The 115,343-nt window shown below is 42.1% G+C and carries 114 protein-coding genes, 2 tRNA genes, 3 rRNA genes, 1 other RNA gene and 5 pseudogenes (2 of these 125 cut by a window edge); 29 read left to right on the top strand and 96 right to left on the bottom strand.

Annotation, left to right across the window (positions count from 1 at the left end; genetic code table 11):
* The 9 genes from ACQY3F_RS02270 to ACQY3F_RS02230 all read right to left on the bottom strand — a co-directional run.
* Positions 1–1,156, bottom strand: partial view of a dihydroorotase gene (locus ACQY3F_RS02270; RefSeq protein ID WP_428357583.1) — the 5' portion only. 122 nt of this gene lie to the left of the window's left edge; the window shows 1,156 of its 1,278 coding nt (coding positions 1–1,156); the start codon lies at positions 1,154–1,156; its stop codon lies beyond the left edge, outside the window.
* A complete protein-coding gene (locus tag ACQY3F_RS02265) occupies positions 1,153–2,124 on the bottom strand; it encodes an aspartate carbamoyltransferase catalytic subunit (RefSeq protein ID WP_428353289.1) in 972 nt (323 codons plus the stop codon). The genes ACQY3F_RS02270 and ACQY3F_RS02265 overlap by 4 nt, the downstream gene beginning before the upstream one ends.
* 8 nt (positions 2,125–2,132) lie before the next feature.
* Complete coding sequence (gene pyrR, locus ACQY3F_RS02260) at positions 2,133–2,642, bottom strand: bifunctional pyr operon transcriptional regulator/uracil phosphoribosyltransferase PyrR (RefSeq protein ID WP_428353288.1); 510 nt, start codon at positions 2,640–2,642, stop codon at positions 2,133–2,135.
* Complete coding sequence (gene ruvX, locus ACQY3F_RS02255; protein WP_428353287.1) at positions 2,642–3,091, bottom strand: Holliday junction resolvase RuvX; 450 nt, start codon at positions 3,089–3,091, stop codon at positions 2,642–2,644. The genes pyrR and ruvX overlap by 1 nt, the downstream gene beginning before the upstream one ends.
* The gene (locus ACQY3F_RS02250) at positions 3,084–3,650 is read right to left on the bottom strand and encodes a YqgE/AlgH family protein (protein ID WP_428353286.1); all 567 of its coding nucleotides are present in this window, start codon (positions 3,648–3,650) and stop codon (positions 3,084–3,086) included. The genes ruvX and ACQY3F_RS02250 overlap by 8 nt, the downstream gene beginning before the upstream one ends.
* Before the next feature lie 416 nt (positions 3,651–4,066).
* Positions 4,067–5,275 (bottom strand): UbiH/UbiF/VisC/COQ6 family ubiquinone biosynthesis hydroxylase, encoded by a 1,209-nt coding sequence (locus ACQY3F_RS02245; RefSeq protein ID WP_428353285.1) that lies wholly within the window; start codon positions 5,273–5,275, stop codon positions 4,067–4,069.
* Complete coding sequence (gene ubiH / locus ACQY3F_RS02240; RefSeq protein ID WP_428353284.1) at positions 5,272–6,486, bottom strand: 2-octaprenyl-6-methoxyphenyl hydroxylase; 1,215 nt, start codon at positions 6,484–6,486, stop codon at positions 5,272–5,274. The genes ACQY3F_RS02245 and ubiH overlap by 4 nt, the downstream gene beginning before the upstream one ends.
* A 217-nt stretch (positions 6,487–6,703) precedes the next feature.
* A complete protein-coding gene (locus tag ACQY3F_RS02235; protein WP_428353283.1) occupies positions 6,704–8,008 on the bottom strand; it encodes an aminopeptidase P N-terminal domain-containing protein in 1,305 nt (434 codons plus the stop codon).
* Between the two features lie 10 nt (positions 8,009–8,018).
* Entirely contained in the window at positions 8,019–8,552 is a 534-nt protein-coding gene (locus ACQY3F_RS02230; protein WP_428353282.1) for a UPF0149 family protein, read from the bottom strand.
* Positions 8,553–8,929: 377 nt separating this feature from the next.
* Here ACQY3F_RS02230 and ACQY3F_RS02225 point away from each other — a divergent pair, with 377 nt between their 5' ends.
* From ACQY3F_RS02225 to ssrS, 3 genes are all read left to right on the top strand, one after another.
* Positions 8,930–9,151, top strand: a complete 222-nt coding sequence (locus ACQY3F_RS02225) for a TIGR02449 family protein (protein WP_428353281.1) — start codon at positions 8,930–8,932, stop codon at positions 9,149–9,151.
* Positions 9,148–9,447 carry a cell division protein ZapA gene (locus ACQY3F_RS02220; RefSeq protein WP_428353280.1) on the top strand — a complete coding sequence of 100 codons (300 nt, stop codon included), beginning with the start codon at positions 9,148–9,150 and terminating at the stop codon, positions 9,445–9,447. Before ACQY3F_RS02225 ends, ACQY3F_RS02220 begins: the two co-directional genes overlap by 4 nt.
* A gap of 13 nt (positions 9,448–9,460) precedes the next feature.
* Positions 9,461–9,638, top strand: a non-coding RNA gene (gene ssrS / locus ACQY3F_RS02215) — 6S RNA.
* Positions 9,639–9,836: 198 nt separating this feature from the next.
* On the opposite strand, the gene ACQY3F_RS02210 is transcribed toward ssrS, so the two are convergent.
* Both ACQY3F_RS02210 and ACQY3F_RS02205 read right to left on the bottom strand, forming a co-directional pair.
* Complete coding sequence (locus tag ACQY3F_RS02210) at positions 9,837–10,028, bottom strand: hypothetical protein (RefSeq protein ID WP_428353279.1); 192 nt, start codon at positions 10,026–10,028, stop codon at positions 9,837–9,839.
* Positions 10,029–10,038: 10 nt separating this feature from the next.
* Positions 10,039–11,148 carry a GNAT family N-acetyltransferase gene (locus tag ACQY3F_RS02205; RefSeq protein WP_428353278.1) on the bottom strand — a complete coding sequence of 370 codons (1,110 nt, stop codon included), beginning with the start codon at positions 11,146–11,148 and terminating at the stop codon, positions 10,039–10,041.
* Between the two features lie 22 nt (positions 11,149–11,170).
* Between ACQY3F_RS02205 and ACQY3F_RS02200 the strand changes: the two genes are divergently transcribed.
* The 3 genes from ACQY3F_RS02200 (at position 11,171) to ACQY3F_RS02190 (ending at position 14,822) form a co-directional block, all read left to right on the top strand.
* Positions 11,171–11,764: a DUF938 domain-containing protein gene (locus tag ACQY3F_RS02200; RefSeq protein ID WP_428353277.1), complete on the top strand. Its 594-nt coding sequence runs from the start codon at positions 11,171–11,173 to the stop codon at positions 11,762–11,764.
* A gap of 518 nt (positions 11,765–12,282) precedes the next feature.
* Complete coding sequence (locus ACQY3F_RS02195; protein WP_428353276.1) at positions 12,283–13,626, top strand: pentapeptide repeat-containing protein; 1,344 nt, start codon at positions 12,283–12,285, stop codon at positions 13,624–13,626.
* Positions 13,617–14,822: an MFS transporter gene (locus ACQY3F_RS02190; RefSeq protein ID WP_428353275.1), complete on the top strand. Its 1,206-nt coding sequence runs from the start codon at positions 13,617–13,619 to the stop codon at positions 14,820–14,822. The genes ACQY3F_RS02195 and ACQY3F_RS02190 overlap by 10 nt, the downstream gene beginning before the upstream one ends.
* A gap of 169 nt (positions 14,823–14,991) precedes the next feature.
* Here the strand turns inward: ACQY3F_RS02190 and ACQY3F_RS02185 are convergent, their stop codons facing one another.
* Genes ACQY3F_RS02185 through hemL form a run of 4 tightly spaced genes read right to left on the bottom strand, consistent with a single transcriptional unit; the run spans position 14,992 to position 19,343 of the window.
* Complete coding sequence (locus tag ACQY3F_RS02185) at positions 14,992–15,609, bottom strand: arylesterase (protein ID WP_428353274.1); 618 nt, start codon at positions 15,607–15,609, stop codon at positions 14,992–14,994.
* 16 nt (positions 15,610–15,625) lie between these two features.
* Positions 15,626–16,123, bottom strand: coding sequence for a hypothetical protein (locus tag ACQY3F_RS02180; RefSeq protein ID WP_428353273.1), 498 nt, complete (start codon positions 16,121–16,123; stop codon positions 15,626–15,628).
* Positions 16,124–16,160: 37 nt separating this feature from the next.
* Positions 16,161–18,023 (bottom strand): RelA/SpoT family protein, encoded by a 1,863-nt coding sequence (locus ACQY3F_RS02175; RefSeq protein WP_428353272.1) that lies wholly within the window; start codon positions 18,021–18,023, stop codon positions 16,161–16,163.
* A 39-nt stretch (positions 18,024–18,062) separates the two neighbouring features.
* Positions 18,063–19,343 (bottom strand): glutamate-1-semialdehyde 2,1-aminomutase, encoded by a 1,281-nt coding sequence (hemL, locus tag ACQY3F_RS02170; protein ID WP_428353271.1) that lies wholly within the window; start codon positions 19,341–19,343, stop codon positions 18,063–18,065.
* A gap of 450 nt (positions 19,344–19,793) precedes the next feature.
* Between hemL and ACQY3F_RS02165 the strand changes: the two genes are divergently transcribed.
* From ACQY3F_RS02165 to ubiK, 4 genes are all read left to right on the top strand, one after another.
* Positions 19,794–20,228 (top strand): putative lipoprotein, encoded by a 435-nt coding sequence (locus ACQY3F_RS02165; RefSeq protein WP_428353270.1) that lies wholly within the window; start codon positions 19,794–19,796, stop codon positions 20,226–20,228.
* Between the two features lie 206 nt (positions 20,229–20,434).
* Entirely contained in the window at positions 20,435–22,309 is a 1,875-nt protein-coding gene (locus ACQY3F_RS02160; RefSeq protein WP_428353269.1) for a hypothetical protein, read from the top strand.
* Positions 22,310–22,438: 129 nt separating this feature from the next.
* A complete protein-coding gene (locus ACQY3F_RS02155) occupies positions 22,439–23,017 on the top strand; it encodes a MarR family winged helix-turn-helix transcriptional regulator (protein ID WP_428353268.1) in 579 nt (192 codons plus the stop codon).
* A 50-nt stretch (positions 23,018–23,067) separates the two neighbouring features.
* Positions 23,068–23,322, top strand: coding sequence for a ubiquinone biosynthesis accessory factor UbiK (ubiK, locus tag ACQY3F_RS02150; protein WP_428353267.1), 255 nt, complete (start codon positions 23,068–23,070; stop codon positions 23,320–23,322).
* Positions 23,323–23,559: 237 nt separating this feature from the next.
* On the opposite strand, the gene ACQY3F_RS02145 is transcribed toward ubiK, so the two are convergent.
* The 17 genes from ACQY3F_RS02145 to rplU all read right to left on the bottom strand — a co-directional run bounded on the left by ACQY3F_RS02145 (position 23,560) and on the right by rplU (position 40,134).
* Positions 23,560–24,036, bottom strand: coding sequence for a DUF3368 domain-containing protein (locus tag ACQY3F_RS02145; RefSeq protein WP_428353266.1), 477 nt, complete (start codon positions 24,034–24,036; stop codon positions 23,560–23,562).
* Positions 24,033–24,308, bottom strand: coding sequence for a UPF0175 family protein (locus ACQY3F_RS02140; RefSeq protein ID WP_428353265.1), 276 nt, complete (start codon positions 24,306–24,308; stop codon positions 24,033–24,035). Before ACQY3F_RS02140 ends, ACQY3F_RS02145 begins: the two co-directional genes overlap by 4 nt.
* A 190-nt stretch (positions 24,309–24,498) precedes the next feature.
* Positions 24,499–26,124 (bottom strand): exodeoxyribonuclease V subunit alpha, encoded by a 1,626-nt coding sequence (recD, locus tag ACQY3F_RS02135; protein ID WP_428353264.1) that lies wholly within the window; start codon positions 26,122–26,124, stop codon positions 24,499–24,501.
* A gap of 301 nt (positions 26,125–26,425) precedes the next feature.
* Positions 26,426–26,540 (bottom strand): 5S ribosomal RNA (rrf, locus tag ACQY3F_RS02130).
* A 211-nt stretch (positions 26,541–26,751) separates the two neighbouring features.
* Positions 26,752–29,647 (bottom strand): 23S ribosomal RNA (locus ACQY3F_RS02125).
* Positions 29,648–30,017: 370 nt separating this feature from the next.
* Positions 30,018–30,093, bottom strand: a tRNA-Ala gene (locus ACQY3F_RS02120).
* 238 nt (positions 30,094–30,331) lie between these two features.
* A tRNA-Ile gene (locus ACQY3F_RS02115) sits at positions 30,332–30,408 on the bottom strand.
* A gap of 82 nt (positions 30,409–30,490) precedes the next feature.
* Positions 30,491–32,029: ribosomal RNA gene (locus ACQY3F_RS02110) — 16S ribosomal RNA — on the bottom strand.
* Together the 16S, 23S and 5S rRNA genes with 2 tRNA genes alongside form the textbook arrangement of a ribosomal RNA operon.
* A gap of 552 nt (positions 32,030–32,581) precedes the next feature.
* Positions 32,582–33,517: a Nudix family hydrolase gene (locus ACQY3F_RS02105; protein ID WP_428353263.1), complete on the bottom strand. Its 936-nt coding sequence runs from the start codon at positions 33,515–33,517 to the stop codon at positions 32,582–32,584.
* Between the two features lie 3 nt (positions 33,518–33,520).
* Positions 33,521–34,735 carry a bifunctional glutamate N-acetyltransferase/amino-acid acetyltransferase ArgJ gene (gene argJ, locus ACQY3F_RS02100; RefSeq protein ID WP_428353262.1) on the bottom strand — a complete coding sequence of 405 codons (1,215 nt, stop codon included), beginning with the start codon at positions 34,733–34,735 and terminating at the stop codon, positions 33,521–33,523.
* A 95-nt stretch (positions 34,736–34,830) separates the two neighbouring features.
* Positions 34,831–35,976 (bottom strand): cation diffusion facilitator family transporter, encoded by a 1,146-nt coding sequence (locus ACQY3F_RS02095; protein WP_428353261.1) that lies wholly within the window; start codon positions 35,974–35,976, stop codon positions 34,831–34,833.
* 4 nt (positions 35,977–35,980) lie between these two features.
* Positions 35,981–36,208: a sulfurtransferase TusA family protein gene (locus ACQY3F_RS02090; protein ID WP_428353260.1), complete on the bottom strand. Its 228-nt coding sequence runs from the start codon at positions 36,206–36,208 to the stop codon at positions 35,981–35,983.
* On the bottom strand, positions 36,205–37,245 hold the full coding sequence (locus ACQY3F_RS02085; protein WP_428353259.1) for a tRNA (5-methylaminomethyl-2-thiouridylate)-methyltransferase: 1,041 nt from the start codon (positions 37,243–37,245) through the stop codon (positions 36,205–36,207). Before ACQY3F_RS02085 ends, ACQY3F_RS02090 begins: the two co-directional genes overlap by 4 nt.
* 15 nt (positions 37,246–37,260) lie before the next feature.
* Entirely contained in the window at positions 37,261–38,382 is a 1,122-nt protein-coding gene (gene proB, locus ACQY3F_RS02080) for a glutamate 5-kinase (protein ID WP_428353258.1), read from the bottom strand.
* Entirely contained in the window at positions 38,369–39,424 is a 1,056-nt protein-coding gene (cgtA, locus tag ACQY3F_RS02075) for an Obg family GTPase CgtA (protein WP_428353257.1), read from the bottom strand. Before cgtA ends, proB begins: the two co-directional genes overlap by 14 nt.
* Before the next feature lie 126 nt (positions 39,425–39,550).
* Positions 39,551–39,808: a 50S ribosomal protein L27 gene (gene rpmA / locus ACQY3F_RS02070; protein WP_428353256.1), complete on the bottom strand. Its 258-nt coding sequence runs from the start codon at positions 39,806–39,808 to the stop codon at positions 39,551–39,553.
* A 14-nt stretch (positions 39,809–39,822) separates the two neighbouring features.
* Positions 39,823–40,134, bottom strand: coding sequence for a 50S ribosomal protein L21 (gene rplU, locus ACQY3F_RS02065; RefSeq protein ID WP_428353255.1), 312 nt, complete (start codon positions 40,132–40,134; stop codon positions 39,823–39,825).
* 306 nt (positions 40,135–40,440) lie between these two features.
* On the opposite strand from rplU, the gene ACQY3F_RS02060 reads away from it, so the two are divergent.
* Entirely contained in the window at positions 40,441–41,454 is a 1,014-nt protein-coding gene (locus tag ACQY3F_RS02060; protein WP_428353254.1) for a polyprenyl synthetase family protein, read from the top strand.
* A gap of 39 nt (positions 41,455–41,493) precedes the next feature.
* Here ACQY3F_RS02060 and ACQY3F_RS02055 read toward each other — a convergent pair whose 3' ends face one another.
* The gene (locus tag ACQY3F_RS02055) at positions 41,494–42,906 is read right to left on the bottom strand and encodes a multicopper oxidase family protein (RefSeq protein WP_428353253.1); all 1,413 of its coding nucleotides are present in this window, start codon (positions 42,904–42,906) and stop codon (positions 41,494–41,496) included.
* 459 nt (positions 42,907–43,365) lie between these two features.
* Here ACQY3F_RS02055 and ACQY3F_RS02050 point away from each other — a divergent pair, with 459 nt between their 5' ends.
* From ACQY3F_RS02050 to ACQY3F_RS02035, 4 genes are all read left to right on the top strand, one after another.
* Positions 43,366–43,611 (top strand): type II toxin-antitoxin system Phd/YefM family antitoxin, encoded by a 246-nt coding sequence (locus tag ACQY3F_RS02050; protein ID WP_428353252.1) that lies wholly within the window; start codon positions 43,366–43,368, stop codon positions 43,609–43,611.
* Between the two features lie 5 nt (positions 43,612–43,616).
* Positions 43,617–43,988 carry a type II toxin-antitoxin system VapC family toxin gene (locus tag ACQY3F_RS02045; RefSeq protein ID WP_428353251.1) on the top strand — a complete coding sequence of 124 codons (372 nt, stop codon included), beginning with the start codon at positions 43,617–43,619 and terminating at the stop codon, positions 43,986–43,988.
* A gap of 496 nt (positions 43,989–44,484) precedes the next feature.
* The gene (locus ACQY3F_RS02040) at positions 44,485–46,881 is read left to right on the top strand and encodes a Lon protease family protein (RefSeq protein ID WP_428353250.1); all 2,397 of its coding nucleotides are present in this window, start codon (positions 44,485–44,487) and stop codon (positions 46,879–46,881) included.
* Positions 46,850–48,595 carry a L,D-transpeptidase family protein gene (locus ACQY3F_RS02035; protein WP_428353249.1) on the top strand — a complete coding sequence of 582 codons (1,746 nt, stop codon included), beginning with the start codon at positions 46,850–46,852 and terminating at the stop codon, positions 48,593–48,595. The genes ACQY3F_RS02040 and ACQY3F_RS02035 overlap by 32 nt, the downstream gene beginning before the upstream one ends.
* A 468-nt stretch (positions 48,596–49,063) precedes the next feature.
* On the opposite strand, the gene ACQY3F_RS02030 is transcribed toward ACQY3F_RS02035, so the two are convergent.
* The 5 genes and pseudogenes from ACQY3F_RS02030 to ACQY3F_RS02010 all read right to left on the bottom strand — a co-directional run bounded on the left by ACQY3F_RS02030 (position 49,064) and on the right by ACQY3F_RS02010 (position 54,771).
* The gene (locus tag ACQY3F_RS02030) at positions 49,064–49,618 is read right to left on the bottom strand and encodes a DUF882 domain-containing protein (protein ID WP_428353248.1); all 555 of its coding nucleotides are present in this window, start codon (positions 49,616–49,618) and stop codon (positions 49,064–49,066) included.
* A gap of 174 nt (positions 49,619–49,792) precedes the next feature.
* Positions 49,793–50,218: a hypothetical protein gene (locus ACQY3F_RS02025; RefSeq protein WP_428353247.1), complete on the bottom strand. Its 426-nt coding sequence runs from the start codon at positions 50,216–50,218 to the stop codon at positions 49,793–49,795.
* A gap of 131 nt (positions 50,219–50,349) precedes the next feature.
* The gene (locus ACQY3F_RS02020) at positions 50,350–50,655 is read right to left on the bottom strand and encodes a DUF3240 family protein (RefSeq protein ID WP_428353246.1); all 306 of its coding nucleotides are present in this window, start codon (positions 50,653–50,655) and stop codon (positions 50,350–50,352) included.
* 2 nt (positions 50,656–50,657) lie between these two features.
* Positions 50,658–53,713 (bottom strand): annotated as a pseudogene (locus tag ACQY3F_RS02015) (efflux RND transporter permease subunit).
* Complete coding sequence (locus ACQY3F_RS02010) at positions 53,713–54,771, bottom strand: efflux RND transporter periplasmic adaptor subunit (protein ID WP_428353245.1); 1,059 nt, start codon at positions 54,769–54,771, stop codon at positions 53,713–53,715. Before ACQY3F_RS02010 ends, ACQY3F_RS02015 begins: the two are co-directional and overlap by 1 nt.
* Before the next feature lie 108 nt (positions 54,772–54,879).
* On the opposite strand from ACQY3F_RS02010, the gene ACQY3F_RS02005 reads away from it, so the two are divergent.
* Positions 54,880–56,241 carry an IS1380 family transposase gene (locus ACQY3F_RS02005; protein ID WP_428352976.1) on the top strand — a complete coding sequence of 454 codons (1,362 nt, stop codon included), beginning with the start codon at positions 54,880–54,882 and terminating at the stop codon, positions 56,239–56,241.
* Between the two features lie 252 nt (positions 56,242–56,493).
* On the opposite strand, the gene ACQY3F_RS02000 is transcribed toward ACQY3F_RS02005, so the two are convergent.
* The 5 genes from ACQY3F_RS02000 to ACQY3F_RS01980 all read right to left on the bottom strand — a co-directional run bounded on the left by ACQY3F_RS02000 (position 56,494) and on the right by ACQY3F_RS01980 (position 63,409).
* Positions 56,494–57,945 carry a TolC family protein gene (locus ACQY3F_RS02000; RefSeq protein WP_428353244.1) on the bottom strand — a complete coding sequence of 484 codons (1,452 nt, stop codon included), beginning with the start codon at positions 57,943–57,945 and terminating at the stop codon, positions 56,494–56,496.
* A 1,020-nt stretch (positions 57,946–58,965) separates the two neighbouring features.
* Positions 58,966–60,141 carry a cupin domain-containing protein gene (locus ACQY3F_RS01995; protein ID WP_428353243.1) on the bottom strand — a complete coding sequence of 392 codons (1,176 nt, stop codon included), beginning with the start codon at positions 60,139–60,141 and terminating at the stop codon, positions 58,966–58,968.
* A gap of 97 nt (positions 60,142–60,238) precedes the next feature.
* Positions 60,239–61,072 carry a shikimate dehydrogenase gene (gene aroE, locus ACQY3F_RS01990; RefSeq protein ID WP_428353242.1) on the bottom strand — a complete coding sequence of 278 codons (834 nt, stop codon included), beginning with the start codon at positions 61,070–61,072 and terminating at the stop codon, positions 60,239–60,241.
* On the bottom strand, positions 61,069–62,079 hold the full coding sequence (hemB, locus tag ACQY3F_RS01985) for a porphobilinogen synthase (RefSeq protein ID WP_428353241.1): 1,011 nt from the start codon (positions 62,077–62,079) through the stop codon (positions 61,069–61,071). Before hemB ends, aroE begins: the two co-directional genes overlap by 4 nt.
* A 133-nt stretch (positions 62,080–62,212) precedes the next feature.
* A complete protein-coding gene (locus ACQY3F_RS01980) occupies positions 62,213–63,409 on the bottom strand; it encodes an ISAzo13 family transposase (RefSeq protein WP_428352931.1) in 1,197 nt (398 codons plus the stop codon).
* A gap of 240 nt (positions 63,410–63,649) precedes the next feature.
* Between ACQY3F_RS01980 and ACQY3F_RS01975 the strand changes: the two genes are divergently transcribed.
* Positions 63,650–64,267, top strand: coding sequence for an MlaC/ttg2D family ABC transporter substrate-binding protein (locus ACQY3F_RS01975; RefSeq protein WP_428353240.1), 618 nt, complete (start codon positions 63,650–63,652; stop codon positions 64,265–64,267).
* Positions 64,268–64,441: 174 nt separating this feature from the next.
* Here the strand turns inward: ACQY3F_RS01975 and ACQY3F_RS01970 are convergent, their stop codons facing one another.
* Positions 64,442–64,783: a YidH family protein gene (locus tag ACQY3F_RS01970; RefSeq protein WP_428353239.1), complete on the bottom strand. Its 342-nt coding sequence runs from the start codon at positions 64,781–64,783 to the stop codon at positions 64,442–64,444.
* A 170-nt stretch (positions 64,784–64,953) separates the two neighbouring features.
* Here ACQY3F_RS01970 and ACQY3F_RS01965 point away from each other — a divergent pair, with 170 nt between their 5' ends.
* Positions 64,954–65,538 carry a DedA family protein gene (locus tag ACQY3F_RS01965; protein ID WP_428353238.1) on the top strand — a complete coding sequence of 195 codons (585 nt, stop codon included), beginning with the start codon at positions 64,954–64,956 and terminating at the stop codon, positions 65,536–65,538.
* Positions 65,539–66,554: 1,016 nt separating this feature from the next.
* Here the strand turns inward: ACQY3F_RS01965 and tnpC (ACQY3F_RS01960) are convergent.
* The 6 genes and pseudogenes from tnpC (ACQY3F_RS01960) to ltrA all read right to left on the bottom strand — a co-directional run.
* Positions 66,555–67,562 (bottom strand): annotated as a pseudogene (gene tnpC, locus ACQY3F_RS01960) (IS66 family transposase); the annotation flags it as partial.
* A gap of 241 nt (positions 67,563–67,803) precedes the next feature.
* Positions 67,804–69,165: an IS1380 family transposase gene (locus ACQY3F_RS01955; protein WP_428352972.1), complete on the bottom strand. Its 1,362-nt coding sequence runs from the start codon at positions 69,163–69,165 to the stop codon at positions 67,804–67,806.
* 21 nt (positions 69,166–69,186) lie between these two features.
* Positions 69,187–69,888 (bottom strand): hypothetical protein, encoded by a 702-nt coding sequence (locus ACQY3F_RS01950; protein ID WP_428353237.1) that lies wholly within the window; start codon positions 69,886–69,888, stop codon positions 69,187–69,189.
* Between the two features lie 46 nt (positions 69,889–69,934).
* Positions 69,935–70,300 (bottom strand): IS66 family insertion sequence element accessory protein TnpB, encoded by a 366-nt coding sequence (tnpB, locus tag ACQY3F_RS01945; RefSeq protein WP_428353150.1) that lies wholly within the window; start codon positions 70,298–70,300, stop codon positions 69,935–69,937.
* Positions 70,297–70,614, bottom strand: coding sequence for an IS66 family insertion sequence element accessory protein TnpA (gene tnpA, locus ACQY3F_RS01940; protein WP_428352923.1), 318 nt, complete (start codon positions 70,612–70,614; stop codon positions 70,297–70,299). The genes tnpB (ACQY3F_RS01945) and tnpA (ACQY3F_RS01940) overlap by 4 nt, the downstream gene beginning before the upstream one ends.
* 71 nt (positions 70,615–70,685) lie before the next feature.
* Positions 70,686–71,948 (bottom strand): group II intron reverse transcriptase/maturase, encoded by a 1,263-nt coding sequence (gene ltrA, locus ACQY3F_RS01935; protein WP_428353236.1) that lies wholly within the window; start codon positions 71,946–71,948, stop codon positions 70,686–70,688.
* A gap of 584 nt (positions 71,949–72,532) precedes the next feature.
* Between ltrA and ACQY3F_RS01930 the strand changes: the two genes are divergently transcribed.
* Genes ACQY3F_RS01930 through ACQY3F_RS01915 form a run of 4 tightly spaced genes read left to right on the top strand, consistent with a single transcriptional unit; the run spans position 72,533 to position 73,760 of the window.
* Complete coding sequence (locus tag ACQY3F_RS01930; protein WP_428353235.1) at positions 72,533–72,943, top strand: hypothetical protein; 411 nt, start codon at positions 72,533–72,535, stop codon at positions 72,941–72,943.
* On the top strand, positions 72,940–73,107 hold the full coding sequence (locus ACQY3F_RS01925) for a hypothetical protein (RefSeq protein WP_428353234.1): 168 nt from the start codon (positions 72,940–72,942) through the stop codon (positions 73,105–73,107). Before ACQY3F_RS01930 ends, ACQY3F_RS01925 begins: the two co-directional genes overlap by 4 nt.
* Positions 73,104–73,367 (top strand): hypothetical protein, encoded by a 264-nt coding sequence (locus ACQY3F_RS01920; RefSeq protein ID WP_428353233.1) that lies wholly within the window; start codon positions 73,104–73,106, stop codon positions 73,365–73,367. The genes ACQY3F_RS01925 and ACQY3F_RS01920 overlap by 4 nt, the downstream gene beginning before the upstream one ends.
* Positions 73,368–73,382: 15 nt before the next feature.
* On the top strand, positions 73,383–73,760 hold the full coding sequence (locus tag ACQY3F_RS01915) for a protein-export chaperone SecB (protein WP_428353232.1): 378 nt from the start codon (positions 73,383–73,385) through the stop codon (positions 73,758–73,760).
* A 489-nt stretch (positions 73,761–74,249) separates the two neighbouring features.
* On the opposite strand, the pseudogene ACQY3F_RS01910 reads toward ACQY3F_RS01915, so the two are convergent.
* Positions 74,250–74,423 (bottom strand): annotated as a pseudogene (locus ACQY3F_RS01910) (IS91 family transposase); the annotation flags it as partial.
* Between the two features lie 77 nt (positions 74,424–74,500).
* Here ACQY3F_RS01910 and tnpA (ACQY3F_RS01905) point away from each other — a divergent pair.
* The 3 genes from tnpA (ACQY3F_RS01905) to tnpC (ACQY3F_RS01895) are packed head-to-tail and all read left to right on the top strand — an operon-like array spanning position 74,501 to position 76,861.
* Positions 74,501–74,818: an IS66 family insertion sequence element accessory protein TnpA gene (gene tnpA, locus ACQY3F_RS01905; protein WP_428352923.1), complete on the top strand. Its 318-nt coding sequence runs from the start codon at positions 74,501–74,503 to the stop codon at positions 74,816–74,818.
* Positions 74,815–75,180: an IS66 family insertion sequence element accessory protein TnpB gene (gene tnpB, locus ACQY3F_RS01900; RefSeq protein ID WP_428353231.1), complete on the top strand. Its 366-nt coding sequence runs from the start codon at positions 74,815–74,817 to the stop codon at positions 75,178–75,180. Before tnpA (ACQY3F_RS01905) ends, tnpB (ACQY3F_RS01900) begins: the two co-directional genes overlap by 4 nt.
* A 46-nt stretch (positions 75,181–75,226) precedes the next feature.
* Positions 75,227–76,861, top strand: coding sequence for an IS66 family transposase (tnpC, locus tag ACQY3F_RS01895; protein WP_428352934.1), 1,635 nt, complete (start codon positions 75,227–75,229; stop codon positions 76,859–76,861).
* Between the two features lie 28 nt (positions 76,862–76,889).
* On the opposite strand, the pseudogene ACQY3F_RS01890 reads toward tnpC (ACQY3F_RS01895), so the two are convergent.
* From ACQY3F_RS01890 to hemF, 5 genes and pseudogenes are all read right to left on the bottom strand, one after another.
* Positions 76,890–77,883: pseudogene (locus tag ACQY3F_RS01890) on the bottom strand (IS91 family transposase); the annotation flags it as partial.
* A pseudogene (locus ACQY3F_RS01885) lies at positions 77,880–78,370 on the bottom strand (tyrosine-type recombinase/integrase). The pseudogenes ACQY3F_RS01890 and ACQY3F_RS01885, both read right to left, overlap by 4 nt.
* Positions 78,371–78,496: 126 nt before the next feature.
* Positions 78,497–78,919 carry a DUF3368 domain-containing protein gene (locus ACQY3F_RS01880; protein WP_428353230.1) on the bottom strand — a complete coding sequence of 141 codons (423 nt, stop codon included), beginning with the start codon at positions 78,917–78,919 and terminating at the stop codon, positions 78,497–78,499.
* Between the two features lie 52 nt (positions 78,920–78,971).
* Positions 78,972–79,226: a UPF0175 family protein gene (locus ACQY3F_RS01875; RefSeq protein WP_428353229.1), complete on the bottom strand. Its 255-nt coding sequence runs from the start codon at positions 79,224–79,226 to the stop codon at positions 78,972–78,974.
* A gap of 1,394 nt (positions 79,227–80,620) precedes the next feature.
* Positions 80,621–81,559 (bottom strand): oxygen-dependent coproporphyrinogen oxidase, encoded by a 939-nt coding sequence (hemF, locus tag ACQY3F_RS01870; RefSeq protein ID WP_428353228.1) that lies wholly within the window; start codon positions 81,557–81,559, stop codon positions 80,621–80,623.
* An 87-nt stretch (positions 81,560–81,646) separates the two neighbouring features.
* On the opposite strand from hemF, the gene cmoA reads away from it, so the two are divergent.
* Both cmoA and cmoB read left to right on the top strand, forming a co-directional pair.
* Positions 81,647–82,378 carry a carboxy-S-adenosyl-L-methionine synthase CmoA gene (gene cmoA / locus ACQY3F_RS01865; protein ID WP_428353227.1) on the top strand — a complete coding sequence of 244 codons (732 nt, stop codon included), beginning with the start codon at positions 81,647–81,649 and terminating at the stop codon, positions 82,376–82,378.
* Between the two features lie 16 nt (positions 82,379–82,394).
* Positions 82,395–83,369: a tRNA 5-methoxyuridine(34)/uridine 5-oxyacetic acid(34) synthase CmoB gene (gene cmoB / locus ACQY3F_RS01860; protein WP_428353226.1), complete on the top strand. Its 975-nt coding sequence runs from the start codon at positions 82,395–82,397 to the stop codon at positions 83,367–83,369.
* Between the two features lie 941 nt (positions 83,370–84,310).
* Here the strand turns inward: cmoB and ACQY3F_RS01855 are convergent.
* From ACQY3F_RS01855 to hemC, 6 genes are all read right to left on the bottom strand, one after another.
* Positions 84,311–84,679 carry a helix-turn-helix domain-containing protein gene (locus ACQY3F_RS01855; protein ID WP_428353225.1) on the bottom strand — a complete coding sequence of 123 codons (369 nt, stop codon included), beginning with the start codon at positions 84,677–84,679 and terminating at the stop codon, positions 84,311–84,313.
* Complete coding sequence (locus ACQY3F_RS01850; protein ID WP_428353224.1) at positions 84,679–84,981, bottom strand: type II toxin-antitoxin system HigB family toxin; 303 nt, start codon at positions 84,979–84,981, stop codon at positions 84,679–84,681. The genes ACQY3F_RS01855 and ACQY3F_RS01850 overlap by 1 nt, the downstream gene beginning before the upstream one ends.
* A 730-nt stretch (positions 84,982–85,711) precedes the next feature.
* Positions 85,712–86,938 carry a heme biosynthesis HemY N-terminal domain-containing protein gene (locus ACQY3F_RS01845; RefSeq protein ID WP_428353223.1) on the bottom strand — a complete coding sequence of 409 codons (1,227 nt, stop codon included), beginning with the start codon at positions 86,936–86,938 and terminating at the stop codon, positions 85,712–85,714.
* Between the two features lie 14 nt (positions 86,939–86,952).
* Positions 86,953–88,167 carry a uroporphyrinogen-III C-methyltransferase gene (locus ACQY3F_RS01840; RefSeq protein WP_428353222.1) on the bottom strand — a complete coding sequence of 405 codons (1,215 nt, stop codon included), beginning with the start codon at positions 88,165–88,167 and terminating at the stop codon, positions 86,953–86,955.
* Positions 88,160–88,927 carry a uroporphyrinogen-III synthase gene (locus tag ACQY3F_RS01835; RefSeq protein ID WP_428353221.1) on the bottom strand — a complete coding sequence of 256 codons (768 nt, stop codon included), beginning with the start codon at positions 88,925–88,927 and terminating at the stop codon, positions 88,160–88,162. Before ACQY3F_RS01835 ends, ACQY3F_RS01840 begins: the two co-directional genes overlap by 8 nt.
* 27 nt (positions 88,928–88,954) lie before the next feature.
* Positions 88,955–89,881: a hydroxymethylbilane synthase gene (hemC, locus tag ACQY3F_RS01830; protein ID WP_428353220.1), complete on the bottom strand. Its 927-nt coding sequence runs from the start codon at positions 89,879–89,881 to the stop codon at positions 88,955–88,957.
* Between the two features lie 396 nt (positions 89,882–90,277).
* Here hemC and gcvT point away from each other — a divergent pair, with 396 nt between their 5' ends.
* Entirely contained in the window at positions 90,278–91,381 is a 1,104-nt protein-coding gene (gene gcvT / locus ACQY3F_RS01825; RefSeq protein WP_428353219.1) for a glycine cleavage system aminomethyltransferase GcvT, read from the top strand.
* A 22-nt stretch (positions 91,382–91,403) separates the two neighbouring features.
* Positions 91,404–94,283 carry an aminomethyl-transferring glycine dehydrogenase gene (gcvP, locus tag ACQY3F_RS01820; protein ID WP_428353218.1) on the top strand — a complete coding sequence of 960 codons (2,880 nt, stop codon included), beginning with the start codon at positions 91,404–91,406 and terminating at the stop codon, positions 94,281–94,283.
* 690 nt (positions 94,284–94,973) lie between these two features.
* On the opposite strand, the gene ACQY3F_RS01815 is transcribed toward gcvP, so the two are convergent.
* The 34 genes from ACQY3F_RS01815 to rpoC all read right to left on the bottom strand — a co-directional run.
* Positions 94,974–95,825, bottom strand: a complete 852-nt coding sequence (locus tag ACQY3F_RS01815) for a metallophosphoesterase family protein (protein WP_428353217.1) — start codon at positions 95,823–95,825, stop codon at positions 94,974–94,976.
* A 613-nt stretch (positions 95,826–96,438) separates the two neighbouring features.
* On the bottom strand, positions 96,439–96,819 hold the full coding sequence (gene rplQ / locus ACQY3F_RS01810; protein WP_428353216.1) for a 50S ribosomal protein L17: 381 nt from the start codon (positions 96,817–96,819) through the stop codon (positions 96,439–96,441).
* A gap of 19 nt (positions 96,820–96,838) precedes the next feature.
* A complete protein-coding gene (locus tag ACQY3F_RS01805) occupies positions 96,839–97,846 on the bottom strand; it encodes a DNA-directed RNA polymerase subunit alpha (protein ID WP_428353215.1) in 1,008 nt (335 codons plus the stop codon).
* Positions 97,847–97,863: 17 nt separating this feature from the next.
* On the bottom strand, positions 97,864–98,484 hold the full coding sequence (gene rpsD, locus ACQY3F_RS01800; protein WP_428353214.1) for a 30S ribosomal protein S4: 621 nt from the start codon (positions 98,482–98,484) through the stop codon (positions 97,864–97,866).
* A 13-nt stretch (positions 98,485–98,497) separates the two neighbouring features.
* Complete coding sequence (gene rpsK, locus ACQY3F_RS01795; RefSeq protein ID WP_428353213.1) at positions 98,498–98,884, bottom strand: 30S ribosomal protein S11; 387 nt, start codon at positions 98,882–98,884, stop codon at positions 98,498–98,500.
* Between the two features lie 14 nt (positions 98,885–98,898).
* On the bottom strand, positions 98,899–99,255 hold the full coding sequence (gene rpsM, locus ACQY3F_RS01790; RefSeq protein ID WP_428353212.1) for a 30S ribosomal protein S13: 357 nt from the start codon (positions 99,253–99,255) through the stop codon (positions 98,899–98,901).
* Positions 99,256–99,331: 76 nt separating this feature from the next.
* Complete coding sequence (rpmJ, locus tag ACQY3F_RS01785) at positions 99,332–99,445, bottom strand: 50S ribosomal protein L36 (RefSeq protein WP_221895098.1); 114 nt, start codon at positions 99,443–99,445, stop codon at positions 99,332–99,334.
* Between the two features lie 24 nt (positions 99,446–99,469).
* On the bottom strand, positions 99,470–100,771 hold the full coding sequence (secY, locus tag ACQY3F_RS01780) for a preprotein translocase subunit SecY (RefSeq protein ID WP_428353211.1): 1,302 nt from the start codon (positions 100,769–100,771) through the stop codon (positions 99,470–99,472).
* A gap of 23 nt (positions 100,772–100,794) precedes the next feature.
* Positions 100,795–101,229: a 50S ribosomal protein L15 gene (rplO, locus tag ACQY3F_RS01775; protein WP_428353210.1), complete on the bottom strand. Its 435-nt coding sequence runs from the start codon at positions 101,227–101,229 to the stop codon at positions 100,795–100,797.
* Positions 101,229–101,414, bottom strand: coding sequence for a 50S ribosomal protein L30 (gene rpmD / locus ACQY3F_RS01770; RefSeq protein ID WP_428353209.1), 186 nt, complete (start codon positions 101,412–101,414; stop codon positions 101,229–101,231). The genes rplO and rpmD overlap by 1 nt, the downstream gene beginning before the upstream one ends.
* A 5-nt stretch (positions 101,415–101,419) precedes the next feature.
* Positions 101,420–101,926, bottom strand: a complete 507-nt coding sequence (gene rpsE, locus ACQY3F_RS01765; RefSeq protein WP_428353208.1) for a 30S ribosomal protein S5 — start codon at positions 101,924–101,926, stop codon at positions 101,420–101,422.
* Between the two features lie 9 nt (positions 101,927–101,935).
* On the bottom strand, positions 101,936–102,289 hold the full coding sequence (rplR, locus tag ACQY3F_RS01760) for a 50S ribosomal protein L18 (protein ID WP_428353207.1): 354 nt from the start codon (positions 102,287–102,289) through the stop codon (positions 101,936–101,938).
* A gap of 9 nt (positions 102,290–102,298) precedes the next feature.
* Entirely contained in the window at positions 102,299–102,832 is a 534-nt protein-coding gene (rplF, locus tag ACQY3F_RS01755; RefSeq protein ID WP_428353206.1) for a 50S ribosomal protein L6, read from the bottom strand.
* 12 nt (positions 102,833–102,844) lie between these two features.
* Positions 102,845–103,240 (bottom strand): 30S ribosomal protein S8, encoded by a 396-nt coding sequence (gene rpsH, locus ACQY3F_RS01750; RefSeq protein WP_428353205.1) that lies wholly within the window; start codon positions 103,238–103,240, stop codon positions 102,845–102,847.
* Between the two features lie 28 nt (positions 103,241–103,268).
* Positions 103,269–103,574, bottom strand: a complete 306-nt coding sequence (gene rpsN / locus ACQY3F_RS01745; protein WP_428353204.1) for a 30S ribosomal protein S14 — start codon at positions 103,572–103,574, stop codon at positions 103,269–103,271.
* A 5-nt stretch (positions 103,575–103,579) separates the two neighbouring features.
* A complete protein-coding gene (gene rplE / locus ACQY3F_RS01740) occupies positions 103,580–104,119 on the bottom strand; it encodes a 50S ribosomal protein L5 (RefSeq protein WP_428353203.1) in 540 nt (179 codons plus the stop codon).
* 8 nt (positions 104,120–104,127) lie between these two features.
* Complete coding sequence (rplX, locus tag ACQY3F_RS01735; protein ID WP_428353202.1) at positions 104,128–104,442, bottom strand: 50S ribosomal protein L24; 315 nt, start codon at positions 104,440–104,442, stop codon at positions 104,128–104,130.
* A gap of 13 nt (positions 104,443–104,455) precedes the next feature.
* Positions 104,456–104,824 (bottom strand): 50S ribosomal protein L14, encoded by a 369-nt coding sequence (gene rplN / locus ACQY3F_RS01730; RefSeq protein WP_428353201.1) that lies wholly within the window; start codon positions 104,822–104,824, stop codon positions 104,456–104,458.
* 44 nt (positions 104,825–104,868) lie between these two features.
* Positions 104,869–105,129, bottom strand: a complete 261-nt coding sequence (rpsQ, locus tag ACQY3F_RS01725; protein WP_428353200.1) for a 30S ribosomal protein S17 — start codon at positions 105,127–105,129, stop codon at positions 104,869–104,871.
* Complete coding sequence (rpmC, locus tag ACQY3F_RS01720) at positions 105,129–105,323, bottom strand: 50S ribosomal protein L29 (protein WP_428357582.1); 195 nt, start codon at positions 105,321–105,323, stop codon at positions 105,129–105,131. The genes rpsQ and rpmC overlap by 1 nt, the downstream gene beginning before the upstream one ends.
* On the bottom strand, positions 105,323–105,736 hold the full coding sequence (gene rplP / locus ACQY3F_RS01715; RefSeq protein WP_428353199.1) for a 50S ribosomal protein L16: 414 nt from the start codon (positions 105,734–105,736) through the stop codon (positions 105,323–105,325). The genes rpmC and rplP overlap by 1 nt, the downstream gene beginning before the upstream one ends.
* 16 nt (positions 105,737–105,752) lie before the next feature.
* A complete protein-coding gene (rpsC, locus tag ACQY3F_RS01710; RefSeq protein WP_428353198.1) occupies positions 105,753–106,427 on the bottom strand; it encodes a 30S ribosomal protein S3 in 675 nt (224 codons plus the stop codon).
* A gap of 10 nt (positions 106,428–106,437) precedes the next feature.
* Positions 106,438–106,773: a 50S ribosomal protein L22 gene (gene rplV / locus ACQY3F_RS01705; protein WP_428353197.1), complete on the bottom strand. Its 336-nt coding sequence runs from the start codon at positions 106,771–106,773 to the stop codon at positions 106,438–106,440.
* 9 nt (positions 106,774–106,782) lie between these two features.
* A complete protein-coding gene (rpsS, locus tag ACQY3F_RS01700; protein WP_428353196.1) occupies positions 106,783–107,055 on the bottom strand; it encodes a 30S ribosomal protein S19 in 273 nt (90 codons plus the stop codon).
* A 15-nt stretch (positions 107,056–107,070) separates the two neighbouring features.
* Positions 107,071–107,898 (bottom strand): 50S ribosomal protein L2, encoded by an 828-nt coding sequence (gene rplB, locus ACQY3F_RS01695; RefSeq protein WP_428353195.1) that lies wholly within the window; start codon positions 107,896–107,898, stop codon positions 107,071–107,073.
* Positions 107,899–107,929: 31 nt separating this feature from the next.
* Positions 107,930–108,226: a 50S ribosomal protein L23 gene (gene rplW / locus ACQY3F_RS01690; RefSeq protein ID WP_428353194.1), complete on the bottom strand. Its 297-nt coding sequence runs from the start codon at positions 108,224–108,226 to the stop codon at positions 107,930–107,932.
* On the bottom strand, positions 108,223–108,843 hold the full coding sequence (gene rplD, locus ACQY3F_RS01685) for a 50S ribosomal protein L4 (RefSeq protein WP_428353193.1): 621 nt from the start codon (positions 108,841–108,843) through the stop codon (positions 108,223–108,225). The genes rplW and rplD overlap by 4 nt, the downstream gene beginning before the upstream one ends.
* Before the next feature lie 3 nt (positions 108,844–108,846).
* Positions 108,847–109,497: a 50S ribosomal protein L3 gene (gene rplC / locus ACQY3F_RS01680; protein WP_428353192.1), complete on the bottom strand. Its 651-nt coding sequence runs from the start codon at positions 109,495–109,497 to the stop codon at positions 108,847–108,849.
* 24 nt (positions 109,498–109,521) lie between these two features.
* Complete coding sequence (gene rpsJ, locus ACQY3F_RS01675; protein WP_080524450.1) at positions 109,522–109,833, bottom strand: 30S ribosomal protein S10; 312 nt, start codon at positions 109,831–109,833, stop codon at positions 109,522–109,524.
* A 5-nt stretch (positions 109,834–109,838) separates the two neighbouring features.
* Entirely contained in the window at positions 109,839–111,059 is a 1,221-nt protein-coding gene (gene tuf / locus ACQY3F_RS01670; RefSeq protein ID WP_428353191.1) for an elongation factor Tu, read from the bottom strand.
* Positions 111,060–111,088: 29 nt separating this feature from the next.
* The gene (gene fusA, locus ACQY3F_RS01665) at positions 111,089–113,182 is read right to left on the bottom strand and encodes an elongation factor G (RefSeq protein ID WP_428353190.1); all 2,094 of its coding nucleotides are present in this window, start codon (positions 113,180–113,182) and stop codon (positions 111,089–111,091) included.
* Between the two features lie 18 nt (positions 113,183–113,200).
* A complete protein-coding gene (gene rpsG, locus ACQY3F_RS01660) occupies positions 113,201–113,671 on the bottom strand; it encodes a 30S ribosomal protein S7 (protein WP_428353189.1) in 471 nt (156 codons plus the stop codon).
* Positions 113,672–113,714: 43 nt separating this feature from the next.
* Entirely contained in the window at positions 113,715–114,089 is a 375-nt protein-coding gene (gene rpsL, locus ACQY3F_RS01655) for a 30S ribosomal protein S12 (RefSeq protein WP_428353188.1), read from the bottom strand.
* A 120-nt stretch (positions 114,090–114,209) separates the two neighbouring features.
* Positions 114,210–115,343: the 3' portion of a DNA-directed RNA polymerase subunit beta' gene (gene rpoC, locus ACQY3F_RS01650; protein ID WP_428353187.1), read on the bottom strand. The gene runs 3,081 nt beyond the window's last position; 1,134 of the gene's 4,215 nt are visible here — the last part of the coding sequence; the start codon falls outside the window, past its right edge; it ends in the stop codon at positions 114,210–114,212.

Below are 115,343 nucleotides of genomic sequence, written 5' to 3'. Positions count from 1 at the left end.
CTGCATTGGCATCAAACACGCAGACATCAGCAGCGCTGCCAATAGCTAAATGTCCTGCATCAACAGCTAAGACCTTTGCCGGGGTAATTGTTAAACTTGCAATACCTTGACTTAGATCCAGGTGTCCTTGCGTTACCAGCCTTAACATTAATGGTAATACTGTTTCTATGGTGGACATTCCCGGTTCTGTTTCCGGGAATGCACCCAGTTTCGCATCAATATCATGCGGCTGGTGATCACTACAGATAGCATCAATCACACCATTTTTTAATCCATCTAGCAATGCGGCTTTATCCTGCTCACTGCGTAACGGTGGCAAGACATGATAGTGGCTGTTATACGGCAGCATATCAGCATCTGTTAAGTGCAAATGATGCATGGCAACATCTGCTGTAACCGGAAGCCCTAGCTGCTTTGCCTTGGCAATTAAAGTAACCGCTCGCGCACTGCTTAAGCCACGAAAATGTACACGACAGCCGGTATGTTCAATTAATTCTATACACTGCATTAATGCAATGGTTTCTGCTGCGACTGGAATTCCCGGCAAACCATAGCGGCTCGCCATTGCTCCTTCATGTGCACAGCCGTGATTGCTTAAGGCATCCTCTTGTGGACAATACATTAATAGTAAATCATGCGTTGCTGCGTATTCCATCGCTCGCCGTAGCACCAGTAAGTCCTGAATAGCAGCCTGTGCATTGCCAACAGCAATACAGCCTGCTTGCTTTAAGGCATACATAGAGCTTAATTCTTTACCGGCTAATTTTTTCGTTAATGCGGCAACCGGGTAGATATTTGCATAGGCGCATTGCTCGGCCTTATCTTTAATCAGCTCAAGTACCGCAGGAGTATCAATAACCGGATTAGTATCCGGGGGGATACATAAACTAGTAAAGCCTGCGCTGGCAGCGGCCCGTGTTTCTGACTGTATGCTTGCTTTATGAGTCTGACCCGGCTCACGTAATCGCGCGCTCAAATCGATAAAGCCAGGACAAACTATCTGCCCTTGAGCATCAATCCGGGTATCTGCTACAAAGCCTGCTGGAGCATTTCCCACTGCAACAATCTGACCGTCATCGATATACAGCCCAGCCTGTTTATCTAGCTTATTTGCAGGATCAATAATACGTCCATTTACGATTTCAATACGCATTATCCTACCCTCGCACTGCTTTGCATTGCCATAGACATTACCGCCATACGCACCGCTATACCATTTGTAACCTGCTGTAAAATTACCGACTGAGGTCCATCTGCGACGCTGGATGAAATTTCCACACCGCGGTTAATTGGCCCAGGGTGCATCACGATGGCATCCTTGTTAGCGATTTTTAACTTATCATCTGATAGCCCGAAACATTTAAAATATTCGCTTTCACTAGGTAATAAAGCGCTATTCATGCGCTCCTTCTGTAAACGCAGCATAATGATGACATCAACATTCTTTAATCCGGCCGATAAATCGTGGTAAACGCTAACACCGAGACTCTCCACCTGGGTGGGTAATAAGGTCTTGGGTGCGATCACTCTGACTTCCTCTGCACCGAGGATATTTAAGGCATGAATCTGCGATCTCGCCACTCGTGAGTGCAATATATCTCCGACTATGGCGACGCGTAATCCGGCAAATTGTTGTTTAGCTCGGCGTATGGTAAACATATCCAGCATCGCCTGGGTTGGGTGTTCGTGCTGGCCGTCACCAGCATTAATCACGCTGACATGAGGTGCTGCATGTTCCGCGATAAAATGAGCCGCACCACTCAAGGAGTGGCGAACGACAAACATATCCACCTGCATGGCTTCCAGATTACGAATCGTATCCAGTAAACTTTCGCCTTTCGAGGTCGCAGACGTTGCGATATTCATGCTCAATATATCAGCAGAAAGTCGCGTCGCTGCAAGCTCAAAAGTCGCCCGAGTACGGGTGCTGTTCTCAAAGAATAAATTAACGATCGTCTTACCGCGTAACAGGGGGAACTTTTTCACCTGTTGCTCGGAGATATCTGCAAAGGATTCAGCAATATCCAGAATTTCAATTAATAAATTTTTTTCCAGCCCTTCGATGGACAGGAAGTGTTGTAATTTTCCTTTAGAATTTAACTGCAAATTCATATCGGCTGACATTATTCCTCCTAAGCAACAGACTGGATTTCAACATCCAGCGGTTCAGGTCCAGTGAGTTTTATGCGCTGTCCAACTGCAAGATTTATCTCCGCGCCGACGCAATCGGGGCGAATAGGGATTTGCCGCCCATTACGTTCGATTAATACGCCCAAAATTACTTGTCTAGGCCGGCCATAATCAAATATTTCATTCAGCGCTGCGCGAATGGTGCGCCCGGTATAAAAAACATCATCAATTAAAATAATATCGCGTCCTTCAACCGTTAACGGCAGTTTACTTTGCTTTACTTTAGGGTTGACACCAATTTGTGAAAAGTCATCACGATAGAAGGAAATGTCCAGCAAGCCCAGCGGCTCTTTAATCTTTAGCCACTGATGTAATTGCTCAGCCACCCAGACGCCTCCGGTGTGTATACCAATGATGATAGGGTCGCTGACCCGGCGTTGCTCCATTACTTCAATGATGGAAGATTCCAGTTGATTGAGTAATACGGGAATCTCTATATGTTCGATTGTCATTATTGTTGATTTAACCAGGATTGAAGAATTAACTGGGCTGCGAGTTGGTCCTGTACTTCCCACAGTTTACTTGCATTAACCTGAACATCTTCATACAACATTTGTTTCGCCTCGAATGTAGATAAGGCTTCGTCTATTTGAAACACCGGTAGATTAAAACGTCCGTTTAACTGGCGGCAGAACTTTAACATTCTAGGGGTAATAGGGTTATCCCTGCCATCTGCCTGGCGAGATACCCCGACCACCAAACCCTGAGGTTGCCACTGCTCAATTAACTGAGCAATTTTTTCCCAGTTAGGCACTTGATTCAAGGAGCGAATCGTTTCCAAGGGGCTAGCTGTTTTGGTGATTAGCTGACCTACGGCCACGCCTATTTTTTTACTGCCAAAATCAAACCCTAAGTAACTCTCCGAACTTAATTTCGCCAGAATAGGATCCTGTTTAGGCATGACCCGCCTGGCTGCTTAACAAGTTAATATCTAGCCCCATATTATGAGCTGCGGCACTCCAGCGTTTGCTGATCGGCGTATCAAAAACCACCCCTTCATCATATTGCGTACTTAGCCAGGCATTACTTTTCATTTCCGTTTCCAGCTGATCTTCACCCCAACCAGCATAACCCAGCGTAATTAGGAATTTTTTGGGCCCTTTGCCAGCTGCGATGGCTTTCAATATATCCCGTGAAGTCGTTAAGGAAAGTGTATCTGAAACAGTAATACTCGATTCCCAGGTTTCTTCAGAGGTATGATGCGACACAAAACCGCGCTCTTGCTGTACCGGCCCTCCTGAGAAAATAGGTATCCCTGCTATTTTGTCATCGACAGCGACCAGATCCATTTGCTCTAAAATATCTCCCAGAGTCATTTCCATAGGATGGTTAATCACCAAGCCGAGCGCGCCATCACTATTATGCTGGCACACAAAAGTCACTCCATGAAAGAAATTAGGATCGACCAGATTGGGCATTGCAATCAGCAATTGATTTTTAAAGGAGTTGATTTCTTGCATAAAACGCCTGGTTATTTTTTGAGTTGATAGCTACTTTTATCGGTATTCAAATGAGTTGGATTAGGCACCTGGAAATAAATAATCGTCCAATATTTGGGCAGGATTTTTGTCTGTCATCAGTGCTGTAGCAATAGGCACATAGCTGGCTACGTAACTATTGGTACAGTGCTGATGATGGACAAAAAGACCAGCAAGGATGGATGATTATTTGTTTCCATGTGCCTTATTATTTTACAATGCATGTTTGAGCAGTGCTACTGCGACACCAACAAGGCCCACTGTTCTAATATATTAAAGTATACCTGAAGTCAGATACTAACAGTATGTATACGGCTTAATCTTTAAACTCAGTCCTGATTGCTTTATATTGCGCCTGATGGGGTAAATAGCTTATTTTAACGACACAATAGTTACTCTTAGGAGCGCGCAAACGCAGGTAAATCATCTCTTAAACCCATCGCATAACGATTAAAATAATTTTTTACCCAAGCGCTATGGTTAATCCAGCTCATTCCACTTCCACGTAATTGGCGAAAACCCTCGTTTTGAGTGGTATAAATTTTATTAATCATATCCATACTGCCCATCATCGCCAGATTATCGCCTTTCCGCCAGCGCTCATATTGACGCAGTAATTTATGACTGCCTATCGGTCTACCGGCTTGCTCTGCATTAATAATTAATTCAGCTATCGCTGCAGCATCCAGCAAACCCGCATTCGCACCTTGGCCAGCTAAAGGGTGCATGGCATGCGCCGCATCACCGATTAAAGCAAAGTGCTCAGCTATATATTGATTGGCATATTGAAAACGCAAGGGAAACGCCCCCCGTGGGCCGACTGACAGCATTTCCCCCAAAACGCCACCTGAGGCCTGCTCTAGATGTTGCAAAAAATCTTTCTCGGTTAAGACCACATACTCTTGTGCTGTTTGATGACTTAATGTCCAGACGATTGAGCACTGACCATTTTTTAAGGGCAAAAATGCCAACGGGCCTTCCGGTAAGAAGCGTTGCCAAGCCGTATATTGGTGACTATTTTCTGTGCTGATTGTTGCAACCAGCCCATCCTGTTTATATTCCCATCCGGTCGTTTGAATTCCTGCCATCTGACGCAAGGAGGAATCTCGCCCATCCGCTGCAATAAGGATCTCTGTGGTTAATATTTGTCCATCATCCAGCACGACTTTTGCCGCACTGCTATCAAGCTCTATATCAGCAACCTTTGCCGGACAATGGATACTGGCATCGCTTAAAATTTCCAGCCGATCCCAAAGCGCTGCGACAGTAACACGATTTTCTACCAAATGGCCTAACTCAGTAAACTCGGTATCAGCAGCATCAAAATCCAGCTCACCTGCACTGTCTGCATCCCAGACATGCATATGATCATAAGGGCCAACGCCCCGCTCTACCATTGCAGGCCACGCCCCTACTGCCTGTAAAATATTATGTGAAGCGCGTGTTAAGGCTGAGACCCGTATGTCTACAGTCTCAGCAGGCCAATCTCTGACTGGATTATGCGCATCAACCAGAGCGACTTTAATACCTGCCTGGGCCAAAGCACAGGCAGCCGTTGCCCCCACCATGCCCCCACCAACGATAACTGCAGCATATGCTTTACTCATATTCGTCTCCGTGTGCCTATATGCGGCATACGCGCATTAAAACCCATGGCATAACGCGCCAATTGTTTTTTTGCACCCGGCATCATATCTAACAAGGCCAAACTTGCATTTCTAACGACGGCAAGTGATAAGCTTTGATTGGAAAACAGCTTAACCAGGCTGTCTGTAAAATTAACCACCGTATTATGATCTTTCTGGCGTTGCACAGCGTAATCTTGCAATAATCCCTCTGCGCCTATATCTTCACCCTGTTGTTGTGCATTCAATAGTATTTCTGCTAGTTGCACTACATCACGCAATCCGAGATTAAACCCTTGCCCAGCCACTGGATGCAATTGATGCACAGCATTGCCGACAATGACCACGCGGCCTGAGTGCATACTTTTTGCCCGAACCAGAGTCAGCGGAAAAGAGCGCCGTGGAGCAGTTAAGCTAAAGCGCCCCAGTTTATAACCGAAACACGCGTGTAAAGCTGCCAAAAACTCATTTTCACTATCCATAAGAAGTTGTTCGGCATCCTCTTTAGTACGCGTCCAGACCACCGCGTAATCCTGTTTAAAAGGTAATAATGCCAGTGGCCCCGAGCTGGTAAACCGCTCATATGCAACATTATTATGAGCTAATTCTGTTTTAATAGTTGTCACAATCGCAGCCTGCTGATACTCAGTAACCGCTTGTTCGATTTCCAGCAATTTCCTGACTGTTGAATGCCCACCATCTGCCCCGACTAGCAGTCTGGCTGATATATTAATTGAAGTATCTTGCTGCTTTAAACTAATATGCGCATGTGTTTGATCTGAAGCAATGCCTATTACGCGTGCCGGACTAATTTGCACTATATCCGTCTGGGCAATTAATTGCGCAACAACATCTTCTAAATCCCGTGCAGTTATTACATAACCTAATGCGGCTACGCCTTCTTTTTCTGCAGCAAGCCGGGTTTTACCAAAATGCCCCTGATCAGAGACATGAATGGTCTTGATTGCTGTTGCCAATGTTTTAGCTTGAGCCCAGACTCCCAAAGCATCAAGCATTGTCACCGTACCGCTGGCTAGCGCCAAGGCACGATCACCCGCAGGTGAATTATGTAATTGTTCGCGAGTACTGGCTTCAACAATAGCAATGGTTAAACCACTACCCTGTAATGCCAGAGCCAGACAGTTTCCTGCCAGACCGCCTCCTACAATAACGACATCATAATCCTGCTTCATATTTTAACTCTCTGCTGTTACACCATTTAAGATAATTATCCTAGAAAAATCAGTTGAGCGCGAATTCATAGTGCAAGATATTGAATTTATATAACACTTTCAAAAAATCTTAGCTTCACCCATAGGTTAAGCGGGCATTTTTTGCAAGTGCGGTGGAATCAAGAGCTTGTGCTAGAAAACGTGAGCAACTGATTTTTCTAGGATTATAGCAACGTCCTTACTGCATAACCGCTTCAATCTCGGCTATTGTTTTAGGAATCGCCTGGCTTAAAACCTGATAGCCTTGCTCAGTTACCAGTACATCATCTTCTATACGTATGCCAATTCCACGCCATTTTTCGTCAACAGAACTGCAATCTACTGGAATATACAGCCCTGGTTCTATGGTTAAGACCATACCCGCTTCTAGCACTCGCCATTCTTCATTAATTTTATAATCGCCGACATCATGCACATCCATTCCCAGCCAGTGTCCTATGCGATGCATATAAAATATTTTATACGCCTCATCCTCTATAAGAGTCTCAATTTCACCCACTAATAAGCCTAGCTCGACCAGACCTTCTGTTAACACCTGAACGGATGCTTCATGTGCCTTATTCCAGGGCGCATTAACTTTAATCTCCTGCATTGCAGCTAACTGCGCATCCAGAACCAATTGATAGAGTAATTTTTGTGCCCCAGAAAAAATACCGTTAACCGGAAAAGTACGCGTTATATCTGCTGCATAATGGTCACACTCTGCCCCGGCATCAATCAACAATAAGTCACCGTCATTTAATATCGCCTTATTTTCGGTGTAATGCAAAACACAGGCGTTTTCTCCTCCTGCGACTATAGAAGGGTAGGCTACTGCCCGCAAACCGTTATCAATAAATTCATGTATCATCTCACCTTCAATTTGATATTCATAACGTCCAGAATGACAACGCTGCATTGCACGAATATGACCTTTTGCCGAAACATCAATTGCCGTTTGCAGCAGTTTAATCTCGGCAGGGCTTTTAATTAAGCGCATTTCATGCAGAATATGCTCAAGCGAAACCAGCTCGCCAGGTGCGGAAATTCCACTACGGGTCTGACTGCGTATATGCGTAATCCATTCCATAATATGGTGATCCAGTTCAGGATCTCGCCCCATCGGATAGAACACTTTATTCTTGTTTTCTAGCAGGCCAGGCAAAATATCACTTAAGTCATCTATCGGAAATGAATCATCCGCGCCATACTCCTGAGTAGCACCTTCTAGTCCTGCATGAGCACCTTCCCACAGGGCCTTTTTTTCATCAAATTCCTGACAAAATAAAATATATTCTCCCTGTTCGCGCCCAGGGATAAACACCGCCAATGCATCTGCTTCATTAAAACCAGTTAAATAATAAAAATCACTATCCTGGCGAAATGGATAATCGACATCCCGGTTTCTAGTTCGCGTATCGGCACTGGCAATAATTGCAATATTATCTTTGCCAACCTGGCTCATTAATAATTCACGGCGCTTGTTAAATTCACTTGCTATCATCGATATATTCCTAATGCACGGTGTTATTTTCTACAGCGGGATGTAATTCACTACGAATTAACATGACCGCAGCGCGTAAGTATTCCTGAATCTCTACCAGATCATTTTCAGCCTCTTCGGCTTCATCTTCGGCTATATCAGTGTCTAGTTTAGTAAATTCAATCATATCTTTTAAAACTTCATCCACTTCACCCGGCCATTCACTATTCGTCTGCACCCGTCCCATGCCAAATAAAAACCCCTGGCACCATTGTATTAAAGCCGTGCAACGTATACTCACTGCCTCATCTTCATCAGGTAAATACAAATCAAAGACAAACTCATCACTGGTCATTAATTCCCTGGTTTGTTCAAACAAGTTATTCAATTCCACCTTGTCCTCTTCTAACAAACTGGGGCCTTCTGAAAAAGCCTCATTTATCCAGTCACTTACTTCTGTGTTTTTATTCATGCATAACATGGCAACTGCAATGCCATGCACTTCTGCGACGCTGTCAGCCGCATCTTTTTGTAAAATAATTGAATTTAGGTCTGAATAGCTCATTGCGTTTAAATGGTTAAATTATTATCATCCTGTGCTTGTTATACGGATGCAGGAATAAAAAGCGGTACTTATGCTAACATACATTATTGAGAGAATTTTACACTAAAGTGTATAATCTCAGAGCAAAAGGATGTAAAGCAAATCAATATAGAAACTATTTAATCAAAACGCATGCTTAAGAGCGCGAGGGTTTAATAATATCCGCAAGTATGACGCAGGATTTTGGCATCACAGGCATGCTAGGAAAATAGGAGCATAACATGCTACGCAACTGTTTTTCTAGTGCGACTGTGGAGTCAAAAAACAAGTCAGACTCGGGTATTATTGAATTCACGCTCCTTAGTATGGTGAGTTAGCTTTAAGGTAATGGATCATTCATGAACACAAATAATCAGTCATTTGATATAAATGAACTCGAGAATAAGCTAGAAGAATTAATCCAGCGTTATAATTCAGTGCAAAATGAAAATACCACGTTAAAAGTCAAACAAGATGAGCTAGTCAAAGAAAAAGCCAAATTAGTTGAAAAAACTAATCTGGCTCGCACTCGTGTAGAAGCGATGATTAGCCGCTTAAAAACCATGGAACATGGCTCATGAGCATCCAGCAACACCCCGTTTCAGTTAACATTCTCGGCAAAGAATATAAGATTATCTGCGCTGAAAATGAACAGGAAGATCTTATCGCTTCAGCCCAGCAACTAGATCATCAAATGCGCGAAATCCGCTTGTCGGGAAAAGTCGCCGGTGCCGAACGAGTAGCCGTACTTGCGGCTTTAAATCTTAGCGTCGAATTGCAGCAATCTAAGCAAAATAGCCCTCCCGATAGCTCGAGTCTGGGCGAGCATTTAAATAAATTGTATCTTAAGATCGAAACTGCGCTCAAAACCGTTTAAAATATAACCTATGTATCTCCTGCGGTATTCGACAGTGGAGTGGGTGTTTCTTGGACCTATATTTACTCCGGGAGTCGATTCTTGTACTGGTGCGCATGTCCGTCCGCGGAAAGCCTGAAATGCAAGATAGACACCCACTTGAACCTTTCGGTTCAAGAACGATGCTTCACATCGGCACAGGCGGGAGATACATACCCCCCAAATATAAAAACTCTGCGTACACTTTCAATATTTTCCTGTTTATAACTCAAGGTATTAATCTTTTTTACCATGAAGGGCATGAAGGTAAAAGCATAAAGCATGGGCTTAATTTAAGCTCAACTATAGCCTTTGAGATTAATAACCTTCCATACATCCTGAGTAATCAATTTATGACAATCAATACTTTACTACTTGGAAGCGGGATCTTTAGTCCCGCCTTCAGCCTGCGGGACTAAAGATCCCGCTTCCGCATATTGGTTGTAAATTCCTGAGAATCTATATTTCACCAGACAAAAAGAAGGTTTACCGCGAAAAGCACGAAGAATTAACTTCCGTTCTTCAAGTCCTTCATGCGCTTCATGGTAAAAAACAAATAACATTACCTAAGCTCTAAACTAGTTTCTTAAAAGGCAATTGCTTAATACAAGCTTGTTTATATCCCTCTACCATTTCCTCTTCGCGGCGTAAAAAATCAGCAATTAATTTAGCAAATTCAGTATTTTTAATCCAATGTGCAGAATAGGTATTAATGGGTTCAAAGCCACGGGAAATCTTGTGCTCTCCCTGAGCGCCGGAATCAAATATTTGCTTGTTATGAGCAATACAATATTCTAGAACCTGATAATAACAGGCCTCAAAGTGCAGGCTGTGGTACTCCTCGTAACACCCCCAATAGCGACCATATAAAGTATCCTCACCAATAAAACTGAGCGCTGCGCCCACATATACCTGACCGTTATTCGCTAAAACCAATAACATCTGCTCTGGCATGGATTGCGCTAATTGCTTAAAAAAAGCGATATTCAGATACGCAGCCTGGCCTCTTTTTAAATAAGTCAGTTCATAAAACTGAAAAAACACCTGCCACTGTTGTTGCGTGATTTCCTGCCCTGTTAGTTTTTGTAATTGTATGCCTTGCTCTTTTACCCTACGGCGCTCTTTGTTGATATTTTTACGCTGCCTGGAAGTAAAGGTTTGCAAATAGTCGTCAAAGTCGCGATAATTTTTATTAAACCATTGGAACTGCACACCCACACGGATTAGCATATCCTGAGGTAAATCTTTAATTTGGGAATAATCAGCAAAGAGGCAATGCAGGCCGGAAATATTATGTTGTTCAGAATAGGCCTTAAGCGTATTCATACATAATTGCATCACGGTAGAAAGGTCCTGACCCTCCTTAAGCAAAATACGCTGCCCCTGGCAGGGCGTAAAAGGAATCGCATTAAGCCATTTTGGATAATATTCCATTCCCGATTGATAATAGGCATCAGCCCACTGCTGGTCAAAAACGTACTCGCCACGGGAATGATTTTTTAGATACAAGGGCATGGCAGCAATCAGCTCCTGCTGCTCAAAAACCAGCAGATGTTTTGATAGCCAGCCAGTTGCTTCACTAACTGAGCCACTTTGTTCCAGCGCCACTAAAAACTCATGGCATACAAAGGGGTCATCAGTTTGCACCAAATTATTCCAGCTAACAGCATTAACCTCCGTCATACTATTAATTTGCTTAATCACCATGAATAAACCCTTTTCGCAATCTTCTGAAAACAATAAACAGCCTATTTTACAGGTAATAGAAACTATTTTTCGCAAGCCGGCAACAGTTTGGGAAATAGGCAGCGGTACGGGCCAACATGCCTGTTATTTTGCGCAAAAACTACCGCACTTGCAATGGCAAGCAACTGACAGGGAAGAAAATCTACCTGGTATCAATCGCTGGATAGAGGATGCAAAGCTAGACAACTTAGCGACTAGCCTAGCTTTAAATGTAAGCGATACGCAGTGGCCCTGCCAGCAAATAGAAGCGATATTTACTGCAAATACTTTGCACATTATGCACTGGCATGAAGTAGAGGCCTTTTTTTCCGGTTTAGCAAAGTATTTATCAGCAAGAGCTTCTGTGTGTATCTATGGCCCCTTTAATTATCAAAGAAGCTATACCAGCACAAGTAATGAGCAGTTTGATAAATGGCTAAAAGCACGCGACCCGGAAAGTGGTATTCGTGATTTTAGCGAGATTGAACAGCTTGCTAATGCAGCAGGGGTAACAATTCAGGATGACCATGCTATGCCAGCGAACAATAGATTATTGGTACTACTGAAAAATTGATACGTTCATTTTATTCTAAGAAAATAGGGGCTGTACTAAGCTCTACTATGCCTCTCAACCTTCCTAACTAAACCTAGCACTCCATTAATGTTGTTTTACGGGTAAGCTTTTGTAGAGCGGACTTGAGTCCGCTATGATCAAGGCAGAGAATAAAGCGAGACTGAAGTCCTCTCCATATTACTCGTCAATACTAGTGTGATGGAGTACTAGGACTACCTATTACCCACAAGTGCTAACATTTGAATAATCAATAAGTTACGTCTTTACAAAAATAATTGTTTTAAATTTTGCTTTTAATAAAAACAGACTCTTAGACATTGCTTTCTTATCGACACACAACTTATGGGTAATAGGCAGTCCTAGCCCACCAGCGCCAATTAGTATTGCGCAGACTGAAGCTATTTGTTAGTATCAAATTGAATAGACTATTAATATACTTCGGAGCTTTATCTTGCCATTGCAACACAATGTAAGACACCTGCTTACCAATGAATTGCTCGTATTTTGAGGAGAAGAAGATGTACTTCCCATTAATTGAAAGACGAATAGCCGCACAGGACAGGCGCGTTAATACTACCGATAGAAGGCACTCGCAAAAGAGTCATTCGCTTGCAGATAATAAAAGAAAAAAAACTACGCGCCGCAAGGGTAATGAGCGACGTGCTTTAATACTGGATCGCGAAACTCTACTATATGCCTCACTTCTTAATAATGGGCATGAACCTAAGCGCGAAGAACAAAAAACTAAATTACTCCCTATCTGTAGCGCTATTTTAATTCCACTAATAATTGGTGGGTTCACTATATTAGCGACTAATTCAATTAATGATAAGCAAATGGAAAGTGCTAAATTAATTGCCCAGCAACAAAAGGAAAGTGCTGAGTTAATTGCTAAAGGCCAACAGAAAAATGCTCAGAATATTGCCCAGGGAGAAATGGAAACTGAACATTTAAAGCATTTAGTAGCCATTTTTTCCTCTATTATTTCACCAGATAAGAATGATTCACCGGAAATTATTCAACAACGAATTCGTTCATTAGCTGTCTATGGTGATGAAGCATTACCTTTTCTATTACAGATTCAGCATCATTTTTCAAAACCTGAAAATATCCCCTTAGAGGGAAAAGGTATTTCAGTTTTGTCAAATGAGGAAAAAAATGGCCTCTATAAAATTGAAACTTCTCGAAGGAAATCGGGTGTAGCTAAGAGCACAATAAATACGATTATTAAACACAGTCAACTTAATGTACCAAAACAAAAAATCATAGGCCCCTCTGATACAAATCGCCTTAATCTACGAAATAAAGAGTATATAAAATACAATCTTGATGATAGTATTTTTACTAATGTTAACTTATATCAAGCAAATTTTTCTGGCTCGTCCTTGCGGATCTCAAAATTTATTAATGCTGATTTAGTAGAAGCAAATTTTCAGTACGCCAACTTATCCGGCGTTACTTTTGAGAATGCAGAATTAGCAAATACAAATTTCAATCAGGCGAAACTTAGTGGCGTTAAATTTATCAATTGTAAAAAAATTGAAAATGCAAAATTCTCATTAAATACCGTACTATATGCAAAACTGGACTTTTTTGGATCAAAATTGTCCGAACAGCAGTATATTCTTCTACTGATGAATCATAAAGAAGAATTAGTAAACATAAATAAAAACGAAGAAGAAAAAAGTAAGCTAGATAGTATATTAACTATATTAAAAGATAAATACCAAATCCAAAGCTTTAATGAGTTGCAAGAAAAATTTAAGCAATACAAGAGTAAAAGCATTGCGAGTATGAATAAATCAAATAATGTTAGTCAAATATCTAAAAATATCCTAAATGCATTCCCCCCATGGCCATAAAAAAACAAACTGCAATAACTCAGGGTAAGGGAAATTTACTTAAGGTCATTAGCTTTAGTTATTTTGCCGTATTTCTAGGCCACAGCCTCTGGCGCTCCACTTTTTATAACTATAGTATTGAGGTCATTCAACTAGATCAGACAGAAATCTCCTGGCTATTTTCTATTGCTTCAATTCCCGGCATTTTTGCCTTTCTACTGGGCTATATTGCCCACAAAGTCCCTTTGCACCTTCTTACAGGCATCACTCTGCTTTTACTGGGAACGGGGTTGCTTGTTTTGGGCATCGCTTCCGATAACAAAGGCCTGTTACTTGGTACCTTTATGCTGAGCATGGGCTTTGCCTGGTATTTACCCCTGGCTCATAATGTCTGTATTCGGGAGCGCAGTCATAGATCCGTTAATCGGGCTCTAGGGCGGTTAAAAAGTCTGGGGCCTTTCGCGGCGGCACTAACTGCTATCCTTATCTATTTCTTTAATCACAACCACCAGATCGAGCCTCTGTTTATCATTAGTGGCATTAGTTTATTATTTGTCGGCCTTGTCGTAGGAAAAAGTTTACGTAACTCTCACTATCGCCGCAAACGTACTGCACTGCATTTCTCTCCTGGTTTATGGTCTTTTTATTTACTTAATTTTATTTCTGGCAGTCGCAGTGCGTTATTTAAAGCCTTTATCATGACTCAATTTGTCTCGGCTTTTCAAATGTCCATTGTCTCTATGAGCTTGCTCTTACTGGCAGGAAATATAACAGGAATTTTCGGTTACAGACTACTTGGAGCACTAGCTGATAAGTTTAATCCCATAAATATTTTAACAATATTGTATATTATCATTGCAGCTGTCTTTGGTGGTTTTTCCTATGCTCTTATGCAGGCACCAAGCCAAGGTATTATGCTTGCCATGATTTTGTTTCTGATTGATTCCTTGTTATTTGGCTCCGCTGTCATTACTGACGCTTATCTTAAACAAGCCGATAGAAGTGCTTATATAGTCAGCGACCTTGCCACAGGAATGACGTTTTTTCATTTAGCAGGCTTTCTACTCCCTATTGTAGGTAATTTGATCTGGGATAAATTTGGCATCAACGGGGTCCTGACTCTAGGCGCTTGTATTTCAATATCAGGGGCAATATCCAGTCGTTTTATGCTTGCGTTGGCACGGCAGCCAACAATTCATCCTAGAAAAATCAGTTGAGCGAGGAATTATGGTGCAACATATTGAATTAATATAATACTTTCACAAAATCTTAGGTTCACCCATAGCTGTGTGGGAATTTTTTGGAAGTGCTGTGGGATCAATAGGTTGCGCTAGAAACCATGAGCAACTGATTTTTCAAGGTTCATAGCAAATAAAGCACCTTTCACTACTGAGACGACAAAGCACCGGTATTAACCAGTAAATTATAAATATTTTCAGCCATCAGCCTATACCCGGCACTATTAGGGTGGATTCTATCTGACTTCAACCCATTATCACTCAATATTTCCGGTAATGTTTCAAGGTCAACTGGGACATGTTGCTCCTCAGCAACTTGTTGATAAAGCTCGGCGCTGCTGAGCAAAAAAAGCTGTGGTTTTGGTACCCCTAACATGACCACTTTAATGTCCCGCTCCCGGGCTGTAGTGATCATCTGTGATAAGTTACTTGCAAGCTGTTGCTCAGGAACTCTTCTCAACAGATCATTACCTCCATGTATTAGAATCATTAGTTCAGGCTGATATTGGTCCAGTAATTTAGATAGACGGCGCAACCCGGTTTGACTCACTTCTCCTGGAATGCCGGCATTGATCACTTTATGCTGACTTAATTCACTTAATATACTTGGATAACTGGTGTTTCCAGAAGCGCCTGTTCCATAGGTCAGGCTATCTCCAAAAGCCAGAATAACGGCATCTGGTGATATTTTCTGGTAAACCTTGGGAGCAGACTGCTCGCAAGCGAACAGCGACAAGGATATTAAAATTACTAATGTATTTTTCATAGGAAGCTAAATGTACTCACTTAAGTTTTTTCCTGCGCCTTACGGTATAAAAAATCAGTGCGTAAATCAGCAATAAAGGCAGAAAAAATCGTGTCACCAACCATTTCCAGTTAGGCACCTGGGTTACAAACCCCCAAAAGCGATCTTTTTTATTTTGATTAAAATCATTGGGTAAAAAACATAGGCTGTAGGTATGAAAGTTACTGTCAAAAACATAACAGCGTGCTCGCTCACGTATATAACTTTCACTATGGGTTTTATTGATTGAGCTGTCTTTATAGACTGACTGAAGCACATGATAACCAGCTTTTAGCTTAGTGGCGTTATCTATTGGCGAGCTGGTAAATTTAAAATTGTAATTATCGCCCGCCTGAATCACTGAATATTGATAACTTTCAGGAACATTTGTGCTGAAAGTATCCACAAAGGTAAATTCAGTGTTGGCTAAACTAAAAGCAGAATGGCATGCTGTACTCAAAATAAACATAACAGCATACAAAATAGATCGATTCATTTTATCCTCTGGTAACTAACAAGCAAAAAAATAGGGGCTAAGTAGCATCCACTTTTAAACTAACCGCAAAAACTTGCTTTTTTTGCTCTTCACTAAGCTTATTGATATTTTCACAATCAGCTCTGTGAATGGCTATTCCATTGCTATGGCTGATAAAGCCTTTTAAGTCATCATCTATTTGTGGTCGACAGCATTGAGCGAAATGCGTCAATATGTTATCAGCTCCGGCAACGCTTATATCCAGCTTATTCGCTTGTATCGGTGCTGCTTTCTTTACTTTAGTTTTTCTTTTCTTACCCTCAATTTCAAGCAAAGCATAATTTAATTGCCTGCTATTAATAAGGCTACGGCCTAAAGCGAGATATAACTTTTCTATATCGGATAAATTAAAATGCTGTAATAATTTTGCTTGGTAATCGCTTTTGGGTCTTAAACGCTGCACTTCTTTTTCCAACAGCTGCTGCCCCATCCCAAGATGCTTATCTTGCCCTTGTAGCCTAAGCCAGGCTTTAACTTTCTGAATTGCCCCGGGGGTTTTTAAATAAGCCAGATTCGGATCTACCCAGTTCGGGTTAGGTGCGATATCATTGCCTGTCAGAATTTCAACCTGCTCTCCCGTTTGCAACTGGTAGGTTAAAGAAACGATCCCGCCATTCACCTTCGCGCCCCGACAGCGATGCCCCACATCAGTATGGATTGCATAGGCAAAATCCAGCGGCGTTGCGCCTTTGACCAAATCTATTAATTGACCCTTGGGTGTTAGCACATAGACGCGGTCAGCAAAGAGCTCAGTATGAAAATTTTCCAGCAAGGCATGGCCATCTTGTTCTTCCAATAACTGCCTAAGTGAAGCAATACTTTTTTCCGTAGCAATATCTTGTTTACTGCCTTCTTTATATCGCCAGTGTGCTGCGACCCCGAGTTCAGCAAAGTCATGCATTTCTTTAGTACGTATCTGTACTTCAATGCGATTATTACCGGCATCTAAAACAACGGTATGCAAAGACTGATAGCCATTGTTTTTCGGATTGGCAATATAATCATCAAATTCCTTTGGAATTGAGATCCAGTACTGGTGTACCAGCCCCAACATTTCGTAGCACTGTGCTGTTTTTTGCACAATGACTCGCACGGCTAATAAGTCATATAGTTCTTCAATTGGCAATTTTTTACGCTGCATTTTTTGCCAGATACTATAAATATGCTTAGGACGACCTTTGATTTCTACCCGCATATCGCCACTAGACACCGCCTGCTGGAGTTGCACGATAAAAGCTTCAATACAATCTTCCCGGTGTACCCGCTTGCTCTCCAGCTCTTTAGCGACAAATAAGTAATTTTCCGGCTCTAAATAACGAAAAGCATAATCTTCCAGGGCCCATTTAAGTTGTCCTATACCTAAACGGTTAGCGATGGGGGCATATAGGTCCAAAGTTTCCTGAGCAATAAAATGACGAATGTCCTGCTCTTCCTGTGCCAGCTTTTTTAATCTGGCTAACCGATATGCCAGTTTAACCAGTAGCGCACGTATATCATCCGTTGTCGATAACAACATGCGCCTAAGTATCTCGATTTGCGAGGCTTGTGTAGAAATATTTTTTGAATAAATTTTAAGCGCATTCAGCTCTTTGATGTTAGTGACTAAGCTGGCAACTACCGGCCCGAATTCAATGTCTAAAGGATAATCTATTAAGCGTGGGTCACTTAAGATAGCCGCTAATATCGTTTCTAAACCTACATTCAGAGCAAGTAAATTTAGCGCAACATCAAGGCCATGCGGCCGGTTGGGTTCAACATCTTCACAACTTTCAACCAACGTTATAGCCTGTTGAATTAAAGCACATTCCTTGGTAGCGAAGCGCGTGAATAAATCATTTGTAGAGGGTAAGTAGCTAGGCATAAAAATCGGGCTGGGCCATGACAGCCCAAACCCTAAACACTATAGTTGATTAAATACACGTTCAGCGGCATCGATAGTCGCAGCTATATCCGCATCACTGTGCGCAGCGGAAACAAAGCCCGCCTCAAAAGCGGAAGGTGCCAGATATACACCTTCATTTAACATACCATGAAAGAACTGCTTAAATAACTCCTGGTCACAACGCATCACTTGCGCGAAGCTACTGATATGATCATCCTGGCTAAAAAACAGGCCAAACATGCCTCCGACTACATTCACAGACATGCCGATCCCTGCAGTAATTGCCTTGGCTTGTATTCCTGTCGCTAATACTCTGGTTTTTTCAGCCAGCTGCTGGTGAAAATTAGCCGCTGATAATAACTCCAGCGTTTTAATACCTGCCGCCATGGCAACCGGATTGCCAGATAAGGTACCCGCCTGATAGACCGAACCGACCGGTGCCAGAGAAGACATGATGTTATGTGCTCCACCAAAGGCTCCTACAGGCATACCGCCGCCTATTATTTTCCCCAGAGTGGTTAAATCAGGTTTAATATTATATAAGCCTTGTGCACAGTGTTTATCTACACGAAAACCAGTCATGACTTCATCGAAAATCAAAATCGCTCCAGACTGATCACAGACTTCTCGTAATGTCTCTAAAAAACCGGGGACAGGAGGTATACAATTCATATTTCCGGCAACTGGTTCAACAATTATCGCTGCAATTTGTTCACCCATTTGTGCAAATGCCTGTTGCACCGACTCACTATCGTTATAAGTCAGCGTAAGCGTATCTTCAGCGACTGCGGCAGGTACACCAGGTGAACTAGGCACGCCCAAAGTTAAAGCGCCCGAACCCGCTTTAACTAATAAAGAGTCAGAATGACCATGATAACAACCTTCAAATTTAACAATTTTATCCCGCCCAGTATGCCCTCTCGCCAGACGAATAGCACTCATAGTCGCTTCTGTGCCTGAACTTACCATGCGCACCTGTTCAATCGAAGGCACTAATTTACAGATTTTTCTTGCCATTAAGGTTTCAATCTCGGTGGGCGCACCAAAACTGAGTCCCTTCGCAGCGGTCTCATTAACGACATCTAAGACATCCTGATGGGCGTGCCCGACAATCATAGGCCCCCACGATCCAACATAATCTATATACTGCTTACCTTCCGAATCATATATATAGGCCCCTTTGGCATGATCTATAAAAACGGGGGTGCCTCCCACACCACTAAAAGAACGTACAGGTGAATTAACACCTCCAGGAATAACTTCTTTGGCTTCAGAAAATAAACTTGCGGATTCTGTCATGTTTTATCTCACTTTTCTAAGATTATATTTACAGCATGCTGCCATAAACTTTAAGACGGATGATAGTTCCCTTACCTGGATCTATCTTGGTTGTTTTATTATACTTCGCGCGGTTACGGTTGCGGTTTTTATAGCGAGTTGATTTTGGTCAAGAGCAAGGCGCTGAAACAGGCGCATAGCAAGCTACGTAACTGTTTCAGCAACGCAGCTGTTGACCAAAATCGGCCGTTAAAAAACCGCAACCGTGGCCGTGCGAAGTATAATATTCGGGAAAAGAATACTCGCCTATACTATACAAGCTTGTCTCAATTTTTTCATTCTCATTACAAACGATTATTAATTTGTACAAAGGCTTGAAAAACAGTATTATTTTAAGGTAATAAATATGTAAAGTGTTTATGATGTTATATTGATAAGCATAATTATCGCAACCAACTCAGGATTTTAACTATGCAAAATAAACCATTTCTGTTCCCCGCACTTATTATAGTAAGTCTAGCGCAAGGATGTTCGTTTTCTCATAGCTCTGAGAGCTCATCTGATAGCTCGGGCAGTAGCTCAACATCATCTGGGTCCAGTAGCAGTAGTAAGTCGTCAAAAGATACTGAGGAATATCAACTCCAGGTGATGAGTTATGCCAGTGCATACCTATCTACGGCAGATTTTGATCGTTTTGCTTTTTCCCGGGGTATCTCGCAAATTGCAACGGCTAATGGAATCACTAACTGGGAAGATGATGATGCTACCATGATTGCCATTGGCCGTGCTTTAAAAAAATCAAATATAACGGGTAGCGCATACGAATCTTATAAAGACAAAATTGCTAATTCTGATAAAGACAGAATGGAGTTAATTCAAAAAGGTTATGAAATGAATAAAGACTAAAAAGTCTCCTACTATACTTCGCGCTAATACAGCGCGAAGTATCCCTCCGAGAATCACTATTCGAGCCGTGCTTAGGAGCGAGAATTCAACAATACCTGAGTCTGACTTGTTCCTGCCTACGCAGGAATGACGTTTCTTTTGACGCCACAGCCGCACTAGAAAAACAGTTGCGTAGCCTGCTATGCGCCTGTTTTCCAAGTACGCCTATGATGCCAAAACGCCACGTCATACTTGCGGATATTATTAAACCCTCTCGCCTTAGCAAACGCACTATTCAGCTTTTTTTCTTACTCAGTTCGCTGAGCTGCTTTCATTTACCTTTGCTGAATGCGCAAGTGCTTGATTATATCTATATTACCGCCAGCGAAGGCAATGCTAGCGGTGGACATACCGCACTGCGTTTCGATAATGAAACGTACCACTTTCAACATTATGATGGCGGAATTATTCGCCTGGTTAAAGACCCTAGTAATGATTTCGACTTTCAATACCGTTATCTGGAAAATCGGACTTTTCATCAGGCCAGCTTAGATCTCAATGAGCAAGATTATGCACAGCTACATAATCATTTCAGTCTGCGCTTTTTACAGCAACAGCAACAAGATGCAATCGGAAAAGAAATCAAGCTGAATATCGCTTTGTTAAACTCTCCACCCCTAGACCCACAATTAAAAATTTGGGGAGCTGGCCTGTTTAATCAACAAGCGGTTCCACGTGAAACAGTAGCACTGACAACGGATAGAATCAAGCAACAGATCAAAGCAAAATATGGTGCTGCTTACCTGGCTAACAGCATTAAACGCCTTAAATCTGAAATTGATACCTTGCTCCCAGAACCTTGGCCCCAAAAAAGCTTACAATTCAGCGAAGGATCTTTTTCAGCCATTCCTTATTCCTTTGCCAGCCACTACCTGGATACTGTGAGCAAATTATTGTTGCTGGAAACTATAACAATTGGGGCCGAGTTAAATCAACAATTCTACTTTAGTCCTGAGCAGTCACTATTTAACCTGTCTCAAGCAGAAATCAGCAAATTAAAAAGCTTTCAAAAACTGCTCGCAACTAATTTAGTTGTCCTACTAAATTCACAGCGCCCTGACTGGGGCAGTGCGGCTTTTATACTCTATGCACGAATTTTAAGCCTCGACCTTGCAATAGAATCAGGTAAATTAGTTCTCCTCGATACCTTTAAAGAGACTAGCCCGGTTATTAGCAAGTCCGAAGTAAGCCGCTATAAAGCAAAATTTCTTCGCCAGCAAAAAAATGCTTTATCTCGTATTGCCCAGCTCAAAAAAAACTTGTTTACTCAATCAGATACGCCTACTGAACAAGCTTATAGCCACCTTGAAATGCTAAGCAATTATTACCATGAACGCGAACAAGGCCTACAAAACCAGCAATCTATCAGAATATCGGGAGAGCAACTTCTAGCGAAGAAATCTATCCCCTTGCCAGCAGAGCTACTCCCTAACCTAACCCAGCTTGAAAGAGCCACACATTTAGCCCGATTTGAAGCGTACCGGATAAATATTAATCAACAAATGCAAGCATTGTATAGCTATGATTTATTTACGCGAAACTGCGTAACCGAAATTATGAGCACTATTAATCAGCTATCTACAGAAAATAAACACATTCAGGATTTAAGTCAGTTAACGGATAAAGATATTATTGCCTTTATTCCCTTTGGATCCTTTCATGCTCTGTCTAAGGATTATACAAAAAAGACGCTGCCTTCTTACCGCCATCAGCAACTAGAAAAAATGTATCGCGAAGAAAATAATGCACTTGTTTTTTTAAGAGAATTCAATACGCTTAGCGCCAGTAGTTATCAATATAATGATCAGGATTCCTCCTTTCTTTTTTTTACCGATGATACTATCTGGACACGGCCAATATTTGGCTCTATCAACCTTATCGCGGCAACAACAATGAGCCTATACGGCAGTCTGGCCTTACCTTTCGATTCTGGAAGAGCACTAAAAGATGGCACGATGGGAATATTGATGAGCCTGCCAGAATTGACATTTTTTAATATCCGCAAAGGGAGTTATAAGCATTTGAGCTTTCCGGAAAATTAAGCGCGAGTTCAACCCGTTTTAGGGCATTGAAAGGCACAAAAGCACTTGCTGTATCAGCCGATTATTGTTCCTGCAAAGGTTTTACTGAGTTTATTTTATGCCTGCTCTGAGTAATGATAAGATACCCTCATGCAGGAACTAACCACCTTAAAATTAATTGAACGTATCAGTACCTTGCTGAGAGCTGAACAGCGCAAAAAATACTCAGCTTTAGGGCTGCAACCCGTGCACGTCGAGACACTAGACTATTTAGCTAACTGTAACCGCTTCAGTGACACACCCGCAGCAGTGACAGATTACTTAGGCCTAACCAAAGGCACTGTATCGCAAACTCTTCAGGTACTAGTACGCAAAGGTTATATTGAAAAACAGCAGGATGTTGTAGATAAGCGTATTGTGCATTTGAAGGTTCTTACCCCAGGCCAGGAGCTACTGAAAAGTATCACTCCTTTTGATGTGTTTATAAAAGCCGAACAAGCGATTGCCAATAAACAATTTGATTCTATCGGAGATGCGCTATATGAAGCACTCGTGGCCTTACAAAATGTGAATGGCACTAGTAGTTTTGGTAAGTGCAAGAGTTGTATAACTTTTAGTGAAGATAATGACCACTATTATTGCTTGCTTATGCAACAACCTTTAGAACAGGCTGATTTAGAAAAAATTTGCCGAGAATATATCTCGGTTACTAATTCTGGCTTAGTGTAAGTAACTAAGCCTACTCAACTTCAATTTATATACTCTACTCAGGAATAACTATGTTTGACCCAAAATCAATTGATGATATCGCCACTCGCTTAAGCGATGCTATTCCTCCAGGCCTTAGTAATTTTAAGGAAGACATGGAGAAAAATTTTCGCGCTATTTTACAAAGCGCATTAGGTAAAATGGACTTAGTAACCCGCGAAGAATTCGAAGTACAAAAAGGCGTATTAGCCAAAACACGATCTAAACTAGAAGCGCTTGAGCAACGTGTAGAAGCAATGGAACAACAACTATCAAATAAAGCCTGATAAAGAAAAATAGAGCGGGGTTTAGCTTTCGCTAAAAATCTTGGAAACGGAGCTTTAATTTCTAGTCCCTGTTAGCTGTAGGGCTGGGCGTTTTCTCGAAGCGTCTTTTTGCGTAGAAAAAATGCAAAGCATTCCAACACAGCGTCAAGCCATTGCCGCGTTGTGGGCAGTGATGTCCAGAATGAGCTTTCGCAAAAGTAGGGACTCCCCGCAGTTATCCTATATTAATAAATAAGACTATCGTTCATTAGCTTTTTTCAAGAAAGAGTAATAAACATGATTAGAATACCACCTTCCTTTAGAAATCATTTCATCAAGAAGAGGTTTGACTTCGGTAATGATTCCAACCTCTTTCGCTTTCAATAAAATTGATAATGTTCTGATAACATTAAGCCCTGATTCTTTAGCAATTATGTACCCAGTATTTTCGTCAATGATCGTATTATGAGCATTTATTTCTTCTGCAAGTACAATAGTTTGCACCTCACCAGCATCTAATTGTTCTAGTAAGAATTTCTCTCGTTCTATATTTTGTAGTGTTTGTACAGTAATGAAGCTCAAATCAACCTCTTTGTATCCATATCCATGTTTAGCTTTAATTTCATCATAGACGGCTTGAGGGATAATTATTTCTTGAAATAATTCTTTTAAAATTTCAATTTTGCCAATAGAGCTTAAAGATATTATAGGGGTGGTATTTGATACAGTTTTCACTTTATCTTGGCTACATCAGAAAAAATATTGTCAATTTCTTCTTCGGAATAATCAAAAATAAATTCTTTTTCGTCCTGTAATTTACTTATAAAATCTAATTTATTATATCCAGCAAGTTCAGCTGCTTTTCCGAGAGATAAGTTTCTTTTTCGATAAAAGAGTAGGGCGGATAAAAAGAGAACATCTTGAGTAAACTCATCTTTTGTTTCTTTTAAAGTGGTTAATATTCCTTCCTTAACAGAAAATGAAATATTTATAATTTGTTCATCCATAAGCTACTTCCTTTCAATTAGTATAGAATACATTGTACCGCGTGATAGTCGTCCGCGCTTTCTTTCTCCGCACTCAAACTTGAAAGCATCAAGAGTCAGCTCCTAAGATGGTAGCTGTCATTTAAATGCCAATCTAACACTTTCTGTATGATCAAGCCGGAACGAATACACCTCAGTTCATATTTAAGCCTTACATCATTTGTATAATTCTATTGGCTACGCCACTAGATCGTTTAATCCTACGTCCTATCGTTTCCTGAAATATCGCCTTATTCGCCAATAATTTAAGTGACTCTTTTGCACGGGTTATCCCGGTATAAACAAGTTCTTTGCTTAATACAGGGCTCATTTTTTCCGGCAATAGCAACAGTACTTCATTAAATTCAGAGCCCTGACTTTTGTGTATAGTCATGGCAAAAACTGTTTCACAATTGGATAAACGAGCGGGCATATATTTCCTTATACTGCCATCTGGCAATAAGAAATAGACCATCAATTGCCCGGAATTTTCCGCATCTGGCATACACAAACCAATATCCCCATTATATAAGCGTAGCACAGGATCATTTTTAATAACCATGACCGGTCGTCCGCTATACCATTCACCGCTATTTTGAATAAGCTTCCTTTCTCTTAACTTTTCAACGACACGTTGGTTAATATCATTTACACTATTCTCACCTTGCCTTGTAGCACAGAGTACTTGAAAGGTATTGAATGCAGCAAAGCAACTTGCAACATCTGCCTCTGCAGAAATAAGCTGTAAATAAGACAGCTGCTTATCGGTAACATAAGTCACTAAATTCTCTTTTAACAAACACAGCCGAGCATCACCTTGATTTAGCAAGTCCCAGGCTTCATCTGCTTTTTGTAGATTTATAGCCTGTGCAAATTTTTTTATATTCCCAGAGAATCGATAAGATTTTTTTAGTTCCTGTGTATAAGCTGGCAATGCCAGCGTTAAATCAGCAAGAACAGTACCCGTCTCTACCGATGCTAATTGATCTTTATCCCCTAATAAAATCAATCGAGCGTCGTTTTTCAAAGCATTTACTAATTTACACATTAAAGGTAAATCAATCATAGATACTTCATCGACTACAACAATATCAAAGGGGAGGGGATTTTCAGAATTATATTTAAAATAAGGGGAGGGGGGCCGAGCTCCTAACAGGCGATGTAAGGTAATTACCTGCTCGGGAATCACCTGTTTGATTATCTCAGTACAAGGTAGCTTATCTTTGCTTTGGCCGATTGACTCTTGCAATCGCATTGCCGCTTTTCCAGTCGGAGCAGCCAATGCAATATTAAATGGCTGAGTGGATATTTCCTGTAATAAAGCTAATATCTTTACTACCGTTGTCGTTTTTCCAGTCCCTGGACCACCCGTAATAATTGTAAATGAATTTCTAACTGCGCTAATCGCAGCTTGTTTTTGCCAATCTACTTCGCTGCTATCTGGAAAATATTGGCTAATAATATTATCTATACTCACAGTGGAAGATTTACCAGCGGTTAAAAGCACAATTTTTTTAGCCAATTGGCACTCATAACTCCAATAACGTTGCAGATAAAGATTATTATTTTCCACAACTAAAGGACACTTTCCTGTGCTATCTGCCAGGCCAGAAGCTAAAACAAGGTCTTGTTCAGTCTCGCTAAGCCCAATACAACTATGCCCCTCACTTTGTGCATAAGATAATCCAGCAATAATCGCTTTAAACTGTTTACCCTTTTCGCTATCAAATTCAGTTAATTGATTTAAGAATCGGGCAAAAGCATAGTCTAAACGGCTAAGAGAAATATCTTTTTGCATAAACTATAGCCACCGTAAAAATACTATGAAATGTGTATGAAATAAAATCTACAACAAGTAATGGAAGTGTAGGGCGCGGCTTTAGCCCGCCAAAAAGGGTGGACATATGATCCAAGAATAATCAGTTGCCCACGGTTTCTAGCATAAGCTATTGATTCCATGTTCAACTGTTTTTCCAGGATGATAAAAGCGGGCTAAAGCCACGCCCTACAAAAACCTAACTGCTTAGATAGTATTGTACAACAAAGCTTGAGGAAAAAAAAAACCCAAACTCGTTAGAGATTGGGTTTTAGATTTAAGAGCTTGGCAATTCCCTACTTTCACATGGATAAATCCACACTATCATCGGCACTAAACGGTTTCACTTCCGAGTTCGAGATGGGATCGGGTGGTTCACGCTCGCTATGGTCACCAAGCAATTGGTGTTGATCAACTAGCCTGGTTTTATACCTTGTGGGTAGTTTCCTCGCTATCAATCGTCTCTTATCTAGCTTGTGGCTAAATAATTGGAAATCTGTGTTTTGAGTTTAAGAGGTTTCGTTCTCTTACAGTAAAAACGTTATGTCGCTTTCATACAACTCAAACAGCTCCCGAACGTGTTCTGTCCTGAAACGTATTTGGTGTTATATGGTCAAGCCTCACGGGCAATTAGTACAAGTTAGCTTCACACATTACTGTGCTTCCACACCTTGCCTATCAACGTCGTAGTCTTCGACGGCCCTTCAGGGAACTTAAAGTTCCAGTGAGATCTCATCTTGGGAGGGGCTTCCCGCTTAGATGCTTTCAGCGGTTATCCTGTCCGAACGTAGCTACCGGGCAATGCCATTGGCATGACAACCCGAACACCAGTGGTTCGTCCACTCCGGTCCTCTCGTACTAGGAGCAGCTTCCCTCAAATCTCAAACGCCCACGGCAGATAGGGACCGAACTGTCTCACGACGTTCTGAACCCAGCTCGCGTACCACTTTAAATGGCGAACAGCCATACCCTTGGGACCTGCTTCAGCCCCAGGATGTGATGAGCCGACATCGAGGTGCCAAACACCGCCGTCGATATGAACTCTTGGGCGGTATCAGCCTGTTATCCCCGGCGTACCTTTTATCCGTTGAGCGATGGCCCTTCCATTCAGAACCACCGGATCACTATGACCTACTTTCGTACCTGCTCGACTTGTCCGTCTCGCAGTCAAGCACCCTTATGCCATTGCACTAAACTCCTGATTTCCGACCAGGATTAGGGTACCTTCGTGCTCCTCCGTTACTCTTTGGGAGGAGACCGCCCCAGTCAAACTACCCACCATACACTGTCCCCAACCCCGATAAGGGGCCTAGGTTAGAACTTCAAACATACCAGGGTGGTATTTCAAGGGTGACTCCACCACATCTAGCGACATGGTTTCATAGTCTCCCACCTATCCTACACAAGTAGGTTCAAAGTCCAGTGTAAAGCTATAGTAAAGGTGCACGGGGTCTTTCCGTCTAGCCGCGGGTATACGGCATCTTCACCGCAATTTCAATTTCACTGAGTCTCGGCTGGAGACAGTGTGGCCATCGTTACGCCATTCGTGCAGGTCGGAACTTACCCGACAAGGAATTTCGCTACCTTAGGACCGTTATAGTTACGGCCGCCGTTTACTGGGGCTTCGATCAAGAGCTTCTCCGAAGATAACCCCATCAATTAACCTTCCAGCACCGGGCAGGCGTCACACCCTATACGTCCACTTTCGTGTTTGCAGAGTGCTATGTTTTTGATAAACAGTCGCAGCCACCAATTTATTGCAACCCTCTTCTGCTCCACCCGCAGGGGCTTCACATACCAAGGGTGAACCTTCTCCCGAAGTTACGGTTCCATTTTGCCTAGTTCCTTCAGCCGAGTTCTCTCAAGCGCCTTAGAATTCTCATCCCACCCACCTGTGTCGGTTTGGGGTACGGGTTGTTTTAACCTGATGCTTAGAGGTTTTTCTTGGAAGTATGGCATCAATCACTTCGTTTTTCACAAGGAAAAACTCGTCGTCACGCCTCAGCATTAAGAGTCCGGATTTTCCTAAACTCTCTGCCTACACGCTTAAACTTACATATCCAACAGTAAGCTGATCTAGCCTTCTCCGTCACCCCATCGCAGTTAGAACAAGTACAGGAATATTAACCTGTTTTCCATCGACTACGCCTTTCGGCCTCGCCTTAGGTCCCGACTAACCCTGCGTCGATTAGCGTTGCGCAGGAAACCTTGGGTTTTCGGCGTGGGGGTTTTTCACCCCCATTATCGTTACTCATGTCAGCATTCGCACTTCCGATACCTCCAGCCAACTTCTCAATTGACCTTCGCAGGCTTACGGAACGCTCCTCTACCACCTCCGTTTATAAATAAACGTCGATCCGTAGCTTCGGTACTATGCTTAGCCCCGGTAAATCTTCCGCGCAAACCGACTCGACCAGTGAGCTATTACGCTTTCTTTAAAGGATGGCTGCTTCTAAGCCAACCTCCTGGCTGTCTGGGCCTTTTCACATCGTTTCCCACTGAGCATAGATTTTGGGACCTTAGCTGACGGTCTGGGCTGTTTCCCTTTTCACGACGGACCTTAGCACCCGCCGTGTGTCTCCCGTGCTAAAACTTGTTGGTATTCGGAGTTTGCAACGGTTTGGTAAGTCGGGATGACCCCCTAGCCGTAACAGTGCTCTACCCCCAACAGTTATACACGAGGCTCTACCTAAATAGATTTCGAGGAGAACCAGCTATCTCCGGGCTTGATTAGCCTTTCACTCCGATCCACAGCTCATCCGCTCATTTTTCAACATAAGTCGGTTCGGTCCTCCAGTAGGTATTACCCCACCTTCAACCTGGCCATGGATAGATCGCCCGGTTTCGGGTCTACACCTTGCGACTAAACGCCCTATTAAGACTCGCTTTCGCTACGCCTTCCCTTATCGGTTAAGCTTGCCACAAAATGTAAGTCGCTGACCCATTATACAAAAGGTACGCAGTCACAGAACAAGTCTGCTCCTACTGCTTGTACGCATACGGTTTCAGGATCTATTTCACTCCCCTCTCCGGGGTTCTTTTCGCCTTTCCCTCACGGTACTAGTTCACTATCGGTCGATAAGGAGTATTTAGCCTTGGAGGATGGTCCCCCCATCTTCAGTCAACGTTTCACGTGCATCGACCTACTTAATATGTCAAAAAAGAGTTTTCGTGTACGGGGCTATCACCCTGTATCGCCAGACTTTCCAGACTGTTCCACTAACTCTATTCTGCTCGGCTGTTCCCCGTTCGCTCGCCGCTACTTAGGGAATCTCAATTGATTTCTTTTCCTCGGGGTACTTAGATGTTTCAGTTCTCCCGGTTCGCTTCTCTGACCCTATGTATTCAGGTCAGGATAATGGGCTTATGCCCATTGGGTTTCCCCATTCGGAAATCCGCGGGTCAAAGTTAGTTTGAAAACTCTCCGCGGCTTATCGCATCCTACAACGTCCTTCTTCGCCTCTTATCGCCTAGGCATCCACCGTATGCGCTTATTCACTTGACCATATAACCCAAATACGTCTTACACAGCTTGCGCTTTTCGCACGTCTGAATTATATGTTCACTGACATTTTCGCTTTTTCTGCTTGAGAACTCATTTAATATTTGACGCCACTTGATAGTTGCTTTCGCTGCTATTTCGCTTTGTCGCTTTTAAACTCGTTTGAAACTTTTTTGCTTTACTTTGTTTTGTTAAGTCGATTTTGCAATCAGCTTAACGCTACTAAATAAATTTATTTAGTTTACTTTACAGATTTCCAAATTGTTAAAGAGCTTATTAGCTTTAAAAAAAACTAATTCTATAAGTTCTGAAGTGTTTCTGCTTGTCTTCAAAATTTATAGAATTAGGTTTTGTCACTTTTTTCATCGAGTAATGGTGGAGCCAGGGAGGATCGAACTCCCGACCCCCTGCGTGCAAGGCAGGTGCTCTCCCAGCTGAGCTATGGCCCCAATTTTACTGGTCTTTTTACCCTTATGCCGCGTTGTTCTCGTCGCTCATTCAGTTACATACTTATGTATGCTCCTTCATTCACGCCTTCGTACGCCTTGCCTAAGGTTAAAAATCCTGCGTAAAAACTGATTTCTATCATCTTGTTGATAAACAGGAATTTCGTTCTGGGCAAGGCAAAATTCCGCGAAGTGTACGCTAGTACATGAGTGGAATTTTAACGCAGTCCAGTGCAAAATTTGGTGGGTCTGGGAGGATTTGAACCTCCGACCTCACCCTTATCAGGGGTGCGCTCTAACCAACTGAGCTACAGACCCAATAGTTGCGTTCAAGGTCAGTCTCGATTTACTTAAATCAAAATAATTTGTTGTGAGTACTCATAAAGCATTGCGTGCTTTGTAAGGAGGTGATCCAGCCCCAGGTTCCCCTAGGGCTACCTTGTTACGACTTCACCCCAGTCATGAATCACAAAGTGGTGAGCGACCTCCCGAAGGTTAGTCTACCCACTTCTTTTGCAACCCACTCCCATGGTGTGACGGGCGGTGTGTACAAGGCCCGGGAACGTATTCACCGCGACGTTCTGATTCGCGATTACTAGCGATTCCAACTTCATGGAGTCGAGTTGCAGACTCCAATCCGGACTAAGATCGGCTTTCTGGGATTTGCTTACTCTCGCGAGTTTGCGGCCCTCTGTACCGACCATTGTAGCACGTGTGTAGCCCTACCCATAAGGGCCATGATGACTTGACGTCGTCCCCACCTTCCTCCGGTTTATCACCGGCAGTCTCCTTAGAGTTCTCAGCATTACCTGCTAGCAACTAAGGATAGGGGTTGCGCTCGTTACGGGACTTAACCCAACATCTCACGACACGAGCTGACGACAGCCATGCAGCACCTGTCTCAGAGTTCCCGAAGGCACTCTACTATCTCTAACAGATTCTCTGGATGTCAAGGGTAGGTAAGGTTCTTCGCGTTGCATCGAATTAAACCACATGCTCCACCGCTTGTGCGGGCCCCCGTCAATTCATTTGAGTTTTAACCTTGCGGCCGTACTCCCCAGGCGGTCAACTTAATACGTTAGCTCCGCCACTAAGCCTGTATATAGGCCCAACGGCTAGTTGACATCGTTTACGGCGTGGACTACCGGGGTATCTAATCCCGTTTGCTACCCACGCTTTCGTTCCTCAGCGTCAGTTTTAGTCCAGGAAGTCGCCTTCGCCACTGGTGTTCCTTCAGATCTCTACGCATTTCACTGCTACACCTGAAATTCCACTTCCCTCTCCTAAACTCTAGTTTGCCAGTTTTAAATGCAGTTCCCAGGTTAAGCCCGGGGCTTTCACATCTAACTTAACAAACCGCCTACGAACGCTTTACGCCCAGTAATTCCGATTAACGCTTGCACCCTCCGTATTACCGCGGCTGCTGGCACGGAGTTAGCCGGTGCTTCTTCTAAAGGTAATGTCAAGAGACAGGATATTAACCTGCCTGTTTTCCTCCCAATTGAAAGTGCTTTACAACCCTCAGGCCTTCTTCACACACGCGGTATTGCTGGATCAGGCTTTCGCCCATTGTCCAATATTCCCCACTGCTGCCTCCCGTAGGAGTCTGGGCCGTGTCTCAGTCCCAGTGTGGCTGATCGTCCTCTCAGACCAGCTATAGATCGTCGCCTTGGTGAGCCATTACCTCACCAACTAGCTAATCTAACGCAGGCTCATCTATTAGCGCAAGGTCCGAAGATCCCCTGCTTTCCCCCGTAGGGCGTATGCGGTATTAGCATGGGTTTCCCCATGTTGTCCCCCACTAATAGGCAGATTCCTACGCGTTACGCACCCGTCCGCCACTCGTCAGCCAGAGCAAGCTCTGCTGTTACCGTTCGACTTGCATGTGTTAAGCATACCGCCAGCGTTCAATCTGAGCCATGATCAAACTCTTCAGTTTATAATCATTTTGTGACATCATCAGATGTGCCACCAATCTTTGTTTCGATTGTCAGAATTTACGTTTGTTAATCCGAAGATTAACGGTGTAGATTCTTATATCGATTATCTTTATCACGCCAATAATCTCTACAAGTACCCACACAAATTATTTTGATTTGTTTTTTTAAAGAGCTCAGAGCGGGATGTTTAAGCATTCCGCCCTGCTGAGTCCAACCATTCTACAGAGTCAAAACTCGTTGTCAATGTTTGTTTTCAGAACCCGTTTCCCAAAAAACCTAACCGGAAAACAATGCGCCAAACACCCACACCAACCGGACCCGAAGGCCCAACCTCAATCTCTTAAGGAGCCGACCATTATAGCGTTCATATCTATTTGGTCAAGCTTTTATTTTCAGCCACCTGATAAAAAACCAGATCACTTCAAAAAACCGGATTAAGCTCTATGGCAGGCTATAAAAACTCACCTTGAAACCAGACCCGACTCCCCTCAACTTGCGTTGAAGAGCCGGCAATTATACAACTAATTCAATTTACGTCAAGTCCTTATTTTTTACTTTGGGGGATATTTAAATAAACTGATACCCGATATACCTTGCGCACCTGAGCCAGCCGCCTTTTCAAAGTCTTGCTTTTTAATGCCACCTAAAGCAAAAACAGGAATATTTACTTGCGCCACCCACTCTTCGAATTGTTGCCAGCCTAGAGGCTTTGCCTCTGGATGTGAGCTTGTTTGCATTACAGGTGATAACACTGCAAAATCCAGCGCTAGTTGTTCCGCCTTTTTTAATTCTTGCAAGTTATGGCATGATGCAGCCACAACCCCTGAACTTTCAGGCCGTTTTTTTAAATTCATTAGATCTAAAGCGGTTAGATGCAGACCTTCATGCAAGGGTTTCTTTACTGGTATTTGCGAATTAAGCAAATAACTTAACTCTAACTCGCTACACCTTAACCTTACAGCCTCTAAGATTAGCTTTGTATCGGATTTTGAAAGGCCTTTGACTCTAATCTGCACCAGGTCGACACCCTGACTTACAACACTTTCCAGTTTCTGCAATACTTCCCGGACATTATTACCACCCACTATTGCGTACTGCCGCCCGAGCTTAATTGCCTTTAGAATAGGTTTATTAGCCTCTGGAAACTTATAGCTATCTAGCTCACGCAAAGTCACCCACAGTAAAGGCTGGCCTTCTTTTCCTATGGGCACACCTTCGTATTCATGAACTTCACGTACATACAAGCGTACCTTTAGATCTGGATAGTTATAATTAATCTTAATTAACGGCCGGGAGCTTTTAGTTTTTATATTAAGCTCTTCAAATAACTCCCTATCTAAAGCTTGTGCATCATTTTCGGATGGCTCAAATTTACCACCTGGAAACTCCCATAAACCACCCTGATGAGCATCATCTTTACGCCGAGCGATTAAAATTCGTCCAGATTTATCCCACACAACACCGACTGCAACATCAATTCCGGGCATAGATTAAGTTCTATACTCCGCGTTTATGCGCACATAATCATAGGAAAAATCACAGGTCAGAACTTGCTGTTCCTGCTCACCTCGACCTAAAACAACTGTCACGGTAATTTCCTGCTGGTCCATAATTTTTTGACCCGCAGCCTCTGTATACGAACTGGCGCGGCCGCCCTTTTCAACGATACAGACTTCACCCAGATAGATAGAAATTTTTTTCACATCCAGCTGATCAACTCCCGAGCGCCCTATCGCCGCCAGAATACGCCCCCAGTTCGGATCATTGGCAAAAAAAGCTGTTTTCACCAGAGGGGAATGAGCGATGGTTTTCGCCACTTCAACAGCCTCAGCATCACTGCTTGCTTGCTGAACCTTAATTTTAATTAATTTAGTCGCACCCTCACCATCGCGGATAATCGCCTCTGCCAGGAACATACATGCTTCCTGAACAGCCAGCTGAAACGCCCCCATGGTATCAGTACCAGGCATGATTTCAGGCAGAGAACTTGCTCCGCTCGCCATCAATACGCAAGCATCATTGGTTGAAGTATCACCATCAACAGTAATTCTATTAAAGGACTGCTCGACCGCTACAGACAAACATTGCTGTAGATTTTGCTGAGAAATTGTCGCATCTGTTGCGATAAAGCCCAGCATAGTTGCCATATTCGGCTGTATCATGCCCGCGCCCTTAGATATTCCGGTAATAGTCACGGCACATCCGTCTATTTCAATAACTTTCGAATAGCCTTTGGCAAAAGTATCCGTGGTCATAATCGCATGGGCTGCTTTAAGCCAATTATCTTCTACTAGGTTTTCCTGCGCTTTTGGCAAGGTGTCGACTATTTTAATGATAGGCAAAGCCTCACCAATAACACCTGTAGAGAATGGCAATACCTGTTCTGCACCAACCTGAGCTAGCTGCGCAACTTCAACGCAACTAAGCTCCGCATCTGCCATGCCTTGCTCCCCCGTTCCCGCATTAGCGTTTCCGGAATTGATTAATAGATAACGTGGCTGTTTACTTAAATGATCTTTCGCCACTGTCACCGGCGCCGCACAAAAAGCATTTTGTGTAAAAACAGCAGCGCAAGTTGCACCTTCAGCCATTTCTATTAATAACAAATCATCTCGCTCAGTTTGTTTGATGCCTGCACAGGCCGTGCCTAATTTAACACCAGATACCGCATGCATTAGCGGAAATTCAATATTACCGACTGCCATAACCTTCTCTCTTTAACTTATAGTACAAACTGTATTAGCTAATTAGCCCCGTCAAGAAATGCGGGCTAAAGCCACGCCCTACAACAACTATTGAACTACGCCTTGAAAAATACTATCACCCGGCTTATTTGCTCGATTTCTTGCTGCAGTACGACACAACGCTTCTTTATGGTTTCCACTTGCTGAGACAAGCTAAACATTGTGTGTGGCAAAACCACCTCTAGTTCAACCTTACCTCTTATATAGTGAATTCTGAAGCTATCTATTAAAGGGTAATTTTCTGCCAGATATTCCTGTAAATATTGATCAATATCCTGGCGTAATAAAATATTATTCTGCTCAATGACGTACTCATCATTTTCAGGATCTACATGCACTAGCACATCCTGCACATCATCGAATTTCGCAATTAACACATCTCTAACCACATCCGCGATCATATGCCCTTCCGACACTGTAATGCGCGAATTAACCACTATATGTGCATCTACCAACGCATCCTCGCCCATTTGCCGAGTACGTAATAAATGTATATTTTTAACCCCTTCTGTTGCAGCAATCTCGGCCCGAATTTGATCTACATCTGCTTCGGATAAACCCGTATCAACTAACTCTTTGATGCTATCCGACACCAGATTAACCCCAATTTTTGCCACCATTAAGGCGACAATAACCGCTGCTACCGCATCTGCCCAAATATAGCCTAATAAGGATCCCGCTATACCAATCAATACTACAACTGAAGAAATCGCATCACTACGATGATGCCAGGCATTTGCTAACAATAGTTTTGAACGTGTTACTGCAGCAGCTCGCTTAGTATATTGATACAGCCACTCATTTGCTAAAATTGAAATTGCCGCAATTCCCAGAGCATCCTGATGCGGAATCAGTATCCGCTCCGGCTGCAACATCCTTTGATATACATCCCAGGCGATACCCGAAGCAACCACTATTAACCCTATACCTAAGACAACTGTTGCAATGGTCTCAAAACGACGATGACCATAGGGGTGGTCATGATCAGCCTCACGCGCACCCAACTTAACTGCAATTAAAACCAGAAGATCACTGGCTAAATCAGATAATGAATGCACACCATCAGCAATTAACGCAGCCGATTGACCTAATATACCAAAAGTAATTTTTATAATGCTTAAAAAAACATTAACCAGCGCACCAACGATTGTGACCCGGTTTTTTAGTTTGATTATTTTTTGCGCATCATAGACTTCGGGCATGGCATTACTCACCCACTTGTAAAACAATTATAAATTCATATTCATCAGACTGGGTTTCTAAAACCTTATGACCATTAATTCGGCACCAGGTTGGAATATCCTGCAGCACCCCGGGATCAGTACAGGTTACCGTTAGCACATCGCCTTGCTGCAACTGCTTGACTTTATCCTGAGTACGAATAACCGGCATAGGACATAGCAAGCGACTCGCATCCAGGTCATACTGGCTCATACAAACCAATCCTTTGGCATCTCATCGACACCGAAGGGCTTAACTTGCAAAGTAGATTCATTTCCTGCAAGATCTCGAACCGATACTTCAACTTGTTGCGCATCTCTACCTTGACCATATCGAGCAACTATCCGCGCCGCCAAATGTAAATCTTCTGCACCAGGATCACCATCAATCAGTGCCAGTGGCCCTCTATGACTAGCGCAGTTCATATTGATATAATTTTTCTTATAACCCTGCAGAAAACGCCCTTCGCCATCTTCACGCGCAACAATCAATTTAAAATCCTGATTCGGACGGATATGCCGACCGACTTTTAACAACATGACGTCATCAAGCTCGTAATCTTTTGTGCCACGCGCTTTCCATAAATCCACCAATTTTGCAGAATAACTTTCATCGGTTAAAAAACAACAACCGCCTGCTGGCTGAGAGTAATCTTTGAAGCCATATTCATCTGCTAAGGCCATTTGCGGCTTACGCGAACGCCCACTAAAATCAAATAATTTATCCCGGCTAATCCAGCCTTCTCGCTCAGGCAAGGTCATCGGCAAACTCTGCCCACATAATGGCCGCACCAAACGATCATCAGCACCTGATTGTTCGGCAATAATCGGCATAGTTTCCCTACGCTGCGACATAGGCCGCTGCCCCATCACTTCGCCGGTAATAATAAAATCAAAGTCATTTTCCTGAATCCATTGCTTAGCCCTGTTGACCATAAATATTTTACAGTCCAGACAGGGGTTCATATTAGCCCCATAGCCATGCTTAGGATTTATCAGGACATCTTTATACTCTTCAATAACGTCAATAATATGCAGTTTAATACCCAAGGTTTCCGCCACCCATAAAGAATTATTACGCTTGGGCTTTTCTTTATCTTTTTTCCTGATGGCATGCGTGTGTCCTTCCACACAAAATCCGGTAAAGAAATTAATACCTTCCACATGCACGCCTTGCTCCATAATGGCTTTTGTTGCCAACATAGAGTCTAGACCGCCTGAAATTAATGAGACTGCTTTGATTTGCTTCATACTACTTAACCTTAATTAAACCAACACCAGGTTATCTCTATGAATCACTTCTTCATCATCGGAATAACCCAAAATATTTGCAAACTGACTGCTAGCACAACCTTTAATCTGCTCGATTTCAGCAGATGTGTAATTCACTAAGCCACGCGCCACTTCGACACCTGCCGAGTCAATACAAACGACTAATTCACCCCGGCTAAAATGACCTTCTACCGCCTTAATACCGACTGCCAATAAACTTTTACCTGATTTGCGCAATACATTCACCGCACCTGTGTCTAGCACCAAACGGCCTTTCGCCTGCAACTGTCCTGCTAGCCACTGCTTACGCGCAACAATAGGCTCAATACTTGCGTACAGATAAGTCCCTATATCCTCACCCGCAACAACTTTGGTCAGCACATTTTCCATATCGCCCGAGGCTATCACCGTTGATGCTCCGGAGCGGGAAGCTAAGCGAGCTGCGCTGACCTTAGTCGCCATGCCACCGCGACCCAAACCACTGCGACTTTCACCTGCCATCGATTCCAGTCGAGAATCATCCGAACAAATCTCTGTTATTAAAACAGCATCCGCATTAACACCTGGGTCAGAGTCAAACAAACCCAATTGATCGGTTAAAATAATCAATAAATCAGCTTCAACCAGATTAGCAACCAAGGCTCCTAGAGTATCGTTATCACCAAAACGAATTTCTTCAGTGGCAACTGCATCATTCTCATTAATAACCGGAACCACTTTATAATCTAATAAAGAAATTAAGGTACTGCGTGCATTCAAATACCGCTTACGATCTGACAAATCATCATGCGTTAATAAAACCTGCGCGGCATGCAATCCATGCGTCTGAAAATTAGATTCAAAAGCCTGCACCAGGCCCATCTGCCCCACAGATGCAGCCGCCTGCAATTCATGCAAAGCCTTAGGCCGAGTTTTTAACCCAAGCCGCGACATACCTTCCGCCACCGATCCAGATGAAACTAAAACAACCTCAATACCCTGTTGTGTTAGTTTTGCCATCTGCGCTACCCAGACAGTAATCGCCTTTTTATTTAAACCTTTACCGCCATCAGTCAGTAGCGCACTGCCAATTTTAATAACGATGCGTTTCGCTTTGGCAAACTCACTCCGGCTCATGCTCTTTTTCCAGCTGCTTGTTTAACAATGTTTGTTCTTCCAAAAACGCCATAATATCAAACATCAAGTTACGTGTGCCTTCGGATTTTAGAGCAGATATCTGATACACCGGCCCTTCCCAGGCCAATTCATCAACAATCTTTTGGCAAAAATCCTGCTGATCTTCATCAGCCTGCAATCTATCCATCTTATTTAATATCAACCAGCGCGGCTTATTGGCTAAATCATCACTCCATTTCTCTACTTCAGCAATAATTTTTCTCGCTGATTCTACCGGAGAATCCATCGATTCATAAGGCTTGACATCAACCAGATGCATCAGCAACTTGGTACGCGCCAGATGTTTTAAAAACTGCAAACCCAAGCCCGCACCATCCGCAGCACCTTCTATAACACCAGGAATATCAGCAATCACAAAACTGCGCTGATCATCGACACTGACGACACCTAAATTTGGCACCAAAGTAGTAAAAGGATAATCTGCTACACGTGGTTTTGCAGAAGAAACAGCACGGATTAAACTGGATTTACCAGCATTAGGCATTCCCAATAAACCCACATCGGCAATTAGCGTTAGCTCCAGCTGTAAAACCCTATGCTCACCTTTAGACCCAGCAGATGATTGCTGCGGTGCACGGTTGATACTACTTTTGAATCGAGTATTACCCAACCCATGAAACCCGCCTTGAGCAACCAGCAGCTTTTCGCCCACGGCAACAAGCTCACCTAATTTCTCATTGGTTTGCTTATCATGCACCTCGGTACCCGGAGGCACAGCAACATAAATATCTTCACCTTTTCTACCAGTACATTGCCGACCCATTCCATTTTGACCGCGCTGTGCTCTGTGCACTGAATGGAATCGAAAATCTACCAGCGTGTTAATATTATCTGTAGCAATCAGGTAAACACTACCACCGTCACCACCGTCACCTCCGTCAGGACCGCCTTTAGGAATATATTTTTCACGCCGAAAACCTATACAGCCATTTCCACCATCACCCGCTTCAACACGAATTTCTGCTTCATCAACAAATTTCATACGCCTAAAAACCCCTTTTGCGAAAAATAGGCAAAAAAAAACCCCGTCTTTGCGGACGAGGTTTTTTTGCTATTCTAATATATCGGCTATCGCCTGATAAGTCAGGCTATAAGCTATATAAAAGAACTATGCTGCAACGATACTAACAAATTTACGTTTCTGAGGACCTTTAACCTCAAATAAAACCTGTCCATCTGTCGTTGCAAATAAAGTATGATCTTTACCGCAACCTACATTCGTTCCCGCATGAAAACGTGTTCCTCGTTGACGAACAATAATGCTACCTGCACTTACTGTTTGACCGCCATAACGTTTAACACCTAGGCGATTCGAATTAGAATCACGACCGTTTCTAGTACTACCACCCGCTTTCTTATGAGCCATTGTAAATCCTCGTGTTAAGCAGAAATACCAGTCACCTGGACTTCCGTGTAATATTGACGATGACCCATTTGTTTCATGTGGTGCTTACGTCTTTTAAATTTAATGATTTTAACTTTTTTATGTCTGCCTTGCGCAGTCACTGTTGCAGTAACTTTGCCGCCATCAACATAAGGCTGGCCTATTTTAACTGCATCATCAGACTTGACCATAAGTACATTGTCGAATTCAACGCTGTCGCCCATACCAAGCTCAAGTTTTTCTATTTTTAAGGTAGTACCTTCTTCAACACGGTATTGTTTACCGCCAGTTTGAATTACCGCATACATTTGCGTCAGCTCCATCAAGCAACATTCTATTAAAAGTGAACAGAGAATTATAATCACTAATAAAACTCACGTCAACTAAAAGTATGTAAAGAATATTAACGGACTTCAAAATAACACAATCAAACAAATAACACCATAAGGTATTTTTAAACACTATGTTCTGGTAACATAAGCGCATTATAAATTGTTCAAGTGATAATTTACAGGCGTTTAAGCAAGCAATAATCGCATATGTGATCAGGCAAAAGGCCCAGATCACTTAAACTAAGCGCCTAATTTCTAAATTTTATTTACCAATATGAATCAATGACAGCTTCGCAAAACTCAACTAATAAAGCACAAACACCCATTGATTTTGCATCAATCCAGCGCTTAACAGAAAGCGAAGCCCAGGCAGTCGACCAATTAATTCTGCAAGAACTCACTTCCGATGTCGTACTTATCAATCAAATAGGTCACTACATTATCAATAGTGGTGGTAAACGCCTGCGCCCCATGCTTTTATTACTCACAGCAAAAGCTCTGGGTTATCAGGAAAGCGATCACCATCTGTTATTAGCTGCCGTCATTGAGTTTATTCATACTGCAACATTATTACACGATGATGTAGTCGATGAATCTGACTTACGCCGTGGCAAAGATTCTGCCAATGCAGTATGGGGCAATGCAGCCAGCATTCTGGTCGGTGATTACCTTTACTCCAGCGCATTTGAAATGATGGTACGCACCGGCAATATGCGCGTAATGGAGATCCTTTGTAAAACCACTACTGCGATTGCTGAAGGTGAAGTATTACAACTATTAAATTGCAACAACCCGGCAACCACTGAAGCAAAATACCTGGAAGTTATTTCCCGCAAAACCGCGATTCTTTTTAGCGCCGCGACTCAACTAGGCGCTGTTATTACTAATGCTGGTCCTGCCCTTGAAGAAAGTATGGCCGCTTATGGACAACACCTTGGCATCGCATTTCAACTTATCGATGACGCACTGGATTACACATCCAGTAAAGATGAGTTAGGTAAAAATCTGGGTGATGACCTGGCGGAAGGCAAACCGACCTTGCCCCTTATTTATGCTATAGAGAATGGCACCAAAGAGCAGGCAGACGTGATCATTAATGCGATCAAAACAGGCGACAGAGATTCATTTAATGAAGTCTATGAGATTGTTAAAGCAACGAATGCTATCACCTATACCGAGCAGCGCGCGGATGATGAAGCACAACAAGCAATCGACGCATTGAGTAATCTACCTGACTCTGAATTCAAGAGTGCACTGGAGCTACTTGCGCGTTTTTCTGTGCAGCGAAACTATTAAACCAGACATCTACTACACTTTACTGCGACCGCGATTGGCTTATTTAACCTTAATAGTCGTCATCATACCCGCTTCGGCATGCTCAAGAATATGACAGTGATTAGCCCACAGCCCTTTATCTAGCGGGATAATTCCTATATCAATTGACTGTTTAGGCCCAATTAAAACCGTATCACGCCAGTAGCGCTCCTCTACAGCTTTGCCATTTTTGGCAATGACTTTAAAAAACTGCCCATGAAGATGCATTGGGTGCAATCTTGACGATTTATTAGTAAAACGCAAGCTGTAAAACTGTCCCGAGGTCAATTCATAAGCAGCATTTTCAGGCCAGATCTTATCGTCAATTGTCCAGGAAATACCATAAACACCTCCACGTTTAGCATTTAATACATATTCGTGCTCAATGGGAAGTTTTGTTGCATCAGCCCAGCGCGGAAATTGTATGGCACGAGGCGAATCAAATACGGGGGTTTCAACCGCTTCCTCAGCAGCAACTTGCAAAAAAGCCAACGCACTTTTTTGTCTACCATAAAGATTCTGCACTAATAGTTTTTTCCCTGCCAGTGATTTTGGGATGATAATATCAAGATCAACCCGATTACCAGGCGCAACATAAAACTCCTGCAGCGGAAAAGGAGCTTCCGTCAGCATGCCATCCACTGCTATTACATAGGGCATCAGCCTTGCAAACGCAGGAGAAAAAACTCTACCATTAGCAACATTAATCATTCTGATACGGATTCTTTCTCCAGCTTTAACCTGAAATATAGGTTGATATCTCCCATTGATTGTTAATACATTTCCCCATCGGCCATCATGCGCAAGATCGTGCCTGGTTACAAAATTTGCAGAGACTTGCCAATCTTTTGTTAATAGCCAGTCATCCAGGACCCAGACAAATTCCTGAGAATATTCTGGCTCATCTGGATCCTCAACAATCAGAACACCATGCAGCCCTCGTTCAATCTGTTCTGCAGCATTAACATGCGGATGAAACCAGAAAGTACCCGCATCTTTTGGCGTAAATTTATAAGTAAAACTATCACCCGACTGAACTGGAGCTTGAGTGACTCCGGGCACACCATCCATCGCATTTGGCACACGTATACCATGCCAATGGATAGTTGTCGCCTGGGGTAAATTATTAATTAATTTAAGCTGCAGCGTATCGCCTAATTTGATTCGAATAACCGGACCAGGAACCATCCCATTATAAGCCCAGACTAAAGTTTTATAAGGTGGAATTATCCCAATGTTATTTTCAGCAGCAACTAACTCAAAAGATTTAATTTTCCCTGTTGGCTTCTGTTGCTCGGGATAGCTGTTAGTAAATTCATTTTTAAGCTCTTTTTTGAGATCAGAAATCGAGAAGTCGGATTGCCCTGCCACACCAAGAGATGATGACAAACAAAAACCCAAAAGACTGGAAAGAACCAGATGAGTAATTTTCATGTGTAATTGAGAGTAAATTAAATGTCTTGCCTTGATTATAGACTCAATCACTATGGACTGAAAAACCATAGTTTTACCAAAAACCTATCCGATTAGATTATTTTTTATCACCCCTGATTCGCAACCCGTGACCAGCCCTCCCTCCGAAATTTCTATGCAAGGTAATTATTAATAGCTGCATAAGTTCTTGCACTATTATTGGGGAGTAGGCCTACATGAAGCAATGCGGGATAAAGCCAGTGCCCCACTCATTGAAACTTTACACTGCGAATACTTTTGCAACTATTAATATTAATCTCCAATACCCTTCAAAATATAAACATCACCCTTAAAATGAAAACACTACGCTACTCAGCTCTGCGCGATGCATTGCCATACCAACTTGACAACTTGACAACTTGACAACTTGACAACTTATATATTATAAGTATGTGTCTCTACCAAAACACAAGAAAAGTCATGCAAACGATTCAAGTAGGCCAATTAAAATCTGAGTTTTCCTCGGTACTAGAAAAAGTTCATAAGGAAGGGGAAACCTACGTCATCGAATTTGGCAAAAAACATAAAAAAGTCGCCATGTTAGTTCCCTATAAAGAAGAACCAAAAAAAAGAATTTTTGGACAACTACAAGGCACATTAGATATACCTGATGATTTTGATGAAGAATCCGAAGAAATCAATTGGATGTTTTACGGCAAAGAATAAACAGCATGACTATTATTATCGATACTCATGTTTTTTTATGGCTGCTAAATAATCCATCGCGTATAAAGCCGGAACATATGGAGTGTATAGAAAATACAGCTAATAAAATTTTATTAAGCTCCATGAGTATCGCTGAACTAATGATAAAAAAGTCGATTGGAAAATTGAATTTTGACTTTGATATACTGCAAATGGCAGAAAACATGGGCATTGAAATATTAGACTTCACAGGTTTTGATGCCCTACAGCTAGAAGCACTTCCGCTGCACCATAAAGACCCGTTTGATCGCATGATAATTGCCCAGGCTCGATCAAATAGATTTTCAATGATTAGTTATGATAGTAAATTTGGCTTTTATGACTGTCAGCTCATATGAGCCGAGAAAAATCAGTTGCTCACGGTTTCTAGGATAAGCAGACAAGACCGATACAACTCGTGGATGGGAAGATTACACCCCGGAAATGACCGACGCTGAAATCTTGCAACGCTTATTAAAGATTAACTTAGGAACGTGCACGGAATAACTTAATCAACTGGCTTGTCTTTTTCATCCGTCTTCTGCGTTGTAGAAACTGTTACGTAGCTGGCTATGCGCCTGTTTCTACGTCCCCGTATCAAGTACGGGGCAGGCTTTGAATACGAATAAAAATCCTGCGCCAGATGCTCAACTTATTCCGTGCGCGTTCCTTAACAAGTTAAAGTCCTAGCTACGCATACCATTATTGTCAGAATACTAATAGAGCGCTAACTTGTCTGCCGGGATTAGCGGACTGAAGTCCGCTCTACATGGCAGGTCAATATAACAATATGTCCCCTTCCCACGACATCAATGCTAAAATCAGTAAACTCTGTTACGCCATTCATTTTAGGATATGACCGACTCGTTAAAACTTTCTGTATCATCTTTAAAGCTACAAATTAATCAATCGGATTACTCTATTCCTAATGAACAGAAGAATTCTCTAGCCACAAATATTTTAGGACAGGAACGCGCTCAATCGGCGCTTGGTTTTGGAGTCGCCATGCAAAACCCTGGCTATAATATTTATGTGATGGGTGAGCCCGGTACAGGCCGTTTATCGATGATCACCAATCATTTGACACCTATTTCGCATCAACAAGAAACACCCCCCTCTTATGCTTATGTAGAAAATTTTGAAAATAACAGAGAGCCGTTCGCTATTGAGCTACCTGCTGGACAGGCACAGGCATTTTGCAAAGATATTAATCGCCTAATCGATAATTTAATTGCGACTTTTCCAGAAGCCTTTGAAAGCCCTAGCTACCAGCAAAAAAAGACGACGATAGAGCGCGCCTTCAATCAGCTGTATAACGGAGCGATTGATGTTATCGAGCAGCAATCGAAAAAGAAAAACATTGCCCTATTTCGTGATACTGAATCCATCACTTTCGCGCCGATACGCGAAAATAAGGTTTTAGACGAAGAACAATTTAATCAACTATCACAAGAAGAACGTGATGCTTTCCATAAAGACACTGAAATACTGGAAGATGCTTTAGGTGATGCTTTAATCGAGCTACCTCAATGGCGTCGTGCGCTGGTTGAAAAAAACCGCCAGCTGGATAATGTCACTATCCGCGTGGCTATCTCACCGTTATTTAAAGAACTGACTGATCGCTATCAAAATATTGATACGGTTATCACTTATCTTAGCGAAATTAAAAAGGACCTGGGCGAGACCATTAAAGATCTGTTTGTGCAAACACAGTCTTTAGAAGGCATTAGCGACAGCACAAAAAAACAACTACTTAAAGATCAGTACCAGCCTAATGTACTGATTGACTATAAAGAAAATACCGGTGCCCCGGTTATTTATGAATCCAACCCAACTTACCAGAACCTTTTTGGGCGCATAGAATATAGTAGCGATCAGGGCGCATTGACAACTAATTATCGACGTATCTGCTCTGGCTCTTTACATCAGGCAAATGGTGGTTATTTAATCTTGGATGCAGACAAACTTTTAAACGCGCCTTTCGTCTGGGAAGGCTTGAAAAGAGCTTTAAAGTCAGGGCGCATTGAAATTGAATCTCCTTATACTGAACTAGGGATAAATACAGTGACTTTAAAACCTGAAGTCATCCCGCTCAATATTAAAGTTATTCTGGTAGGTTCGCGCGAGATCTATTACTTATTGCAAGACCTGGATGACGAGTTTAACGAAATGTTCCGCATTCTGGCAGACTTTGATTACCATATTCCGCGCACCCGTCCGAATATGCAGAACTTTGCGCAACTGATGAAGAAACAAGCGCATGACTCGGGCACGAAACCTTTAACCGAGTCCGCCATTATCAGTTTGATGGAGCACAGTTGTCGCCTTGCGGAACACCAGCAACGCCTGTCAGCGCATATTAATGATGCCCTGGAGATTATTGGCGAAGCCAATTTTTTAGCAAAATCTGCCGACATTGATAGCACCGATATAGAACAAGCACTTGCTGCACGCGAATACCGTAATGGCAGAATAGCGCAGAGTATTCTGGAAGAAATGCTGGATGGCACCATATTAATCAACACCTCTGACAGCGTTATTGGGCAAATTAATGGTCTGACTGTACTTGAAGTCGGCGGCAGTAGCTTTGGCGCGCCCTCGCGCATTACAGTCACTGTTTACCCAGGTTCACGCGGCATTGTAGACATTGAGCGTGAAGCCGAGCTTGGGCTGGCGATTCATTCCAAAGGAGTGATGATTTTAACCGGCTATCTGGGTAGTTGTTATGCACAGGAGTTTCCACTGGCCATTTCAGCCAGCATTGCTCTGGAGCAATCCTACGGACATATCGATGGCGATAGTGCGGCTCTTGCCGAGTTATGCTGCCTAATTTCGGCTCTGACCTTAATACCCATCAAACAAAGCTTTGCGGTTACCGGCTCCATTAATCAATATGGAGAAGTTCAAGCGATAGGCGGAGTCAATGAAAAAATCGAAGGCTTCTTCAATCTCTGCAAAGGTCGCGGCTTAACAGGGGAACAAGGCTGTATTATTCCACAGGCCAATATTCGTAATTTAATGTTAAAACAGGAAATTATTGATGCGGTCGCGGATAATGCATTTGCTATTTATGCTGTTGCTAATGTCAATGAGGCTCTGGAACTTCTGACAGGGGAACTGGTAGGCAAGAAAGATAAAAATGGCGAATACCCCAAAGATAGCCTAAACTTCAAAGCAATCTCCCGACTTAAGGAGATTTCTGACTTAGGCCATGATAAAGATGAAGACAGTAATGAAGAAGTGGACTTATAGCACTACTTGCCTGCTAATCTGGGCGCTACTGTGCTCAGTCAAGCTATATGCTGCAAGCAGTCATGATGCACTGTTTGAGGTTCTGCTTGATGCAAACAGCCACCCCTACTTTCAGCAGCCTTTGGATAGTAGCGAACAAGCCAAGCTCAAAAAACTATACCAACTCAATGAAAACCAACTGCTGTGGTTTAGCAGCGAACACCCAGTTAAAACCATTAATCAACTCTTAGAGCTTTATGCCGCTGCACCCACTCAGGGCTTAAACAGTGACGATTATGCCTACCAGTACCTAAAATCAAAATGGTTAAATATTCAACAGAGCAACCCTGACTTCTATCAATTTGCTGTCTTTGATACCGCTCTTAGCTTAACTTTCATACGTTACCTAAAAGACTTGCATTATGGGCGGGTAGCCGCAAAACTTCAGGGCTTTCGGCTAGACCCCAAAAAAAACATCGATCTCGCAAGTGCCATATATGGAGCAATACAAATTGGCGCACTTGACTCGCTTGTTGCGGACCTAGAGCCACAGCTCAAACCCTATCAGCAACTTAAAACAGCTTTAGTTAAATACCGGCGGCTGGCACAACAATTTAAACAACCACTGCATTTTGCGCTGAAAGAAAGTTTGCACCCCGGCGACTGGTCCAGCGAAGTCAGTAAACTACGCCTACATCTGAATGCCCTAAGCACCCCAATCGGGCAAGCCATCGAGCCCTCTATCGATAGCAATAATGTCTATACAGAAGACCTTGTTATCAAGGTTAAAGCGCTACAAACGCAGCACGGTCAGCTCAATGATGGCATCATTGGGAAGCAAACTCTTGCAACTTTAAACACACCGTTCGAACATCGAGTAGAACAAATCGAACTCGCTATGGAAAGATTGCGCTGGATTTCTGTACCCCGGCAAAGCCCTTTTATTCTGGTTAATATTCCTGCTTTCCAGTTGTGGGCATTTAACACTGAGGAACATAACCTAAGCGACCCCCTGACTATGCGTGTGATTGTCGGTAAAGCTAAAAACAGAATTAAGCCTTACGAGAAAGAGAGCAAGAAAAAAGCACTGCAAACTCCGATATTTACAGCTAAATTAAGCTACCTGGTTTTTAATCCCTACTGGAACATCCCAGAGAGTATTCTGCTGCAAGAAATTTTACCCTTATTAGAGCAAGACCCCGATTATTTACAGAAAAATAATATGGAAATCGTATCGCGCTTTGCACACGATGCGCCTGTCTATGCATTAAATGAAACAAACATACAGCGCTTATACAACAAGCAGCTACACCTACGTCAACGTCCTGGCCGAAAAAATGCTTTGGGCCATATCAAGTTTATTTTCCCCAATAATCACAATATCTATTTACACGATACGCCTGCCCGTTCATTATTCAAACGCAGTAAGCGCGACTTTAGCCATGGCTGCATACGCGTGGAAAACCCTAATATCTTAGCTGAATTTGTATTAAGCAATCAAAGCGAGTGGAATGCTACAAAAATCAAGCAGACGATGCGCTCCAATAAACCCAGTATTGTTGATGTAAAACAGAAAATACCCGTGCTAATTTTTTACAGTACCGCTTTGCCTAGTCCCGCAGGCATTGCATTTTACCCGGATATCTATGACCACGATAGTGCTTTAACTGTTGCTCTGGATCAACGCAGCAAGATTTTTGCTACCGTGCAAACGCCTTTACTTGTGGCTTTTTAAAGATGGGCTTATCCAGAATGAGCGAAGGCGCCTGGAAATAAATAAGCGTCCAATATTTGGGCAGGATTTTTGTTTGTCATTCTGCGCTGTAGAAACTGTTAAGTACTTGCGTAAAATTAATTTTACAATTCTGTAGGATGGGTAGAACGTAGCATCGGTTTTTTAGGTGCGCAGAGAAACCCATCAATCCCACGTAAAATGATGGGTTTCGCAAAAAAACGCTCTACCCATCCTACGAAAAAACCTTAACACAAAAATGTTAAAATAATTATGCTTCCATACTTACGTAGCTGGCTATGCGCCTGTTTCTACGTCCCCGTATCAAGCACGGGGCAGGCTTTGAATACGAATAAAAATCCTGCGCCAGATGCTCAACTTATTCCGTGCGCATTCCTAAGGCAAAAAAGTTTAGCTTTTTTCAGGAATAGCAGCGGTTAGAACTGCTGCGGACATTGAATCAACGAAAAACTACCAAGTTCTGACGCGCCCGGTATCAATATGCACAAAATTAGAACGCGGATAATAACCTACACCGCCACGACCTAGATTTATTGCGGCCGCTTGAATATCCTTGGTATCAACGCCTTCTATACAGATATCTATTGCCTTGCCCTGCATATGCAGACTTTTAGTGGCAACACCTGAACTGTTTTTATGTAGTGCCGCATTAGTTTTTGGTGAGCGATAACCCGAAATGACCTGCAACGGCTGCTCAGTGCCCAATACGCCTTTTAAGTCATATAGCAAATCTATCAAGCCAGGGTCCATAGCCAGCACTTCACCCGTTCTATGATCACGTAATAAATAACTAATATCGCGCAAGGCATCCGTAAGATATTGGCCTTGTTCAAAATAGCTAAGTGCTATTTTTTCTTCAGTATGCAGATTATGCAATTTTAAATCTCTGACCACTGCACTGGGCTTTATTCCTGCATAACTCGCCGGCATTGCAACTGCGGCAGTTGCACCTAGTGTATAGCGTAAAAAATTACGCCTGTTTATGGTTTTAGAACAATTCTTCATACAAATTATTTATTTTCCTAAGTTTTTTCGACTATATTATAAAACAAAGCTTTATGCTTACAAAATATAATTGCAGTATAACAGGTTTGTTGATTATTACCATTAGCTATTTTTTATAACACATTGATTTTGTAAGCTATCAACTATAAATACCTAGCGTTTTATACGCTAACTTCAATAGTGCCTATAAAAAGTTTTATGCCCCGAAAACTGCTTCGAAATATCTTTTACCAACTCCAAGTGCTGTCGCCTACGATCTGCAACTCGTTTACTCAGTATTTCAGGGGTTGATGATTTATGCGTAACCCGTAGATCATTATGCCAGGAACGCCTATAATATTCGCGCACAATGACCTGCCGACCTAATAACAATTTTCTATTTAAGCGTTGAATCACCTTATTGGCAACAAGTCCTGGCTCTATCGTCACTAAACCATGAAATTCTGTCTCCTTGGCTAGGCTATCAAACTGTTCGATCACTTTAACTTCTTCAATAACACCATTTTTTCTAAACCATGACATTTTTAATGCAGGTTCAACAAACGCAATCAAATGACTATGTTTGGTATGTGCTGGAATATTTCTAAAAAATACGAGCATAAAGATCCTTCTCTTAACGCATTAGCAGGAGTCCGCACCACTCATTAACCAACTTTTTTCAAGTCTAGCTTAGTAAATCAGCGGCAAAACCAATATAGTTATAAGGGATTTCAGAAGATAGCATTATACTCTTAAATATAACCACTTTCCAATACCGGTAAAACCCAGTAATGAATGCCAGAGCCTGAGAAACACTGCTTTAATTGTCCCACCAACACATTCACTTGCTGTTCAGGTAAATACATTTGGAAACGTACCTGTTTCTGTCGTCCCGCCACTTGCTCAGCAAGTGACAAGCCTGTGTGATCACTAGAATGCGCATTAACCATTAAGCTACTAAAACCGTCAGCGGCCTCTATAGATAACAGACAATCCACTACCGCTTCTTCTAATAGTGGCGGCACATTAATAGTCACTAGAAACTCTTGTCCGCTCATATCTACTCCTGCTTCGCTTCACCGAATATTTCATATAATACGGGCAACAGAATCAGTGTTAAAAAAGTTGATGAAACCAATCCACCGATCACTACGATTGCCAGAGGCCGCTGTATTTCCGAACCTGGCCCCGTGGCAAACAGCATAGGCATTAAACCAAACGCAGTTAAACTTGCCGTCATCAACACTGGGCGTAACCGGCGCTCAGTACCGACAATAATTACCTCGGTCATACTCATCCCACTGGCCCTTAACTGATTAAAATAACTCAGCAATACCACGCTATTCGGAACTGCAATACCTAATAAAGCGATAAAGCCTATGGATGCAGGAACCGATAAATATTCCCCCGATAACCACAAGGCAAAAACCCCACCTATCATTGCCAGCGGGATATTTGAGAAAACCAGCACCGCCTGTCTAACCGAACTAAACGTAGTAAATAATAATAAAAAAATCAACAATAAGGATACTGGCACTACGAGCAATAAGCGAGCAGCCGCTCTCTGCTGGTTTTCAAACTCGCCACCCCATTGCAGCCAATACCCTGCTGGCAACTCAAGCTGACTCTGTACTGCCTGTTTCGCTTGATCAACAAACCCTACTAAATCCCGCCCGATAACATTGCTACGTACGACCACAAAACGCTGACTAAACTCGCGCTGTATGGACACCATACCATCAACTTTCTCTAACCTTGCAACGCTAGATAATGGCACGGCCCCGCCAGCTGGCAAGGTAATTTGCAGGCTATCAAAATTAGAGCTATCACTGTCGCCTTTTATAACCAAAGGTGTACGACGCATGCCTTCCTGAACAATACCAACCGATAAGCCCTATATTTGCGCACGTAAAATTTGCTGAATTTCCTGTATATTTAGACCCAGGCGCCCAGCTGCCATTCGATCAATCGTTAATTGTAAATATTGCATGCCTTTATTCTGGCGGGTAAAAACATCACTGGCACCCGGAATAGTTTTCAAAATAGATTCAATCTGTTCCGCCTTGGTATTTAATAAATTTAAATCTGTACCGAATAATTTAACCGCAACATCGCCTCGCGTACCGGTGAGCATTTCGGAAACACGCATTTCTATAGGCTGGGTAAAGCCAAATGCGACCCCGGGTGTTCCAGCCATCGCCTCACGAATAACCCGTTCTAATTCTGCCTTGCTAGCCATTCGCCATTGCTCTTTAGGATGTAACTCTAAAAAGGTATCGGTATCATTTAAGCTCATGGGGTCTAAACCCAGCTCATCAGAACCAACCCGGGCGATAATATTTTTTACTTCAGGCACATTTTTCAAGATATTTTTTTGTACCTGCAAGTCCAGAGCTACCGAGTCTTCTAAAGTAATAGACGGTAATTTTTCTAACTGCAGAACAATATCACCTTCATCCATCGTCGGCATAAAGGTACTGCCTATTTGCTTAAAGATGCCTAGCGTAATAACTAACATACAGCCCGCTGTTATAAAAACAATTTTACGGTGCTGAATACTCCATTTCAGACAGGGCATATAGAGGCGACGCATGATTCGTGATAACCACGGCTCTGTAACAGTCTGTTGATTAAGTAAAAAGATGCAAAAACAGGAATGACACTTAAAGATAAAATCAGCGAACCCGCCAACGCAAAGACTATAGTTAATGCAACAGGGGCAAATAACTTACCTTCCAGACCTTGTAATGCTAGCAAAGGTAAGAAAACAATAATGATAATTAAACTACCCGAAACAACCGGTGCTGCGACTTCGCGCGTGGCTCGGTAAATGATATGCAAACGAGGCAATCGCTGTGCTTTTTCCTTGTCTGCAAACTGCGCCAGCACATTCTCCACCACCACGACTGAGGCATCTACCAGCATACCAATGGCAATAGTCAGCCCGCCTAAGCTCATTAAATTGGCCGACATACCCATGACATACATCATAATAAAGGTTACCAGGGCCGCGAGTGGTAAAACTAAAGCAACGACCAACGAAGCGCGTAAATCGCCTAAAAACAGTAGCAACAAAATGACGACTAAAGCGATAGACTGGATTAACGTCTGCGTGACTGATCCCAAAGCCGCCTTAACCAGGTTACCTCGGTTGTAAAACACCTCCAGACTCACGCCATCGGGCAAGCTAGTTTTTAAAGTCTCTAGCTTTTTTTCTATATCGGCAACGACCTGCCCTGCATTTGCCCCGCGTAAACTCAGTACTAAACCTTCGACGGCTTCACCTTCTCCATTTCGACTTACCGCGCCATAGCGAGTTAACGAACCCAATTTAATTCGCGCAACATCACTGACCATGATCGGGCTACCATGACTATTACCCACCACGATAGATGCTATATCTGCCAGCGTTTTAATACGTCCCTCAGCCTTGATCAACAAGGCCTCCTCACCTTCATTCAACCGCCCCGCACCATCATTGCTATTATTCTGCTGTAAAGCATCGATCAACTGCTGTGTACTGATGTTTCTGGCGGTCATCAAGGCATTATCAGGTATCACTGAAAAAGTTTTGACCAGACCTCCCAGAGCATTCACATCAGCTACACCCGGTACCGTGCGTAAAACCGGGCGGATCACCCAGTCGAGTAAGCTACGGCGCTCCGTCAGACTTAAATCTCCGCCTTCAATAGTAAACATAAACACTTCACCCAACGGGGTAGTCAGGGGTGCTATGCCACCTTCTACACCCTCTGGCAAATCAGCCCACACACCATTCAAACGCTCGGCTACTTGCTGCCTTGCCCAATAAATATCCGTCCCTTCAGCAAAATCTACGGTGATATCAGTCAAAGAATACTTGGCTATTGAGCGCAACATGGTTTGCTGTGGAATACCCAGTAATTCAACCTCAATTGGAGCGGTAATTCTTGCTTCTACTTCTTCAGGCGACATTCCTGCAGCCTTAATAATGACCTTAACCTGCTGGGGGGAAACGTCTGGAAACGCATCAATAGGTATTTGTTTAAAAGCAGAATAACCGCTACCAATCAGCAATAAAGTCATTAGCATCATTAACAAGCGTTGCGTCAAAGCAAAGCGAATTAAAGCAGCCATTACTCATCATCTCCCAGGCCCAGAAAGTTTGCTTTTAATGCCACAGCACCTCTAATCGCAATTTCGCTGTTTTCCTGCAAGTCTCCGGTAATAATTGTTTGCTTCCCTTCTCTACCGACTATATGTATGGGCTTAGCCGAAAAGCCTGTTTTGGTGCGCAAAAATAAATAGGTATCTCCAGCATATTTAGCTAAAGCCGAATTAGGGACTCTAAACATTTGCGTGGCACTGTTTTGAATGATCTTTACCGCAACAGCTTGCCCTGCCCTAATAGTATCCTTGGCGGTTTCAACTTCGGCTCTTGCCAATACTGTTTGATTGCTATGATCAACATGCTGGCCTAATAAGAATATCCGCGCAGTTACGTCCGTTCCCGGGATCAATACCCGGTCTCCCACCTGAACAAATTCCATACGCTGTTGCGGAATGCTGATATCCAGCCACAGTTTGTCAAAATTAGCTACGCGAAATAAAGGCGCTAAAGCCTCAGCCTTTTGGCCCATAGTCACCATACGCTGCAAGACCACCCCGGAAATAGGTGCGCGAATTTTTAACTCGCTACTTAGGCGCTGAGTTTTTTCTAATTCTTTGATATCTGCTGACGACACGCCGGAAATTAATAATAATTGCCGTGTTTCATTCAAATGGGAAACAAAAACATTGTAATTAATTTTGGTCTGCAGCCAGCGCCTATCCGCTATCACACCCTCATCATATAATTTCTTATCGCGCCTATAGTCTGCCAGCGCTAATTGCAAATCATTAATAGACTTCAAATGATGTCGTTGTAATGCCAATAGTTCAGGGCTATTAATAGTCGCTAGAACCTGCCCTTTTTTAACCTCATCACCTATGCTAGCCATCATTTGATTAACCAGACCTGCCTGAGTCGTGCTCACTATATATTCATTTTCTGGTGGAATACTCACCTTAGCCGGTGCGTCTAATAAAGGCGCGGATTTAATCACTTCCAGTGTGTCCAGCTTTACCCCCAGATTATAAATTTGTGCCAGGGATAACTCTATGTATGGGTCTGCACTTACGGGAAAACTATTCATTAACAATAATACCTAAATCCTGCAAGCATTATACATAATAATCCACAAAACTCCTTATTAAACAATGATATAATATCATTTTCCTGATTTCACTATCTCATTGTTTTAATGAAGCCCTCTAAAGTATCAAAATCCTCATCTCACGTAAGAAACCGTACCCGAACGGTAAAAATGACATCTACAGCACATGGATTGACAAGCCAGGCGGGACTGATTCCCGTCGTGAAATATTTAGACAGGATAGGTTTTGAAAAAACCGTAAAACAAAGCGTTCCACATCGGCGGGGTGAAAATGCAGACCATCACTTATCTGATGTGGTTCTATTGACGTTGGTTGGCATGATGGGGGGAGCAACATCAATGGCAAAGGTGACGACCGTATGGGCAGATAGCGTACTGCGCAAAGTAGCTGGCTGGATAAAGATTCCTGTTGAAACCACAATTTTACGGATCTTTAAAGAAGTAAGTGATAGGCAGATAAGCCAGTTTGAAACGCTCACGCATACTTTGCGTGGTCAACACTGGCGGCGATTGCTTCGTTCCGGAAAATCGAAAACTGGCATACAATCCGTCCAGTGGGTCGATGTCGATTCAACTGTGGACACCGTTTGTGGTCGACAAGAAGGAAGTGCCAAAGGCTTCAACCCCAAAAAGAAAGGTGCCCGTTCATACCATCCACAACTCGCTTTTCTAGCGGAAACAAAAGAAATTTTACAAGCCTGGTTCCGGACAGGCAATGCCTTTACAAGCAATGGTGTTGTAGAATTTACCAAACAGTTACTTGCACACTTGCCCAATCGGATGCGCATTATTTTTCGCGGTGACAGTGGTTATTTTGTCGGTGATTTGCTTGAATTTCTCGATACCAGAGGGCATGGGTATCTAATAAAGGTTAAACTTAAGAATTTGAACGCATTGCTGGCCAAACAGGCCTGGACAGCCATACAAGGCCGACCCGGTTGGGAGCAGAGCGAGTTTCAATATCGTTGTGGTGGCTGGTCTCGCTCTCGTCAGTTTGTCGCGGTCAGGATAAAGCAACCTAAACAAGTGACAGGACCTCAGTCCGAGCTTTGGGATACGGCAGAATATGACTATTTTTGTTATGTAACAACTGAACCTCTATCGCCTTGGCAAACACATAAGAAGTATGGTGAACGAGCGACGTGCGAAACATGGATTGAAGAAGCAAAATCACAAATGGGTTTAGGTAAAATCAGAACGAATCAATTTCTGGCTAATGCCGCATTATTTCATTGCGCCGTTCTTGCCTACAATACCGTGCGCTGGATGGCTCAATTGAGTGGCAACAAAACGTTGTGCCAATGGGAGCCGGATACACTTCGTACTTATCTGATTCGGGTGGCTGGAAAATTACTCACAGGCAATAATCAGCTGAGAGTCAGAACACCTGCAGGTCCGCTCTATCCACAGGAATGGGATGATTGGGTTAAGGTGGGGTTACTCGCTTAACATTAACCGAAGTTAAGTCACTTTGATTAAAAGGTCATGGCACGTTGGCAGGGTGTTTATTGCCTTGGGCTCGGGGGATATCCATACGATACAAAAAATTTCCTCTATTTATGATTTAAATCTGGATATTTTGATCGGTTGGACAAAGAGGGCTGGCAAAGCGGCAGTAAAAACCTAATAACCACTTAGCTAGACAGGTTAATGAGAGTCAAAATATGGGCTTGCAGGATTTAGGTAATATAACTAATATTCTCATGGCATTACTCCTACCGCCTGGTTATAAAAGGCTATATTACGTTGCAGCCGTAAAGAACTTTCCTCGGCATATTGAATGGATTGTTGCGATCGGGCCTGAATTTTTAGTAAATCCATTAAATTAATTTCACCTGCGTCAAAGCTTAAGTGTGCCATTTTCAGATGTTCCAGTGCGTTATCTTGCATTTGTCTGGCAACTTCTAATTGTCCCCGCTCGATATCCAGCTCATGTTCAGTTTCGTGTAACTGTTCTAGTAAATTTCTATACACATGGGCTTTTGCTACTTCAGCCCGTACATAAGCTTTATTCGTCATAGCAACCAGAGGAGCGGTAAATGCGTTACCGCCAAAGGGAATGGAAACATTAAAGGTAATACTATTGACTGTGCTTTCTGAACGCGAGGCCCTTTCGGTATCGCCTCCTATCGCCACCGTTGTTTGCCCGGACCCCCGAGCTTTTACCCATTCAACCTGAGACTTTAACCGCGCAATTTGTGCATCCAGAGCTGCAAGCTGAGGGTGGGTACTATCAATCTGCTTTTTGGTGCTTTGAACTTCCTGAAAATCTGCGGGAATTTTATTAGCCTGGGTGAGAAAATAGAAATGCTTGCGACTATGCATCAGTCCTGCTTCCACAGTTATCAATGCAGTCTTTTTTTGCAATAGTTCACTTTGCGCCAACAGATAATCCGCTCTAGGCAAATCACCTAATTCTACACGTCGATGCACCGTTTTTAAGAGTCGCTCAGTTAATAGATACGCTTTTCGCGCGATATCGTGGCGTAGCTCTTGCAGCTTTAATTGCCATATAGCTTCTCGCACCAACCCCGCTACTTTTAACTTTATGGCTAGCACTTTATGCGCAATGTTTTGCTCTGCATGCTCGGCTAATTGCAGGCCTGCATCGCGTTGGCCCCAGTTCCACACTGGAACCGCAACCGCACCATCAACCTCATACGCCCCTGTACCAGACCCGGCAAAATCATCTCTATAATAAACATACGCATTCAACGCACCAGCAACCCAACGACTACCGCGTTCATGTAATGCATCACTTTCCTGCTGCAGCGCAGCGATTAACGCATAATCCGGATAAACTTCAAGCGTTTGGTTGACTAGCTCGGTTAGAGTCAATTGCGGGTCAACTTCAACAATATCTATATGTTCAACTATATGTGACGGCTCTGCCATTACTGGCGGAGATAACAATGCAAGCATCACTAGCAAAACAACGCGGGTCATAACATCCCCAAGCCTAAGGAGCGAGGATTTAATAATATCCGCAAGTATGACGCAGGATTTTGGCATCACCGGCGTGCTAGGAAAACCGGCACATAGCAGGCTACGCAACTGTTTTTCTAGTGCAACTGTGGGATCAAAAGACAAGTCAGACTCGGGTATTATTGAATTCTCGCTCCTATGCAGGGAAATAAAGTAGATAACAGGCATTTATATCTCTAATAATGTAAACAAACTGATGCTTTTGCAGACTAACAAAAACCTTATGAATAATAATTGATAATGACAGGATACAGATATCAACAACAATTACTAGGAAAACTCAGTAGAACCATTCCTTCTGTTGCAAATTTTGCGAAGTTAAGGCGCCTAGAAATAAATAAGCGTCCAATATTTGGACAGAATTTTTGTGTGTCATTAGTGCTGTAGCAGTAGGTGCATAGCTGACTACGTAACTATTGCTACCGTGCTAATGACGGACAAAAAGACCAGCAAAGTTGGATGATGTGTGTTTCCAGGTGCCTAATTGCAATTATCCTAGAAAAATCAGTTGCTCACGGTTTCTAGCACAAGCTCTTGATTCCACCGCACTTCCAAAAAATGTCCGCTTAACCCAAGGGTGAAGCTAAAATTTTTCCTGATTACGTACAACTCTCAGCCATAAGAGAATAAAACATTAAAAACAGTATATTAAAAAACTCGTCATTCCCGAAGTCTTTTATCGGGAATCTATGCTTAACCTACGAGATCCCTGCTAAAAGCATGCAGGAATGACGGCTACGTACTTAAGACGGGACACCGTAGGCTGGGTTAGATTTTTTTAACGAAGTAAAAAAACGTAACCCAGCAAAGCCCCGTATACGTAAAGTGCTGGGTTACGTTATCTGCGCTTCGCTAGATAAGCTAACCCAGCCTACATTGCTTTGTCCCGTTTTAAAATGGTAGCTGGAATGACGGAGTCTAGCTGAGAGTTGTGGGTAATCAAGAAATTTTTTGAAAGTATTATATGAAAGAGGGGGGAGTACTTAGAACCTGTTACCACAATATATTGTGTTTCTTTAAAAACAGATAACTATGCTGCGTCACATGTAAATGTTGGTCTTCAAGCATTCCAGTCAAATACGAAAATACTATATATTGTATCAAGAGGAGCTAAGTACTCACCCCCCCCCCTTTATATGAATTCAATATCTTGCACTATAAATTCGCGCTCAACTGATTTTTCTAGGATTATTGTTGCCAAAACCAGCCGCCAAATGCAATCAGCTGACACAATATTTTAGCTGAAACGGTACTTTGCCGAATAACTTGCCAGTCAGCGAGTGTTATCATCTGCTGTTCGCTCATGCTCGGCAAATTTGCCACACCATCAAGACCTACCGGGTAACTTTCACCCGCCATAAAAAGCTGGCCACCTTTTTCATTGGCCGTCCAGGCAAAGCGATAATAGGCATTTCTGTGTAAGCTATAACCCTGATAAAAATTTGATTCAAGGTCACTGATTTCAGGTAACTCTGTGCGCGCATCAGCCGCTAGATCTGCTAAGCTTGGCTTGGTATCGCTGACAAATTTACCTAGCGCAGTTGCCAACACAGGTTCAGCTTGATCAATAGCCTGATGCAACAACTGCTTTAATCTGGCCACAGCTTGAGTATCAATTTCTGCACTATGTGGATTCAACACCAGATCTGGGTCTTGATATCGACCTTTACCCAGCCCTTGCTCCAATAAAGTATTGACCAAAGTATCCAGCATATCCACACTGGAAGGTGCACGAAAACCAAACGAATAGGTCATGCATTCATCAATAGCGACGCCATGATGGGCAAAATGCGGAGGCAGATACAACATATCACCCGGCTGTAAATCCCAGCTTTGATCAGGGGTAAATTCAGCCAGAATTTGTAATTCTAAACCGTCAATTAATTTTGCCCCATGAACCGGTAGATCGCCAAACTGCCAGCGCCGCGTCCCCATAGCCTGTAATAAAAACACGTCATAAGCATCTGTATGTGGTCCTACGCTACCGGATTCAGTTGCATAACTAATCATCAGATCATCGCGGCGCCATTCAGGAATAAAACTAAAGGGTTCGAGTAGGTATTGTAATTCTGGCAAATGCTTATCTACATCCTGCACCAATAGAGTCCAGTGAGATTCAGGTAAGCGGGCAAAATCGTTTTCCGAGAGCGGTCCCATAGTCACTTGCCAGGCACTATCGTCCAGCCCTGTTTCTTCAATTAGCCTAGACTCAATCTCTGGCTCACAAGCCAGGCCTGCTAGTTCTTCAGCAGAAACGGGTGACTCGAATTGTGGGAATGCCTGGCGAATCAACAAGGGCTTTTTCTGCCAATACTGCTGTAAAAACTGCTGCTGACTCAGGCCGGTATTAAAAAAATCTGTCACATGAATACTCTTTAATATTGTGCATACCAATTTAGCAGCGAAATAGCTTTAGCTATTTCTGTTGCCAAAAAAACTAAAGCTTTTTTACGCCTGCTGGTTAACTATTTCGCTCTGCTTCAAGCATTTGGATAACCGGGTCTGTCGCAGGTCGTACTCCCCGCCACAAGTAAAATGCATCTGCTGCCTGCTCGACTAACATGCCTAAGCCATCAAGACTGTTACGCGCTTGTTGTTCGCGCGCCCAACGTACAAAAGCAGTCGCTTCATTGGCATAGGCCAGATCATAACAGCTGCCACCTGCTGCCAATATTCCAGCAGCCAAAGGTGGTAAGTCATTACTCAAGCTGGCAGACGTGGCATTTAAAATCAGATCAAAGCTTTGTCCTGCCAAGTCTTCATAGCCACAGGCATTAATTTTAGCTTTATGACTAAACTCATCCGCCAGGGTTCGCGCTTTTGCAACCGTCCGATTTACAATAGTCAGGGTTAAGGGAGCTTCTTGCAGAATAGGCAGGATAATCCCCCGGCTTGCACCACCCGCGCCCAGAATAAGCACGCGTTTTTGCTTTAAGGCAATCTGATGATTATTTTGCAAGTCAGTGACTAAACCAACACCGTCGGTATTATCGCCTAAAACACGCCCATCCTCTTGCAAGGCCAGTGTATTTACGGCTTTTGCCAACTCGGCTCTTTCAGTTCTTAGGTCAGCATATTCCCAGGCCAGCTCCTTTAAAGGAACCGTACAATTTATACCTTGGCCACCTTGTGTAAAAAAGCCTTTTACCGTCTGCACAAATTGATCAGCAGGCACTAATTCCGCGGAGTACTGCATTGCTTGCCCCGTTTGCTCAGCAAACAATTTATGAATACGCGGTGACTTACTATGTTTTATTGGCGAGCCAAAGACTGAATATTGATCAAGCGAACTCATGATTGCTGTTCCTTAAGCCACATAGCTACCGCCTTGGCATAATACGTCAGAATCGCATCGCTGCCAGCGCGCTTAAATGACAATAAAGACTCTAAAACCACTTGCTGCTCATCTAGCCAGCCATTTTGACTAGCCGCCTTGAGCATGGCATATTCGCCACTCACCTGATAGGCAAAAACAGGCACGCCAAACTCATCTTTAACCCGGCGGATAATATCTAAATACGGCATCCCCGGCTTGACCATCACCATATCAGCGCCTTCCTGCAAATCCAGTTGCACTTCACGCAAGGCTTCATCTGAATTTGCCGGGTCCATTTGATAACTAAATTTATTACCCTCACCTAAATTTCCTGCTGAACCTACCGCATCTCGGAAAGGCCCATAAAAACTGGAAGCATATTTGGCTGAATAAGCGAGTATCTGGGTATTACTATGCCCCGCCGATTCTAAAGCCTCGCGAATGGCACCAATCCTGCCATCCATCATATCTGACGGCGCAACAACATCTGCGCCTGCTGCGGCATGAGATAGCGCCTGTTTAACCAGGACGTCAACAGTGGCATCATTGACCACATAGCCTTGTGCATTAATCAAACCATCCTGACCGTGCGATGTAAAGGGGTCTAAAGCTACATCAGTCATCACGCCTAATTCTGGGCAGGCTGCTTTTATCGCACGCACAGCACGTTGTGCTAATCCTTCAGGATTATAGGCTTCTGCCGCATCATCTGATTTAACACTGGCAGGTGTTACCGGAAATAATGCTAGCATTGGAATACCCAGTGCGTGGCACTGCTTTGCTTCAACCACCAACAGGTCAATTGAAAGTCGCTCTACACCAGGCATTGATGCGATTGTCTCTTTTTTATTTTGCCCTTCAATAACAAATAAAGGATAGATTAAATCATCACAGGAAAGTTGATTTTCCGCCATCAGCCGCCGGGAAAAATCATGATAGCGCATCCGGCGCATACGTGTTTTGGGGAAATTAATGCTATTATTCATACCCTATCTTATTAAAGTTTAGTGATTGCTTATCCAATATGAGAGTACCTCTATTTATTCTGGCTGAATAGCTGTGCGTTTAAATGTTTGATGACAAGGCGAAGATTGCGGTTAGGGAGATGGAAAGAAATAATCATCCAGAACAACCAGGAGAAATGGTCAAAAACCATTTCTCCAACGATGGCATTCGGTCAACAAACTGATAATACGTCTTCATTGCTTTTTTACCTACCTTTACTCCTGTTTCATATATTTTTTCTGTTAATTTAACAATAGGTGCTTTGCCATTGTAGGTCATACTTTTGGCAAATTTTAAAGTTGTTTCAACTGTATCCATTATGTCGCCACTAATATGATTTTCATAGGCTCCCCATACTCGTTCAATTGGGTTATATTTACTATGATAAGGAGGGTAGTAGGCCAGTTTTATCTTTATGTTGCTTTTTTCAGCAAACTCCACAAGCCTTTTTATAAACTGAGTTCTGGAGCTACTGTTCTCCATACCATTGTCAGCGTTAATTGTCAGAATATCTACTCCATATTTTTCTTGAATTTCTGGCCAAATTTCTTCCAATCGGTCAACGATGAAATCACTGCTGGCATAGCCTGCTGTAAAGAAAAGGAAAAAATCATCATGTTCAGGCAGATAAAAACCAAAAGGAGTTAACTTTTCCTTAACATCTAAATCATGATCCTCTGCTTTTGTTAAAACCCGATTTCGTCCTCCCCGTGAAAAATTTCCTATATTCATTCTTGCTTTGGCATCAATTGATATACGAATCTCTTTTGGGTTGATATCTGCCATTCCATTGACTGAATGAACTTGTTCAAAAATTGCATCCGTTTCCTTGATTTTCTTATGAGGCTTTGTTTTTTGTACCTTTTTTGGATGGTAACTCAGGTCATTTAATTTTGTATTGATAGTTTTTGAGCAAGGTAATGTTTTTTCATCGTAATAATCAATCTCCAGTAAACGTTTTCTAACTTCTTTAGCCGTTAGCCGGGTATATAATCGACAGGAATTAAAAGAGGGATCCGTTTGACACTCCGGTTCAGCAATTTTTTTTATGTCATCAAGTAGATGAGGAAAATGCTCTTCACTTTTATTACGCCCTCTCGCTGAAAAATTATCTTCTATGGGCTGAGTTTCAAGTTCATATTGTCCTTTTCGGATAGTGCCTCTATTCCATCCTAGTTTTTCTTCAGCAATACTTGCACCACCTGAGCCTAGTAGCTCCACCGTTTCAGCCATGAATATACGACGTACCGAGCCTTTTAAACGATGGGCTGTATTTATAATCCAACCTATAATGCTATCTGTTAATATCAACAAGCTTATCTGCCTAGTGTGAGAATAAATTCAGAATTCATTATTATAAATTATTGAGACACAAGCTTACTTCGTTTGGATGATTATTTCTTTCCATCTCCCTTAATAACAGGCTATTAACCAGGTTTTCAACGACGTTATCGAATATTTTAGGCGTTCAGATGCCAGCCATGAATTAATTGAGGAGCCCTGGATAAACATTGTACAGAAAACACAGCCTATACTAAAACTCTAGCCATTATGACAATTCAATTATTACCCCGATCTTTATTGATTGGTTTTTTCCTATTGCTTAGCACCACAGCAATCGCTGCAACTGAAAATTTACTAGCCCCCCAACGAGTCATTGATAATACCTCACAGATCTTGCTTGAGAAACTTAAAGAGCCAGGCTTTGCCAGCAATAAAAGCGAAATTCGCAGCTTTGTAAATACGGCTATTTTCCCCAATGTAGATACTGTGCGTATGTCTGCATTAGTCTTAGGGAAGCATTGGCGCAAGGCCAGTAAACAACAGAAAAAGCAATTTATCGCAGCGTTTAAAATTTTACTGGTCAACACTTATTCAACCACATTTACCGAACAGTTTAATGACTGGACTATTGATTATCTGCCCTTAAAACTGAACAACAGCGATAAAACCACTACCGTAAAAACTATAGTGTCGCAACCAGGTAAGGCCAATGCAAAAATTGATTACGCAATGATTTTACGCAATGATCAGTGGAAAATTTATGATTTAAAAGTCGAAGGAATCAGCCTGGTGATTAGTAACCGGGAGTCTTTTAACCAGATGATAAAAAATTCAGGCTCTTTAGATAAAGTTATTACCGAACTAGAGGCTAAAAATCAGCGCTAAAATTATTGCTGCACTAGGAAACTGTCCGAGAATAGAAAGCCTACTGCGGAAAAGTTGGTTTGGCCAAGTTCCCCGATTATTTTCGTTAACGAGCCGGCTGTTCTCCTCTAATAATCGAAAAAACTGACTCAAGGCAGCTTTCGCTCACTACGGCTACTATTCCCGGACTGCCTCCTAGAATGACATAACGATATAGGTTGCACCAAAGCTAATTAAAATTGAAACAAGTCCGGCCAATAGCACTATGGGTTTAGCCAAAGGGCCCGGAATTTCCCTTTCTGACAATTTAGAAATTGAAACCCATGATTGAATAAAAGACAGGATGGCAAGAATCACCGTAATCGTACATAAAATAATAATGAATAATGTTAGTTGCCCCTGATTATCTGCCGCATCTTCGATGCCGAATTTTTTCAAGATGAAGGCTATGGCTAAAATAGATATCTCAGTGCGTATCCATGCTAATAAGGTTCTTTCGGTTGCGAGAAAAACTCTTGGATCATCTAGGTAGGACATATAAGTAATCTGGTTAAAAGCGGGACGAGAAGCTGGAAAGCCTTTATTATCAATCCTGGAAAGATGAAATTATAGCCTACAATTGTCGTTTAATAGCTCGATAATTAATAATCCAAAAAACAGAACCCAGTTTCATAAACCCACCCTCCAGGAATAAGCAAAAAAATATCATGCAAGAACTGCTACAACTTATTCAGGCTAACATTCAATATGCGCATTTTATTATTTTTGCCACATTGCTATTAGCCGGCTTAAATATTCCGGTATCGGAAGATGTGATGATTTTTATTTCTGCGTTGCTAGCAAGTAACAACCCTGATTATTTACCTCATTTGTTTATCGCTGTTTATCTGGGCGCTTTTTTCTCTGATTTAATCTCATATAGTTTAGGTCGGTTTGTTGGTCCAAAGCTATTTAAAATACGTTTTTTTGCAAAAATGGTGTCCGCAGAAAGGGTCACTAAAATTTCTAACTATTATCAAAAATATGGGGTGATAACTTTAATCCTGGGACGGTTTATTCCCTTTGGCATTCGAAATGCTCTGTTTTTAACGGCGGGCCTAGGGAAAATGAATTTCATAAAGTTCGCTTTATCAGACTTACTTGCTTGTACGATTTCAACCATTAGCTTCTTTACGCTGTATTTCCACTATGGAGAAAGCGTTATCAATTATATAAAACAGGCCAATAGCATCATATTTGCGCTGGCAATAATTTTGCTTGGGATTTTCTGGTTTCGAAGCAAACGGGCTTAGACACCTGGAAACAAAAAATCATCCGACGTTGCAATCCCCTCTGAAAGCGTGTTGTTTTTTAAAAAAATAGTAGGCTATACCATTATCTTTATAATGGGTAGGAAGATTTAACGAGGGAGAAAAAATTCTTTTTTAACTGACTCAAAACAGCCAGGAACAGTCATCAAGATAAAATGAAACTGTATATCATCCAATATGTGACGATATACAGCTAGCATTCTGATGAAATATGCCAGTTTTCTACCTATAATGCAGCTAACAAGGGTGATATACTGAAACCATATAATTACTTGTTACCGGGCGCGCCACAAGGCGCGCCCGGTAACGCGAAGCTCAGCAGAACTATCCAAAACTACCGATTATCGAAAATCCGATAACCAGAAGTTCCAGACAGATATTTTTGAGATGATAAAGCTATCTCAAAAATACTCCTGAGCTTCGCGTTGCGTTACGCGGCACAGACGCAACGGCTCGCGGATAAAAAACCGCGAGCCGTTATTGTCTCCTGCGAAGGTAATAGTAGTGTAAAGCTGTCGCGGTGAACAAAACCAAGCGGAAAGAAAACTCGGACATGGAAAAAAAGGACGTCACTTTTTCATAGATGCAGTGAAAACGAGAAAAAAGCAGAAAGAGCCAGAGCTGAATTTTAATGTATACAGTGTTGAGCGCGGAAAATTGAAGCGCTGACGACTGTCACGATTTTTTGATGTGGCAGTCGAGTAGACGGGTTCTTCCGACAAGTTAGTCAATGAGTCGATAATACTTTTTTTGTACACTTCGCTGCACGCAGCTACTGTGTGATTTCTAACCATTGCTAATTCTCATCAGTTGTTACCACGCCCCTCACAGAACCGTGCTGGCGCTATTTACGCACACGGCTCCTCGACAACACGCTTTACCTTGAAGCAGATAATAAATTCACCGTAATTCGTGGATTCGGTAATGGGTACAGTTTGAGAAGTTTAGTGAACTTTTCCCATGTGTAGCGTAAGCGCTCAACGAAGCACGTACTTGCCCTATTCAGGCGTATCTGATTTTTTAATATTCCAGGGCAACAAAGCCTCCACTTTATCAACCGTATCAGCATAAGGTAAAGCAGTGAGAACCTGCTTAAGATATGCATAAGGCTCCAGCCCATTTGCTTTAGCTGTTTCTATCAGGCTGTAATGTATTGCACTGGCACGAGCACCTGCAGGGGTATCAGAAAATAACCAGGCTTTGCGCCCTATCACAAACGGGCGAATCGCATTTTCTGCCAGGATGTTGCTAATATTGAGTTCACCATGGGTGCAATACACATTGAGTTTTTCCCACTGGTTACTCAGGTAAGTCATTGCCTTTCCTGTCAGGCTATCTTTAGGTACTTTATGCTGGTTTTCTTCCAGATAGGCTTTGAGCTGGTTCAATACAGGAATGCTCTTCTCCTGGCGCTGCTGATATTTTTCATCCACTGACAGGTCTTTAATTTCTCGCTCAATGACATACAGTTTATTGATCAGGCTCAGCGCTTTACCTGCTTTTGAGGGTTTGTTATTTTGTCCCTTTTTGCGTTTAGGCTGTGCATTCTGGGCATCTTTAAAATAACGACGCGCATGATCCCAGCACCCCAGCTGGGTGATGCTGTTTTTTTGGCACACGGCATTGTACCCCGCATAGCCATCGGTTTGCAGATAGCCACTAAAGCCGTCAAGCAGGCGCATGGGGACGTCTCCACTACGAGAGGGATCGTATTCAAACAGGATGCTTTTTTCACCCGGTGGCCCGCCAAGCGTCACCCACATATATTTATCTGAGGTCGCTGGCCGCCCCGGTTCTTTTAATACCTGAACCCGCGTTTCATCAGCGAGTATGACTGCCCCTGTGTGTTGATGCTCTCGCATCAGGTTAATCAGGGGCTGAAGTTGTTTAGCCAGTGCGATCATCCAGTTTGCTAATGTCGCTCTGGAGATGTCACCCCCATAACGAGACAAGATGCCTTCTTGCCGATATAAAGGTAAGCCGTCAGCATACTTGGCGATAATAACAAAGCACCTAAATCCTGCAAGCCCATATTTTGACTCTCATTAACCTGTCTAGCTAAGTGGTTATTAGGTTTTTACTGCCGCTTTGCCAGCCCTCTTTGTCCAACCGATCAAAATATCCAGATTTAAATCATAAATAGAGGAAATTTTTTGTATCGTATGGATATCCCCCGAGCCCAAGGCAATAAACACCCTGCCAACGTGCCATGACCTTTTAATCAAAGTGACTTAACTTCGGTTAATGTTAAGCGAGTAACCCCACCTTAACCCAATCATCCCATTCCTGTGGATAGAGCGGATCTGCAGGTGTTCTGACTCTCAGCTGATTATTGCCTGTGAGTAATTTTCCAGCCACCCGAATCAGATAAGTACGAAGTGTATCCGGCTCCCATTGGCACAACGTTTTGTTGCCACTCAATTGAGCCATCCAGCGCACGGTATTGTAGGCAAGAACGGCGCAATGAAATAATGCGGCATTAGCCAGAAATTGATTCGTTCTGATTTTACCTAAACCCATTTGTGATTTTGCTTCTTCAATCCATGTTTCGCACGTCGCTCGTTCACCATACTTCTTATGTGTTTGCCAAGGCGATAGAGGTTCAGTTGTTACATAACAAAAATAGTCATATTCTGCCGTATCCCAAAGCTCGGACTGAGGTCCTGTCACTTGTTTAGGTTGCTTTATCCTGACCGCGACAAACTGACGAGAGCGAGACCAGCCACCACAACGATATTGAAACTCGCTCTGCTCCCAACCGGGTCGGCCTTGTATGGCTGTCCAGGCCTGTTTGGCCAGCAATGCGTTCAAATTCTTAAGTTTAACCTTTATTAGATACCCATGCCCTCTGGTATCGAGAAATTCAAGCAAATCACCGACAAAATAACCACTGTCACCGCGAAAAATAATGCGCATCCGATTGGGCAAGTGTGCAAGTAACTGTTTGGTAAATTCTACAACACCATTGCTTGTAAAGGCATTGCCTGTCCGGAACCAGGCTTGTAAAATTTCTTTTGTTTCCGCTAGAAAAGCGAGTTGTGGATGGTATGAACGGGCACCTTTCTTTTTGGGGTTGAAGCCTTTGGCACTTCCTTCTTGTCGACCACAAACGGTGTCCACAGTTGAATCGACATCGACCCACTGGACGGATTGTATGCCAGTTTTCGATTTTCCGGAACGAAGCAATCGCCGCCAGTGTTGACCACGCAAAGTATGCGTGAGCGTTTCAAACTGGCTTATCTGCCTATCACTTACTTCTTTAAAGATCCGTAAAATTGTGGTTTCAACAGGAATCTTTATCCAGCCAGCTACTTTGCGCAGTACGCTATCTGCCCATACGGTCGTCACCTTTGCCATTGATGTTGCTCCCCCCATCATGCCAACCAACGTCAATAGAACCACATCAGATAAGTGATGGTCTGCATTTTCACCCCGCCGATGTGGAACGCTTTGTTTTACGGTTTTTTCAAAACCTATCCTGTCTAAATATTTCACGACGGGAATCAGTCCCGCCTGGCTTGTCAATCCATGTGCTGTAGATGTCATTTTTACCGTTCGGGTACGGTTTCTTACGTGAGATGAGGATTTTGATACTTTAGAGGGCTTCATTAAAACAATGAGATAGTGAAATCAGGAAAATGATATTATATCATTGTTTAATAAGGAGTTTTGTGGATTATTATGTATAATGCTTGCAGGATTTAGGAAGCACATTAAACTGATGCTTCCCATTGCTCTGGCAATAGGGTGTCTGGGCATTTGTGCGGCTTTAACCTGGCGTTGTTTTTCGCCTTCAATCTGTTTGATAAAGACCGCTTTTTCCTGCATGTATTCAAGAACACGTACTTTAGCAGGAATAATATCCAGCTCTTCTTTCACTTTAGTAAAGAAAGTATCAATAGCACCTTCTTTTTCTTCATCGGTTAAATAAATAAAAATTTGCTCGCGAGGTAACTTATCTGAGAAGGGTTTGCGTCCCGGCTTTTTCTTGGTGCCAGTAGAACTTGTTTGTTTTTCGTCCTCAGGTGCTTCATCAGCCTCCAGGTCTAGCTCCTCATCGCTATCCGCTTCATTCTCTGCTTCATCAAACAAAGAGGATTGATGAGATTGTTCACTGGATGATCCAAAGCGTTTTATTTTAGATAAGCGTAGTACCTCTTCCAGAATAAGGATGCGTTTTTTCTGTTCGGAAATCACCCCAGACTTAACTTCAATCACACGCGTCAGTTCATCAATAGCCTGTTTTTTTTCAAGCAACAAAGCAACACTCTCCGACAGCAAAGAACCGGCTTTATCTTGTTGTTTTATATTTGAAATATCGGCTAAAATCATGGCTTTATTATAGCATTTATAGTGGCAATAATGAACACAAAAACAGCTAAAAAACAGACTCATATTGAAGTTTTTTATGACCTTTCATCGCGCTAATATCAAAGCCATCCAGCAGCCAGTTTAACGGCTGGCCTGTTAAGGTTAATGTCTCTTCCTCACCCTTAGGCCACTTAAATGTTTCTTCTACCAATGACTTGTAATAAAGGACAAAACCATTATCTTCCCAAAACAGGCATTTAATCTTATTCCGCCGTTTATTCGTAAAGGCATAGAGAGCCCCCTCAAAAGGATTATGCCCTAACTCACATTCAACAATCGCCGATAAGCCCCGATGTGACTTACGAAAATCAATGGGCTGCCGATACAGATACACTTCTGTCAAAGACAGAGAGGGACGCATAACAACCGTCATCGCAACAGCTCAAGCAGTGGTTGAATACACGGCATAGTATCCTGCGTAATACCTTCCAACCGAATACCATCATTAAATTGCAAAGATAATCCTGGGACTGGCGCAGATGAACGATCCCCGTCAACCCGAATACGTGTAAACCCTGTAGGGGAAGTAGTCGGCTTTACAGTCGATTTACGTTTCCAGTAGCCTAACTTTTGCGGACATAAATCATGCTGTCGACAATAAGCTACCTGTGATTGGCCTGATGCCTGCCAGTGCTCTATGTGAATAGGCCAGAAAGTCTTTGCCTGTATTTTTTCTAACGCTGCCATTTAAAATTCCCCGTGGTATTTAACAATGGGGATAGTTTGGCATTAATCTGAGTTGCCGTGAAGTACGCTGACTATTGAGCGCTTACTGTGTAGCAACCCCGTTTTCCACGACGATTTAACCATTTATACAACGTTTGAGTTACCCAATAGGCAAAGCTTTGCAGACTTTTACTATTATCGGTCACACCGTAATAGGCAAAATGTCCGCGCAATTTTGCCGCAGTCGTTTTCATAATTTGTTTGGTAGGCAGTGTTCTGCTTGCCTTTAACCATTCTTTATATCCAACAATTTTGGCGGTAAATCGTTTGCTAACCGTTTTCCTTTTCATCCGATAACGCTTGCCATCTCGACTACGTGAGTTGTAGTGCGTGAACCCTAGAAAATCAAACGTGGCGGGTCTTTCGCCACTGGCTTTTGCTTTTGATTGAGCAAATTTTCCAAATTTAAATAGTTTGGTTTTCTCGGGCGCAACTTCAAGGTTAAATTGCTTTAGCCGTGTTTCCATGGCCTCCTTAAAGTGCTTGGCTTCAGCTTCTATTTGAAAGCAGACAACATAGTCATCCGCATAGCGAATGAGCCGTGCATAGCCTTTGCATTTACTCTTTATACACTTTTCAAACCATAGGTCTAACGTGTAATGTAGGTAAATGTTGGCTAGCAGTGGTGAGATGACTCCACCTTGCGGTGTGCCTGTTTCACTGGCTTTGTGCTGTCCGTCTTCTTGTATCCCTGCTTTTAGAAACCGTTGGATGAGTCTGAGGATCCGTTTGTCCACTATTCGATGACTGATAAAGCGTATCAGTTGCTCTTGATTTACATTATCGAAGAAGCCTTTTATATCGGCTTCCACTATATAATGAACGGGCTGACCTTCGACTGTTTGACTTAATGCGCGTAGCGCATCATGACAACTTCGTAGCGGTCTGAATCCATAAGAATCATCAAGAAAGTCTTGCTCATAGATGGCTTGCAGAATTCTGACCAAGCCTGCCTGTACCAGTTTATCCTCTAGCGTGGGAATACCCAGTGGTCGTTTCCGTTGACTGCCTGCTTTGGGAATGTAAATCCTTAAGACAGGCTGTGGTTTATACGCTATTTTATGCAGTCGTTCGACTAGATTATCTAGGTTTGCGTCTAAATGAATAGCGTATTGATCTTTGGTGATATTATCTATGCCTGACGCGGCTTTTCCTTTGAGCTGCGTAAAGCATTCCAGCAATAACTCTTTATTCATCAGATGATACAAACTGGTGAATTGACAGTCCTTGTCTGTGCTGGCTTTCTTAGCTATGCGTTGCAGTTTTGTTGGCACGCTTTCTACATTACTGTGCATGATACGTGTGTCCTTGCTTCGCTGTTGTTGTCGTGATGGCCTTCCCTCCAGATGCATTACACACTTTCATCGGTACTATGCCACCATCCGACTTCCTGAACCGCTTCGGCTGTTCTTGTTTTATTATCACTTGTTCAACCTACTCTCTTCTTGAAAGACGATTCAGGATCTCCCGAGTTGCCGATTATTCCCAATGTCCAACATGCCATGCTTTACAACCCCGAAGCAGCCCTATGATACTTGTCATGCGCGTCATAGAATAGGGACTTCCAGAAAGGGTACTCTGTCGTCCTGCTTACGTAAAATCATTTCGAGGCTAAATCACTTCAACTTTCGCTTACGGCCTGCTGGCTTGCGCCCATCGTGCTTGACGTTTGGAGTTACCTCCGCCTGCCCGATGTTTACTATCTGGTGGTTGACCTACCTTGCCAGAGCGGGACTTTCACCCGCTGGAATTATCGACCTTGCTCGGCCGCACACCCTATTTATTTCACTATTTTTATGCTTTACTATAGAATATGCCGTTGATATTTAGTGATAGTCAATTATATAAACTGTGTAACAAAGTAAGGATCAGTTAAAAAATGGGGCGTAGTGAAATAATTGGTTATCATGGAACAAGTGAAGAAAATGCTGAAAAAATTGTAAATACAACTTTTAAAAGGAGTGAAAATCCTGATGACTGGCTAGGGTATGGAGTGTATTTTTTCGTAGATGGGATTTCTGATCCAATTAATAATGCGAAAGAATGGGCTATGTATAAAGCATGGAGCGGCAACACTAAATCTGTGCTGTATTCACGATATAATGTTCTTTCTGCGAAGGTTATTGGGTCTAATATATTGGATACCAATAAAATAGACGACCTTAAAGCATTTAATTCGGTCAGAGATAGATTGCTTGAAATACATAAAGAACATTGGTGTAGAGACCGAAAATTTACAGAGGATGATAGGCTTCTTTGGAACTTTGGAACTTTGTCGCAGATTTTATGAAGCTGGATATTATCATTCATAATCTTTATATTAAAAATAAAACACAACGAATTAAAAAGATTGCATCAAATACTCCAAATGTAACAGTAATGTGCGTAAAAGATGTTGCAAATATTGACATTGATACAATAAATAAAGAAAAAGAAGGGAGAGTGAAGTTATGAACATCAATGATTTAGCAAAGCAAGCTATTGAACGTATAAATTTAATGAGTATAGATGAGCTTGAGGAAAAGTTTATTGAGCATGGCTACGGGTATATTCCTGTTCGTAAAGAGAAAAAAATAACTATTGAATATGTACCTAAAGATAGTAGTTCATTTTATGGTGGAAAATTAGAGTCTTCTTCTGCTCATATAATAAAAGCTGCAAATCAGCCTAATTTTTTCAGCTTGGAAAATTGTGATATGGATATTGCGGCCTAAATAATGCAGATATCTTTGCGCGAAACAAAAGTAGAAAGCTTTAATTTTGAGAGTATTGGAGTACCTCCTAAAGAGGATACATTTAAGCTCTCATTTTTTAATGCTTATAACGAGGAAAGTAAATCATATTTTGTGGTTAAATTTGATATTTCATTGGAGTCTAAAGAAGGTTTTTCGCTATCTTTAAGTTATGTTGCTTATTTTGAAGGCGATAGTGATCTTGACGATGATTTTAAAAAATCTCACTTCCCAAAAGTAAATGCTCCTGCAATAGCTTATCCTTTTTTACGAAGTTTTATTTCTACGCTTGTAGTAAATTCTGGATACGGGGCCGTCATATTACCTACAATTAATTTCCAAGCACTGTCAGAAGAATCAATAGAAGATGAGTAATAGTTTATTATTTTATAGATCGAAAAGCCCGTTAATTCGGGCTTTTTTGTGCCTAAAATTTGAGCATGAAAAGCAATTCTGACGCTTACCAGAGAACCAAAAGAAAAATGGGGTCAGGTCTTTCGATGCCATATCAAAGGATGAAGCAAATCAAAACCTAACGAACAAGGTTAGATTGTGATCGCGAAGCGAGCCACAATCTGAACCGTTTGTTGGACAAGCCCGGCACGATAGTAGGAATTTAATTAAATGCGCTCTATGAAAATTGCTTTTTGTTGATCAGCCCGATTGATGAATCGAACCTCTGTTTTTACCTGTTTAATTGAACTTTGAGCGTTGTCCATTGCAGTCAACTCTCAAAGTCCAAGTATCGGAGCGATTTTTCGCCTTAATCTCCGATTTTAGCCCAAGCAACTCCCTCAGCATCTAATTTGCTGCTAGTCTGGGTCGAAGTGTTTAAATTCACATAAGCGCTAGTGACTCCAATCGTTAAGTCGGCACAGGCTGAAACATTATTTCCACCCTGGGTATTCTCCTGCGCCCCACAACCATCGCCCCGCCACAACATTTGCAACTGAATGACGGCCGTACTTTGAGTGTGCGTAATATCTTCGTCGGGTCAAACTTTAGCAAGGTGTGAATCAGCTTAATAACGTAAGCGCTCAATAGTCAGCGTACTTCACGGCAACTCAGATTAATGCCAAACTATCCCCATTGTTAAATACCACGGGGAATTTTAAATGGCAGCGTTAGAAAAAATACAGGCAAAGACTTTCTGGCCTATTCACATAGAGCACTGGCAGGCATCAGGCCAATCACAGGTAGCTTATTGTCGACAGCATGATTTATGTCCGCAAAAGTTAGGCTACTGGAAACGTAAATCGACTGTAAAGCCGACTACTTCCCCTACAGGGTTTACACGTATTCGGGTTGACGGGGATCGTTCATCTGCGCCAGTCCCAGGATTATCTTTGCAATTTAATGATGGTATTCGGTTGGAAGGTATTACGCAGGATACTATGCCGTGTATTCAACCACTGCTTGAGCTGTTGCGATGACGGTTGTTATGCGTCCCTCTCTGTCTTTGACAGAAGTGTATCTGTATCGGCAGCCCATTGATTTTCGTAAGTCACATCGGGGCTTATCGGCGATTGTTGAATGTGAGTTAGGGCATAATCCTTTTGAGGGGGCTCTCTATGCCTTTACGAATAAACGGCGGAATAAGATTAAATGCCTGTTTTGGGAAGATAATGGTTTTGTCCTTTATTACAAGTCATTGGTAGAAGAAACATTTAAGTGGCCTAAGGGTGAGGAAGAGACATTAACCTTAACAGGCCAGCAGTTAAACTGGCTGCTGGATGGCTTTGATATTAGCGCGATGAAAGGTCATAAAAAACTTCAATATGAGTCTGTTTTTTAGCTGTTTTTGTGTTCATTATTGCCACTATAAATGCTATAATAAAGCCATGATTTTAGCCGATATTTCAAATATAAAACAACAAGATAAAGCCGGTTCTTTGCTGTCGGAGAGTGTTGCTTTGTTGCTTGAAAAAAAACAGGCTATTGATGAACTGACGCGTGTGATTGAAGTTAAGTCTGGGGTGATTTCCGAACAGAAAAAACGCATCCTTATTCTGGAAGAGGTACTACGCTTATCTAAAATAAAACGCTTTGGATCATCCAGTGAACAATCTCATCAATCCTCTTTGTTTGATGAAGCAGAGAATGAAGCGGATAGCGATGAGGAGCTAGACCTGGAGGCTGATGAAGCACCTGAGGACGAAAAACAAACAAGTTCTACTGGCACCAAGAAAAAGCCGGGACGCAAACCCTTCTCAGATAAGTTACCTCGCGAGCAAATTTTTATTTATTTAACCGATGAAGAAAAAGAAGGTGCTATTGATACTTTCTTTACTAAAGTGAAAGAAGAGCTGGATATTATTCCTGCTAAAGTACGTGTTCTTGAATACATGCAGGAAAAAGCGGTCTTTATCAAACAGATTGAAGGCGAAAAACAACGCCAGGTTAAAGCCGCACAAATGCCCAGACACCCTATTGCCAGAGCAATGGGAAGCATCAGTTTAATGTGCTTTGTTATTATCGCCAAGTATGCTGACGGCTTACCTTTATATCGGCAAGAAGGCATCTTGTCTCGTTATGGGGGTGACATCTCCAGAGCGACATTAGCAAACTGGATGATCGCACTGGCTAAACAACTTCAGCCCCTGATTAACCTGATGCGAGAGCATCAACACACAGGGGCAGTCATACTCGCTGATGAAACGCGGGTTCAGGTATTAAAAGAACCGGGGCGGCCAGCGACCTCAGATAAATATATGTGGGTGACGCTTGGCGGGCCACCGGGTGAAAAAAGCATCCTGTTTGAATACGATCCCTCTCGTAGTGGAGACGTCCCCATGCGCCTGCTTGACGGCTTTAGTGGCTATCTGCAAACCGATGGCTATGCGGGGTACAATGCCGTGTGCCAAAAAAACAGCATCACCCAGCTGGGGTGCTGGGATCATGCGCGTCGTTATTTTAAAGATGCCCAGAATGCACAGCCTAAACGCAAAAAGGGACAAAATAACAAACCCTCAAAAGCAGGTAAAGCGCTGAGCCTGATCAATAAACTGTATGTCATTGAGCGAGAAATTAAAGACCTGTCAGTGGATGAAAAATATCAGCAGCGCCAGGAGAAGAGCATTCCTGTATTGAACCAGCTCAAAGCCTATCTGGAAGAAAACCAGCATAAAGTACCTAAAGATAGCCTGACAGGAAAGGCAATGACTTACCTGAGTAACCAGTGGGAAAAACTCAATGTGTATTGCACCCATGGTGAACTCAATATTAGCAACATCCTGGCAGAAAATGCGATTCGCCCGTTTGTGATAGGGCGCAAAGCCTGGTTATTTTCTGATACCCCTGCGGGTGCTCGTGCCAGTGCAATACATTACAGCCTGATAGAAACAGCTAAAGCAAATGGGCTGGAGCCTTATGCATATCTTAAGCAGGTTCTCACTGCTTTACCTTATGCTGATACGGTTGATAAAGTGGAGGCTTTGTTGCCCTGGAATATTAAAAAATCAGATACGCCTGAATAGGGCAAGTACGTGCTTCGTTGAGCGCTTACTTAATAACCCCCTTGCTATTCGGATGTAAAAAACCATAATTGCGCGCACGACGAAAGCCTTTAGGCAAAACATGTTGCAGCACCAGCCAGAGAAACTTAGCCCCGATACCGTTTTGGTTTGATAACGTTTGGTTTTGCTGTCTTGATAACGGTAGCTTACTTTGCCATCCTGACAGGATAAGATATCCTGTTCACGAATCACGCCACGATACAGGTACCGCCCCAGATAAATCAACGCCTTATCACCTGCGCCGACAAACTTACAATCCACCACCCATTGTTTCGGAATAGCCGTGGGAAATGGCAAATTTTCTTCGTTCATACGCGCGAGCATCTTTGCACGAAATACTTTCGCCAGTGCTTTATGAGGAAACAGGTATTTACCCTGTTTGGTACGCCAGAGCTTATTTGTTTTGTCGATGATGGCAGCCGGCATGATGACATGACTATGCGGGTGATCATTTAATTCGCGCGAGTGCGTATGCAAGACGGCAATTGCCCCAGGATCGCCTTGCAACTGCTTATCATTTTTACTGAAACTCTGTAAGGTCGCCCAGGCGCAGTCAAACATCATGCTGTAAAGTAAACGAGGCTGCTGCTTTGCCAGCGATCTTAACTGCGCAGGCAAGGTAAAAGTGTTCATAAAATAATCAGCAGGGACTTGTTTTTGTACCTGCCTTTCAATCCACTTCTGACAATCATAAAGGTGCCTCCATGCACCTTCACCCTACGGGCAGCTGAAGCTGTGCAAATCGGCTTTCCTGCCGATTTGTCATAATGCTGACAATGTGGACAATTACGATGCCCGCAGGAATGAGGTACAAAGGTCTGATAATCACAGTCTGCACAATTCACCTGCATGACAGGACTCAGCTGTGTACGACAGCTCTTCATTGCCTGTAATGCACTGATCTGATTGGAGCGTAAACGGTTTTGATACGCGCTTAAAAAGTCGTCCTGGAATTGGTCAATCACGGAAGCAAGGGTGATCATGAAATCTGCCCCCAGCTTATAGAAAGTCCATTCACTAACTGATTAATGCGCAACGCTGCATTCTCATCAGTAATATCGGTTAAATGCGTATAGCGAGCCGTGGTCACTAAACTGGTATGGCCCAAAATCTTCTGCAGCTCAACCAAATCAACGCCGGCCTCTAACAGGTGAGTTGCGTAACTATGGCGTAGCGAGTGGCAGGAAATCTTTTTTTTAGCCCCATTTCTTGTGTCACAAGACGGATTGTCTTCTGAATGCCACCGCGATCAAGGGGGGATTCAGCAAGGTGTGCACCTTTTAGACCCCGGGCACGGCTGGGAAATACCAGCACTGGATTTTTATGCACAGCCCAAAACTTACGCAACACAAGCAAAGTCCCCAAGGGCAAAGGCACAAGACGATCCTTATTCCCCTTGGCGTTGCGAATATGCACACGCATGCGTGTCGCATCAATATCCCCTACCTTCAGACTTAAGCCTTCGCCCAAACGTAAGCCCAGACTATAAATCGTAAAAAAGTTTTGGGGTCTGGTCTTGCCTTTTGCACATAAAAAGCAGATTACAGAATATGCAAAAGTAGTCTAGCAACAGCTAGGTTTTATAACTGTGTATGTTCAATTCTCTCCAATCACCTTAGCTAATTTTTTAATCAATGTTTTGTTGTAATGTATACCTTGGTCAGACATGGCGTTGGCACTTTCTGTAAATGATTCAATCCAACCATTTTGTTTGGCTTTGAGTAATATACCCAGTGTCCCAGTAACTTCTAAACCTAGATATTCTGCCACATCTCGTCCAATCTTTTCATCAATAATCACTCTATCAGCTTTTAATTCCTTTGCCATTTGCAAAGTGTATTTTTCTCCTTTGTCCAGTTCTAATAAGATCCCAATTGTAATCGCTTGGGATGGATGAATTTCAATAACCCAAGGCACTGCTCTTAAATCGGGAACTGAAATCATTCCACCTGCAGCGCATTCTTCAATAACCTCAGTAACGACATGTATTTGTCCAAATAGCTTTGGAAGAAGATCCACAGTTTATTGATGCTAGAAAGAGCAATAAAAGGTGTTGTATTGCTAAAAATAATCACAATAAGGATGTTTCTCGACGGTAATCATCACTAGAATCTTGTAATAAGGTCGCTCCAGCATCTGAGGCTAATCTTAAAAAACTCATTCGGGAAATTTTCAACCAATTTGATGCTATTCCAGAGCTGATTTTCCCATCTTTAAACAAGCTAATGGCAGCTTGTTCTTTTAGAAAAACAGAGAAGCCTTCGGCATTAGTATGCAGACCGATTAAAAGTTCAGTGGGTAAATCAATTTCAACTATTTGCTTCATGATATTTAAGTCCATATAGTTTTCTTATGAGAATTATAACTCATAGATTGTCTATGGAATATGAAGTAAAATTAAAAGCCATTAAAAGTAGTAATTTATTTGATTATCACATTTGTTTTATTGTAAAAATCAAGTTTGTTTGGTTCCGAGTCGGTTGAAGCCTAAAAACTCATGCTCCGTGTAGACTAAAGTCTACCCCCCTTTTTTCCATTCTTATTTGAAAATTATAATAAATACCAGGAGGTCTTGTGTCGCATAAGCTTCAGTTCGTAGGATGCTGCTGAGGAACGAAGCGCATCTATCGCGAATGATGCATCATTATATTAACATTTGTATTACGGTTTTGTGTAGATAGATATATTGAATTAGGGCGTATATTATAGGTCTGGGGAGTAGGCTTTAGCCTACATAAATTCAAGTAATTCAATTAATTCATGCTCCGTGTAGACTAAAGTCTACTCCCCTTTTCTTCAATCTTATTTGAAAATTACAAAAAACACTAGGAGGTCTTGTGCCGCATAAGGTTCAGTCCGTAGGATGCTGCATCATTATATTAACATTTGGATTACGGTTTTGCGTAGATAGATATATTGAATTAAGGCGTGCCTGGGGAGTAGGCTTTAGCCTACACAAATTCAAGTAATTCATTCAACTCATGCGCCGTGTAGACTAAAGTCTACTCCCCTTTTTTTTATGCGCAATAATGAACGAATGATGCGCTTCGTTCCTCAGCAGCATCCTACCTATTTCAGCCTCTCCTGAACCAAAAGGGTCGAACCAAAAGCAGAACCAAAAGGGTCAGACTCGATTGAAAGTTAAGATAACTCAATGTCTGCAATGGGTCGATTGCTGCCTTTTAATGTAAGTAAGGTTCAATCTTGATTAATTTTTTAAAAGCCAGATAAGTATTTATCTGGCTTTGTTTTGGTTTTTATTATATCCCCAAAATTAACAACACGCTTTCAGAGGGGCTTGCCAGCAATGCGCCTACTGCTACAGCACTAATGACAAACAAAAACCCTGCCCAAATATTGGACGCTTATTTATTTCCAGGTACCTTAGCAATTTCCCTTAAGTCCTTGTGCCTTTGTTTGCTAAATACTATAACCCGGGATTGTTACAATATTGATCAAAGTCGGCCTGAGTATTCTCAAATGCCTGTTTCTTTGCCAATTCCCCGGGGCGCTCACACTTCTGAGTAGCGACACACCAGCTATAGCCTGCTGAGGCAATACAACCCTTAGCATCTCGGTCTGAGCCAAGTTCGGAAGCTGTAGTGCTACACCCGGTACAAAATACTAAAAACAAGCTAAACCATAGAACTAAAATCCGCATTATATTTTCCTTGTTTTGCTGAAGTTAATTTATTAACGCTTACAATCCTGCTGGGAAAGCTAAGCTGCCAACCAGTCCCGAGGATGTAAATAATCTGTATACAAAAGCGCTTCGGGACTACTCTCTTCAGGGCTCCAGTCATATTGCCAATGCACAACTGGCGGCATAGACATTAAGATCGATTCTGTGCGCCCACCTGATTGCAGGCCAAATAATGTGCCACGGTCATAAACCAGATTAAATTCCACATAACGCCCACGGCGATAAAGTTGAAAATTCCTCTCACGCTCACCATATTCAATCGCTTTACGTTTTTTAACAATCGGGATATAGGCTTTTAAGAAATGCTCGCCCACGCTTTGCATAAAGGCAAAGCTTTTATCGAAGCCCGGCTCATTTAAATCATCAAAAAACAAGCCGCCTACGCCACGTGTTTCATCTCTATGCTTTAAGTAAAAGTACTCATCACACCATTTTTTATAATTAGCGTAAACCTCATCGCCAAAAGGGTCACACGCATCTTTCGCGGTTTTATGCCAGCTGATAGCATCTTCTTTAAACGGGTAAAATGGAGTTAAATCAAAACCACCACCAAACCACCAGATAGGATCTTCACCTGCTTTTTCCGCGATAAAAAAACGTACATTGGCATGTGAAGTTGGAATATATGGGTTGTGTGGGTGAATCACCAGCGAAACGCCCATCGCCTGAAAGTCCCGTCCTTCTAGTTCAGGACGTTTTGCAGTCGCTGAAGCAGGTAGTTGATGCCCAAAAACGTGCGAAAAATTAACTCCCGCTTGCTCAAATACCTTGCCTTTGGTTAATACACGCGATCGCCCACCGCCTCCTTCTTCTCTATCCCAAGAGTCTTCAACAAAGGCTGCGCCTCCATCTTCGGCTTGCAATCCTGCACAGATACTATCCTGCAAACCTAGCAGGAAAGTCTTTACTTGTTGTATTTGCTCATGGCTGGGTTGCTTTTGATTTTGCTCAGTCATACGTTCATTTTCTCCTTAAAGTGTTTTTCTACGCACAAACAGGTAATTTTTAAGTAAAATTAACATTCTATTTTTATGATAATACCAATGAATTCACAAAAAGATACCTTATACGCAAGTCCGCTGGGTAATGTTGACGGGTTTGAATTTGATAATAGTGTGGTCGATGTATTCCCGGATATGATTCAGCGTTCCGTGCCAGGATACAGCGCCATTATTTCGGCCATAGGCTTGTTAGCCAGCCGTTTTGCACAGGCAGACAGCATATGCTATGACCTGGGCTGCTCATTGGGTGCCGCGACACTTTCCATGCGCCATAAAATATCGGCTCCAAACTGTAAAATCATAGCCGTGGATAACTCCACTGCCATGCTGGCTCGCTGCCAGAAAATCATCGTTAGGGACACTGCAGCAATTCCTGTGGATCTGGTATGTAGCGATATTCAGGATATTAATCTAGCTAATGCTTCTGTCGTGGTGCTAAATTTTACCTTACAATTTATCCCTCTGGCTGAGCGTGATGCCTTTATTAAAAAAATTTATGCGGGGATGAATCCTGGCGGTTTATTAATTCTATCAGAAAAACTAATGTTTATCGACACACGCCAGCAATCGATACAAACTGAACTGCATCATGCGTTTAAAAAAGCCAATGGCTATAGTGATATGGAAATCAGCCAGAAACGTGCTTCACTAGAAAATGTGTTAATCCCGGAAACGTTTGCGCAACATAAAAGCCGACTTTTACAATCAGGCTTTGACAATGCCGAAGTCTGGTTTCAGTATTTTAATTTTGCTTCCATAATCGCACTTAAATGATTCACAACTCACCACAATGATTGACTATCAACCCCTCTACGAGCTACTCACAGAAAGAAATGCGGAGCATTGGAGTGCCATCTTACCAGAACAGATTCAACAAAAACTTAATCCAGGTGCACATGGTAATTTCGTTAAATGGAATGCCGCTGTCGAACAATTACCCATACCTTTAAATCCTAGCATACAACTAGATGACAAGGGCTTTAAAATTGGCCGCACAGAAGAATTATCTACACAACAGTGGCAACAACTGGATGCCGGCTTAAAAAATTTATTTCCCTGGCGTAAAGGCCCCTATGATTTATTTGACCTGCACTTAGATACTGAATGGCGTTCTGACTGGAAATGGGATCGAGTCAAAGACCATATTAGTCCGCTAGATAAGCGTCTGGTACTAGATGTAGGCTGTGGTAATGGTTATCACTGCTGGCGCATACTGGGTGCTGGCGCACAAATGGTTGTTGGCGTAGACCCAGTTCAGCTCCATGTATTACAGTTTCAGGCCATACGGCGGTTATATGGCGAAGCGCCTATTTATGTATTACCTTTAACTCTGGAAGAAATTCCAGCAAGGACTAATATTTTTGATACTGTTTTTTCCATGGGCGTGCTCTATCATCGTCGCTCACCCATTGACCATTTAACTGATTTGCGCGATTGCTTGCGCAGTGGCGGTGAACTGGTGTTAGAAACGCTAGTGATTGAGGGTAAACTAGGCGAAATATTGGTGCCTGAAGATCGCTATGCGCGGATGCGCAATGTCTGGTTCCTGCCTACTTGCGACACTTTAGTGAGCTGGATGAAGCGTTGCGGCTTTAAGAATATACGCGTGGTCGATGTAAATCAAACCAGTATGCAGGAGCAGCGCTCAACTCCGTGGATGACCTTTAATTCTTTACAGGATTTTTTAGATCCCGATAACCCTGAATTGACGATTGAAGGACACCCCGCGCCCAGAAGAGCAACGATAGTTGCGACCATTGATTAATTTCCTAGTCACCACACCCCGATAGCATCTGCCGCGTTACATTGCCAGTGCCGGCTGACAAAGGCATTATTCTCATTACCCGCTGAGGTTTTTGTGCGATATGAAAAATTGCAAGACATCAATCAATGTCTGACCCTGATGGGTTAAAACAGAGTGGAAGGACATCTATCATCACACCCTAATCATCAAAATAGAGTTATTTATAGAACTGATATTGAACAATTGTTTGTATTAGTGCAATGCACTATTGAGCTTTGATGGATAGAAATATTTTTTAACTCTTTGACTTTACATTAAACTGAAGTTTCCCAGTTCTTCACAATAAGGAATAAAAGAAATCCAGGAGAGGCTAACGCTTGGAAACGAGCAGTTTACGTCACAAATAGAAGAATTGAACATTCAACATGTCACCGCTAGAAAACCAGGGAGACCAATAAACCTAAAAACCGCAGTTGAACGCTAAAAAACACTCTAAGTATTTGAATATAAAAAATAATGACCATAACAACATATCCCCTGCAGGGTGAGCAGACTCCGCTTCACGGTTTTGTGAATAAATCTGAGCGCGAAATACTGCGTTACAGCTATTGCCAAGGGCTACGGCCATTGCCTGCTAGCTGTGCCTTGTCTTTCGAACTCAGATTTTCCACAAAATCCCTGCTCAACTGCGGTTTCTAGGATAAAGCAAAATATTGATAAAACTTAAATGTTACTGACCCAAAAATATTAAGCATACCCTTAAATAAGCAGTATTAGGTACTAAGGCAACTCGCAATAAATAACCCACCCACCTTGCTGGTCTTTTTGTCCGTCTTCTGCGTTGTAGAAATAGTTGCGTAGCTAGCTATGCGTCTATTTCTATGCCTTGAAGACAAACAAAAATCCTACGCAATATGGGTGGGTTATTTATTGCGCGTTACCTAACCTTATTGTCCTTTTAGTTATGCACTTATTTTTGTTTCACTAATCAGATTCTCTAAGGGAATAGATAAGTTTGCATGTAGGTTGCGTATCATATTCAATGAAAGCCCCCTTTGATGATTTAAAACCTCAGAGACTCTTCCTCTTCCGCCAATATAAGGCTCCAAATCTTTTCTTGTAAGGTTCATCTGTTCCATTCTAAACTTTATGGCTTCGATTGGGTCTGGTGGTAAAATAGGATAATGAATTTTTTCATAGTCATCAACCAAGATAAGCAATACATCAAGTTTATCTCCATCCTCACTACCTTGATCAACACCCCACAATTCCTCTATTTGTGTAAGGGCTCTATCGTAGTCTTGTTCTGTTTTAATAGCTTGAATATCCATCATACTTTCTCAACATCAATTTCATCGTATTGTTTATGTGTACCAATAAACCTTACAAAACAAGCCTGTCGGCCATAATCAATAGATACTACCAACCTATACTTGTTTCCCGCAATATTGAATACAACCCGGTTATTTTTTAAAATACTTGCTGACCGAAATTTTGCTTTTATTTCCTGAGGCGTTCTCCATGTTGCTTTCAAAGTTTCGCCATGCCAAACTTCTAAAGAGGATTTAACATCTTCATATTGTGGGGAAGACTCCCAAAATTCTCGTAATGTACGCTTAGAAATAACCCTCATGCAGATGAATATACACTGATTCCATTACGGGATCAATGTTAGTTAATAACACCACGTTCAGCCGCCGGTTGGAGCGTTTGATTATGCAGTTTTCTTAAAGTATAGTGCTATAAACCTAGAAAAATCAGTTGCTCACGGCTTCTAGCACAAGCTTTTGATTCCACAGCACTTCCAAAAAATACCCGATTAACCTACGGGTGAATCTAAGATTTTTTGAAAGCATTATATTAATTCAATGTGTTGCACTATAATTCCGCGCCCAGCTGATTTTTCTAGGATAAAGGGCTTGTTCTCGACTCTTTGCAACTAAAGCTGCTACTCCGTTTAAAGTAAGACTAAGGGTTATTATCCATTAATGACGAAAATCAAGCTGGCTGACCCCTTGAACCTTGAACTGCCTTGAACTTGGCTCCCAAGGCGAGCAACGATAGTTGCGACCATTGATTAGTTATTAACGTATACAAGCTCGCGCATAAAAAGCGGGGAATTCATTTTCTGCAGGGCGCGGCTTTAACCCGCAAACATACTTGATAGAAACAGGGTGTGGCTTTAGCCCACCAATATAAGCAAAAAATGGATAAAGGCGGGCTAAAGCCACGCCCTACCCTGAGTCTAAATTAGTGTTCCGCGTGAGGAGGTGTGTACAAGGCTTTATAGCTTAGGAAGCGATTTTGTTTATTTAAAGAAAATTTTTGCTTACAGTCTCGGGAATTAACATTACATAGCAAAATCACATCGCACTCGCATGACTGATCACTTGAGTCGATGCTAATTCCAGACCTAATTTATAACATTCGCTGGCACGCTCCTGATCGCCTTCTTCAGCGAGAAAATTTCCCAGAATTCGGTAGGCTTCAACAGTCGGTTCTATGCCGATACTTTTAGCCAGATATTTTTTGGCTTTTTCGGAAAACTCGCATTTAATGGAAATCTTTCCCAGCACACGCAATAAAATAGGGTCATTGCCGTGTTGCAACAACCATTTTTCAGCCATTTCTAGCTGACCACGAAAATCTATCGACTGCACACTGCCAAATAGCACTAACAAAGTCATATCCCATTTTTGATTTAAGGACTTCACCAGATGTTTTTCAATTTTTGCTCCAGCACCTGCCTCAATCATGGCAGCGTAGTATATGGCTGGAACCCCTGACATAGTTTTGACATGCACAGGAACGCTCTCCCAAAGCTCCTCAATTTCACGGGCATCTGCATGCTCAGAAGCTTCCTTAAGTAAAACGCTATAAGTTTCTACTTCCAGCAATCTCACTTCCGCTTCCATAAAAACCTTATTCTCATGGAAAGCCGGTAACAAGGAGCGAATTGCCTTCCAATCGCCTAATTGTTGATAGGTTTGATGCAGCAATTTTAAAACGCTGGCATGAGATGAATCAATGGAGTGCAATTTGGTCAGTGTTTGCAGAGCCTGATCAAATTGTTTCTCGGATAAATGCAGTTCAGCCTTAGTTAAGCCTACTGCAACTTCAGAACCCGGCGCATCTTTGGTTGCACGCTGTAAGTATTCATCACGCTTATCCATTGCGCCACGAGAATGTGCAGCGCGAGCAGCCGTTAAATAATGTATTAGGGGAGCGCCACTATTAGAAGCATGCTTGATCAATGTGCGCTCTGCGCGTTCCCAGTTACCTTCTGCTGAATCAACCAGGCCTGCAATTAACGCATCCTGAGAGCGGTTAAATTTTACCGATTTACCACGCATTCTTAATTTCCCAGGTAAGCGCATAAACCAGCCTAAAACTCTAAACAAGGCATAGAAAATAAAAAAACTGATAATTAAGCCCACTGCAAAAACAATCAGTGATGTTTCCATTGCCCAATGTCCTACACCAATCAATACATAACCGGGATCATTATACTGCAGCATCCACTCATGAACGATAAAAGCAAAACCTAGAGCAGCAATTAAAGATCCAAGAAAAAATAGAATATTTTTCATAATACGACTCTCTTTTATTGTGCTTTCTGAGTTTCAACTGGCGTTAAGGGCTTGCTCTCTACATCTGGCTGTAAGGCCTTATCTGACTCTAGTCTTAGTTTTACAATATTTCTTAGCATTTTGAGCGACTGGCTAATATCAGGAAAATTATTCCTGATCTGGATCTTTTTTAATTGCTCCAATTCACTGAGGAAATTATTATATTCGGCATCTTTAGTAAAATTTTTACTTAACCATTGCTGCACATCATTAATCCCTGTCTGATACAGCACATCGTCATGCTGTACTAGCGCAAGTTTGACGATCACCAGCTTGGTACTTAACTGCTCAGATATAAAAGCTTTCTGTTCCGGGCTAATTATCGATGTTACCGGATTATCCAGGCGCCTGATAGTCACAATACCTTCAATTTCAACCAGAGCATTGTTGAGCAGATCATTAATTTCATTTGCTGGTTTAGCGTCTTTACTCGCTCCTGCTACAGATGCGTCGCGCACATTTTGCTGATCTTTTGCCTTACCCGAATAAGGGAGAAATACGTTAAGTTTAGCGACATCTTCTTCAAGCATTTCCAGAGTCGAATAAATACCCACAACATCCGCAACTTTTACTTTTTTTACCTGAGCTATTTCTTTAGTTATCTGACCACGTATTTTGAAGGCTGCTGTATCGCCACTCTCACGTAAACGATTATCCGCTGCTTTTAAAGCCTCTATCGTTGTAGATACATCACCCATCAAGTGCAAGCGTCTATTTGCAACACTTAATAAGTATTCGGCATCGGCAACCAGCCAGTCACCTCTGGTTTTGCCTAATTGTCTTTGTATACGCTGAATTGATTCTTTTAGGCGTTCCGAAGTTGTGTCTAATCGCTCGCTGTGCAGACTACTGAGCTTATTTAATTTAGTCTCAAAATTAGTTTCTTTATTGCCTACTTCAGCACTTAAGTCGGCCAATTGCCTCTGAATGGCGACCAATTGCGCCTGATAACCCGAAATTTGCTTAGTTAACTCCTGCATTTGCTGAGAGTCTTTACTCTGTACTCCACCCAGGTCTTGCTGCTTATCACGTAATTGTTGCAAAAGCAGAAAACCTGCACCTGCCAGGCCTAAAATAATTAATATAATAACCACGGCAAACCACACTCCATTGCCGGATTTCTTTACTATAGGTGCTATAGGTGCCGGTTCTGGCTCTTGTTGTTTTTGTTCTTCTATAATTTCAGCCACATTCTTCCCCATTCAATAATGCATTCAGCATTGCTGCATCAGATGCTTCATCAGCAATTATAATTTTTTTAAATCCGATTTTTTTTGCTATAGCCTGTACTCGCCGACTAATAACAACGACAGGCGTATTCAGTAAATTCTTATTAATATCTTCGCAAGCCAGAATTTTCACCAGGTTTCGCAGAGCATCTCCACTATATATAAAGATCGCTGCTAGCGCCTTTTGGTACAGATATTCAACTATCAAGCGACTATCCGGTTGCGGCATTACCCGTTTATATACCTCCAGATAGTCAACCCTGGCACCACGCTCACGCAAGCTGTCAGCCAGTAATTCGCGTCCACCTTCCCCTCTGATAATCAGACAGGACTTATCGTGCATATGCTGCATTTCTGGCATTGCCAGTATTGCCTCGCTGTTAAACCCCTGCTCCGGTTTAATTACATTGTTCAGTCCAGATAATGATAAAGCCTTATAACTCGCATTGCCTACAGCAATACAAGAGATTTTTTGCAAACTTTCCATTTTGTCCTGCATTCGCTGAAGTGCAAAATTGACTGCATTAGCGCTAACAAAAAAAATTTGCTGGTACTGATCTAAATCTTGTATTCGCCTGATCTCTTGAACAGATAAGGGTCTCGCTTGTATTTCTATCACCGGAAATCGAATGGCTTCCCAGCCTTGCTTTTCAATCAACTTACATAAATTTTCTGCTTGATGATCAGGCCGTGTCACTAATATTTTTTTTCCATTATCCATTTCTTTCCAGACTAGAGCTATTCAATCTTATGCATATAACGCCTTTAATACCTCACCAGCGCCTTTGTCCAGCAATTCATCAGCCACTGCACGACCAATTGCCTCAGCTTGCTCTGCCGGCCCTGTTTTTTCTGCACGATAAATCACACTGCCATCAGGCTTGCCCACTAAACCGCGCATAAACAGCTGGTTACCCTGCAACTCGGCAAAGCCTGCGATAGGCACTTGGCAACCACCATTCAGGCGCTCGTTCATGGCCCGTTCAGCACTGACTCTAATGGTACTTTCAGCATCTTGTAATGGAGCCAGTAATTGATTTATTTCAATATCATCCACACGGCATTCTATCCCCACAGCTCCTTGCCCGATTGCAGGAAGACTGACTGTGCTATCAAGTTGCTGAGTAATACGATGCGCAAAGCCTAAGCGCTTTAAACCCGCTGCCGCCAGGATAATAGCATCATAATCTCCAGCATCCAGCTTCGCCAGACGAGTATTTACATTGCCTCGCAGAGATAAAATTTGCACATCAGGCTGACGTTCTGCAAATTGACATTGGCGGCGTAAACTAGATGTGCCAATCTTTGCCCCGGCAGGCAATTCCTCTATTGATTTATACTTATTTGAAACGAAAGCATCACAAGGGTCTTCGCGCGGTAATATGGCCGCTAAATGCAAACCTTCTGGAAACTCGACCGGCACGTCTTTCATGGAATGCACAGCTATATCAGCGGCACCTTCCAGCATTCCCTGCTCTAACTCTTTAACAAATAAACCTTTACCACCAATTTTAGCGAGTGGTGCATCCAAAATTTTATCACCCTTGGTCACCATTTTTACTAATTCGGTTTTGATGCCTGGGTGTGCTTGTTGTAGTCGTTCTGCTACATACTCTGCCTGCCACAAAGCCAATGGGCTTTGTCGTGTTGCAATTTTAATAATTCGCTGTGTCACTCGTTTTCCCGATTTCCATTTGCCATAACGCCTGACATTGTACCTTTTTTATGTTATTTATTAGCATAATTATCTTTGTTTTATTGTACAGTGAGTTAATATACTTCGCGCGCTCACGACTACGAATTTCTAGCGGCTTAGTTTTTGCCGCTGGCTACGTTGTTGAAGCCTTTACGTAGCCAGCTATGCGCCAGTTTCAGCGCCCTCGTATCAAGTACCGGGCAGGCTTTGCTATCGACAAAAATTAGTTCACACTATTCTCCGCCGTTGTGAACGCGCGAAGTATACATAAAAAACATACGCTAAGCGCTGTTTTCAACTATAGTATTAGAGATAATAAAAACAATAAAAAATAGCAGTTTCCTTACCTTTTACTGAGATCAGTTAAATATTGCTATGGATATTATTGATAAAACCGCATTACACTCATTACATATTGAATTACAGGCCAAAATTACTGCTTTTTCAGGGTATGCAATGCCGTTACATTACCCCTCTGGAATTATTAAAGAACATCTGCATACCCGCTCGCATGCAGGCCTGTTTGATATCTCTCATATGGGGCAAATACATCTGACGGGCGATCAATCAGCTAGCGAATTAGAAAAACTTATTCCTAGCGATATACAGAACCTGCCTACGGGTCAGCAACGCTATACTGTGCTGACCAATAAGTCTGGTGGAATTATTGATGACCTGGTCATCGCCAATCTAGGCAGCCATTTGCTACTTATTGTAAATGCTGAACGAAAATATATTGTCCTGCAACATCTGAAGAGTCATTTACCTCATCATTGCCACGTTGAATTCCAGCCCGATCAAGCGCTGATTGCACTGCAAGGGCCAAAAGCCGTCACTGTACTTGAGCAGTACGATACCCAACTAAGCAACATGCCGTTTATGAGTATCAGACAAACGACTATTAATCATATCCCATGTACCATTAGTCGTAGTGGTTATACCGGAGAAGATGGTTTTGAAATTTCTGTCGCCAATATTAATGCCTGTCATTTAGCACAACAACTGCTTGCGCACGCAGAAGTACAGCCAATAGGATTAGGCGCTCGTGATAGCTTGCGCCTGGAGGCTGGACTTTGCCTGTATGGTCATGAGCTATCAACAGAAACCACCGTAGTAGAAGCAAGTTTATCCTGGTTAGTTGCTAAACACCGCACTAATTATTTAGGTGCAAAGCGGACCCAGTTTCAAATCTGCGAAGGAGCAGAGCACTACAGGGTAGGCATTACGACAACCGGTAAAAGCATACTCAGAGAAGGAAGTGATTTAGTCGACCCTCAGGGCAATAAAGCAGGCTATATCAGCAGTGGTAGCTTTGGTGCCAGCCTACAAAAACCCGTTGCCATGGCCTACGTACTCGCTGACCTTATTACCCCTGGCATTCAGCTAGCTTGTGAGCAACGAGGTAAAATCCTTGATGTGACTGTTTGCCAGCTTCCCTTTATTCAACATCGCTACTTCCGCCCCAAGCCTATACGATAATCACATCAGCCTGGAACTTAGTATGAGCCATAGAAAAATACCCTTATCAGAACTGGAAATGCGTGGTAACTTCGTACGCCGCCATATAGGCTCCAATACTCAGCAAACTCAAGAGATACTTAAGGAACTAGGATTAACAGCTCTGGACGATATCATTCCAGCCGCTTTCCCCGACAATATTGTCGATCCGGCTCCTTTAGAACTGGTGGATGCTATTAGCGAACGCGCTGCTATCGTTTATTTACGTAAAATACGTGCGCGCAATAAAACCTTCACTACCTTAATCGGCATGGGTTATTACGATACTGTTATGCCTGCAGCGATCAAACGCAATGTTCTGGAAAATCCTTCATGGTATACCGCCTACACTCCCTATCAGGCAGAAGTAAGCCAGGGGCGCCTGGAAGCATTAATTAATTTTCAGCAATTGATTGTTGATTTAACCGGCATGGATATTGCCAATGCCTCACTCTTAGATGAAGCGACTGCTGCAGCTGAAGCCATGAACATGAGCCGCCGCCTAAGTAAAAACGAATCAAATATCTATTTTGTCGATCAACAGTGTCACCCACAAACAATCGCGGTATTAAGAACACATGCAAAACCCTTAGGCCTGACTATAGCATTAGGCGATCCGCTAGAAGATTTCGCTGAGCTACAGTGCTTTGGCGTGTTGACGCAATACCCGAATACCTTAGGTGAGATTAAGGACTTATCTCACCTAAGCAAGCAGGCTCAAGAAAAATCCGCATTATTGACTATTGCAACTGATTTACTTAGCCTGGTCATTCTCAAAGCACCTACTGAATTCGATGCTGACATAGTAATTGGCAATGCGCAACGCTTTGGTGTACCGATGGGTTATGGTGGTCCTCATGCCGCTTTTTTTGCCTGTAAAGACAGTCATAAACGCTCTATGCCTGGCAGGATTATTGGCGTGTCTAAAGATAGCCACGGGAATATCGCTTATCGTATGAGTTTACAAACTCGTGAACAGCATATCCGGCGTGAAAAGGCGACTAGTAATATCTGTACAGCGCAGGTATTACTCGCAATTTTATCTGGATTTTACGCAGTCTATCACGGCGAATATGGGCTAAAGATGGTCGCCATGCGCGTACATCGTTATACTCAGATTCTTGCCCAGGGGCTGGAACAATTAGGCTATCAACTCAATAAACAACCTTACTTTGACACAATACTCATACACACACCTTACAAAGCACACCGCATTGCAGCCAGAGCGGAAGAAGCAAGAATCAATCTACGCATTATCGATTGCAATACGTTAGGAATTTCTTTAGACCAAAGCAGTTCCCGTCAACTTATACGGCAACTCTGGGAAATCTTTGCGCTACCCGGTCATAAATTACCCGATCTCATAGAGATAGATAATAATATCAGTGAGTGCATACCTTCGTCATTACTCAGAACAGATCCAATCCTGCAACACCCTGTGTTCAGCCTATATCATTCTGAAACTGAAATGATGCGCTATATGCGCACTTTAGCGGCTAAGGATATAGCCCTTGACCGCTCCATGATCCCGCTGGGCTCCTGTACCATGAAACTGAACTCAGCTACATCATTACAAGCCATCTCTCAGTATGAATTTAACAGCCTACACCCCTTTATTCCGACCTACCAGGCGCAGGGTTATCAGCAATTATTTGAAGAGCTGGAAAATATGCTCTGTGATTTGACAGGCTTTGCCGCCTTTTCTCTGCAACCAAATGCAGGCTCTCAGGGTGAATACAGTGGTTTGCTAGTGATTCAAAAATATCATCAATCGCGTGGCGAAACGCAGCGCAATATTTGCCTGATCCCAGATTCAGCCCATGGAACTAACCCGGCTAGCGCGGCTTTGGCCGGTTACAGCATCATTAATATTCCGTGTGATAAGCAGGGAAATATTAGTGTAGCAAAACTTAAAGAAATTGTTGCAGAGCATGCAAGCCGCCTTGCTGCCATTATGATTACCTACCCTTCAACTCATGGCGTTTTTGAAGAGTCTTTCTGCGAGATTTGCCAGATTATCCATCAGCATGGCGGCCAGGTGTATTTAGATGGTGCTAATTTTAATGCGCTCGTCGGCGTGAGTCGCCCGGGAAAAATAGGCGCAGATGTCGCCCACCTGAATCTACACAAAACATTTAGTATTCCGCATGGCGGTGGAGGCCCTGGAGTTGGGCCTATTGGTGTAGGTGAGCATTTAATTGAATACTTACCCGTACATCCTGTAGTATCAGGCGTAAACCCTGCAGCAAAAGGTGAATCGAGTATAGGTACTATTTCCGCAGCTCCCTGGGGATCAGCAAACATACTCAGTATTCCCTGGGCCTATATTGCCATGATGGGCGCAGCGGGATTAAAAAAAGCGACCCTCAGCGCGATTTTAAATGCTAATTATATGGCGATGAAGCTTTCTCTCTATTATCCAATTTTGTATAAGGGAAAAAATGGATGGATTGCCCACGAATGCATTATAGATTGCAGTGCTTTTAAAAAAACCTGCGGAATTGCCGTTAACGATATTGCCAAACGCTTAATTGATTACTGCTATCACGCGCCTACCGTTTCATTTCCAGTACATGAAACACTAATGATTGAGCCTACAGAAAGCGAGAATAAGCCTGAAATCGATAAATTTTGTGCCGCACTGATTTCCATACGCCAGGAAATAGCTGATATAGAAAACGGTCATGCTGATAAACAAGATAACCTTTTGCTAAACGCCCCACATACCCAAACAAGCCTGATTGCTGACGAATGGTTACACCCCTATAGCAAGCAACAGGCATTCTTTCCTAATAACAGTCAATATGAAAATAAATACTGGCCGCCTGTCGGGCGTATCGATGAAGCCTACGGCGATCGCCATTTAAAATGTACTTGTCTGTAACAGGGTAGGTCTGATTAGCACAGCGTCATCGGACGAATGATACGTTAAGCTAACATTCATCCTTATATTCCTGAGGGAGCTATTTTTTACGGTTAGTCTATTGCAGTAGCATTACTAGAAACATTCCATACGTGACACTTGAGTTATCAGCGCCATGTCGACTACGTGCATGTGAATCCATAGATACACCTGATTACCCATGACTCTCAGCCATAAGAGAATAAAACATTAAAAACAGTATATTAAAAAACTCGTCATTCCCGAAGTCTACCCAGTCAAGCGTGAACACAAGCTTTATCGGGAATCTATGCTTAACCTACGAGATCCCTGCTAAAAGCATGCAGGAATGATGGCTACGCACTTAAGACGGGACACCGTAGGCTGGGTTAGATTTTTTTAACGAAGTAAAAAAACGTAACCCAGCAAAGCCCCGTATACGTAAAGTGCTGGGTTACGTTATCTGTGCTTCGCTAGATAAGCTAACCCAGCCTACATTGCTTTGTCCCGTTTTAAAATGGTAGCTGGAATGACGGAGTCTAGCTGAGAATTGTACGTAATCAGCTAGATATATGAATTGGTCTTATTCTACTTTTCATCAATACAGTTCTCAGATTCGCACCGAGAACCTGGCCCCCGTTTTTTTCCATTTCCCAGCGCGAATTTTACATGCAGAAGTCTTTTTTCTAATTCCTAGTAGGCAGTAATTTTTTCTTCTTTAAACCTCAAGCATTCATTTTCAGCAATAGCTCTAACCACATGGATTTCCATTGCTTTAGTGCCAAAATTTTTATAGTACAGAAACATATTTGTGTCGTTGAGAGTATTGCCGCTTGATAGCGATCCATTCTTATATTGAGTGAATGAGTGTTTGTGGTACAGGTCGGTTGACCTCATTATTGACAAATGATGAGTATGCCCACAGAAAACATGTTCTATATTATGCTCTCTTACGAACTCGACAACGATTTTTGAATTGAAAAGAGGGTCTGAATCAGTATCTAGGATGGAGTGGTGATTTAGCAGAATTATTCTATCGTAACTTGCTTTGCTAATTGCATGGGAAAGTGACCTTAATATTTCCTTCTCTACAAAACCGTTGTCTTTATAGAGTGAGTTGGAATCGAGGCAGACCACCAGAACGGTCTCACCATTAATGGTGATATTTTTAAGAAAATTGATGTCAGTAAAATGTTCCTTTATGCCATTGGTATTTCCATCAAGAAAGATGTTTTTCTTTCTACAATTTTCACGATTTAATGGGCGAATAACGTCTATATCATCGATATACTGACGAAAATAATCAGCACTGCGCATATTTCGTTTGTCATGATTTCCGGGAATTGAAACGACGTGTTCGCAATCAATTGACTTCAAAAAATTTCCCGCTGCTTCAAATTCATTTTCTAGAGCATCCGTCGTATTGTCGCCTGTGTTGATTACGATATCAGCCGCATAGCTGTTCAATTTCTCCAACAACAATTCACTTTTTCCGAGCCAGTGACGAGGGCCAAAGTGCATATCTGAAATGTGTAGTATATTCATTTTCGTTTCGAGTATATTCTTTTTGCTGAGCAGGTTAATTATTAGCACTAAGCAATATTATAAACTTATTGATCTTTGGAGTTGGTATCAAAGTTCACATAGTCACGATCAAGTAGATACAGAGTATGACAATACAATGTGACAATAACATTTCTCGAATCAGAAAGCGATTGACGCTATCATCCTAAAAACCGACTTCTCTCCAGCACCATACACCGTACAAGTGAACAAACCCGCGAAAATACGTAGTCAGGGATAACTCAAGGCTGCGTAAAATTAATGCTGATTACGTACAACTCTCAGCTACAGTAGAATAAACCTAGAAAATCAACATGTAAAAACCTCATCATTCCCGAAATCTACCCAGTCAAGCGTGGGCACAAGCTTTATCGGGAATCTGTACTAAACCAATGAGATTCCTGCTAAAAGCTTGCAGGAATGACGGAGAATGGCTGAGAGTCATAGGTAATCAGGAAATTAATTGTATTCGGTGGGCATCAATGAATAACATGCGCCCAATTACGCTACACGGACCAACCGTGCTGATACTAAATTTTCTTCAGGCATAAAAAAACCAGCCGAAGCTGGTTTTTTTACTAGAAAAACGGAATAATTAATCTTCAGTTTCTTCTAATTCAGGTCTGTCAACTAATTCAACATAAGCCATAGGTGCTTTATCGCCCGTACGGAATCCGCACTTCATAATACGTAAATAACCACCTGGACGTCCTTGATAACGCGGTCCAAGTTCGTTGAATAGTTTTGTCACAACTGCACGATCTCTTAATTTAGCAAATGCCATACGGCGATTTGCAACTGAATCAGTTTTAGATAGTGTTAGAAGTGGCTCAGCCAAAGAACGTAATTCCTTTGCCTTAGGCAAAGTTGTTCTAATTAATTCTTTATCAAATAAAGAAGTTGCCATATTACTAAACATAGCTTTTCTATGACTACTGTTTCTATTTAATTGTCTACCAGACTTACGATGTCTCATACGAATAAACCTTGTTTTGTTATAAAACCGCTTGAGCTTGCTCAAGCAAATTTTCAGGCGGCCAGTTCTCTAGTCGCATTCCTAAAGAAAGTCCCTTTAGTGCTAACACATCTTTTATCTCTGTTAACGACTTTCTACCTAAATTAGGTGTTTTTAATAATTCAAACTCAGTACGTTGAATTAAATCACCTATATAATATATATTTTCTGCTTTCAGACAGTTTGCAGATCGAACAGTTAGCTCTAAATCATCAACTGGACGTAGCAGATTTGGATCTATTTGTTCAACAGGCTCAACTACTTCTTCAGCAATTTGCTCATTAACTTTTTCAAAATCAACAAATACAGATAACTGATCGTGTAAAATTGTGGCCGCTAACTTAATAGTTGCCTCAGGATCAATTGTTCCATTCGTTTCTAATTCAATGATTAATCGATCCAGATTAGTCCGCTGTTCAACTCGTGTTGGTTCAACAGTGTAAGCTACCTTAGAGACTGGCGTGTATGAGGCATCAACTTGTAATGCACCTACCACTCCAACACCTAGACCTTCCGTACGTGTATTTGAAGCCTCATATCCACGTCCACGCTGGATATTTATCTTCATTGAAATCTCGCCTTCTTCAGTTAAATTAGCAATAACTAAATCTGGATTGATGATATCAATATCATGTGTCGTTTCTATATCCGCTGCTGTAACTGGGCCTGAGCCACTCTTAGTCAAGCTTAGCGTTATTTCATTCCCTGAATGCAACACTACAGCTAATTGCTTCAAGTTCAACAAGATATCAATAACATCTTCCTGAATTCCATCAATCACTGAATATTCGTGTTCCGCTTTTTCGATTTCAGCGCTAACAACAGCGCAACCAGGTATTGAAGAAAGAAGCACCCTTCTTAATGCATTACCTAAAGAGTGGCCAAAACCTCTCTCTAATGGCTCTATAACGATTCTTGAATGATTAGTTGATTTATTGACAACCTCAACAAGCTGAGGTTTTAATAAACCAGTAACAGCACTATGCATTTAAAACCCCGAAAATATTATTTAGAATACAATTCAACAACCAGCTGTTCGTTCATATCAGAACCCAGATCAACACGATCAGGCAATGAATTAAAAGAACCAGAAAAATCCTTAGGATTTACTTCAAGCCAGGTTGGGAATCCATATTGGTCAGCAACTGTTAGTGCATCAGCAATACGCATTTGTTTTCTTGCTTTTTCTCTTATAGAGATTTTATCACCAACAGAAACCTTCGCCGATGGGATATTGTTTATCGCATCGTTAACCAGGATCGATTTGTGACTAACTAATTGTCTTGCTTCAGCTCTAGTTGCTGCGAAGCCCATTCTATAAACAACGTTATCGAGTCTAGTCTCTAAAAGGTTGAGCAAATTTAAACCTGTCGCACCTTTCTGTAAATCAGCCGATTTATAGTAATTTCTGAATTGTTTTTCAAGAATACCATATATACGTCTGATACGTTGTTTAGCTCTTAACTGAGTTGCATAGTTAGAGTCACGAGCACGCTTGGTTCCATGCTGCCCAGGACGTTGATCTAATTTACATTTGCCTTCCAGCGACTTACCTCTGCTTTTTAAAAACAGATCAGTGCCTTCGCGACGACTTAATTTACAAGTGGGTCCTACATATCTAGCCATATTCTGCTCCTAACTATACCCTACGCTTCTTCGGTGGACGACAACCATTATGAGGGATTGGTGTAACATCAACGATGCTACCAATCTTAAACCCTAGGTTATTGAAAGATCTTACTGCTGATTCACGACCAGGCCCAGGGCCTTTGATCATGACATCTAGATTTTTCATGCCGTATTCCTGAGCTGCTTTACCTGCATTTTCTGCAGCTACCTGCGCAGCAAAAGGTGTACTCTTTCTTGATCCTCTAAAACCAGAACCACCAGAAGTTGCCCATGACAGGGCATTTCCTTTACGATCGGTAATTGTAACTATAGTGTTATTGAAAGTTGCATGAATATGCGCAATGCCATCAGCAATTTCCTTTTTTATCTTTTTCTTTGTGCGATTTGAACTAGCCATATTGATAACTTATCTTATTTTCTAATAGGTTTACGCGGGCCTTTTCTAGTACGAGCGTTTGTTCTCGTTCTTTGGCCTCGCAATGGTAGTCCACGTCTATGACGAATACCACGGTAACAACCAAGATCCATTAAACGTTTAATGTTCATTGACACTTCACGTCGTAGATCACCCTCAACGACAATTTTTGTGATTACTCCACGAATTGCTTCTAACTGCTCTTCGCTAAGTTCTTTAATTTTAATTGTCCGTTCGATACCAACTTCTTTACAGATATTAATTGCAGTTGGCTTACCTACGCCATAAATAGCAGTTAAACCTATCTCTGCGTGTTTATGGTCTGGTACATTAATTCCGGCAATTCGTGCCATCTAGATACTCCTAAATACAGTACTCTTAAGTCAAGCGCTCAATTATAGCACTTGTATATTATAAAGCAATAAAAAATTACCCTTGACGTTGCTTATGACGCCCATCTTTACAAATCACCCTAACTACTCCAGCTCTTTTAACAACTTTACAGTTACGGCATATTTTTTTTACAGAAGCTCGTACTTTCACAGCTCACCCCTTATGATTGATTAATTATCTTTTTAAATTTGCTTTGTTCATCAGACCATCATATTGTTGTGACATTAGATGTGTTTGCATTTGCGAAACAAAATCCATGACCACCACCACAATAATCAGTAATGATGTACCACCAAAATAAAAAGGTACATTCCAATAAACAATTAAAAACTCAGGTAATAAACAAACTGCGGTTATATAAAAAGCACCAATCAACGTCAAACGTGTCATGACCTTGTCTATATAAATAGCTGTTTGCTCCCCTGGTCTGATTCCAGGCAAAAAAGCACCTGATTTTTTTAAATTATCTGCAGTCTCTGTTGAATTAAATACCAGCGCGGTATAAAAGAAACAGAAGAATACAATTGCTATCGTATATAGCATTACATATAGCGGCTGCCCTGGCGATATCGATGTAGCAATATCCTGCAACCAGCCCATACCCTCGGAACTACTAAACCAGCCAGCAATTGTCGCCGGAAATAAAATGATACTTGAAGCAAAAATAGGCGGAATAACCCCAGCCATATTAAGCTTTAAAGGCAAGAAACTACTTTGCCCAGCATACATTCTTTTACCCTGCTGTCTTTTCGGATAGTTGATAACAATTCGTCTTTGCCCACGCTCTACAAATACAACCAAGGCAGTAACAGCCATAGCTAATAAGAACAACAAGACAATAAACGCACCGTTTAACTCTCCCGTTCTTGCTAACTCAAGTGTGCCACCTATTGCAGAAGGTAATCCAGATACGATACCGGCAAAAATAATCAGCGATATACCATTACCTAAACCACGCTCGGTTATTTGCTCACCTAGCCACATTAAGAATATTGTTCCCGCAACCAATGTAATAGCAGTAATCACTATAAACTGAATGCCTGGGTTAATAACCACAGGTAAACCACCAGCGGTCTGGTTTTGCAATGCTACAGAAACACCAATCGCTTGAAAAGTTGCCAAGACTACCGTTCCATAACGCGTATATTGCGATATCTTGCGGCGACCTGACTCACCTTCTTTCTTAATCTGCTCTAGTTGCGGAATAACTATCGCCATCAACTGCATAATAATAGAAGCAGAAATGTACGGCATAATTCCCAATGCAAACAGACTTAATCTTTTTAATGCTCCACCAGAAAACATGTTGAACATATCAAAGATAGAACCTTCCTGCTGTTTGAACATCAAAGCCAGCGCTTGAGGATCAATACCCGGAACAGGGATATGCGCCCCTACCCGGTAAACAAAAAAAGCGCCGAGAACGAATAATAGCCTTGACCGCAATTCAGAAGTTTTATCTAATTGCTCTTTCATTTGCGCGCGTGATCTACTCACTTTTATTCCTCTATTTTTCCACCAGCAGCTTCAACACTTGCCTTCGCGCCAGCTGTCGCTTTAATACCTTGCAAGGTAACTGCAGAGCTTATTTCACCAGACTTAATTAGCTTCGCTACTTTTGTAAAAGCAGGCACTACATCGGCTTTTATTAAATCTGCTAACGTTACAACTTGCTGATTTAGCTTTTGAATTTCACTCAATCTTACTTCAGAAGTAAATTTAGATTTTCTTGCAGTAAAACCAACTTTAGGTAAACGTCTTTGCAAAGGCATTTGACCACCTTCAAAACCCACCTTGTGAAATCCACCACTACGTGATTTTTGACCCTTATGGCCGCGACCACAGGTTTTGCCGAAAGTTGAACCGATTCCTCGGCCGACTCTCTTGCGATCTTTCTTAGAACCTTCAGCAGGTTTGATTGTATTTAAATACATTAGACTTCCTCTACTGTAAGCATATAAGAGACTTTATTGATCATGCCTCTATTTTCAACAGTATCGATTACTTCAACCGTATGGTTTATACGCCTTAAACCTAAACCCTGTAGACAGGCTTTATGTTTTTTCAAGCGACCAATACTGCTCTTTGTCATTGTTACGCGTAATTTTTTATCAGCCATGTCGATTACCCCGTGATTTGTTCAACTGACAAACCACGTTTTGCAGCGATTTGTTCAGCATTATTCATTTTCGCCAGGCCATCAATTGTTGCTCGCACAACATTGATTGGATTATTAGTCCCGATACATTTAGCTAGAACATTATGCACGCCGACAGCTTCAAACACTGCTCGCATAGGTCCACCAGCAATAATACCGGTACCTTCTGTTGCAGGCTGCATAAATACTTTTGCTGCACCAACTTCTGACATAATTGAATATTGCAGTGTTTCGCCTTTAAGCGCAACCTTATGCATATTTTTTCTTGCTTGCTCTAGTGATTTTTGTATCGCTATGGGTACTTCTTTTGCCTTACTTACCCCATATCCAACATTACCATCACCATCGCCTACTACTGTTAGCGCAGTAAAACCAAAAACTCTACCGCCTTTTACAACTTTTGCGACTCGACGTACAGAAACTAATTTTTCCTGTAACCCATCCGAATTCGCTTGTTGAGATGCATTTGCCATTATTATCCCCTAGAACTTCAAGCCAGCTTCGCGAGCAGCATCTGCTAATGCTTTTACACGACCATGATATTTAAAACCAGAACGATCAAAAGTAACTTCAGTAATACCTGCAGCGATAGCCTTATCCGCTACTGCTTTACCTACTAAAACCGCTGATTCAACATTACCAGTACTCTTAACTGCTGACTTAATATCAGCCTGAGTAGTAGATGCGCTAGCTACTGTAATAGTTCCATTCTCAGTAATTATCTGAGCGTATATGTGTTTCGATGTTTTATGCACTGATAAGCGATTATCACCCAATCTTTTAATATTGGATCTAATCTTAAGTGCTCTTTTCATTCGAGATGCTTTTTTATTCATTTTGTTAGCCTATTTTTTCTTAGCGTCTTTTCTAACAATATGCTCATCAGCATACTTAACACCTTTACCTTTATAAGGCTCAGGCGGACGATACGCTCTGATATCCGCAGATACAGCACCAACAAGTTGCTTATCAATACCTTTAACAACTATTTCAGTTTGACTTGGCGCTTCAATAACAATACCTTCAGGCATTGAAAATTCAATTGGATGTGAGAAACCCAGGTTCATGCTTAAAACTTTTCCTTTAACCTGTGCTCTATAACCAACACCCACTAAGGTTAATTTCTTTTCAAAGCCTTGCGTTACTCCGGAAACCATATTAGCAACATTTGCGCGAGTTGTTCCTGCTAACGCCGTTGCTTTTTTATTGGCTTGATCCCACTTCATATTAATAGTCGAATCAGACAAATCAAACTCAACCATTTGATGTATTGGCATGCTTAACTGTCCTTTAGACCCTTTAACAGAAACTGTAGAACCCTCTACTTTAACTTCAACGCCCGCTGGAATAGTGATAGGGCTTTTTGCGATTCTAGACATAATTAACCCCCCTTAACAAACGGTGCAAAGTACTTCACCGCCATGACCGATTGCACGAGCCGCGCGATCTGTCATAACACCTTTAGAAGTAGATACGATTGCAACACCCAAACCACCCAAAACCTTAGGTAGTTCGTCTTTAGATTTGTAAACTCGTAATCCAGGCTTACTAATACGCTTTACCTTTTCGATTACCGGCTTACCATTGTAATACTTTAACTCTACTGACATAGATACATGCGTACCGTTTGTTTCAGTAGAATAATTAGTTATATAACCTTCATCCTTTAAAACTTGCGCAATGGCAACTTTAAGTTTGGAAGATGGCATATTAACGTTAAATTTTCCTGCAGACTGCCCATTTCTAATGCGGGTAAGCATGTCTGCAACTGGATCTGTCATGCTCATATTATTTTCTCCAATTCGTACTAGTCGATTACCAGCTGGCTTTTGACAAGCCTGGTACATCCCCACGCATAGTGGCTTCTCTAAGCTTGTTTCTGCTCAGGCCAAATTTGCGATAAAAACCATGAGGACGGCCGGTGATATTACATCTATTACGCAAACGCGCTGCACAAGAATCTCTAGGCAACTTCTGCAATGCTAGACTAGCTTCATCCTTTTCCTGAATTGAAGTATTAGGATCTCTGATGATTTCTTTTAAAGAAGCTCTTTTTGCTTCGTACTGTTTTACCAGTTTAACTCGCTTATTTTCACGAGCTATCATTGATTTCTTAGCCATAACTGTTAGCTCTTAAATGGAAAATTAAACTGCTTCAACAACGCAAGACCTTCTTCATTAGTTGATGCGGTTGTAGTGATACAAATGTCCATACCACGCAAAGTATCAATCTTATCGTAATCAATCTCGGGAAAGATAATTTGCTCGGTAACACCCATGCTGTAATTGCCACGTCCATCAAAGCTTTTAGGGCTGAGTCCTCTAAAATCACGAATTCGTGGAATCGCTATACTAATAAGGCGATCTAAGAATTCATACATTTTGTCAGATCTAAGCGTTACTTTGCAGCCGATTGGCATATCATCACGTATTTTAAAGCCCGCGATGGACTTACGTGACAGTGTAACAACTGGTTTTTGACCACTTATTTTTTCCATATCACCAAGCGCAGCCTGAACAACTTTCTTGTCGGCAACTGCTTCACCCAAACCCATGTTTAAAGTGATTTTAGTAATTTTAGGAGCTTGCATTATTGATGTGTATTTAAACTCTTCCATCAATGCAGGCAGTACTTTTTGTTTATAATCTTCTTGTAATCTAGCCATGATTATACCTACACATCAATAATTTCATTATTAGATTTAAAATAACGGACTTTCTTGCCATCATCTAACGTTTTAAAGCCTACTTTATCTGCTTTCTTTGCAGCAGCATTATATAGAGCAACATTTGATTGATGGATAGGCATTTCTTTTTCAATTATGCCTCCTTGAACTCCAGCATTAGGGTTTGGTTTTTGATGTTTTTTAACTTGATTAACACCTTCAACCAGAACCTTTTCGTTCAAGAATTTATTGATCCGTCCTCGTTTGCCCTTATCTTTACCGATAAGAACGATGACCTCGTCACCTTGTTTAAGTTTTTGCATATTTATAAGACCCTTACAATACTTCTGGCGCTAGAGAAATTATTTTCATAAAATTCTCATTTCTTAACTCACGTGTCACTGGCCCAAAAATACGTGTGCCTAGTGGTTGAAGTTGAGCGTTTAATATAACCGCTGCATTGCCATCAAATCTTATAAGCGAGCCATCAGCTCTACGTACACCTTTTTTGGTACGCACAACTAAAGCATTGTAAACTTCGCCTTTCTTAACTCTGCCGCGTGGGATAGCGTCTTTAATACTGACTTTAATAATATCCCCAATCGCAGCATACCGTCTATGCGACCCGCCGAGAACTTTGATACACATGACCTTTTTTGCGCCGCTATTATCAGCGACATCAAGGTTAGTTTGCATCTGAATCATTATTTAATACCTGGTTACTTTTACTTGTTATTTAAAACAGTTGATCAGCTTACTTTCGTAACAACTTCAACTAATTTAAACGTTTTATTTTTTGAATACGGACGACATGAAGTAATTGACACTACATCACCTTCGTTACATTGATTACTTTCATCATGTGCGAATAATTTTGTAGATCTTCTTATGTATTTACCGTAAACAGGATGTTTAACTAGTCGCTCCACTAAAACAGTGACTGTTTTATCCATTTTGTTACTTACTACACGCCCAGTGATGGTGCGTATTTTTTCTGCATTATCACTCATTATGCTTTTCTCGCCATTTCATTTACGATCGTTTGCACACGCGCAATATTTCTTCTAACCTTTTTTACCTGGTCAGGTTTACTCAATTGCCCTGTGCTTTTTTGCATACGTAAATTAAATTGTTCACGTCCTAATTCAACCAAAGTTGAATTTAGTTCTTCTGCACTTTTCTGACGTAATTCACTTACTTTCATCACAGTACCGTCCTAACTATAAATTTAGTTTTAACAGGTAATTTCGCCGCCGCTAAAGCAAATGCTTCACGTGCTATCTCTTCAGGCACACCCTGTAATTCATATAACATTGTTCCTGGTTTAATTTGAGCTATCCAGTATTCAACACTACCTTTACCTTTACCCATACGAACCTCTAAAGGCTTTTTGGTAATCGGCTTATCTGGAAAAATTCTAATCCAAAGTTTTCCATCACGCTTACAATGTCTGCTTATAGTTCTACGTGCCGCTTCAATTTGACGTGCAGTAATTCTGCCTCGATCAAGTGATTTAAGCCCATATTCACCAAAGCTAACTGATGATCCACGAACAGCAATACCTGTGTTTCTTAATTTATGCTGTTTACGAAATTTTGTTCTTTTAGGTTGAAGCATGGTATTTTTCCTTCACCTATTTCTTAGTTTTAGTTTTTTCTGAATTTTCTAAAGCAGGGTCTGTGTTAAACACCTCTCCTTTAAAAATCCAGACTTTAATACCAATAATACCGTAAGTAGTATTGGCCTCAGCGACACCGTAATCAATATCAGCTCTTAAGGTATGCAAAGGCACACGGCCTTCTCTATACCATTCGCTACGAGCAATTTCTGCACCGTTCAAACGACCGCCAAGATTAATTTTGATACCTTCAGCACCTAAACGCATAGAATTCGTAACCGCACGCTTCATAGCACGACGATACATAATTCTTTTCTCTAATTGCTGTGCAACGCTCTCAGCAACTAATTTTGCATCAAGCTCAGGCTTTCTAATTTCTTCAACGTTGATTTGCACCGGAATCCCCATTATCTTGGAGACCTCTTTGCGCAACAAATCGATATCTTCGCCTTTTTTACCGATAACAATACCAGGGCGTGCCGTATGTATTGTTATATGCGCGTTATTCGCAGGGCGGTTAATTTGAATACGACTTACAGATGCATGCGCTAATTTCTTAGCGACATAATCACGTACCGTTAAATCCTGGTGCAAAAAAACTGGATAATCCTTGCTATTTGCATACCATCTAGAAGTGAAATCCTTGACTATTCCTAGTCTGATCCCGGTTGGATGTACTTTTTGACCCATTTTTTTGCCCCTACTCGAACTCTGCGACTTTAACTGTAATATGACAAGTGCGTTTCAAAATATGATTTGCACGACCTTTTGCTCTCGCTCTAAAGCGCTTAAGCGTTGTAGCTTCATCTACAAATACAGTTGAAACTTTTAACTCGTCAATATCTGCACTTTCATTATGCTCTGCATTGGCAAGAGCTGACTCAAGTACTTTCTTCATAATCGCAGCTGCTTTTTTAGTACTGAATTTCAATACATTCAAAGCTTCTTCGACTTCCAGTCCGCGGATTTGATCTGCTACCAATCTTGCTTTTTGAGCTGACATTGGCGCATTACTTAATTTAGCTGAAACTTCCATAACTCACCCTTATTTTGACTTTCTATCAGCCAAATGGCCTCTGTATGTACGAGTCGGCGCAAATTCACCTAGCTTATGGCCTACCATATTTTCCGAAACTAGTACGGGAATATGCTGGCGACCATTATGCACGGCTATGGTTAAGCCTAGCATTTCAGGTGAGATCATTGATCGTCTAGACCAAGTCTTAATCGGTTTCCTACTATTACTACTGACAGCATCATCAACTTTTTTCTGTAAATGATGATCAATAAAAGGACCTTTTTTAATTGAACGTGGCACTTTATAAATTCCTCTCTAACGCTTGTTACGACGCCTAACAATCATCTTGTCAGTACGCTTGTTTTTTCTGGTTTTATAACCTTTAGTGGGCATACCCCAGGGAGATACAGGATGTCTACCACCTGAAGTTCTTCCTTCACCACCACCGTGCGGATGATCTACCGGATTCATTACCACACCACGAACAGTTGGACGCACACCGCGCCATCTAGATGCACCTGCTTTACCAAGTGATCTTAGATTGTGTTCAGAGTTTGATACTTCACCAATAACCGCTTTACAATCTGCTAATACTTTACGCATTTCGCCTGAACGCAAACGCAAAGTAACATGCGCACCTTCTTTAGCAACTAGCTGCGCTGATGTTCCCGCACTACGCGCCATTTGCGCGCCTTTGCCTGGCTTAAGCTCAACACAATGAATGATAGAACCTAAAGGCATATTACGCATAGACATGCAATTTCCTGCTTTAACAGGTGCATTTTCTGAAGAAATAATCTCCTGCCCAGCGACCACACCCTTAGGTGCGATAATATATGTACGCTCACCATCTTTATATAAGACTAACGCAATATTAGCTGTTCTATTAGGATCATATTCAAGACGTTCTACAACACCAGGAATATCAAGCTTATTACGCTTAAAGTCTATAATACGGTAGCTTTGCTTATGCCCACCGCCAATGTGTCTAGTAGTGATGCGCCCATTATTATTACGCCCACCACTCTTAGTTTTTTTTCTTATTAATGCAGCATGCGGCTTACCTTTATGCAATCCTTCATGCTTTATTCTTACGACAAACCTAGAACCTGGCGATGTCGGTTTTGATTTTACAATAGCCATTTACTCAACCGTTTATATTCTTATACTTTCGTTATGCTGCCGAGAAATCTATATCATGACCTGGTTTAAGCTTTACATATGCTTTTTTCCAGTCCGATCTCTTGCCCATAAAGCGACCAAATCTTTTTGTTTTACCTTTAACATTTAACAGTTGAACTTTTTCAACCTCAACGTTAAACATTAACTCTACAGATTTTTTCACTTGTAATTTTGTCGCCTGATTTGCTACTTTAAAAACAAATCTATTGTCAGTCTCTGCTGCAACCGTGCTCTTTTCAGAGACAACCGGCGCTTTAATGACATTTGAAAGATTAAACTCTACACTCATGATAACCGCGCCTCAATTGCTTTCAACGCTGCAGGTGTAGCGATAACACTATCCGCAGCAATTAACATAACAGGATCAAGTTCGTTTGCAGTGGTAACTTCCAGGTTTGCAATATTTCTTGAAGACAAGTATATATTTTCAGTTAACTCATCCGCAATAATTAAAACCCGACTTTTACTCAAGTCTTTCAATTTTGCAACTAACTCTTTTGTTTTTGGAGTCGAAGGCATAATATCTTCACTTGCTACCAAACGATTCTGACGTAGCAATTCAGATAAAATGGAACGAATTCCCGCACGATACATTTTTTTATTCAGCTTTTGATCAAAAGATCTTGGCTGAGCAGCAAATGTCGCACCACCACCCTTCCAAAGTGGACTTCGAATTGTACCACATCTAGCTTTACCCGAACCTTTTTGTTTCCATGGCTTTGCTCCGCCACCACTCACAGCCGCTCTATTTTTTTGTGCTTTAGTGCCTGAACGCAGGCCAGCCATGCCTTTCACAGCTAATTGATGGATCAGAGCTTCATTATATTCACGCCCAAAAACATCCGCACTAACCTCTACTTCACCCGCAGAGTCTGCACTATTAAGTGCTGGTATTATGACACTCATGACCTATCCTTTATTTTTTTTCTTTACTGCTGGCGTTAATATTACATCGCCACCTTTAGCACCAGGAACCGCACCTTTTACTAATATAAGATTTCTTTCGGTATCAATAGAATGAATAGTCAAGTTTTGCGTGGTAACCGTTTCCGCTCCCATATGCCCTGACATTTTCTTACCTTTGAATACTCTACCCGGCGTTTGACACATACCGATAGATCCATTCGATCTATGCGATATCGAGTTACCGTGCGTTGCATCCTGCATTTGAAAATTGTGCCGCTTTACACCACCCTGAAAACCTTTACCGATACTAGTACCCTGAACATCAATAATCTGTCCATCAGCAAAAATTCCAGCCGTTAATTCAGAACCAACTTGCAGATCAGCACCTTCACCCTCATTTAATCTGAATTCCCACAAGCCACGACCCGCTGTCATATTTGCTGCTGCATAATGACCCGCCATCGCTTTACCAACTTTCGATGATTTCTTTTCACCCGCAGCAACCTGTACTGCGCGATAACCATCCGTTTCTAGCCCTTTAAGCTGAGAAACCCTATTTGAATCTATTTGTATAACCGAAACAGGCACCGACACACCATCTTCTGTAAAGACACGTGTCATTCCACATTTACGACCAATTAGACCTAATGACATAATTAAACCCTCAAACTTCTAAGCTTAAATAAGCTTTATTTTAACGTCGACACCCGCTGCTAAATCTAATTTCATTAGCGTATCAACCGTCTTATCGGTCGGCTCGATAATATCAAGCAGACGTTTGTATGTTCTCAATTCATATTGATCACGCGCATCTTTATTTACATGCGGAGACGTTAGAATTGTAAAACGCTCGTGTTTTGTTGGTAGCGGAATAGGCCCTTTAACTTGCGCACCTGTTCTTTTTGCTGTTTCAACAATTTCACCTGCAGACTGATCAATTAATTTATGATCAAATGCTTTCAGGCTTATTCTAATTGTTTGACTTGACATATTTATTACTCAATAACTTTAGCAACAACACCCGCACCAACGGTACGGCCACCTTCACGAATCGCAAAACGCAAACCTTCTTCCATCGCAATCGGTGCGATCAAGGTTACTTCTACTGATACGTTATCGCCAGGCATCACCATTTCTGTTCCTGCTGGCAATTCAACTGCGCCGGTTACATCGGTTGTTCTGAAATAGAACTGCGGACGATAGCCATTGAAGAATGGTGTATGACGACCCCCTTCATCCTTTGCAAGCACATATATTTCAGCCGAGAATTTTGTATGCGGCGTAATTGTCCCCACATGCGCTAATACCTGACCACGCTCAACGTCTTCACGCTTGGTTCCTCTTAACAAGATACCTACGTTGTCACCCGCCTGCCCCTGATCAAGCAGTTTGCGGAACATCTCCACGCCGGTACAAGTCGTTTTAGTTGTATCTTTGATACCAACAATTTCAATTTCTTCGCCAACCTTGACAACACCACGCTCAATACGCCCTGTTACTACGGTTCCACGACCCGAAATTGAAAACACATCTTCAATCGGCATCAGGAAAGCACCTTCCGTTGCTCTCTCTGGCTCGGGAATATAACTATCTAAAGCATCTACTAGCCTTTCAATAGATGGCACACCCAAATCACTAGTGTCACCTTCAAGACCTTTTAAGGCAGAACCAACAATGATGGGCGTATCATCACCCGGGAATTCGTATTGGTCTAGAATTTCGCGAATTTCCATTTCCACCAATTCCAGCATTTCTAAATATTCTTCAGTTCCCACGCCACCACAATCTTCTGCAAGCAGGTCAGCTTTATTCAGGAACACTACGATATAAGGAACACCCACCTGTCTTGATAACAGGATATGCTCTCTTGTTTGTGGCATAGGACCATCTGTCGCGCCACACACCAGAATAGCACCATCCATTTGCGCCGCACCGGTAATCATGTTTTTCACATAATCCGCGTGACCTGGACAATCTACATGTGCGTAGTGACGGTTTTCTGATTCGTACTCTACATGCGATGTTGCAATGGTAATTCCACGCTCACGCTCTTCAGGTGCATTATCAATTTGATCAAATGCCTTGACTTCTCCACCCAATTTCTCCGCCATCACTTTTGTAAGCGCAGCAGTCAGTGTTGTTTTACCGTGATCAACGTGACCAATCGTGCCGACGTTTACGTGTGGTTTATTACGTTCAAATTTTTCTTTAGCCATTAGCCAATACCTTTTTTAAATATCAATTCTTATGAAGTTTTTTGTATAATTGCATCTGCAATTTTCGCAGGCGTCTCATTATATTTTTCAAATTGCATACTGTAAGTAGCACGCCCTTGAGTTGCCGAACGCAGGTCAGTTGCATAACCAAACATTTCAGCTAACGGCACTTCGCAGTTAATTGTCTTACCTATTGACGTATCTTCCATCCCTAGAACTATACCTCTACGCCTATTCACATCTCCTACCACATCTCCCATATATTCTTCGGGAGTCACGATCTCTACTTTCATAATTGGCTCGAGCAAAACTGGCTTAGCCTGTTTTGTACCATCCCTAAAAGCCATAGACCCGGCAATGGAAAAAGCCATCTCATTTGAGTCCACATCATGGTAAGAACCATCCAGCAAGGTCACCTTTACGTCCACAACAGGATACCCCGCCAAGACGCCATTTTTCATTTGCTCTTGTATTCCCTTATCAACCGCCGGGATAAACTCCTTAGGAACCGTGCCACCCGCCACTTCGCTGAAAAAAGAATAGCCAGAACCTAATTCCATGGGCTCTAGCTTAATTATTACATGTCCATATTGTCCTTTTCCGCCAGTCTGGCGAATAAACTTTCCTTCTTGCTGAACCACCTGCTTAATTGTTTCTCGATAAGAAACCTGAGGCGCTCCAACATTTAGATTGACTGCAAATTCTCTACGCATACGATCTACTAAAATCTCCAGATGCAATTCACCCATCCCCGAGATAATAACCTGGCCAGACTCCTCATCCGTCATCACATGAAAAGAAGGATCTTCTTTCATCAAACGACCTAAGGATTCAGCCATCTTATCCTGATCTACTTTGGTGCGCGCCTCAACAGCAATGGAAATAACTGGCTCCGGAAAATCCATTTTTTCCAGAATAATCTGTGCATTTTCTGCGCACAAACTTTCACCCGTTGTTACATCTTTAAAACCTACCGCTGCCGCAATATCTCCTGCTCTAACCTCGGAAACATCCTCCCGACTATTAGCATGCATTTGTAATAACCTACCCACGCGTTCGCGCTTACCCTTTAGTACGTTATATACAACACTGCCCGATGCAAGTACGCCCGAATAAACCCTAATAAAGGTTAATGAACCCACAAAAGGTTCGGTTGCTATTTTAAACGCCAACGCAGCGAAAGGCTCATCATCCGACGCATGCCTTTCAGCATAACTACCGTCTTTTAATTCACCCACAATTGCTTTTACATCTAACGGAGAAGGTAAAAAATACAGCACGCCATCTAACAGGGCTTGCACACCTTTATTTTTAAAAGCCGAACCGCAATATACCGGCGATATCTCACTACTAACCGTCCTTAACCTGAGACCTAGCTTACATTCATCAACAGATAATTTACCATCTTCCAGGTATTTTTCCATCAACTCATCATTTGCCTCTGCTGCAGCTTCAACCAGTTTTTCACGCCATTCTTCAGCCTGACTTAATAATTCAGTGGGTATCGATTCTTTATTGAACGTCATCCCCATGTTGTCTTCTTGCCAATAGATAGCTTGCATCTCTAGCAAGTCGACAATCCCGACAAAGCCATCTTCCGACCCCACAGGGATTTGCATAAGCACTGGATTTCCGCCCAGGCGAGCTTTGATTTGTTCAATCACTCTAAAGTAATCAGCACCAGAACGATCCATCTTATTGATGAAAACAATTCTCGGCACCTCATATTTATCAGCTTGTCGCCAGACCGTTTCTGACTGCGGCTCAACACCGCCTACAGCACAAAACACGGCAACAGCACCATCAAGAACCCTTAACGAGCGTTCAACTTCAATGGTGAAATCTACATGTCCTGGCGTATCAATAATATTGATACGATGCTTATCATATTGACTTTCCATGCCAGCCCAAAAACAGGTAGTTGCTGCTGAGGTAATGGTAATACCTCTTTCCTGCTCTTGCTCCATCCAATCCATAACAGCCGAACCGTCATGAACTTCACCGATCTTATGCGAGACACCTGTATAGTACAAAATACGCTCTGTCGTTGTGGTTTTACCCGCATCGATATGAGCCATAATGCCAATATTCCGATATTTCTCTATCGGCGTTACACGTGCCACGTCAAAAAACCTAAAATACTACCAGCGATAATGCGAGAAAGCTTTATTCGCTTCGGCCATTCTATGCGTATCTTCGCGTTTCTTAGCTGCAGAACCACGACCTTCCACTGCATCCATCATTTCGCCTGCCAATTTTAACGGCATGGTTTTTTCATTTCGCTTACGTGACGCTTCAATCATCCAACGCATAGCCAATGCTATTCGACGGCTTGGTCTAACTTCAATAGGCACCTGATAAGTTGCACCACCGACTCGTCTTGACTTCACTTCCACGCGAGGCTGAATATTCTCTAGTGCTTTAGTAAAAACCTCTAATGGATCTGCATGACCTTTAGCTTCAACAGTCTCAAATGCACCATAGACAATTTTTTCTGCTACTGATTTCTTCCCGTCAACCATCACCATATTCATAAATTTGGTTAGGACAACGCTACTATATCTTGGGTCTGGTAAAACTGTACGTTTTATCGCCGCTCTTCTTCTTGACATTTATATCACCAACAATTGTTCTTAAATTTTAGTTTTTTACAGCCTAGCTCTTAGGCTTTTTTGTACCGTATTTAGAACGGCCACATCTACGACTATCTACACCAGAAGTATCCAGACTTCCGCGCACAACGTGATAGCGCACACCAGGTAAATCCTTCACCCTTCCCCCACGAATTAGAACAACCGAGTGTTCTTGCAGGTTATGCCCTTCACCGCCAATATAACTACTAACTTCTGCTCCGCTAGTAAGCCTTACCCGCGCTACTTTACGTAATGCTGAATTTGGTTTTTTTGGTGTAGTGGTATACACACGCGTACAAACACCACGTCTTTGAGGACAAGCCTCAAGCGCTGGCACATTACTTTTTTCTACTTTTCTTGTGCGCGGCTTACGAACCAACTGGTTAACAGTAGCCATAAATTAAATTACTCCGTCTTGCATTATTTGCCTGTGCATAAAATACACTTAATTATTTACAATAACTCTAATGAGCAGGACATTTTATTATCCCGCCCTTCTAAAGTCAACTATTTCTTGTTATTCAGCATTCAAAGCCTGCTTAAGCGCCTCTTCAGCATCAACAACTTCTATCGCTTTAGCTTCCTCAGGCGTATTTACTGATTCAACTTTCGCTTCTTTACGCTTTCTTCTTGCCTCATGGAATGCCAAACCTGTACCTGCCGGAATTAAGCGCCCAACAATTACATTTTCTTTTAGTCCATATAGCTGATCTTTCAAGCCACGTACCGCAGCATCAGTTAATACTCTCGTCGTTTCCTGGAAAGACGCTGCTGAAACAAATGATTCCGTCGCCAAAGACGCCTTGGTAATACCTAATAACATAGGATCATAGCTGGCTGGAATTTTCCCTTCCGCTTCAAGTTTGTCATTAATTTCTTTAACAGCAACTTTTTCAACCTGATCACCTTTAGTATATGCGCTGTCTCCTGAAGCTGTAATTTCAACTTTACGCAACATCTGGCGAATAATCGCCTCGATATGCTTATCGTTAATTTTCACACCTTGCAGACGGTAAACATCCTGTATTTCTTTAACCAGGTAGGTTGTCAACTCCGTTACCCCGCGTAGACGTAGAATGTCATGTGGTGTTAATTCACCCTCAGCAATCGTTTCACCTTTATCTACAAATTCACCCTCAAATACCGTAATATGTCGCCACTTAGGTACTAGTGTTTCGTACTGCTCACCTTCCGAATCAGTAATAATAATACGCTGCTTGCCTTTAGTTTCTTTACCAAAGGCAATAGCACCAGTCGCCTCAGCTAAAATTGCAGGATCTTTGGTTTTTCTTGCTTCAAATAAATCTGCTACCCGTGGTAAACCCCCTGTAATATCACGCGTTTTACTTGACTCCTGAGGAATTCTTCCCAGCACATCTCCCACCTGAACCTCCACACCATCTTTTACTCCCAAAATTGAACCTGCGGGTAAAACATACTGCGCAGCTAGATCAGTATTTGGCAACATAACACTCTCGCCATCCGCAGTGATCAGCTTAACTAACGGACGCAAATCTTTACCGGCACTGACACGCTGCTTAGGATCTAGTACCGTAATTGAACTTACTCCGGTAACCTCATCAGACACTTCCTGAATTGACAAGCCTGGCTCAAAATCAACTAACTCAACGATACCAGCAACTTCTGTAAC

It is taken from the genome of Methyloprofundus sp. (assembly GCF_965251085.1).
In the GTDB taxonomy this organism is placed as follows: domain Bacteria; phylum Pseudomonadota; class Gammaproteobacteria; order Methylococcales; family Methylomonadaceae; genus Methyloprofundus.
This window is presented reverse-complemented; position numbering and strand designations above follow the sequence as displayed.

Coding starts and splice junctions, on each gene's coding strand:
- gcvP (WP_428353218.1), top strand. CDS start 91,404: ATGAGCCATAGAAAAATACCCTTATCAGAACTGGAAATGCGTGGTAAC.
- rplE (WP_428353203.1), bottom strand. CDS start 104,119: ATGGCTAGATTACAAGAAGATTATAAACAAAAAGTACTGCCTGCATTG.
- tnpA (WP_428352923.1), bottom strand. CDS start 70,614: ATGGCAGCGTTAGAAAAAATACAGGCAAAGACTTTCTGGCCTATTCAC.
- argJ (WP_428353262.1), bottom strand. CDS start 34,735: ATGGCAGTCGGTAATATTGAATTTCCGCTAATGCATGCGGTATCTGGT.
- ACQY3F_RS01855 (WP_428353225.1), bottom strand. CDS start 84,679: ATGGATATTCAAGCTATTAAAACAGAACAAGACTACGATAGAGCCCTT.
- rplD (WP_428353193.1), bottom strand. CDS start 108,843: ATGAGTGTCATAATACCAGCACTTAATAGTGCAGACTCTGCGGGTGAA.
- tuf (WP_428353191.1), bottom strand. CDS start 111,059: ATGGCTAAAGAAAAATTTGAACGTAATAAACCACACGTAAACGTCGGC.
- ACQY3F_RS01925 (WP_428353234.1), top strand. CDS start 72,940: ATGAAGCTGGATATTATCATTCATAATCTTTATATTAAAAATAAAACA.
- ACQY3F_RS02055 (WP_428353253.1), bottom strand. CDS start 42,906: ATGAAAATTACTCATCTGGTTCTTTCCAGTCTTTTGGGTTTTTGTTTG.
- ltrA (WP_428353236.1), bottom strand. CDS start 71,948: ATGCACAGTAATGTAGAAAGCGTGCCAACAAAACTGCAACGCATAGCT.
- ACQY3F_RS02195 (WP_428353276.1), top strand. CDS start 12,283: ATGTACTTCCCATTAATTGAAAGACGAATAGCCGCACAGGACAGGCGC.
- ubiK (WP_428353267.1), top strand. CDS start 23,068: ATGTTTGACCCAAAATCAATTGATGATATCGCCACTCGCTTAAGCGAT.
- recD (WP_428353264.1), bottom strand. CDS start 26,124: ATGCAAAAAGATATTTCTCTTAGCCGTTTAGACTATGCTTTTGCCCGA.
- rpsH (WP_428353205.1), bottom strand. CDS start 103,240: ATGAGCATGACAGATCCAGTTGCAGACATGCTTACCCGCATTAGAAAT.
- ACQY3F_RS01965 (WP_428353238.1), top strand. CDS start 64,954: ATGCAAGAACTGCTACAACTTATTCAGGCTAACATTCAATATGCGCAT.
- rpmD (WP_428353209.1), bottom strand. CDS start 101,414: ATGGCTGATAAAAAATTACGCGTAACAATGACAAAGAGCAGTATTGGT.
- ACQY3F_RS02200 (WP_428353277.1), top strand. CDS start 11,171: ATGAATAAACCCTTTTCGCAATCTTCTGAAAACAATAAACAGCCTATT.
- gcvT (WP_428353219.1), top strand. CDS start 90,278: ATGGATATTATTGATAAAACCGCATTACACTCATTACATATTGAATTA.
- rplN (WP_428353201.1), bottom strand. CDS start 104,824: ATGATTCAGATGCAAACTAACCTTGATGTCGCTGATAATAGCGGCGCA.
- ACQY3F_RS01970 (WP_428353239.1), bottom strand. CDS start 64,783: ATGTCCTACCTAGATGATCCAAGAGTTTTTCTCGCAACCGAAAGAACC.
- ACQY3F_RS02040 (WP_428353250.1), top strand. CDS start 44,485: ATGACCGACTCGTTAAAACTTTCTGTATCATCTTTAAAGCTACAAATT.
- rpmC (WP_428357582.1), bottom strand. CDS start 105,323: ATGAAAGTAAGTGAATTACGTCAGAAAAGTGCAGAAGAACTAAATTCA.
- ruvX (WP_428353287.1), bottom strand. CDS start 3,091: ATGCCTAAACAGGATCCTATTCTGGCGAAATTAAGTTCGGAGAGTTAC.
- rplO (WP_428353210.1), bottom strand. CDS start 101,229: ATGTATTTAAATACAATCAAACCTGCTGAAGGTTCTAAGAAAGATCGC.
- ACQY3F_RS01920 (WP_428353233.1), top strand. CDS start 73,104: ATGAACATCAATGATTTAGCAAAGCAAGCTATTGAACGTATAAATTTA.
- rplC (WP_428353192.1), bottom strand. CDS start 109,497: ATGTCATTAGGTCTAATTGGTCGTAAATGTGGAATGACACGTGTCTTT.
- ACQY3F_RS02175 (WP_428353272.1), bottom strand. CDS start 18,023: ATGCCTAGCTACTTACCCTCTACAAATGATTTATTCACGCGCTTCGCT.
- ACQY3F_RS02095 (WP_428353261.1), bottom strand. CDS start 35,976: ATGCCCGAAGTCTATGATGCGCAAAAAATAATCAAACTAAAAAACCGG.
- rplV (WP_428353197.1), bottom strand. CDS start 106,773: ATGGAAGTTTCAGCTAAATTAAGTAATGCGCCAATGTCAGCTCAAAAA.
- ACQY3F_RS02010 (WP_428353245.1), bottom strand. CDS start 54,771: ATGAATAGTTTTCCCGTAAGTGCAGACCCATACATAGAGTTATCCCTG.
- rplU (WP_428353255.1), bottom strand. CDS start 40,134: ATGTATGCGGTAATTCAAACTGGCGGTAAACAATACCGTGTTGAAGAA.
- ACQY3F_RS02210 (WP_428353279.1), bottom strand. CDS start 10,028: ATGTTATTTGTTTTTTACCATGAAGCGCATGAAGGACTTGAAGAACGG.
- ACQY3F_RS01975 (WP_428353240.1), top strand. CDS start 63,650: ATGACAATTCAATTATTACCCCGATCTTTATTGATTGGTTTTTTCCTA.
- ubiH (WP_428353284.1), bottom strand. CDS start 6,486: ATGAAGCAGGATTATGATGTCGTTATTGTAGGAGGCGGTCTGGCAGGA.
- hemB (WP_428353241.1), bottom strand. CDS start 62,079: ATGAATAATAGCATTAATTTCCCCAAAACACGTATGCGCCGGATGCGC.
- ACQY3F_RS01835 (WP_428353221.1), bottom strand. CDS start 88,927: ATGGATAATGGAAAAAAAATATTAGTGACACGGCCTGATCATCAAGCA.
- ACQY3F_RS01930 (WP_428353235.1), top strand. CDS start 72,533: ATGGGGCGTAGTGAAATAATTGGTTATCATGGAACAAGTGAAGAAAAT.
- cgtA (WP_428353257.1), bottom strand. CDS start 39,424: ATGAAATTTGTTGATGAAGCAGAAATTCGTGTTGAAGCGGGTGATGGT.
- pyrR (WP_428353288.1), bottom strand. CDS start 2,642: ATGACAATCGAACATATAGAGATTCCCGTATTACTCAATCAACTGGAA.
- rplB (WP_428353195.1), bottom strand. CDS start 107,898: ATGGCTATTGTAAAATCAAAACCGACATCGCCAGGTTCTAGGTTTGTC.
- ACQY3F_RS02225 (WP_428353281.1), top strand. CDS start 8,930: ATGAACACAAATAATCAGTCATTTGATATAAATGAACTCGAGAATAAG.
- ACQY3F_RS01815 (WP_428353217.1), bottom strand. CDS start 95,825: ATGAATATACTACACATTTCAGATATGCACTTTGGCCCTCGTCACTGG.
- rplQ (WP_428353216.1), bottom strand. CDS start 96,819: ATGAGACATCGTAAGTCTGGTAGACAATTAAATAGAAACAGTAGTCAT.
- ACQY3F_RS02235 (WP_428353283.1), bottom strand. CDS start 8,008: ATGATAGCAAGTGAATTTAACAAGCGCCGTGAATTATTAATGAGCCAG.
- cmoA (WP_428353227.1), top strand. CDS start 81,647: ATGAATTCACAAAAAGATACCTTATACGCAAGTCCGCTGGGTAATGTT.
- ACQY3F_RS02220 (WP_428353280.1), top strand. CDS start 9,148: ATGAGCATCCAGCAACACCCCGTTTCAGTTAACATTCTCGGCAAAGAA.
- rpmA (WP_428353256.1), bottom strand. CDS start 39,808: ATGGCTCATAAGAAAGCGGGTGGTAGTACTAGAAACGGTCGTGATTCT.
- rpsM (WP_428353212.1), bottom strand. CDS start 99,255: ATGGCACGAATTGCCGGAATTAATGTACCAGACCATAAACACGCAGAG.
- ACQY3F_RS02025 (WP_428353247.1), bottom strand. CDS start 50,218: ATGCTCGTATTTTTTAGAAATATTCCAGCACATACCAAACATAGTCAT.
- rpsK (WP_428353213.1), bottom strand. CDS start 98,884: ATGGCTAGTTCAAATCGCACAAAGAAAAAGATAAAAAAGGAAATTGCT.
- tnpB (WP_428353231.1), top strand. CDS start 74,815: ATGACGGTTGTTATGCGTCCCTCTCTGTCTTTGACAGAAGTGTATCTG.
- ACQY3F_RS02140 (WP_428353265.1), bottom strand. CDS start 24,308: ATGGATGAACAAATTATAAATATTTCATTTTCTGTTAAGGAAGGAATA.
- rplR (WP_428353207.1), bottom strand. CDS start 102,289: ATGAATAAAAAAGCATCTCGAATGAAAAGAGCACTTAAGATTAGATCC.
- ACQY3F_RS02155 (WP_428353268.1), top strand. CDS start 22,439: ATGCAGGAACTAACCACCTTAAAATTAATTGAACGTATCAGTACCTTG.
- aroE (WP_428353242.1), bottom strand. CDS start 61,072: ATGAGTTCGCTTGATCAATATTCAGTCTTTGGCTCGCCAATAAAACAT.
- ACQY3F_RS02090 (WP_428353260.1), bottom strand. CDS start 36,208: ATGAGCCAGTATGACCTGGATGCGAGTCGCTTGCTATGTCCTATGCCG.
- secY (WP_428353211.1), bottom strand. CDS start 100,771: ATGAAAGAGCAATTAGATAAAACTTCTGAATTGCGGTCAAGGCTATTA.
- rpsJ (WP_080524450.1), bottom strand. CDS start 109,833: ATGTCAAGTCAAACAATTAGAATAAGCCTGAAAGCATTTGATCATAAA.
- rpsC (WP_428353198.1), bottom strand. CDS start 106,427: ATGGGTCAAAAAGTACATCCAACCGGGATCAGACTAGGAATAGTCAAG.
- ACQY3F_RS02190 (WP_428353275.1), top strand. CDS start 13,617: ATGGCCATAAAAAAACAAACTGCAATAACTCAGGGTAAGGGAAATTTA.
- ACQY3F_RS02160 (WP_428353269.1), top strand. CDS start 20,435: ATGATGCCAAAACGCCACGTCATACTTGCGGATATTATTAAACCCTCT.
- hemF (WP_428353228.1), bottom strand. CDS start 81,559: ATGACTGAGCAAAATCAAAAGCAACCCAGCCATGAGCAAATACAACAA.
- ACQY3F_RS01850 (WP_428353224.1), bottom strand. CDS start 84,981: ATGAGGGTTATTTCTAAGCGTACATTACGAGAATTTTGGGAGTCTTCC.
- rplP (WP_428353199.1), bottom strand. CDS start 105,736: ATGCTTCAACCTAAAAGAACAAAATTTCGTAAACAGCATAAATTAAGA.
- ACQY3F_RS02050 (WP_428353252.1), top strand. CDS start 43,366: ATGCAAACGATTCAAGTAGGCCAATTAAAATCTGAGTTTTCCTCGGTA.
- ACQY3F_RS02000 (WP_428353244.1), bottom strand. CDS start 57,945: ATGCCTGTTATCTACTTTATTTCCCTGCATAGGAGCGAGAATTCAATA.
- ACQY3F_RS02020 (WP_428353246.1), bottom strand. CDS start 50,655: ATGAGCGGACAAGAGTTTCTAGTGACTATTAATGTGCCGCCACTATTA.
- ACQY3F_RS01875 (WP_428353229.1), bottom strand. CDS start 79,226: ATGAAGCAAATAGTTGAAATTGATTTACCCACTGAACTTTTAATCGGT.
- rpsD (WP_428353214.1), bottom strand. CDS start 98,484: ATGGCTAGATATGTAGGACCCACTTGTAAATTAAGTCGTCGCGAAGGC.
- ACQY3F_RS02085 (WP_428353259.1), bottom strand. CDS start 37,245: ATGAAGCAAATCAAAGCAGTCTCATTAATTTCAGGCGGTCTAGACTCT.
- ACQY3F_RS02005 (WP_428352976.1), top strand. CDS start 54,880: ATGAAGCCCTCTAAAGTATCAAAATCCTCATCTCACGTAAGAAACCGT.
- ACQY3F_RS01950 (WP_428353237.1), bottom strand. CDS start 69,888: ATGATTTTAGCCGATATTTCAAATATAAAACAACAAGATAAAGCCGGT.
- rpsL (WP_428353188.1), bottom strand. CDS start 114,089: ATGGCTACTGTTAACCAGTTGGTTCGTAAGCCGCGCACAAGAAAAGTA.
- rpsN (WP_428353204.1), bottom strand. CDS start 103,574: ATGGCTAAGAAATCAATGATAGCTCGTGAAAATAAGCGAGTTAAACTG.
- proB (WP_428353258.1), bottom strand. CDS start 38,382: ATGAGCCGGAGTGAGTTTGCCAAAGCGAAACGCATCGTTATTAAAATT.
- cmoB (WP_428353226.1), top strand. CDS start 82,395: ATGATTGACTATCAACCCCTCTACGAGCTACTCACAGAAAGAAATGCG.
- tnpB (WP_428353150.1), bottom strand. CDS start 70,300: ATGACGGTTGTTATGCGTCCCTCTCTGTCTTTGACAGAAGTGTATCTG.
- ACQY3F_RS02245 (WP_428353285.1), bottom strand. CDS start 5,275: ATGAGTAAAGCATATGCTGCAGTTATCGTTGGTGGGGGCATGGTGGGG.
- ACQY3F_RS02165 (WP_428353270.1), top strand. CDS start 19,794: ATGCAAAATAAACCATTTCTGTTCCCCGCACTTATTATAGTAAGTCTA.
- rplF (WP_428353206.1), bottom strand. CDS start 102,832: ATGTCTAGAATCGCAAAAAGCCCTATCACTATTCCAGCGGGCGTTGAA.
- ACQY3F_RS02180 (WP_428353273.1), bottom strand. CDS start 16,123: ATGAATCGATCTATTTTGTATGCTGTTATGTTTATTTTGAGTACAGCA.
- ACQY3F_RS01805 (WP_428353215.1), bottom strand. CDS start 97,846: ATGCATAGTGCTGTTACTGGTTTATTAAAACCTCAGCTTGTTGAGGTT.
- hemL (WP_428353271.1), bottom strand. CDS start 19,343: ATGACAGAATCCGCAAGTTTATTTTCTGAAGCCAAAGAAGTTATTCCT.
- ACQY3F_RS02265 (WP_428353289.1), bottom strand. CDS start 2,124: ATGTCAGCCGATATGAATTTGCAGTTAAATTCTAAAGGAAAATTACAA.
- ACQY3F_RS01845 (WP_428353223.1), bottom strand. CDS start 86,938: ATGAAAAATATTCTATTTTTTCTTGGATCTTTAATTGCTGCTCTAGGT.
- ACQY3F_RS01955 (WP_428352972.1), bottom strand. CDS start 69,165: ATGAAGCCCTCTAAAGTATCAAAATCCTCATCTCACGTAAGAAACCGT.
- rplW (WP_428353194.1), bottom strand. CDS start 108,226: ATGAGTGTAGAGTTTAATCTTTCAAATGTCATTAAAGCGCCGGTTGTC.
- ACQY3F_RS02205 (WP_428353278.1), bottom strand. CDS start 11,148: ATGACGGAGGTTAATGCTGTTAGCTGGAATAATTTGGTGCAAACTGAT.
- rplX (WP_428353202.1), bottom strand. CDS start 104,442: ATGCAAAAACTTAAACAAGGTGACGAGGTCATCGTTCTTATCGGTAAA.
- ACQY3F_RS02185 (WP_428353274.1), bottom strand. CDS start 15,609: ATGAAAAATACATTAGTAATTTTAATATCCTTGTCGCTGTTCGCTTGC.
- ACQY3F_RS02250 (WP_428353286.1), bottom strand. CDS start 3,650: ATGCAAGAAATCAACTCCTTTAAAAATCAATTGCTGATTGCAATGCCC.
- ACQY3F_RS02105 (WP_428353263.1), bottom strand. CDS start 33,517: ATGCCCGGAATTGATGTTGCAGTCGGTGTTGTGTGGGATAAATCTGGA.
- tnpC (WP_428352934.1), top strand. CDS start 75,227: ATGATTTTAGCCGATATTTCAAATATAAAACAACAAGATAAAGCCGGT.
- ACQY3F_RS02030 (WP_428353248.1), bottom strand. CDS start 49,618: ATGAAGAATTGTTCTAAAACCATAAACAGGCGTAATTTTTTACGCTAT.
- rpsQ (WP_428353200.1), bottom strand. CDS start 105,129: ATGAGTGATAATGCAGAAAAAATACGCACCATCACTGGGCGTGTAGTA.
- ACQY3F_RS02060 (WP_428353254.1), top strand. CDS start 40,441: ATGACAGCTTCGCAAAACTCAACTAATAAAGCACAAACACCCATTGAT.
- ACQY3F_RS02035 (WP_428353249.1), top strand. CDS start 46,850: ATGAAGACAGTAATGAAGAAGTGGACTTATAGCACTACTTGCCTGCTA.
- ACQY3F_RS02230 (WP_428353282.1), bottom strand. CDS start 8,552: ATGAGCTATTCAGACCTAAATTCAATTATTTTACAAAAAGATGCGGCT.
- rpsE (WP_428353208.1), bottom strand. CDS start 101,926: ATGGCAAATGCATCTCAACAAGCGAATTCGGATGGGTTACAGGAAAAA.
- tnpA (WP_428352923.1), top strand. CDS start 74,501: ATGGCAGCGTTAGAAAAAATACAGGCAAAGACTTTCTGGCCTATTCAC.
- ACQY3F_RS02045 (WP_428353251.1), top strand. CDS start 43,617: ATGACTATTATTATCGATACTCATGTTTTTTTATGGCTGCTAAATAAT.
- rpsG (WP_428353189.1), bottom strand. CDS start 113,671: ATGTCAAGAAGAAGAGCGGCGATAAAACGTACAGTTTTACCAGACCCA.